Origin of the sequence: Sporichthya brevicatena (assembly GCF_039525035.1) — a bacterium.
In the GTDB taxonomy this organism is placed as follows: domain Bacteria; phylum Actinomycetota; class Actinomycetes; order Sporichthyales; family Sporichthyaceae; genus Sporichthya; species Sporichthya brevicatena.
The window spans coordinates 1-87,027 of the sequence record NZ_BAAAHE010000045.1 but is presented as its reverse complement, the minus strand read 5'-3'; the positions used below and the strand labels follow the sequence as shown (position 1 = coordinate 87,027).

At 71.9% G+C, this 87,027-nt stretch carries 78 protein-coding genes, 1 tRNA gene, 1 other RNA gene and 2 pseudogenes; 49 read left to right on the top strand and 33 right to left on the bottom strand.

Features of this window, described 5'->3' with window-relative positions; genetic code table 11:
• The first annotated feature begins 170 nt into the window (after positions 1–170).
• From ABD401_RS21480 to hutI, 5 genes are read left to right on the top strand one after another with little or no spacing between them, the layout of a single operon-like run.
• Positions 171–815: an ABC transporter permease gene (locus ABD401_RS21480; RefSeq protein ID WP_344608592.1), complete on the top strand. Its 645-nt coding sequence runs from the start codon at positions 171–173 to the stop codon at positions 813–815.
• Complete coding sequence (locus ABD401_RS21475) at positions 812–1,570, top strand: ABC transporter permease (RefSeq protein WP_344608590.1); 759 nt, start codon at positions 812–814, stop codon at positions 1,568–1,570. The genes ABD401_RS21480 and ABD401_RS21475 overlap by 4 nt, the downstream gene beginning before the upstream one ends.
• Positions 1,571–1,611: 41 nt before the next feature.
• Positions 1,612–2,829, top strand: a complete 1,218-nt coding sequence (locus ABD401_RS21470; protein WP_344608598.1) for an allantoate amidohydrolase — start codon at positions 1,612–1,614, stop codon at positions 2,827–2,829.
• The gene (locus ABD401_RS21465) at positions 2,826–4,178 is read left to right on the top strand and encodes a formimidoylglutamate deiminase (protein WP_425566220.1); all 1,353 of its coding nucleotides are present in this window, start codon (positions 2,826–2,828) and stop codon (positions 4,176–4,178) included. The genes ABD401_RS21470 and ABD401_RS21465 overlap by 4 nt, the downstream gene beginning before the upstream one ends.
• Positions 4,175–5,341, top strand: coding sequence for an imidazolonepropionase (gene hutI / locus ABD401_RS21460; protein WP_344608589.1), 1,167 nt, complete (start codon positions 4,175–4,177; stop codon positions 5,339–5,341). The genes ABD401_RS21465 and hutI overlap by 4 nt, the downstream gene beginning before the upstream one ends.
• Here the strand turns inward: hutI and ABD401_RS21455 are convergent.
• On the bottom strand, positions 5,338–5,496 hold the full coding sequence (locus ABD401_RS21455; protein ID WP_344608587.1) for a hypothetical protein: 159 nt from the start codon (positions 5,494–5,496) through the stop codon (positions 5,338–5,340). The two genes, hutI and ABD401_RS21455, sit on opposite strands and share 4 nt — an antisense overlap.
• A gap of 147 nt (positions 5,497–5,643) precedes the next feature.
• On the opposite strand from ABD401_RS21455, the gene ABD401_RS21450 reads away from it, so the two are divergent.
• The 6 genes from ABD401_RS21450 (at position 5,644) to clpB (ending at position 15,161) form a co-directional block, all read left to right on the top strand.
• The gene (locus tag ABD401_RS21450) at positions 5,644–8,226 is read left to right on the top strand and encodes a M4 family metallopeptidase (RefSeq protein WP_344608585.1); all 2,583 of its coding nucleotides are present in this window, start codon (positions 5,644–5,646) and stop codon (positions 8,224–8,226) included.
• A gap of 169 nt (positions 8,227–8,395) precedes the next feature.
• Positions 8,396–10,249, top strand: coding sequence for a molecular chaperone DnaK (dnaK, locus tag ABD401_RS21445; protein WP_344608583.1), 1,854 nt, complete (start codon positions 8,396–8,398; stop codon positions 10,247–10,249).
• Complete coding sequence (gene grpE / locus ABD401_RS21440) at positions 10,246–10,878, top strand: nucleotide exchange factor GrpE (protein WP_344608581.1); 633 nt, start codon at positions 10,246–10,248, stop codon at positions 10,876–10,878. The genes dnaK and grpE overlap by 4 nt, the downstream gene beginning before the upstream one ends.
• A gap of 40 nt (positions 10,879–10,918) precedes the next feature.
• A complete protein-coding gene (gene dnaJ, locus ABD401_RS21435) occupies positions 10,919–12,082 on the top strand; it encodes a molecular chaperone DnaJ (protein WP_344608579.1) in 1,164 nt (387 codons plus the stop codon).
• Complete coding sequence (locus ABD401_RS21430) at positions 12,079–12,534, top strand: heat shock protein transcriptional repressor HspR (RefSeq protein ID WP_344608577.1); 456 nt, start codon at positions 12,079–12,081, stop codon at positions 12,532–12,534. Before dnaJ ends, ABD401_RS21430 begins: the two co-directional genes overlap by 4 nt.
• Positions 12,535–12,572: 38 nt before the next feature.
• Positions 12,573–15,161 (top strand): ATP-dependent chaperone ClpB, encoded by a 2,589-nt coding sequence (gene clpB, locus ABD401_RS21425; protein WP_344608575.1) that lies wholly within the window; start codon positions 12,573–12,575, stop codon positions 15,159–15,161.
• Here clpB and ABD401_RS21420 read toward each other — a convergent pair whose 3' ends face one another.
• The 3 genes from ABD401_RS21420 to ABD401_RS21410 form a co-directional block, all read right to left on the bottom strand.
• Positions 15,162–15,680, bottom strand: coding sequence for a hypothetical protein (locus ABD401_RS21420; RefSeq protein WP_344608573.1), 519 nt, complete (start codon positions 15,678–15,680; stop codon positions 15,162–15,164).
• Positions 15,681–15,837: 157 nt separating this feature from the next.
• Positions 15,838–17,202 carry a TolB-like translocation protein gene (locus ABD401_RS21415; protein WP_344608572.1) on the bottom strand — a complete coding sequence of 455 codons (1,365 nt, stop codon included), beginning with the start codon at positions 17,200–17,202 and terminating at the stop codon, positions 15,838–15,840.
• Complete coding sequence (locus tag ABD401_RS21410) at positions 17,199–18,377, bottom strand: pyridoxal phosphate-dependent aminotransferase (protein WP_344608570.1); 1,179 nt, start codon at positions 18,375–18,377, stop codon at positions 17,199–17,201. The genes ABD401_RS21415 and ABD401_RS21410 overlap by 4 nt, the downstream gene beginning before the upstream one ends.
• 52 nt (positions 18,378–18,429) lie before the next feature.
• On the opposite strand from ABD401_RS21410, the gene ABD401_RS21405 reads away from it, so the two are divergent.
• Entirely contained in the window at positions 18,430–19,230 is an 801-nt protein-coding gene (locus ABD401_RS21405; protein ID WP_344608568.1) for an SDR family NAD(P)-dependent oxidoreductase, read from the top strand.
• A complete protein-coding gene (locus ABD401_RS21400; protein ID WP_344608566.1) occupies positions 19,227–19,595 on the top strand; it encodes an FKBP-type peptidyl-prolyl cis-trans isomerase in 369 nt (122 codons plus the stop codon). Before ABD401_RS21405 ends, ABD401_RS21400 begins: the two co-directional genes overlap by 4 nt.
• Positions 19,596–19,616: 21 nt before the next feature.
• On the opposite strand, the gene ABD401_RS21395 is transcribed toward ABD401_RS21400, so the two are convergent.
• On the bottom strand, positions 19,617–20,726 hold the full coding sequence (locus ABD401_RS21395; protein ID WP_344608564.1) for an acyltransferase: 1,110 nt from the start codon (positions 20,724–20,726) through the stop codon (positions 19,617–19,619).
• 96 nt (positions 20,727–20,822) lie between these two features.
• Here ABD401_RS21395 and ABD401_RS21390 point away from each other — a divergent pair.
• Positions 20,823–21,371, top strand: a pseudogene (locus ABD401_RS21390) (PaaI family thioesterase); the annotation flags it as partial.
• 58 nt (positions 21,372–21,429) lie between these two features.
• Here the strand turns inward: ABD401_RS21390 and ABD401_RS21385 are convergent.
• Genes ABD401_RS21385 through ABD401_RS21370 form a run of 4 tightly spaced genes read right to left on the bottom strand, consistent with a single transcriptional unit; the run spans position 21,430 to position 24,025 of the window.
• On the bottom strand, positions 21,430–22,089 hold the full coding sequence (locus ABD401_RS21385) for a DedA family protein (RefSeq protein ID WP_344608562.1): 660 nt from the start codon (positions 22,087–22,089) through the stop codon (positions 21,430–21,432).
• Positions 22,086–22,718 carry a DedA family protein gene (locus ABD401_RS21380; RefSeq protein WP_344608560.1) on the bottom strand — a complete coding sequence of 211 codons (633 nt, stop codon included), beginning with the start codon at positions 22,716–22,718 and terminating at the stop codon, positions 22,086–22,088. Before ABD401_RS21380 ends, ABD401_RS21385 begins: the two co-directional genes overlap by 4 nt.
• 39 nt (positions 22,719–22,757) lie before the next feature.
• Complete coding sequence (locus ABD401_RS21375) at positions 22,758–23,324, bottom strand: hypothetical protein (RefSeq protein WP_344608558.1); 567 nt, start codon at positions 23,322–23,324, stop codon at positions 22,758–22,760.
• On the bottom strand, positions 23,324–24,025 hold the full coding sequence (locus ABD401_RS21370; protein WP_344608556.1) for a hypothetical protein: 702 nt from the start codon (positions 24,023–24,025) through the stop codon (positions 23,324–23,326). Before ABD401_RS21370 ends, ABD401_RS21375 begins: the two co-directional genes overlap by 1 nt.
• A 60-nt stretch (positions 24,026–24,085) precedes the next feature.
• Here ABD401_RS21370 and ABD401_RS21365 point away from each other — a divergent pair, with 60 nt between their 5' ends.
• The 9 genes and pseudogenes from ABD401_RS21365 to purB all read left to right on the top strand — a co-directional run bounded on the left by ABD401_RS21365 (position 24,086) and on the right by purB (position 35,470).
• Positions 24,086–24,775, top strand: a complete 690-nt coding sequence (locus tag ABD401_RS21365; RefSeq protein WP_344608554.1) for a TrmH family RNA methyltransferase — start codon at positions 24,086–24,088, stop codon at positions 24,773–24,775.
• Entirely contained in the window at positions 24,772–26,148 is a 1,377-nt protein-coding gene (locus ABD401_RS21360; protein ID WP_344608552.1) for an FAD-dependent oxidoreductase, read from the top strand. Before ABD401_RS21365 ends, ABD401_RS21360 begins: the two co-directional genes overlap by 4 nt.
• Positions 26,149–26,186: 38 nt before the next feature.
• A complete protein-coding gene (locus ABD401_RS21355; protein WP_344608550.1) occupies positions 26,187–27,083 on the top strand; it encodes a fructose bisphosphate aldolase in 897 nt (298 codons plus the stop codon).
• Between the two features lie 119 nt (positions 27,084–27,202).
• Positions 27,203–28,402, top strand: a complete 1,200-nt coding sequence (locus tag ABD401_RS21350) for a calcium-binding protein (protein WP_344608548.1) — start codon at positions 27,203–27,205, stop codon at positions 28,400–28,402.
• A gap of 198 nt (positions 28,403–28,600) precedes the next feature.
• A pseudogene (locus ABD401_RS21345) lies at positions 28,601–30,757 on the top strand (MMPL family transporter); the annotation flags it as partial.
• Positions 30,758–30,970: 213 nt separating this feature from the next.
• Complete coding sequence (locus ABD401_RS25130; RefSeq protein ID WP_425566221.1) at positions 30,971–31,405, top strand: DUF3151 domain-containing protein; 435 nt, start codon at positions 30,971–30,973, stop codon at positions 31,403–31,405.
• Positions 31,406–31,534: 129 nt separating this feature from the next.
• Positions 31,535–32,833 (top strand): adenylosuccinate synthase, encoded by a 1,299-nt coding sequence (locus ABD401_RS21340; RefSeq protein WP_344608544.1) that lies wholly within the window; start codon positions 31,535–31,537, stop codon positions 32,831–32,833.
• A gap of 23 nt (positions 32,834–32,856) precedes the next feature.
• Complete coding sequence (purD, locus tag ABD401_RS21335) at positions 32,857–34,125, top strand: phosphoribosylamine--glycine ligase (protein WP_344608542.1); 1,269 nt, start codon at positions 32,857–32,859, stop codon at positions 34,123–34,125.
• A gap of 37 nt (positions 34,126–34,162) precedes the next feature.
• Positions 34,163–35,470: an adenylosuccinate lyase gene (gene purB / locus ABD401_RS21330; protein WP_344608540.1), complete on the top strand. Its 1,308-nt coding sequence runs from the start codon at positions 34,163–34,165 to the stop codon at positions 35,468–35,470.
• A gap of 83 nt (positions 35,471–35,553) precedes the next feature.
• On the opposite strand, the gene ABD401_RS21325 is transcribed toward purB, so the two are convergent.
• Together ABD401_RS21325 and galE are read right to left on the bottom strand one after the other, a co-directional pair.
• Positions 35,554–36,780, bottom strand: coding sequence for a zf-HC2 domain-containing protein (locus tag ABD401_RS21325; RefSeq protein ID WP_344608539.1), 1,227 nt, complete (start codon positions 36,778–36,780; stop codon positions 35,554–35,556).
• A 263-nt stretch (positions 36,781–37,043) separates the two neighbouring features.
• The gene (gene galE / locus ABD401_RS21320) at positions 37,044–38,003 is read right to left on the bottom strand and encodes a UDP-glucose 4-epimerase GalE (protein ID WP_344608537.1); all 960 of its coding nucleotides are present in this window, start codon (positions 38,001–38,003) and stop codon (positions 37,044–37,046) included.
• 69 nt (positions 38,004–38,072) lie between these two features.
• On the opposite strand from galE, the gene purS reads away from it, so the two are divergent.
• From purS to ABD401_RS21300, 4 genes are read left to right on the top strand one after another with little or no spacing between them, the layout of a single operon-like run.
• Positions 38,073–38,318 (top strand): phosphoribosylformylglycinamidine synthase subunit PurS, encoded by a 246-nt coding sequence (purS, locus tag ABD401_RS21315; RefSeq protein WP_344608535.1) that lies wholly within the window; start codon positions 38,073–38,075, stop codon positions 38,316–38,318.
• A complete protein-coding gene (gene purQ, locus ABD401_RS21310; protein ID WP_344608533.1) occupies positions 38,315–39,013 on the top strand; it encodes a phosphoribosylformylglycinamidine synthase subunit PurQ in 699 nt (232 codons plus the stop codon). Before purS ends, purQ begins: the two co-directional genes overlap by 4 nt.
• On the top strand, positions 39,010–41,259 hold the full coding sequence (gene purL / locus ABD401_RS21305) for a phosphoribosylformylglycinamidine synthase subunit PurL (protein WP_344608531.1): 2,250 nt from the start codon (positions 39,010–39,012) through the stop codon (positions 41,257–41,259). Before purQ ends, purL begins: the two co-directional genes overlap by 4 nt.
• A 12-nt stretch (positions 41,260–41,271) precedes the next feature.
• Positions 41,272–41,625: a sterol carrier family protein gene (locus ABD401_RS21300; protein ID WP_344608529.1), complete on the top strand. Its 354-nt coding sequence runs from the start codon at positions 41,272–41,274 to the stop codon at positions 41,623–41,625.
• Positions 41,626–41,709: 84 nt separating this feature from the next.
• Here the strand turns inward: ABD401_RS21300 and ABD401_RS21295 are convergent, their stop codons facing one another.
• The gene (locus ABD401_RS21295; protein ID WP_344608527.1) at positions 41,710–42,084 is read right to left on the bottom strand and encodes a hypothetical protein; all 375 of its coding nucleotides are present in this window, start codon (positions 42,082–42,084) and stop codon (positions 41,710–41,712) included.
• Positions 42,085–42,156: 72 nt separating this feature from the next.
• On the opposite strand from ABD401_RS21295, the gene ABD401_RS21290 reads away from it, so the two are divergent.
• The 3 genes from ABD401_RS21290 to purM are packed head-to-tail and all read left to right on the top strand — an operon-like array spanning position 42,157 to position 45,612.
• On the top strand, positions 42,157–42,987 hold the full coding sequence (locus ABD401_RS21290; protein WP_344608525.1) for an alpha/beta hydrolase family protein: 831 nt from the start codon (positions 42,157–42,159) through the stop codon (positions 42,985–42,987).
• 10 nt (positions 42,988–42,997) lie between these two features.
• Complete coding sequence (gene purF / locus ABD401_RS21285; protein WP_344608523.1) at positions 42,998–44,521, top strand: amidophosphoribosyltransferase; 1,524 nt, start codon at positions 42,998–43,000, stop codon at positions 44,519–44,521.
• Between the two features lie 11 nt (positions 44,522–44,532).
• Entirely contained in the window at positions 44,533–45,612 is a 1,080-nt protein-coding gene (gene purM / locus ABD401_RS21280; protein ID WP_344608521.1) for a phosphoribosylformylglycinamidine cyclo-ligase, read from the top strand.
• 39 nt (positions 45,613–45,651) lie between these two features.
• Here the strand turns inward: purM and ABD401_RS21275 are convergent, their stop codons facing one another.
• Entirely contained in the window at positions 45,652–45,849 is a 198-nt protein-coding gene (locus ABD401_RS21275; protein ID WP_344608519.1) for a DUF3073 domain-containing protein, read from the bottom strand.
• A 111-nt stretch (positions 45,850–45,960) separates the two neighbouring features.
• The gene (locus ABD401_RS21270) at positions 45,961–47,040 is read right to left on the bottom strand and encodes a Leu/Phe/Val dehydrogenase (RefSeq protein ID WP_344608594.1); all 1,080 of its coding nucleotides are present in this window, start codon (positions 47,038–47,040) and stop codon (positions 45,961–45,963) included.
• Positions 47,041–47,521: 481 nt separating this feature from the next.
• Between ABD401_RS21270 and bldC the strand changes: the two genes are divergently transcribed.
• Positions 47,522–47,737 carry a developmental transcriptional regulator BldC gene (gene bldC / locus ABD401_RS21265; protein ID WP_019874186.1) on the top strand — a complete coding sequence of 72 codons (216 nt, stop codon included), beginning with the start codon at positions 47,522–47,524 and terminating at the stop codon, positions 47,735–47,737.
• A 254-nt stretch (positions 47,738–47,991) separates the two neighbouring features.
• Here the strand turns inward: bldC and ABD401_RS21260 are convergent, their stop codons facing one another.
• The 3 genes from ABD401_RS21260 to ABD401_RS21250 all read right to left on the bottom strand — a co-directional run bounded on the left by ABD401_RS21260 (position 47,992) and on the right by ABD401_RS21250 (position 49,579).
• Positions 47,992–48,534 carry a LytR C-terminal domain-containing protein gene (locus tag ABD401_RS21260; protein WP_344608517.1) on the bottom strand — a complete coding sequence of 181 codons (543 nt, stop codon included), beginning with the start codon at positions 48,532–48,534 and terminating at the stop codon, positions 47,992–47,994.
• 171 nt (positions 48,535–48,705) lie between these two features.
• The gene (locus ABD401_RS21255; RefSeq protein WP_344608515.1) at positions 48,706–49,005 is read right to left on the bottom strand and encodes a type II toxin-antitoxin system VapB family antitoxin; all 300 of its coding nucleotides are present in this window, start codon (positions 49,003–49,005) and stop codon (positions 48,706–48,708) included.
• 10 nt (positions 49,006–49,015) lie between these two features.
• Positions 49,016–49,579 carry a MarR family winged helix-turn-helix transcriptional regulator gene (locus ABD401_RS21250; RefSeq protein ID WP_344608513.1) on the bottom strand — a complete coding sequence of 188 codons (564 nt, stop codon included), beginning with the start codon at positions 49,577–49,579 and terminating at the stop codon, positions 49,016–49,018.
• Between the two features lie 93 nt (positions 49,580–49,672).
• Here ABD401_RS21250 and ABD401_RS21245 point away from each other — a divergent pair, with 93 nt between their 5' ends.
• The 3 genes from ABD401_RS21245 to ABD401_RS21235 all read left to right on the top strand — a co-directional run bounded on the left by ABD401_RS21245 (position 49,673) and on the right by ABD401_RS21235 (position 51,720).
• A complete protein-coding gene (locus ABD401_RS21245) occupies positions 49,673–50,224 on the top strand; it encodes a YceI family protein (RefSeq protein WP_344608511.1) in 552 nt (183 codons plus the stop codon).
• Positions 50,225–50,274: 50 nt separating this feature from the next.
• Positions 50,275–51,042 (top strand): pirin family protein, encoded by a 768-nt coding sequence (locus ABD401_RS21240; RefSeq protein ID WP_425566218.1) that lies wholly within the window; start codon positions 50,275–50,277, stop codon positions 51,040–51,042.
• 78 nt (positions 51,043–51,120) lie between these two features.
• A complete protein-coding gene (locus tag ABD401_RS21235; protein ID WP_344608507.1) occupies positions 51,121–51,720 on the top strand; it encodes a nitroreductase family protein in 600 nt (199 codons plus the stop codon).
• Here ABD401_RS21235 and ABD401_RS21230 read toward each other — a convergent pair.
• Together ABD401_RS21230 and ABD401_RS21225 are read right to left on the bottom strand one after the other, a co-directional pair.
• The gene (locus ABD401_RS21230; RefSeq protein WP_344608506.1) at positions 51,654–53,195 is read right to left on the bottom strand and encodes an MFS transporter; all 1,542 of its coding nucleotides are present in this window, start codon (positions 53,193–53,195) and stop codon (positions 51,654–51,656) included. The genes ABD401_RS21235 and ABD401_RS21230 overlap by 67 nt on opposite strands.
• Before the next feature lie 12 nt (positions 53,196–53,207).
• The gene (locus ABD401_RS21225) at positions 53,208–54,764 is read right to left on the bottom strand and encodes an MFS transporter (protein ID WP_344608504.1); all 1,557 of its coding nucleotides are present in this window, start codon (positions 54,762–54,764) and stop codon (positions 53,208–53,210) included.
• A gap of 105 nt (positions 54,765–54,869) precedes the next feature.
• Between ABD401_RS21225 and ABD401_RS21220 the strand changes: the two genes are divergently transcribed.
• Positions 54,870–55,517, top strand: a complete 648-nt coding sequence (locus ABD401_RS21220; protein WP_344608502.1) for a TetR/AcrR family transcriptional regulator — start codon at positions 54,870–54,872, stop codon at positions 55,515–55,517.
• A gap of 52 nt (positions 55,518–55,569) precedes the next feature.
• Positions 55,570–57,282 carry an NAD-dependent malic enzyme gene (locus tag ABD401_RS21215; protein WP_344608500.1) on the top strand — a complete coding sequence of 571 codons (1,713 nt, stop codon included), beginning with the start codon at positions 55,570–55,572 and terminating at the stop codon, positions 57,280–57,282.
• Between the two features lie 34 nt (positions 57,283–57,316).
• Here ABD401_RS21215 and ABD401_RS21210 read toward each other — a convergent pair whose 3' ends face one another.
• From ABD401_RS21210 to ABD401_RS21195, 4 genes are all read right to left on the bottom strand, one after another.
• On the bottom strand, positions 57,317–59,290 hold the full coding sequence (locus ABD401_RS21210) for an ABC transporter ATP-binding protein (RefSeq protein WP_344608498.1): 1,974 nt from the start codon (positions 59,288–59,290) through the stop codon (positions 57,317–57,319).
• Positions 59,287–61,023 carry an ABC transporter ATP-binding protein gene (locus ABD401_RS21205; protein WP_344608496.1) on the bottom strand — a complete coding sequence of 579 codons (1,737 nt, stop codon included), beginning with the start codon at positions 61,021–61,023 and terminating at the stop codon, positions 59,287–59,289. Before ABD401_RS21205 ends, ABD401_RS21210 begins: the two co-directional genes overlap by 4 nt.
• 88 nt (positions 61,024–61,111) lie before the next feature.
• Positions 61,112–61,819, bottom strand: coding sequence for a 4-phosphopantetheinyl transferase (locus ABD401_RS21200; RefSeq protein WP_344608494.1), 708 nt, complete (start codon positions 61,817–61,819; stop codon positions 61,112–61,114).
• 67 nt (positions 61,820–61,886) lie between these two features.
• Positions 61,887–62,696 (bottom strand): polysaccharide deacetylase family protein, encoded by an 810-nt coding sequence (locus tag ABD401_RS21195; RefSeq protein ID WP_344608492.1) that lies wholly within the window; start codon positions 62,694–62,696, stop codon positions 61,887–61,889.
• Positions 62,697–62,831: 135 nt separating this feature from the next.
• Here ABD401_RS21195 and ABD401_RS21190 point away from each other — a divergent pair, with 135 nt between their 5' ends.
• Entirely contained in the window at positions 62,832–64,358 is a 1,527-nt protein-coding gene (locus ABD401_RS21190) for an MFS transporter (RefSeq protein ID WP_344608490.1), read from the top strand.
• 204 nt (positions 64,359–64,562) lie between these two features.
• The gene (locus tag ABD401_RS21185; protein ID WP_344608488.1) at positions 64,563–65,720 is read left to right on the top strand and encodes an acyl-CoA dehydrogenase family protein; all 1,158 of its coding nucleotides are present in this window, start codon (positions 64,563–64,565) and stop codon (positions 65,718–65,720) included.
• 9 nt (positions 65,721–65,729) lie between these two features.
• Here the strand turns inward: ABD401_RS21185 and ABD401_RS21180 are convergent, their stop codons facing one another.
• Both ABD401_RS21180 and ABD401_RS21175 read right to left on the bottom strand, forming a co-directional pair.
• Positions 65,730–67,013 (bottom strand): DUF1501 domain-containing protein, encoded by a 1,284-nt coding sequence (locus ABD401_RS21180; protein ID WP_344608486.1) that lies wholly within the window; start codon positions 67,011–67,013, stop codon positions 65,730–65,732.
• Positions 67,010–68,761, bottom strand: coding sequence for a DUF1800 domain-containing protein (locus tag ABD401_RS21175; protein WP_344608484.1), 1,752 nt, complete (start codon positions 68,759–68,761; stop codon positions 67,010–67,012). The genes ABD401_RS21180 and ABD401_RS21175 overlap by 4 nt, the downstream gene beginning before the upstream one ends.
• Before the next feature lie 137 nt (positions 68,762–68,898).
• On the opposite strand from ABD401_RS21175, the gene ABD401_RS21170 reads away from it, so the two are divergent.
• Positions 68,899–69,579 (top strand): hypothetical protein, encoded by a 681-nt coding sequence (locus ABD401_RS21170; protein ID WP_344608482.1) that lies wholly within the window; start codon positions 68,899–68,901, stop codon positions 69,577–69,579.
• A 13-nt stretch (positions 69,580–69,592) separates the two neighbouring features.
• Here the strand turns inward: ABD401_RS21170 and ABD401_RS21165 are convergent, their stop codons facing one another.
• Positions 69,593–71,059: a flavin-containing monooxygenase gene (locus tag ABD401_RS21165; RefSeq protein ID WP_344608480.1), complete on the bottom strand. Its 1,467-nt coding sequence runs from the start codon at positions 71,057–71,059 to the stop codon at positions 69,593–69,595.
• Positions 71,060–71,133: 74 nt separating this feature from the next.
• Here ABD401_RS21165 and ABD401_RS21160 point away from each other — a divergent pair, with 74 nt between their 5' ends.
• A complete protein-coding gene (locus ABD401_RS21160) occupies positions 71,134–71,730 on the top strand; it encodes a TetR/AcrR family transcriptional regulator (RefSeq protein ID WP_344608478.1) in 597 nt (198 codons plus the stop codon).
• Between the two features lies 1 nt (position 71,731).
• On the opposite strand, the gene ABD401_RS21155 is transcribed toward ABD401_RS21160, so the two are convergent.
• Positions 71,732–72,466 (bottom strand): DinB family protein, encoded by a 735-nt coding sequence (locus tag ABD401_RS21155; RefSeq protein WP_344608476.1) that lies wholly within the window; start codon positions 72,464–72,466, stop codon positions 71,732–71,734.
• 73 nt (positions 72,467–72,539) lie between these two features.
• Here ABD401_RS21155 and ABD401_RS21150 point away from each other — a divergent pair, with 73 nt between their 5' ends.
• The 4 genes from ABD401_RS21150 to ABD401_RS21135 all read left to right on the top strand — a co-directional run bounded on the left by ABD401_RS21150 (position 72,540) and on the right by ABD401_RS21135 (position 77,514).
• Positions 72,540–72,776: a FitA-like ribbon-helix-helix domain-containing protein gene (locus ABD401_RS21150; protein WP_344608474.1), complete on the top strand. Its 237-nt coding sequence runs from the start codon at positions 72,540–72,542 to the stop codon at positions 72,774–72,776.
• Positions 72,773–73,177, top strand: coding sequence for a type II toxin-antitoxin system VapC family toxin (locus ABD401_RS21145; RefSeq protein WP_344608472.1), 405 nt, complete (start codon positions 72,773–72,775; stop codon positions 73,175–73,177). Before ABD401_RS21150 ends, ABD401_RS21145 begins: the two co-directional genes overlap by 4 nt.
• 381 nt (positions 73,178–73,558) lie before the next feature.
• Positions 73,559–74,122 (top strand): TetR/AcrR family transcriptional regulator, encoded by a 564-nt coding sequence (locus ABD401_RS21140; RefSeq protein ID WP_344608470.1) that lies wholly within the window; start codon positions 73,559–73,561, stop codon positions 74,120–74,122.
• Complete coding sequence (locus ABD401_RS21135; RefSeq protein ID WP_344608468.1) at positions 74,119–77,514, top strand: MMPL family transporter; 3,396 nt, start codon at positions 74,119–74,121, stop codon at positions 77,512–77,514. The genes ABD401_RS21140 and ABD401_RS21135 overlap by 4 nt, the downstream gene beginning before the upstream one ends.
• 90 nt (positions 77,515–77,604) lie before the next feature.
• On the opposite strand, the gene ABD401_RS21130 is transcribed toward ABD401_RS21135, so the two are convergent.
• A complete protein-coding gene (locus ABD401_RS21130; protein ID WP_344608466.1) occupies positions 77,605–77,871 on the bottom strand; it encodes a hypothetical protein in 267 nt (88 codons plus the stop codon).
• A gap of 57 nt (positions 77,872–77,928) precedes the next feature.
• On the opposite strand from ABD401_RS21130, the gene mobF reads away from it, so the two are divergent.
• From mobF to ABD401_RS21115, 3 genes are read left to right on the top strand one after another with little or no spacing between them, the layout of a single operon-like run.
• A complete protein-coding gene (gene mobF, locus ABD401_RS21125) occupies positions 77,929–80,976 on the top strand; it encodes a MobF family relaxase (protein WP_344608464.1) in 3,048 nt (1,015 codons plus the stop codon).
• Complete coding sequence (locus ABD401_RS21120) at positions 80,973–81,197, top strand: helix-turn-helix domain-containing protein (protein ID WP_344608462.1); 225 nt, start codon at positions 80,973–80,975, stop codon at positions 81,195–81,197. The genes mobF and ABD401_RS21120 overlap by 4 nt, the downstream gene beginning before the upstream one ends.
• Positions 81,194–82,438, top strand: a complete 1,245-nt coding sequence (locus ABD401_RS21115; protein WP_344608460.1) for a tyrosine-type recombinase/integrase — start codon at positions 81,194–81,196, stop codon at positions 82,436–82,438. Before ABD401_RS21120 ends, ABD401_RS21115 begins: the two co-directional genes overlap by 4 nt.
• 12 nt (positions 82,439–82,450) lie before the next feature.
• Here ABD401_RS21115 and ABD401_RS21110 read toward each other — a convergent pair whose 3' ends face one another.
• From ABD401_RS21110 to ABD401_RS21100, 3 genes are all read right to left on the bottom strand, one after another.
• Positions 82,451–82,822: a DUF5615 family PIN-like protein gene (locus ABD401_RS21110; RefSeq protein ID WP_344608458.1), complete on the bottom strand. Its 372-nt coding sequence runs from the start codon at positions 82,820–82,822 to the stop codon at positions 82,451–82,453.
• Positions 82,819–83,049, bottom strand: a complete 231-nt coding sequence (locus ABD401_RS21105; protein WP_344608456.1) for a DUF433 domain-containing protein — start codon at positions 83,047–83,049, stop codon at positions 82,819–82,821. Before ABD401_RS21105 ends, ABD401_RS21110 begins: the two co-directional genes overlap by 4 nt.
• 122 nt (positions 83,050–83,171) lie before the next feature.
• Positions 83,172–83,256 (bottom strand) — tRNA-Ser (locus ABD401_RS21100).
• A gap of 99 nt (positions 83,257–83,355) precedes the next feature.
• Here ABD401_RS21100 and ffs point away from each other — a divergent pair.
• Positions 83,356–83,452, top strand: an RNA gene (gene ffs / locus ABD401_RS21095) — signal recognition particle sRNA small type.
• Positions 83,453–83,483: 31 nt separating this feature from the next.
• On the opposite strand, the gene ABD401_RS21090 is transcribed toward ffs, so the two are convergent.
• Entirely contained in the window at positions 83,484–84,101 is a 618-nt protein-coding gene (locus ABD401_RS21090) for a DUF305 domain-containing protein (protein ID WP_344608454.1), read from the bottom strand.
• Complete coding sequence (locus tag ABD401_RS21085; RefSeq protein ID WP_344608452.1) at positions 84,098–85,567, bottom strand: LVIVD repeat-containing protein; 1,470 nt, start codon at positions 85,565–85,567, stop codon at positions 84,098–84,100. Before ABD401_RS21085 ends, ABD401_RS21090 begins: the two co-directional genes overlap by 4 nt.
• Before the next feature lie 158 nt (positions 85,568–85,725).
• Here ABD401_RS21085 and ABD401_RS21080 point away from each other — a divergent pair.
• Positions 85,726–87,027 (top strand): DNA polymerase III subunit gamma and tau (locus ABD401_RS21080; protein ID WP_344608450.1); only part of this gene is annotated, 1,302 nt, incomplete at its 3' end.

Genomic DNA, 87,027 nt, shown 5'->3' with positions numbered 1-87,027 from the left:
GCCGGCCCGCCCGCCCGAGCCCGCGCACGCCGCCCCGGCGCAGTCGCCGGTCGCGGCCGCCGCAGCCGCCGCCGCGAACGAGGCCGCCGACGACCTCGACACCGGCCTGCGGGAGTGGGACGCCTCGTCGGGTCGCTGGGTCCGGGTCGCGGACAGCTGAGGGCCGGCGGATGAACTGGGCATGGGAGAACCGCAGCTACATCGGTGACCTGATCGGCGAGCACGCGATCCTGGCGTTCGTGCCGCTCCTGATCGGTCTGGTGCTCGCGCTGCCGCTGGGCGTCCTCGTGGCGTACTCGCGCAGGTCCAGGTTCCCGATCCTCGCGTTGTGCACGTTCCTGCAGGCGATCCCGGCGCTGACGTTCTTCATCGTGTTCCCGTCGCTGCTCGACACGAAGCTCAACGACCGGATCAACGTCGTCGTCGGTCTCTCGCTGCTCGTCCTCGGGCTGCTCACCCGCGCGGTCGCGGAGGCGGTCGTCGCCGTCCCTGCCCACGTCCGGCTCGCGGCCGACTCGATGGGGATGTCCGGCTTCGCGCGGACGACGAAGGTCGAACTGCCGGTCGCCCTGCCGGCGATCGTCGCCGCGCTCCGGACCGCCGCCGTCCTGTGCGTGACGCTCGCGACCGCGGCCGCCATCCTCGGCGTGCGTGGTCTCGGGACCCTGTTCATCGAGGGCTACGACACCGGGTTCGAGACCGAGGTGCTGGTCGGCATCGCCCTGGTCGGGCTGATCGCGTTCGGCGCCGACGTGGCGCTGGTGCGCGCGGCCCGCTTCCTGGCGCCGTGGTCGAAGCTGGTGACGATCCGATGAACCTGATGTGGAACTACCTGTCCGACGCCGACAACTGGAGCGGCAGCGACGGCATCGGGGCCCGCATCCTCGAGCACCTGATGCTCAGCCTCGGTGCGCTCGTGATCGCGGCCCTGATCGCGTTCCCGATCGGCCTGATGGTGGGTCACGGCCGCCGCGGCGACGACGTGCCGATCACCCTCGGCGCGCTCGGTCGCCTCGTCGCCCCGCTCGGCGTCTTCTGCTACTTCGCGCTGAAGATCGACACCGGCAACGACGCTGTGCTGCTCGGCCTGGTGATCCTGGCCGTCCCGCCGATGATGACGGCCGCGTACACGGGGATCCGGCTCGTCGACCAGGCCGCGGTCGAGTCCGCGCGCGCCGCGGGCATGTTGCCCAGTCAGATCGTGCGCTCGGTCGAGGTGCCGATGGCGCTGCCGGACCTGATCGAGGGCGTCCGCAAGTCGACGCGGCAGGTCGTCGCGATGGCCGCCGTCGCCGCCTTCGTCGGGGCGGAGGGCCTGGGCCGGCTGATCATCGACGGGCAGTCGGACGAGTTCCGCAGTTACGGGATGGTCGCCACCGGCGGCGTCCTCATCGCCGTCCTCGCCGTCCTGCTCGACGCGATCATCGTCGCCGTCGGGCACCACTTCACCTCGCCCGGCCTGACCCGCCGTTTCCGCGCCCCCGCGGACCGGCCCGCGTCGGCCGGGGGCCCGGGGGCCGCCCCGGTCTCCACCTACCCGACGATGCCCCCGCCGGCACCGGAACCCTGACGCCGGAGCCGCGCGTGGACGCCGGGACGGGCTTCGACGGGATGTGGGCCGAGCTCGCGGGCATCGGCCGCGACGCGACGAGCGGTGGCTACCGCCGCTTCGCCTGGACGGCCCCGGACCTCACCTGCCGGGAGTGGTTCACCGCGCAGGCGAAGGCGCGCGGCCTGGCCGTCGAGCGCGACCGCAACGGCAACCTGTGGGCGTGGCTGGGCGAGCGCCTGCCCGGGCCGGCGGTCGTGACCGGCTCGCACCTGGACTCCGTCCCCGACGGCGGTGCCTACGACGGCCCGCTCGGGATCGTCTCCGCCTTCGCCGCCCTCGACGCGCTCGCCGCCGACGGCTGGACCCCGCCGCGGCCCGTCGCGGTCGTGGCCTTCACCGACGAGGAGGGGGCGCGCTTCGGTGTCCCGTGCATCGGGTCGCGCCTGCTCACGGGCACGCTCGACCCGACGCGGGCCGCCGGCCTGCGTGACGGGGACGGGGTGACGCTCGCGCAGGCCATGCGCTCCGCCGGCGCCGACCCGGCCTGGCTCGGCGCGGACCGGTCGCGGCTGGCCCGGATCGGGGCGTTCGTCGAGCTCCACGTCGAGCAGGGTCGCCACCTCGCGAACACGAGCGCGCCCGTCGCGGTGGGGTCGGGGATCTGGCCCCACGGACGCTGGAAGCTGACGTTCCGCGGCCGCGCCGACCACGCCGGCACCACGGCGCTGGGTGACCGGTCCGACCCGATGCTCGCGTTCGCCGCCTCCGTGCAGCAGGCGCGGACCGCGGCCCTGCACCTGCGCGCCCGGGCCACCGTGGGGAAAGTGACGGTCCGTCCGAACGGCACGAACGCGATCCCCTCCGAGGTCAACGCCTGGCTCGACGCCCGCGCCTCCGACGAGGCGACCGTCCGCGCCGTGGTCACCGAGGTCGTCGACGCCGCCCGCAGGCGCGGCGCCGAGGACGGCGTCAGCGTGGACCTGGCCGAGGAGTCCTGGTCGCCCGCGGTCACGTTCGGCGGGGACCTCGCGGCGCGCGTGGCGTCCCAACTCGGGGGAGTGCCCGTGATCCCGACCGGGGCCGGACACGACGCGGGCATCCTCGCCGCCGCCGGGATCCCGACCACCATGCTGTTCGTCCGCAACCCGACGGGCGTCTCGCACGCTCCCGACGAGCACGCCGAGACCGCCGACTGTCACGCCGGCGTCTCGGCGCTCGCCGCGGTCCTCGCCGACCTCGCGGCCGACGACTCCGCCGACCCGGTCCCCACCGCGTGAGCGCTCCCGACCCGGACGCGCTCTTCTGGTGCGAGCACGTCCTGCTGCCCGACGGCCCGGCCTCCGGGGTCGCGGTCGCCGTGAGCGGGGACCGGTTCACCGCCGTCACCCCGGCCGCGGCGCCGCCCGCGGGCGCGACGCCGCCCGCGGGCGCGACCGTCCTGCGCGGCCTCACGGTCCCCGGTCTGGCGAACGCGCACTCCCACGCCTTCCACCGCGCGCTGCGGGCCCGGACCCACGACGGGAGCGGGGACTTCTGGACCTGGCGCGAGGCGATGTACGCCGTCGCGGAACGGCTCGACCCGGACTCCTACCTCGCTCTCGCCCGGGCCGTGTACGCGGAGATGGCGCTGGCCGGCATCACCGTCGTGGGGGAGTTCCACTACCTGCACCACGGTCCCGGCGGTGCTCCGTACGCGGACCCGAACGCGATGGGAGCGGCCGTCGCCCAGGCGGCGCGGGAGGCCGGGATCCGCATCACGGTCCTGGACACCTGCTACCTGACCGGCGGCTTCGGCCAGGACCTGACGCCGGCTCAGGCGCGCTTCTCCGACGGTGACGTCGGCGGCTGGCTCGGCCGGGTCTCCCGGTTCGACCCGGGCCCGGGGGCGAAGCTCGGCGCGGCGGTGCACTCGGTGCGCGCGGTCCCCGCGCGGGACGTCGAGATGGTCGCCGAGTGGGCGGCCCGGGGTGCCGTCCTGCACGCCCACGTCTCCGAGCAGCCCGCGGAGAACGAAGCCTGCCTCGCCGCCACCGGGCGCACGCCCACGGCGCTGCTGCACTCCGCCGGAGCCGTGGCGAGCAACTTCACCGCCGTGCACGGCACGCATCTGACGCCCAGTGACATCGACCTGTACGGGATGAACCGCGCGACGGTCTGCTTCTGCCCGACGACCGAGCGCGACCTCGCGGACGGTGTCGGTCCCGCCGGTGCGCTGCGGGCCGCCGGGGCGGCGATCTCCCTCGGCAGCGACAGCCACGCCGTGATCGACCTGTTCGAGGAGGCGCGCGGTGTCGAGCTCGACGAGCGGCTCGTCACGGGCCGCCGCGGCACGCACCCGGCCGAGGACCTCCTGGCCGCCGCCACCGCCGCCGGACACGCCTGCCTCGGCTGGCGCGACGCGGGGCGCATCGAGCCCGGCGCTCTCGCCGACCTCGTCACGATCAGCCTCGACACCCCGCGGACGGCGGGCTGCCCGCCCACCGCGGCGACGGCGGTGTTCGCCGCGACCGCCGCCGACGTCCGGCACGTCGTCGCGTCCGGCCGCGTCGTCGTCGCCGACGGGGTGCACACGCTCGTCGAGGACGTTCCCGGGGCGTTGCGCGCGGCGATCGAGGCGGTCCGGTGAGCGCGGTCCTGCTCGACGACATCGCCTCGCTCGTCACCAACGACCCGGCGGCGGGCCCGGGGCTCCTCGGCGAGGTCCGCGGTGCGGCGCTGGTCGTCGAGGACGGCAAGGTCGCCTGGCTCGGCCCCGCCGACCGGGCCCCGGCGTGCGACGCGGGGGTCAGCGCCGCCGGTGGCGCCGTGCTGCCGGGGTTCGTGGACTCGCACACCCACCTGGTGTTCGCCGGCGACCGGCTCAGCGACTTCGTCGGACGCATGTCGGGCCGCCCCTACGCCCCGGACGGGATCGCGAGCACGGTGGCCGCCACCCGTGCGGCACCCGACGAGATCCTCACCGCGAACGTCGCCCGCCTGCTCGGTGAGCTGCGGGCCGGCGGAGTGACGACCGTCGAGGTGAAGTCCGGCTACGGGCTCACCGTCGCGGACGAGGCGCGTGCCCTGATGATCGCCCGTCAGTTCACGGCCGAGACGACGTTCCTCGGCGCGCACGTCGTCCCGACCGAGTACGCCGCCGACCGCGCGGCCTACGTCGACCTCGTCACCGGCCCGATGCTCGCGGCCGCCGCCCCGCACGCGCGGTGGATCGACGTCTTCTGCGACCGCGGCGCCTTCGACGAGGCCGAGGCCCGGGCGGTCTGCCGCGCCGGGCGCGCCGCCGGTCTGACGCCCCGTCTGCACGGCAACCAGCTCGAGCCGGGGCCCGGCGTCCGGCTCGCGGTCGAGATCGGCGCCGCCTCGGTCGACCACTGCACGCACCTGACCGACGCCGACGTCGACGCCCTCGCGAACAGCAGCACCGTCGCCACCCTGCTGCCGGGTGCGGAGTTCAGCACCCGGGCCCGGTACCCGGACGCGCGGCGGCTGCTGGACGCCGGCGTGACCGTGGCGCTCGCGACCGACTGCAACCCGGGCACCTCGTACACGACCTCGATGGCGCTGTGCATCGCGCTCGCCGTGCGCGAGATGGGCATGACCCCGGCCGAGGCCGTCCACGCCGCGACCGCCGGGGGCGCCCGGGCCCTGCAGCGCGACGACATCGGGGTCCTGCGTCCCGGCGCCCGCGCCGACCTCGCGATCCTGGCCGCCCCCGACGTCGGCTACCTCGCCTACCGGCCGGGGGTCCCCCTGGTGGCGGCCGTCTGGAAGGACGGCCGTCCGGTCTAGGTCGCGCGCCGCGGGGCGACGGTGTGGACCGCCCAGCGGGTGATCGGGATCAGCAACGGGGCGGCGGCGAGCAGCATGCCGAGCGCGAGCAGGAGGGCCACGACCCGCGTGCGGAACGCGGGTCCGCCTCCGGGGGCGCGCAGCAGCCGCAACATGTCCGCAGGGTACCTGCCGGGCCGGGGTCGTTCCGGGCGTTCGTCATGGTCCGGCACGGACGGGGCAATGCCGCTGGAACTCTCACGTTCGTGTGACAGGATCCGGCCTTCGGGGGAATTGTCGTCGTGCCCGTCCCGAGGGGAGCCATGCGCGCAGTACCGGTGATGGCGTTGGCTGCCGTCGTCGCTGCCGCGGGCATCGGGATCCACGTCGCCGACGCCGAGCCCGCCGCACCGGCGGCGCTGGTCGCCGAGGGCTCGCCCGCCTCGTGGGCGACGCAGGCGCTGCTCCAGGACCTCACCACCGGCCCGATCCGCGTCACGCGGGACGCGCGGGGCCTCGCGCACCTGCTCGGTACGGACATCGGCAAGCCGATCCCGCTGCCGGCCGGGATCTCCCCGGCCGCCGACGTCGAGACCCAGGCCCGCGCCCATCTCAAGCGCGCCGCTGCCCTCTTCGGCCTGAGCGACGTGGCGAAGGAGCTGCGCCTCATTCCCGAGGTCGAGGGGTTCGAGAACTCCTTCGGCACCGACCGGCTGGTCCGGTTCCAGCAGCTGCGCGCGGGGCTCCCGGTCCTCGGCGGCGAGCTCGCCGTCGTCCTCGACCCTCTCGGGGCGCTGAAGTCGGTCACCGGCGAACTGGCGCCCACGGGACAGAACCCCCGCCCCTCGGTCTCCGCCGAGCGGGCCCGCGCCACCGCGCTCGCCGCGGTGCTGCGCGAGCACCCCGACGCGCACGCCCCGGCGGTCCGGGCGTCGACGCCGGAGCTGTGGCACCTGGACCCGGTGCTGATCGGTGTCCCCGACACCCACCACATGCCGACCGGCCCGGTCTGGCGGATGGAGGTCAGCGACGCGGGCGCGGTCCGGGAGATGGTCCTCGTCGACGCGCGCACCGGCACCATTCCGCTGCAGCTCGACCTGATCATGCACGTCAACCGGGTGGTCTGCGACCGCAACAACCAGGCCGACAAGTCCGACCTCGGGCAGGACTGCAAGCCCACCTACGCGCGGGCCGAGGGGCAGGGCCCCAAGGGCACGCCGGTCGACGTCGACGAGGCCTACGACTACGCCGGCGCGACGGTCGCCTTCTTCTCCAAAGTGCTCGGTGTCGACCTGACCGCCTCGCTCGGTGTCGACGTCGGCGACGGCAAGCGGTTGCGCTCGACCGTCCGGTACTGCCCGGGCAACACCCTGTGCTCGGCGACGAACGGCAACCTGTTCGACAACGCGTTCTGGAACGGCCGTGGCATGTACTACGGCCAGGGCTGGACGCGCGCGGACGACATCGTCGCCCACGAGATCGCCCACGGCGTCACCGAGAAGACCGCCCGCCTGCTGTACCTGTACCAGTCGGGCGCGATCAACGAGGCGATGTCGGACATCTTCGGCGAGCTCGTCGACCTCGCGAAGCCCACGGACGACGGCGACACCCCTTGGGTCATCGGTGAGGACGCGCCGCTCGACCAGATCCCGGTGCGCAACATGGCCGACCCGCGCCTGACGCTGCTCCCGCCGCTCGGCCAGCCGGACCGGATGACCGCGCCGAACTACGACGCGGACCTGTTCTTCGTCGACAACGGCGGCGTCCACAACAACAGCGGCGTCGGCAACAAGGCGGCGTACCTGATCGCGGTCGGCGGCTCGTTCAACGGGCAGTCGATCACCGGGCTCGGGAACACCAAGACCGCCGTCCTGTTCTTCCGCACCCTGCGGATGCTCACCTCGGGCGCCGACTACGCCGACCTCGGTGGCGCTCTGCAGCAGGCGTGCCGCAATCTCGTCGGCCAGTCCGGCTTCACCGCCGCCGACTGCACGTCGGTGGACCGCGCGGTGATCGCCACCGAGATGAACAAGCAGCCGCCCGGCCGCGCCGGCGCCCCGGAGGCGGGGGTCTGCCCGAGCGGCACACGCCGGGTCGGGATCGTCAACGACGGCTTCGAGAAGTTCGACAAGAAGACCTGGGCGCTCGGCGACCAGTGGTCGCTGATCAACGACTACGCCCGCAGCGGCGCGTTCAGCATCTACGGCATCGAGCCCGACCGTGCGCTCTCCAGCCCGGCGACGCTGAAGACGAAGGTGCTGATCCCCAAGGGCGTGAAGCCGTACCTGCGCTTCGAGCACCAGTACCGCCTCGACCACAGCCTCGGCGAGACCGGCGTGGTCACGCAGTACTACGACGGCGCGGTGCTGGAGTACCGGGTCAACGGCGGGTCCTGGACCAGTGCCTCCGGGCAGACGTGGGAGAACGGCCCCACGCGGCGGATCAGGCCCGACGGTGGGTCGCCGTACGTCGCGTTCGGGGGCGACAGCAAGGGCTACGGCTCCAGCCGCCTGGACCTGAGCTTCCTCGCCGGCAAGACCGTCGAGTTCCGCTGGCGGGTCATCGGCGACCGGGCGATCGCCTTCGACGGCTGGACCCTCGACGACATCACCGTCTACGTCTGCGGCACGACCAAGCCCAGCGATCCGCGCAACGTCAAGGTCACCGTCAAGGGCAAGGCCGCGACCGTGAAGTGGAGCCCGCCGGTGTACGCGCCCGCGGGCGGCGTGACCGGCTACCAGGTCGTCGCGAAGGTCGGGACGAAGAAGATCACCAAGAACGTCAAGGCCTCGAAGCGCCAGGTGAAGTTCACCAAGCTCAAGTCCGGCAGCTACACCTTCACGGTGTCCGCCAGGGGCGCCGGGGGCAAGGGTCCCGGCGCGGCGGGCAAGAAGAAGATCAAGTAGCCCGTCCGACGCTCCCCGGCCCGGGCCGGGGAGCTTCCGCCTGCCCGCGTCCGGAGCCGGGAATAGGCAGGTCACGGGCATGGTTGAGCCGATCAGACTCAAGGAATTTGACGGTGGGGCGACCACCCTCATAACCTGAGCGCAGGAAGCTCAACTTGTGGAGGAACCAATGGCTCGTGCGGTCGGCATCGACCTCGGTACGACGAACTCGGTCGTCGCGGTCCTGGAGGGTGGGGAGCCCACCGTCATCGCCAACGCGGAAGGCGCGCGCACGACCCCGTCGGTGGTCGCGTTCGCCCGGAACGGCGAGATCCTGGTCGGTGAGGTCGCCAAGCGGCAGGCCGTCACCAACATCGACCGGACCATCCGCTCCGTGAAGCGGGAGATGGGCACCGGGTGGAAGAAGGAGATCGACGGCAAGCAGTTCACGCCGCAGCAGATCTCGGCGTTCGTCCTGCAGAAGCTCAAGCGCGACGCGGAGGCCTACCTCGGCGAGAAGGTCACGGACGCGGTCATCACCGTCCCGGCGTACTTCTCCGACTCCGAGCGCCAGGCCACCAAGGAGGCCGGCGAGATCGCGGGTCTGAACGTCCTGCGCATCATCAACGAGCCGACCTCGGCCGCGCTCGCGTACCGCCTCGACAAGGACGAGTCCGAGCACCGCATCCTCGTCTTCGACCTCGGTGGTGGCACGTTCGACGTCTCGCTGCTCGAGATCGACGAGGGCCTCGTCGAGGTGAAGGCCACCAGCGGTGACAACCGCCTCGGTGGTGACGACTGGGACCAGCGGATCATCGACTGGCTCGTCAACAAGTTCAAGGCGGCCAACGGCATCGACCTGACCAAGGACAAGATGGCGATGCAGCGCGTCCGCGAGGCCGCGGAGAAGGCGAAGATCGAGCTCTCCTCGACCCAGCAGACCTCGATCAACCTCCCGTACATCACGCAGGACGCCGAGAAGAACGCGCTCTTCCTGGACGAGACGCTCACCCGCGCCGAGTTCCAGAAGATCACCGCGGACCTGCTCGACCGCTGCCGCAAGCCGTTCAACCAGGTCATGAAGGACGCCGGCCTGACCGTCGACAAGATCGACCACGTCGTCCTCGTCGGTGGCTCGACCCGCATGCCGGCCGTCACCGACCTGGTGAAGGAGCTCACCGGTGGCAAGGACCCGCACAAGGGCGTGAACCCGGACGAGGTCGTCGCCATCGGCGCGGCCCTGCAGGCCGGTGTCCTCAAGGGTGAGGTCAAGGACGTCCTGCTGCTCGACGTCACCCCGCTGTCCCTCGGCATCGAGACCAAGGGCGGCGTCATGGACAAGCTCATCGAGCGCAACACGACGATCCCGACCAAGCGGTCCCGCGTCTACACGACGGCCGAGGACAACCAGCCGTCCGTGCTGATCCAGGTCTACCAGGGCGAGCGTGAGATGGCCCGGGACAACAAGAGCCTCGGCAACTTCGAGCTCACCGGTCTGCCGCCGGCGCCGCGGAACGTGCCGCAGATCGAGGTCACCTTCGACATCGACGCCAACGGCATCGTGCACGTGAACGCGAAGGACCTCGGCACCGGCAAGGAGCAGTCGATGACCGTCACCGGCGGGTCCGCCCTGCCGCGCGAGGACATCGACAAGATGGTCCGCGACGCCGAGCAGTACGCGGAGGAGGACCGCAAGCGGCGTGAGGCGGTCGAGAACCGCAACCAGGCCGAGTCGTTGGTCTACCAGACCGAGAAGTTCCTGGCCGACAACGCGGACAAGCTCGCCGAGGGCGACGCGGCCGCGAACAAGGCGACCGTCGAGTCCGCCATCGCCGACCTGAAGAAGGCGCTGGAGGGCAACGACGACGAGGCCATCAAGGCCGCGACGAAGAAGGTCGCCGACGCGAGCCAGCAGCTCGGGGCCGCGATGTACGCCGGTGCCCAGCCGACCGCCGAGGGCGGCGCCGCCGGTCCGGGTACGGGTGCGCAGGACGACGAGGACGTCGTCGAGGCCGAGATCGTCGACGAGGACCCGAAGTCGTGACTACCGAGAACGAGCAGACTCCGTTCGAGCCGGTGATCCGTGACAAGCGGCGCATCGACCCGACCACGGGTGAGGTCCGTCCTGACGCCGCCTCAGTTCCGGGTGGTGGCGTCAGCGACGCGGCTCCCGGCGGGGCTCCGAGCATGACGCCGCCGATGGCCCCGCCCGGGTCCGTCGGCGGGCCGAACGACGGGGCCGTGGAGGCGGAGCTCGCGGAGCGGACCGCGGACCTGCAGCGGGTGACGGCGGAGTACGCCAACTACCGCAAGCGGGTCGACCGGGACCGCGAGGCCGTGCGGGAGCTCGCGTCGATCGCGGTGCTCTCCGAGCTGCTGCCCGTGCTCGACGACATCGGCCGGGCGCGGGACCACGGAGAGCTCGTCGGTGGCTTCAAGGTGGTGGCGGAGGGGTTGGAGGCCACGTTGAACAAGCTCGGCCTCCAGGCCTTCGGCGCCGAGGGCGACGCGTTCGACCCGAACGTCCACGAGGCGCTGATGCACGAGTACTCGGCGGAGGTCTCCGAGGCGACGTGCGTCCAGATCCTCCAGCCCGGCTACCGGGTCGGCGAACGGATCATCCGGCCGGCGCGGGTCAAGGTCGCGGAACCGGACCCGGCCGGTCAGAACTGACGAACAATCACTTGAGCACGAAGGGAGGGGCGGCGTAGAGATGACGCGTGAGTACTTGGACAAGGACCTCTACGCCGTCCTCGGCCTGAAGAAGGGCGCGACCCAGACCGAGATCAAGAAGGCCTACCGCAAGCTGGCCAAGGAACTTCACCCCGACTCGAACAAGAACAACCCCGAGGCCGAGGCGAAGTTCAAGGAGGTCTCGGAGGCGTACTCGGTCCTCGGCGACGAGGCCAAGCGCAAGGAGTACGACGAGGGCCGCGAACTCTTCGCGGGGGGCGGCTTCCGGAACTTCGGCGGCCCGGGGCGCGGGGGAGCCCCCGGCGGCGCCAACTTCGACTTCAACTTCGGCGGTGGCGACGGCGGGCTCGGCGACATCCTCGGCGGCATCTTCAACCGCCGGGGGCAGAGCGCCGCGCGGCGCGGAGCCGACGTCGAGACCGCGGTGACGATCGACTTCGTCCAGGCCGTCGAGGGTGTGACCGTTCCGCTCCGCCTCACCAGCGAGCGGGCCTGCCCGACGTGCGCCGGGACCGGCGCCCGGTCGGGGACGACGCCGCGCGTCTGCCCCGCCTGTGAGGGCGTCGGCAGCGTCAGCCGCAACCTCGGCGGGTTCGCGATGAGCGAGCCGTGCCAGGCGTGCCGCGGTCGCGGGCTGATCGTCGACGACCCGTGCCCGTCCTGCTCCGGCAGCGGACGCGGCCAGAGCTCGCGGACCGTCAACACCCGCATCCCCGCCGGCGTCGCCGACGGGCAGAAGATCAAGCTCAAGGGCAAGGGTGCGCCCGGCGAACGCGGCGGCCCGCCCGGTGACCTGTACATCAGCGTCCACGTCCGCCCGCACCCCGTGTTCGGGCGCAAGGGCGACAACCTGACGCTCACGCTGCCGGTCACCTTCCCCGAGGCCGCGCTGGGTGCCGAGGTGAAGGTGCCCACCCTGACGGGCGCGCCGGTCACGCTCCGCCTCGCGCCGGGCACCGCGAACGGCCGGACCATGCGGGTCCGCGGCCGCGGTGTGCCGCGCAAGGACGGGACCCGCGGCGACCTGCTCGTCACCGTCTCGGTGGCGGTGCCGGCGAACCTGAACAGCGACGCGCGCAAGGCCCTCCAGGCCTTCGCCGCCGCGACCGCCGGCGACGACCCCCGCGCCGATCTGCTGGCCACCGCGGCCCGAACGGCCGCGGCGACGGAGGAGGAGGCATGAGTTCCCCGCGCGACGAGACCTGGGAGGTGGGCGTCTACGTCATCTCCGTGGCCGCGCAGCTCTCCGGACTGCACCCGCAGACCCTGCGTCAGTACGACCGGCTGGGCCTGGTGTCGCCCGGTCGCACCTCGGGCCGCGGCCGGCGTTATTCGGCCCGCGACATCGAGCGCCTCCGCGAGGTCGCCCGCCTCTCGCAGGAGGAGGGCGTCAACCTCGCCGGCATCAAACGGATCCTCGACCTCGAGAACGCCAACGACCAGCTCCGCAACCGCATCGCCGACCTGGAGGCCGAACTCGCCTTCGTCACCGCGGCGCTGCGGGAGAAGACCTCCGAGGCGACCTCGCCGAACTACCGCCGCGTGAATCTGCCCGCGGTGTACGAACCCCCGCCGAGCGCGGTCGTGGTCTGGCGCCGCGAGACCCGCCGACCCGGCCCTGATCTACCCCGCTGACCCCCGCGGCCGAGTGGCCGCGGCAAAGGGAGAACCCCGTGGACGCGAACAAGCTCACCACTCGCAGCCAGGAGGCCTTCTCGACCGCTGTGCGCCGGGCCGCGACGGCCGGCCACAGCCAGGTCGAGCCGGTGCATCTCCTGATCGCTCTGCTCGCCCAGCCGGACGGCACCGCCCGTCCGCTGCTGACCGCCGCCGGCGCGAACCCGGACACGATCGCGACCGCCGCCGAGGCGATGCTGGACCGCCTGCCGTCGGCCAGCGGCTCGACCGTCTCCGCCCCCGGCATGTCCCGCCAGGCGTACGCCGTCCTCGCGACCGCCGAGGAGCGCGCGAAGGAGCTCGGTGACGAGTACATCTCGACCGAGCACCTGCTCGTCGGTCTCGCGACCGGTCCGAGCCACGTCGCCACGTTGCTGGCGGAGCATTCGATCACGCCCCAGAAGCTGCTGGACGCCTTCGCCGACGTCCGCGGCAGCGCCCGCGTGACCACCCCCGACCCCGAGGGCACCTACCAGGCGCTGGAGAAGTACGGCGTCGACCTGACCGCGGCCGCCCGCGAGGGCAAGCTCGACCCGGTCATCGGCCGTGACTCCGAGATCCGCCGCGTCGTGCAGGTGCTCTCCCGGCGCACGAAGAACAACCCCGTGCTGATCGGTGAGCCCGGCGTCGGCAAGACCGCCGTCGTCGAGGGTCTCGCCCGGCGCATCGTCGAGGGCGACGTCCCCGAGTCGCTGCGCAACAAGCGGCTGATCTCGCTCGACCTCGCGGCGATGGTCGCGGGCGCGAAGTATCGCGGTGAGTTCGAGGAGCGGCTCAAGGCGGTCCTGAAGGAGATCAAGGACTCCGACGGCCAGATCGTCACGTTCATCGACGAGCTGCACACGATGGTCGGCGCCGGCGCGTCCGAGGGCTCGATGGACGCCGGCAACATGCTCAAGCCGATGCTCGCCCGTGGCGAGCTGCGCTTGGTCGGCGCGACGACCCTCGACGAGTACCGAGAGCGCATCGAGAAGGATCCCGCGCTGGAGCGCCGCTTCCAGCAGGTCTTCGTCGGGGAACCGAGCGTCGAGGACTCGATCGGCATCCTGCGCGGGCTGAAGGAGCGCTACGAGGCGCACCACAAGGTCGCGATCGCCGACTCGGCGCTGGTCGCCGCGGCGACGCTGTCGGACCGCTACATCACCGGCCGGTTCCTGCCCGACAAGGCGATCGACCTCGTCGACGAGGCGGCCTCGCGGTTGCGGATGGAGATCGACTCCTCGCCGGTCGAGGTCGACGAGCTCCGGCGCACCGTCGACCGGATGAAGATGGAGGAGATGGCGCTCGCGCGGGAGAACGACCCCGCGTCGGCCGAACGGCTGGAGCGCCTCCGTGCGGATCTGGCGGACCGTCAGGAGCAACTCGCGGCCCTCACCGCCCGGTGGGAGCAGGAGAAGTCCGGCCTGAACCGCGTGGGTGAGCTCAAGCAGCGCCTCGACGAGTGTCGCAACCAGGCCGAGCGCTACCAGCGCGAGGGCGACCTGGAGAACGCCTCCCGGCTGCTCTACGCGGAGATCCCCGCCCTCGAGCGGGAGATCGCCGAGGCGAGCGCGGCCGAGGAGGACCGGGGCGAGGTCATGGTCGCCGACGAGGTCGGCGCGGACGACATCGCCGCCGTCGTCGCGGCCTGGACCGGCATCCCGGTCGGCCGGCTGCTGGAGGGCGAGTCGGCGAAGTTGCTCCGGATGGAGTCCGAGCTCGGCAAGCGCCTGATCGGCCAGGTGGACGCCGTCCGCGCCGTCTCCGACGCGGTGCGTCGCACCCGGGCCGGCATCGCCGACCCGGACCGGCCCACCGGCAGCTTCCTGTTCCTCGGTCCGACCGGTGTCGGCAAGACCGAGCTGGCGAAGGCGCTCGCGGACTTCCTCTTCGACGACGAGCACGCCCTCGTGCGGATCGACATGAGCGAGTACGGCGAGAAGCACTCCGTCGCCCGTCTCGTCGGGGCCCCGCCCGGGTACGTCGGCTACGAGGAGGGTGGCCAGCTCACCGAGGCCGTCCGGCGCCGCCCGTACACGGTGGTGCTGCTCGACGAGGTCGAGAAGGCGCACCCGGAGGTCTTCGACGTCCTGCTGCAGGTGCTCGACGACGGGCGTCTGACCGACGGCCAGGGCCGCACCGTGGACTTCCGCAACGCGATCCTGATCCTGACCTCGAACCTGGGGTCGCAGTTCCTCGTCGACCCGACGATGGACGACGACCAGCGCAAGGACGCAGTGCTCAGTGCCGTGCGCGCGAGCTTCAAGCCCGAGTTCGTGAACCGGCTCGACGACATCGTCGTCTTCCGGGCGCTGACGACCGAGGACCTGACCTCGATCGTCGACATCCAGGTCGCACGGCTGGCGAAGCGGCTCGCGGAGCGGCGCATCACGCTCGATGTCACCCCCGCCGCGGCGGAGTGGCTGGCGCTGTCCGGGTACGACCCGGTCTACGGCGCGCGGCCGCTGCGCCGGCTGATCCAGACGGCGATCGGCGACCAGCTCGCCAAGCAGGTCCTCGCCGGCGAGGTCCGCGACGGTGACATCGTCACCGTCGACCTCGCTGCCGCGAAGGACGGGTTGGAGCTGGAGGTCAGGCGCGCCTGATCAGCGGGCGTGGGCGTTGACCCAGTCGCGCCAGACCGAGTCCCACTCCTGGACGTCGCACGGGCGGAGCTCGGAGTCCGCGAGGACCCGGACCTTCATGCCGTTCGCGCGGCGCGCGAAGACGTCGGAGTCGGGGATCTGCGCGTCGAGGTGCTCGGCGAGCGGCTCGACCTCCGGCGGAACGACGGGGCCGGGCTCGGGCTCGCCGCTCCACTTGTCCCACGCGCACTCGGTGAGGGCGTGGACGAACTGGCGGTGCAGGGCGGTGCGGACCGTCTCCGGGAGGTCCGTGCCGTGCTCGGCGCGGGCCTTGCGGGCGTAGCGGACGGTCTTGGCCTCGGCGCCGCACTGCTTCGTGCAGTACGGGGTCGGGCGGTTGCGCGCCTCGAAGCGGCCGCCGCAGTTCGCGCACTCGTACGTCTCCGGACGCAGCAGCGACGGAACCGCGCTCGGGGCGCCGCCACCGCCGACGGTCGCACCTTCGACAGCGAGCTCAGCGACCGCCGGAAGGGTCGACACGATCGAGGGTGCGCCAGGAGCCACGGCTGCAGTTCGACGAGTCATGGTCTGAGTATGGGTGCCTCTGACGAGACCCAACTTTCCCTTGACCTGATCAAGGTCGAACCGAGAACTGCGAAACCGGACACACCCAGACAACGGTCCGCGTGCCGCGCGCTCAGTGTCGGAGGAAGACGTCGCCCGAGCGGTTGCGGTCGCCCCGGACGAGGTTGCTCGCCTCCGAGGTGAAGGCGACCCAGCGGCCGTCGCCACTGATCGCCGGCTGGACGCTGGTGCCGTTGCCCTGATGGTCCTCGGCGTCGACGCTGATGCGCGTCGTGCGCCGGGTCGTCAGGTCGCGCAGGAAGATCTCGCTGCCCGGCCGGCCGTCGCCGGGGACGAGGTCCGAGGCATAGGACGCGAACGCCACCTTCGTGCCGTCGCCGCTGACTGACGCCTCGTAACTCTCGGCAATCCCTTGCGCACCCTCGGTGCTGACGCTCACGAGTTCGGTCCGCCGGGTGATCCGATCGTGGACGAAGACGTCCGAGACGAAGTTGTCGTCGCCGGCGTTGAAGCGGTGAAAGATGAACGCCGGCAGGTTCTGCGTCCCGGGCACGAGCGAGACCAGGCTCGAGGCGTTCGAGGTGAACGCGACGATCCGGCCGTCGTCCGAGATCGACGGGGCACCGCTGTCGTCGTTGGTCTCGCCACCGAGCGAGTTCACGCTGACGCGCTGCGTGTACCCCAGGCGGCGGTCCCGGACGAAGACGTCGTCGGCGAGGTTCGTGTCGCCGGGCACGAGATTCGTCGCCGCCGAGGCGAACGCGACGACCTGCCCGTCGTGGGAGAGCGCGATGTCCCCGCTCCCGCCGTTGGGTTCGCCGTTCGTGGCGGAGCGGGTCACCCAGTCGAGGACGTTGCCCGCCCGGTCGACGAGGTAGATGTCGGTGACCTTGCCCGGCCGGCCCGCCCGCAGGTTGGTCGCCGAGGACTCGAACGCGATGACGTTGCCGTCGCCGCTGATCGTCGCGAACCCGCTGGAGGCGTCGGTCTCCTTGCCGTCGATCCCGCGGCTGACGCGCGTGGTCGTGTGCTCCACGAGGTCGTGCACGAACACGTCGCCCTCGCGGTTGAGGTCGTCGGGCACGAGGTTGGTGGCGAACGAGTCGAAGACGACGAAGCGGCCGTCGTCGCTGATCGAGGGGTTGTAGCTGTCGAGGTTCCCCTGCCGGCCCCGGCTGCTCACGCTGACCCGTGTGGTCGTCCCCGCCACCATGTCGCGGACGAAGATGTCGCGCCGGTGGTTGGTGTCGCCCGGCACGAGGTTCGAGGCCTCCGAGGCGAACGCGACGTACCGGCCGTCCCGCGACACCGACGGGGTGAAGCTGCCGTTGTTCGGCTCCCCGCGCCCGCCGTCGGTGCTGACGCGCAGGGTCTCGTGCCCGCCCTCCGCCGCGGTCGCGGCCACCGGAACTCCGGGCGCCACCGCCAGCGCGCAGGCGAGGGCCCCGATCAGGCCGACCCGCGCGCGGTGTCTCACCCCGAAAACGCTACGCGCAGTCGGGCGAGGGCGTCATCGAGAACCTCGGGCCGTTTGCAGAACGCCCAGCGGACGAGGGAGCGGCCGGGCTCCGGGTCGTCGTAGAAGACGCCGAGGGGGATGGCGACGACGCCGGCCCGGTGGGGGAGGTCGCGGCAGAACGCGACGCCGTCGGTCCACCCGAGCGGCCGGACGTCGGTGGTGACGAAGTACGTCCCCGCCGGCTGGACGACGTCGAAGCCGAGCTCGCGCAGCCCGCCGGCGAGCTGGTCGCGCCGGTCGCGGAGCTGGTCGCGGAAGCCGGTGAAGTAGGAGTCCGGCAGGCCGAGCGCCATGGCGATCGCGGGCTGGAACGGGGCGCCGGAGACGTAGGTGAGGAACTGCTTCGCCGTCCGGACCGCGGTGACGAGCTCCGCCGGGCCGCACGCCCACCCGATCTTCCAACCGGTGAAGGAGAAGGTCTTGCCCGCCGAGGAGATGCGGACGGTCCGCTCGCGCATCCCCGGCAGCGTCGAGATCGGGATGTGCTCGCCGTCGAAGACCAGGTGCTCGTAGACCTCGTCGGAGACGACGAGCAGGTCGTGCTCCACCGCGACCTCCGCGACCGCCGTCAGCTCCTCCCGGGAGAGCACGCGCCCGGTCGGGTTGTGCGGGGTGTTCAGCAGGATCAGCCGGGTGCGCGGCGTGACCGCGGCGCGCAGCTCGTCGGGGTCGATCGCGAACTCCGGCGCCCGCATCGTGACCGGGACCCGCACCCCGCCGGCCATCGCGATCGTCGCGGCGTAGGAGTCGTACCAGGGTTCGAAGGCGAGAACCTCGTCACCGGGGTTCACCAGGGCGAGCACGGCGGCGGCGATCGCCTCGGTCGCGCCGGCGGTCACGAGGATCTCGCCGTCGGGGTCGTGGTCGAGACCCCAGAAGCGGCGGTCGTGCTCGGCGATCGCGGTCCGCAGCGCCGGGATCCCCGGCCCCGGCGGGTACTGGTTCGCCGTCCCCGACCGCAGCGCGGCGACGACCGCGTCGACGATCTCGGCCGGCCCGTCGGTGTCCGGGAAGCCCTGCCCGAGGTTCACCGCCCCGGTCCGGGCGGCGAGGGCGGACATCTCGGCGAAGATCGTCGTCCCGAGGCCGTCGAGCCGCTGCGCCATCCGCCCCGTCGTTCCCGCTGTGCCCATTCCGGCAGCGTAGAGCCGGTGCGGGGGCCGCCTGCTTGGGTAGGGTCGCGAGGTGCCCACCGCCTTGATCACCGGCCCCACCTCGGGGATCGGCAACGCGTTCGCCCGTCGGCTCGCCGCCGACGGCTGGGATCTCGTCCTCGTCGCCCGCGACTCCGCGCGGCTGGACCGCGTCGCGGCGGAGCTGCGCGCCCGCTCCGGGGTCGAGGTCGAGACGCTCCCGGCCGACCTGAGCTCCGAGGCCGCCCGCGCCGCGGTCGTCGAGCGGATCCTCGACGAGGACCGCCCGATCGACCTGCTGGTCAACAACGCCGGCCTGGCCGGGCCCGGGGCCGTGCTGCGCAGCGACTACCGCGCGCAGGACGAGGTGCTGGGCGTCATGGTCCGCGCGGTCCTGCAGCTCTCGCACGCCGCGCTGCAGGTCATGGCGGCCCGCGGCCACGGCGGCATCGTCAACGTCTCCTCGGTCGCCGGCTTCGTCCCGCGCGGCACGTACAGCGCCGCGAAGGCGTACGTCACGACCTTCACCGAGTCCCTCGCCGAGGAGGCCCGCGGCACCGGCGTCCGCGTCGTCGTGACCTGCCCCGGCTTCACCCGGACGGAGTTCCACGCCCGCAGTGGCGCGGACACCGACAACATCCCTGACTTCCTGTGGCTGTCCGCGGACAAGGTCGTCGACGACGCGCTGGCCGCGCTGCGTCGCGGCCGTGTCGTCACCGTGCCCGGCCTGCAGTGGAAGGTGATCACCGCCGCCGCCAAGCACCTCCCGGTCCGCCGCATCGTGCGTGCGACCCGGATGCTCGGCCGTACCCCCCGCAGTGAGATCGGCACGAGGACGGAGCACACCCGATGAGCGACAAGCCCGAGATCGACTTCCCCGGCGGCGAGCCCCCCGCGGACCTGGTCATCACCGACCTCAAGGTCGGCGACGGCGCCGAGGCCAAGCCCGGCGCGACCGTGAGCGTCCACTACGTCGGTGTCGCGTTCTCGACCGGCGAGGAGTTCGACGCCAGCTGGAACCGCGGCAGCCCGCTCCAGTTCCAACTCGGTGCCGGCATGGTCATCGCCGGCTGGGACCAGGGCGTCGCCGGCATGAAGGTCGGCGGCCGTCGCCAGCTCGTCATCCCGCCGCACCTCGGCTACGGCCAGCGGGGCGCGGGCGGCGTCATCAAACCGGGCGAGACGCTGATCTTCGTCGTCGACCTGCTCAGCGTCTGACGCACACCGGGGAGCGGCGGGTCAGAACGCCCGCCGCAGCCCCGGCACCAGCCGCCCGACGGCGGTGATCGCCATCGACGCCGCGAGCGTCGCCACGAGCAGGGCGACGCCGAGGCCGAGCATCCCCGGCAGGTCGGTCGGGAACGGGTAGCGCTCGCGCAGCTGCGTGAGCACGGCCGGGTGGGCGAGGTAGACCCCGAAGCTGAGCGCGGACAGCCGCGCGACCGTGCGGGAGCTCGTCAGCCGGGGCAGGTGCCGGGGGAGCGCGCGCAGCAGCACCGTCGCGCCGAACGCCGTCACGATCACCGACGGCGAGAGCGGCAGCAGCGCGTACTCGACGTACTCCGGCCCCATCGAGACCGACAGCGCCCAGCCGCCGACGGTCGTCAGCGCGACCCCGCCTCCCAGGGCGAGCGCGCCGAGCCGCACGAGGCGCCGGGTCAGCGGCAGCCGGCAGACGAGCAGCCCGCCGACGAAGTAGCCGAGGTAGGGCAGGAAGCGGGTCGCGGCGTTGCCGGACCCGCTCTCGAACAGGACCACCGCGGCCTGGTCGAGCGCGCCGATCGCGAGCAGCACGACGACGAACGCGACCAGCATGCGCTCCGAGGCGTACAGCACGATCAGCCGCACGAACGGCGTCAGCGCGTACAGGCCGGCGAGGACGAACAGGAAGTACAGGTGGTAGTAGACGCCGCCGCCGATCACCTCGCGCGCGACGCCTTCGCCGCCGAGGTCGTCCCCGGCGGTGAACTCGCGCAGCGCCAGGTAGAACGCCACCCAGACGGCGAGCGGGATGCCGATCCGGTGCAGGCGGCGCCGGTAGAACTCCGCCGGGGGTAGCCCGGCCCGCGGTGCGAGCAGCAGGGCGCCGCTGATCGCGAGGAACAGCGGGACGCAGAACCGCGAGAACGCGCTGATCGTCATCGCCGCCCACCAGGCGGGTGAGCTGCGGTCCTCGACGTCGAACCGGATGGCCGGCGCGAAGACGTGCGCGACCACGACGGCGACCATCCCGGCGACGCGGGCGAAGTCCATCCACTCGGTGCCGGTGCGCCGCGGACCGGCCGAGGTGTCGGTGCGTCCCGCCCCGGGGACGAACGCCGTCCGCGGGGCCGTTCCGGTCCCGGACATGCCCGGCGGGCTACCCGCGATCCCGACCGACGAAAGCCGATGTGACCGGGGGCACAGGCCTCGCGGGAAGACCCGGGCCGCTCCTACTGTTCGGTAACAAACGACCAGTGGGCGGGCGAGGAGGCTGCGGTGACGGCAACGGACGGGCGCGAGCGCACCTACACCTGGGTGGACCCGAAGATCTACGTCGAGGCCGCGCAGGGCCGCTCCGGGCTGGAGCTGTTCCAGTACCTGCTCGAGACGAACACCCCGCCCCCGCCGATCTCCCAGACCCTCGGCTTCCGCCTCGTCGAGGTCGACAAGGGCCTCGCGGTGTTCGCGATCTCCCCGGCCGAGCACCTCTACAACCCGATCGGCTCGGTCCACGGCGGCGTCTACGCGACGCTGCTGGATTCCGCCGCCGGCTGCGCCGTCCACACCACGCTCGAGGCGGGGGTCAACTACACCTCGCTCGACCTCGCGGTGAAGTTCCTGCGCCCGATGACCCCCGACGGCGGCGAGGTCCGCGCGATCGGCACCGTCGTCCACTCCGGCCGCCGCACCGCCCTCGCCGAGGCCAAGATGGTCGACGAGAAGGGCCGCCTCCTCGCCACCGCGACCAGCAGCTGCCTGATCCTGAACGATCTACACCGAGTGCGCAGTTGAGCCCCGGTTGCGGCCGGTCGAGCGGTGCTGATCTGCGCACTCGGCGCAGGTTGGCCCCTCAGGCGACCGGGTCGCCGGCCTCCGGCTCGGTGGCGTGCTCGGTGCGGGAGCGACGCTCGCGAAGCAGGTGGATCGCGATCGGGAGCACCGAGAGGGCGACGACGCCGAGCAGGATCGCCTCGACGTGCTCGCGGACGAAGTCGACCTCGCCGAGCTGGTAGCCGAGCACCGTGACCCCGACGGCCCAGAGCAGCGCGCCGACCATCGAGTAGAGCGTGAACGCCCGGGCGTTCATCTTCACCGAGCCGGCCATGAACGTGATCAGGGTCCGGACGATCGGGACGAACCGGGCGAGGACGATCGCGCGGCCGCCGTGCTTGTCGAAGAACGCCGCGGTCTTCTCGACGTACTCCTGTTTGAAGATCCGTGAGTTCGGCCGCGCGAAGACGGCCGGGCCGGTGCGTCGGCCGATCCAGTAGCCGACGAGGTTGCCCGCGGTCGCCGCGATCCACAGACACACGCACGCGAGCCACAACGGCTGGCTCAGGGTGTCGTCGGCGAGCAGCAGGCCCGCGATGAACAGCAGGCTGTCGCCGGGGAAGACGAGGCCGAGCAGGATGCCGCACTCGGCGAAGATGATCAGCAGCAGTCCGGCGAAGCCGAAGTTGTCGATGAGCTGCTCAGGTTCGAGCCACGACGGGCCGAGCGCGACATTCACCCCGCGAGGTTATCCGCCCGTGCGCGCCGTCGGGCCAAGATCCACCGGACGGCGGCAGCGATCAGCATGAGCGCGCCGCACGTCAGGCCGATCGCGATCGCCGTGTTCCGCAGCCACGAGATCTCGTACGAGTAGTAGCCGAGCAGGATCAGTCCCGCTCCCCACGTCACCGCGCCGACGACGTTCGCCGTGACGAACCGCCGGTAGGGCATGCGGGCCACGCCGGCGACCACCGGCGTCGCCGTCCGCAGCCACGGGAACCAGCGGGCGACGACGACCGCGATCGGGCCCCAGCGGTCGTAGAACGCCTCGGCCTTGGCGATGTGCGCGGCCATCTTCGGCTTGGTCTCCAGCCACGGCCGGCCCCAGCGTCGGCCCGTCCAGTAGCCGACGGCGTCACCGGCCACGGCGGCCACGCAGACACCGATCGTCAGCGGCCACAGCGCGACGTCCGAGTGGGGCGACGCGGCGACCAGGCCGGCCCCGAACAGCAGCGCGTCCCCGGGGAGGAAGAACCCGAGCAGGATCCCGGACTCGACGAAGACGAACGAGAGGACGACGAGGTAGACCAGCCCCGTACTCAGTCCCTGCAGGTCGAGGGAGAGTTCGACCCCCGCCGCCGAGATCACCCGGTCACCCTACGTCGGGGGTCCGGTCCCCGGCGGAACTCAGGCCTTCGTGAAGCGCAGGGAGTTCAGCCAGGCGTCCCGGGTCTGCTTCATCTCCGCGGTGGCCTTCACCTTGGCCCGGTAGATCAGGCCGAAGAGGAACTTGCCGTCGACGAGGATGTAGCGCGCCGTCACCCGGGCCTCGCGGTCGGACTTCAGCGCGCCGACGATGGTCCCCTCGATGGCGGGCGAGCCCCGGTAGGTGAAGGTCCGCGAGTTCGTGATCCGGCCGCCGGTCTGCCGGGCGGCGCTGTTCAGCGCGTCCCGCAGGTTCGGCTTGCCGTGGTTCGCGTAGGACGCCCGACTGCTGGAGAAGTCCGCGTTCTCGGTCCGCAGCGTCCAGACGTCGTAGGTCAGCTTCAGCCCGGTCTTCGCGCGCTCCTTGGTGTTCCGCGCCGCCTCCGGGAAGACGATCGAGTAGCCCTTGCCCTTCGCGGTGAACGCGGTCGAGGTGGGGCTGGGCTCGGGCGTCACCGACGGCAGCGCCTCCGGAGCCTCGCCCTCGCCGCAACCGGTCAGGAGCAGGGCCCCCGCGAGCAGGGCGGGCGCGAAGCGGGTGCGGCGCATCAGGAGAACTCCACGGAGTTGACGAAGGTGAGAAACGCCGAGGTCGGCCCGGCGCTGCCGCCCCGGTCGAGGAAGAGCAGGCCGTACATCACGCGGTCCACGACGACGTAGCGGGCGAAGATCGTGACTTCCTTGCCCTTGTCCTTGACGCCGACGATCGTGCCCTCGATCGCGGGCTTCTTCTTGTAGGTGAAGGTCCGTGAGGTCGCGATCTTGCCGCCGGCCTGTTTCGCGGAGGTCTCCAGCGCCTCCTTGAGGCTGGGCAGCGTCCCGACCTTCGGGTAGTGGCCGCGGGTCACGGTGTACACCTCGGTCGCGGCCTCGTAACGGAAGATGTCGAAGGTGATCGACGTGGAGCCGGCCTTGCCGGTCTGCGTGAAGCGCTCCGGTTCGCCCGGCAGGCGGAACGTGATCCCGTTCCCCTTCACCTCGACCCCGCCCGGGGCCGGGGTGGTCGCCGGTCCGGCGGTGGCGGCGCCGTCGGGGGAGGAGGACGCCGACGGGGTCGGCGTCGGCTCCGGGGTCTCGCCGATCGGCCGGGACTTGACCGGCGTCTGGTCGGCGGCCGACGACGGGATCGGGTCGTCGTCGCCGCCGCAGCCGGCGAGCAGGCCGGCAGCCAGGACGACGGAGAGCGCGGGGCCGAGGGCGATCCGCAGTGCGTGCGAGGGCGCGGTTCGAGCCGAGTCCGAGGTGATCACGACACCAGTGTCCCGCGCCGGGGTCCCCGGGCGGGCGGAGCGGGGCCCTAGTCTCGCTCCGTGTCGGAGGACCGCGGTGAGTCGGAGGGCCGGGGCGGGGCCGAGGACGTCCTGGACGTCGGCGTGGGCCCCCACCCGGAGCCCTGGCCGGACGACCCGCGGCTGGACCCGGACCTGCTCGCGAACGGGGACCGGCGCAACGTCGTCGACCGGTACCGCTACTGGCGCCGCGAGGCCGTGGTCGCCGACCTGGACACGCGGCGGCACACCTTCCACGTCGCGATCGAGAACTGGCAGCACGACTTCAACATCGGCTCGGTCGTGCGGACCGCGAACGCGTTCCTGGCCGCGGAGGTTCACATCGTCGGGCAGCGACGCTGGAACCGCCGGGGCGCGATGGTCACCGACCGCTACCAGCACGTCCGGCACCACCCGGACGCGGCGGCGCTCGGCGCCTGGGCCGCCGCGGCCGGCCTGCCGCTGATCGGGGTCGACAACCTCCCGGGGTCGGTCCCGCTGGAGACCTACCCGCTGCCGCGGGAGTGCGTCCTGCTCTTCGGCCAGGAGGGCCCGGGCCTGTCCGCGGCCGCGCACGCCCGGTGCGAGGCGATCCTCTCGATCGCGCAGTTCGGGTCGACGCGGTCGATCAATGCCGGTGCGGCGTCGGCGATCGCGATGCACGCGTGGGTCCGCCGGCACGTGTTCGGGCAGGAACCGGGGCAGGAACCCCCTGCGGAGGTGGACGGATGACCCGGGTCGTGGTGGTCGGCGGCGACGCCGCCGGCATGAGCGCGGCCTCGGCCGCCAAGCGGGCCCGCCCGGACCTGGAGGTGATCGCCTTCGAACGCGGCGAGTACACCTCCTACTCGGCCTGCGGCATCCCCTACTGGGTCGCCGGTGACGTCGCGAACTGGTCCGACCTGATCGCCCGCTCGCCGGAGGAGCACCGCCGCCGGGGCGTCGACGTCCGGCTGCGGACCGAGGTGGTGGGGATCGACCCGGCCGCGGGCACGGTGACGGCCCGGGAGCCGGACGGGTCCGAGACGACGGTCGGCTGGGACCACCTCGTCCTCGCGACCGGGGCCGAGCCGGGGAAGCTGACGGTGCCCGGGCACGACGCGGCGGGCGTGCTGTCCGTCCAGCGGATCCCGGACGGGCAGGCGATCCTCGACGCCGTCGCCTCCGGGGCGGAGCAGGCCGTGGTCGTCGGCGCCGGCTACATCGGCATCGAGATGGCGGAGGCGCTGCTGCGCCAGGGCCTGGCGGTCACCGTTCTCGACCGCGGTGCGCAGCCGATGGGCACGCTCGATGAGGACCTCGGTGTGCACGTCCGCGCCGCGATGGAGGGCGAGGGCATCGCCGTCCGCACCGGCGTCGAGGTCGAGGCGTTCGAGACCACCCCCACCGGTGCGGGCGGCCGCCGCGTCACCGGCGTCGTCACCGGCGACGGGACGTTCGCCGCCGACCTCGTCGTGTGCGGCCTCGGGGCGAGACCGGCGGTCGGGCTGGCGAGGGACGCCGGGCTGCCGATCGGGGACGCGGGCGGCCTCCGCACCGACGACCGGCAGCGGGTCACCGGCGACCATCCCGCGGCCGGGCACATCTGGGCCGGCGGGGACTGCGTCGAGGTCCACGACCGGATCGCCGACCGGTACGTCACCGTCGCGCTCGGCACGCACGCGAATCGGCACGGCCGGGTGATCGGCGCCAACCTCGCCGGACGTGACGCCCGCTTCCCGGGCGTCATCGGCACCGCCGTGACCAAGATCTGCGCCCTGGAGATCGGGCGCACCGGCCTGGGGGAGCAGGCCGCCGCCGACGCCGGGTTCGACGCCGTCGCCGCGACCGTGGAGTCCACCACCCGGGCCGGCTACATGCCCGAGGCGGGGCCGATCCGGGTGAAGCTGATCGCCGAGCGCAGCTCGGGCCGGATCCTCGGCGGGCAGATCGTCGGCCGCAACGAGGGGGCCGCGAAACGCATCGACGTCATCGCCACCGCGGTCTGGTGCGGACTGAGCGCGGACGAGCTCGCCGACGTCGACCTCTCCTACGCCCCGCCGTTCTCCCCGCTGTGGGACCCGGTCACGCTCGCCGCCCGTGAGGTCGCCGCGCGGCTGGGGTAGATAGCCTGCCCCTACCGCCGAGAAGCACCGGGAGAGACATGAGCAGCCAGCGTGAGGCCATGCAGGAGAAGGTCGTCAACGGCAAGGGCTTCATCGCCGCCCTGGACCAGAGCGGTGGGAGCACCCCGAAGGCGCTGCGCGACTACGGCATCGAGGAGTCGCGTTACTCGAACGACGCCGAGATGTTCGACCTCATGCACGCGATGCGCACGCGCATCATCAAGTCCCCCGCGTTCACCGGCGACAAGGTGCTGGGCGCGATCCTGTTCGAGATGACGATGGACCGGCAGATCGACGGCCGGGACACCGCCGAGTACCTCTGGAACGAGCGCGGCGTCGTTCCCTTCCTCAAGGTCGACAAGGGCCTCGAGGAGACCGCCAACGGCGTCCAGCTGATGAAGCCGATCCCGGGCCTCGACGAGCTCCTCGCCCGCGCCGTCGCGAAGGGCGTCTACGGCACGAAGATGCGCTCGGTCATCCACGAGGCGAACCCCGACGGCATCGCGGCGATCGTCGAGCAGCAGTTCGAGATCGGCGCGCAGATCGCCGCCGCCGGCCTCGTGCCGATCCTGGAGCCCGAGGTCTCGATCAAGAGCCCGACCAAGCAGGAGGCCGAGGTCCTGCTCCGCGAGCACATCCAGAAGCAGGCCGAGCAGCTCTCCGCCGACACCCCGATCATGCTCAAGCTGACGATCCCGACCGAGGCGGGCTACTACAGCCCGCTCGTCGCGGAGCCGCACGTCCAGCGCGTCGTCGCCCTCTCCGGCGGCTACTCGCGCGAGGAGGCCTGCGCGTTGCTCAAGCAGAACCCGGGCGTCATCGCGAGCTTCTCCCGCGCGCTGGTCGAGGGTGTCTCCGACCGCCAGACCGACGACGAGTTCAACGCCACCCTCGCCTCCGCGATCGACGCGATCTACGAGGCCTCGGTCGACTAGCCCGATCGGGTCGCTGCCGGTTTCGGGCGGTTCGCTCGAACAGCGCAGTGTGCGCAGCGTCGCACTGATCTCCCCCTACCGTCGAGCCTGAGGGGCGGTTCGGGGGGCAGGTCTCGGTGATGAAGCGTCAGTTCAGTGCGCCGCTGGTCGTTCTGATGATGGCTGCGGGTGTGGCCGCGCTTCCGGGCGCGGCCGCGTCGGCCCGCGAACTGCCCCGCGAGTGCACCACCAGCGGGCTCGATGTGCTGTGCGTGTTCGCCAGGCCGAGCGAGAAGCCGATCCGCTTCGTCGTGCCGGCGGGCGTCAGTTCGATCGACGCCTACGTGCAGGGCGCGGCCGGCGGCGACGGGCCGCCGGACACGAGCTTCGGTGGTCGTGGCGGCACCGCGCACGCGGTGCTGCTCGTCGAACCGGGGGAGGTCTGGGACCTGCGGGTCGGCGGTCGTGGCGGCAACGCCACGGCGATCGGGGGTCGGCCCGCGCACGGCGGCATCAACGGCGGCGGCGCCGCCGGTACTCCGGGGGCCGGGGGCGGCGGGGGCCGCACCGAGATCCACCTGCGGGAGGGCGGCGTCAGTCCCGACCCGCTGACCACGGACCCGTTGATCGCCGCCGGCGGTGGCGGTGGCGGCGGGGCCGCGCCCGACCGGCGCAGCAACGGCGGGGTGGGCGGCGGCTCGATCGGCACGGCCGGTCTCGGGGGCAGCGCGGCCGGGGCGGGGTCCGGCGCGACCGAGACGCGGGGCGGCGCCGGGGCGGCCGAGGCGAAGGCCGGAACCCGGGGCCTCGGCGGCACCGGGGCCGGTGCCGGCGGGGGCGGCGGCTACTACGGCGGCGGTGGGGCGGCCCGCGCGCTCACGTCCGGGCTGACCACCCGGGCCGGGGGTGGCGGGGGCGGCAGTGGCTTCGGCCGGCCCGGCACGACCTTCGGCATCGCGCCCGCCCAGGCGGACGGGATCATCCAGCTGCGCTTCACTCAGCTCCTGCAGGGCGTCGACATCACGCGCGTGTGCGCGCCCGACGGCCCCGTGCCGGACGGCTGGGTGCTCAGAGAGGGGACGGACGGGGACGACGTGCTCGTCGGCTCCGCCGCGAACGACCTGATCCGCGGGCGGCTCGGCAACGACCGCATCTCCGGGCGCGGCGGCCACGACATCCTCTGCGGCGACGCGGGCCACGACATCCTGCGCGGCGGCGACGGCAACGACCTGCTGATCGGCGGCCGCGGCCGGGACCGGCTCGACGGTGGCGCCGGCGAGGACCGGGGCATCGACGTCGACTCCACCACCTGGCGTGGGGGCATCGAGACGCGCAGCTGACCCCCGGGCTTGGTCAACTTCTGGACCGGTGGAACGCGGTTCTACAATCCGACGTTGAAGCCCCGTTCAGGAAATCGTGAATCAAGCTCACAGCGCTGGTGACGCGAACGCGCGGGCTGGAACGATGCACGGTGCGACGAGTGTGACACCAGGGACACCTCGGGCAGACGCGCGGAGGACTCCGGGATGGACGGCGACATGGCGGGCGGCTCCGTCGGCACTGCCAGCGGGGCCAGCGGTGCGGGCAAGCTCGCGCGCTTCCCGTGCGGGCCGAAGACCAAGTACGTGGTCATCCTCTTCTGGGTGATCTTCGCCGCCTGCATGGGTCCGCTCGCCGGCAAGCTCGGCGACGTCCAGGAGAACGACGCGGTCAACTGGCTGCCGGGCAGCGCGGAGTCCACGCAGGTCTACAAGGCCATGGAGGGCTTCAACAACCCGAACGAGGCCATGGCGGTCGTCGTCTACGAGCGGCGCGAGGGCCTCACCGACGCCGACCGTGAGCGCGCGCGCAACGACGTCGCGTCCTTTGCCGAGATCGAGGGCGTCGAGGCCGAGGTCCAGGGCCCGTTCGAGTCGGCCGACGGCCAGGCCCTGCAGATGCTCGTCCCGTACGACATGGGCGAGAAGGGCGACGGCTGGAAGAAGCTGCCCGGCTTCGTCGAGGAGATCAAGTCCTTCGACCAGCCCGGTGACGGCCTGCTCGTCCACGTCACCGGCCCCGCCGGGTTCAACGGCGACTTCGCCGATGCGTTCGAGGGCACCGAGGGCGCCGTGCTGCTCGCGGCGATGTGCGTCGTCATCGTCATCCTGCTGATCACGTACCGGAGCCCGGTCCTCTGGCTGCTGCCGGTGCTGTCGGCGCTGGCTGCGCTCTCGGTCGCGCTCGGCATGATCTACCTGCTCGCCGACGGCGGCGCGATCACCGTGACGGCGCAGGCTCAGATCATCGCGGCGATCCTGGTCTTCGGCGCCGGGACCGACTACGCCCTGCTGCTCGTCGCCCGCTACCGCGAGGAGCTGCGGCGCCACGAGGACCGGCACGAGGCGATGGCGTTCGCACTGCACCGGGCGGGCCCGGCGGTCTTCGCCAGCGGCGTCACCGTCATCCTCGGCATGCTCTGCCTGTCCTTCGCGGACATGAACTCCACGTCGAGCATGGGCCCGGTGCTGGCGATCAGCATCGGCGTCGGACTCTGCGTGATGATGACGCTGCTTCCGGCGTTCCTGGTCCTCGGCGGCCGGTGGATGTTCTGGCCCACGCACCCGAACTTCGGCACCGAGGACCCGTCCGAGCGCGGTGTCTGGGCGAAGGTCGCGAACGTCGTCGCCACCAAGCCGCGCCCGATCTGGATCGGCACCTCGCTCGCGCTGGGCGCGCTCGCGCTCGGCGTCACGCAGCTCTCGGCCAGCGGCCTCGCGTTCGAGGACAGCTTCACCAAGACCCAGGACTCGGTCGTCGGCGCCCGCGCCCTGCAGGCGCACTTCCCGGCCGGCAGCGGTGACCCCGTCATCGTCATGGGCAACGGCGGCAAGAGCCAGGAGATGGCCGACGTCCTCGGGGGCGTCCCCGGCATCGTCGAGGGCTCGGTCGTCCAGGCCCCGGTCCAGAACGGCCTCGCCTACATCGAGGCGACGCTCGAGGACCCGCCGGACAGCAAGGCCGCCAAGCGCACCATCGAACGCGTCCGCGACGCGGTCCACCAGGTCGACGAGGGCAACGCGCACGTCGGTGGCAGCACCGCGGTCGCACTCGACACCCAGGACGCGTCGAGCCGCGACAACAAGGTGGTCATCCCGATCACCCTCGCCGTGGTCTTCCTGATCCTGATCGGGCTGCTGCGGTCGCTGCTCGCGCCGATCCTCCTGCTGGCGACGGTCGTCCTGTCCTTCGCCGCGGCGTTCGGCCTGAGCTCGCTGGTCTTCACCGGGCCGCTGAACTACGCGGGTGCCGACGCGGGTCTGCCGCTGATGGCGTTCGTGTTCCTCGTCGCGCTCGGCATCGACTACAACATCTTCCTGATGACGCGCGTCCAGGAGGAGGCGCGGCAGCACGGCACCCGCAGGGGCGCGATCATCGGCCTCACCGCCACCGGCGGCGTCATCACCTCGGCGGGCCTGGTCCTCGCCGGCACCTTCGCGGTGATGTGCGCGATCCCGATGGTGTTCATGGTCGAGATCGGGTTCGTGGTCGCGGTCGGCGTCATCATCGACACCTTCATCGTCCGCTCGGTCCTGGTGACCGCGCTCGCCCTCGACTTCGACCGCCACATCTGGTGGCCGAACAAGATGGGCAAGGCCGACTACGTCCCGACCGCGCGGCGTTCGCCGGAGGACGGCGCTCCCGTCGGTGCTCCCGCCGGTGCCCCCGCCGGTGCCCCGGTGCCGGCGCTGGTCGGCATCGCCGCCGCCGCTGCGGCCGCGGCGGCTGCCACCCCGGCCGCCCTGACCGAGGTCACGACGCCGGACACGCCGGCCGAGGCCGTCACGCCCCCGCCCGTGGTCCCGGTCAGCGCGCCGGCCGCCGGGAGCGGGGCCGTGCCGTCGCCCTCGTCCGGCCGCAACGGCACAATGGGCCGCGTGACGACGCACGAGAACCTGCTCGCGGGGCCCCCGGCCACGCTGCTGCCCGAACTGCCCGAGGCTCGCGACCTGATGGACAGCGGCACCGACGCCACTGAGGTGGCCGCCCAGTTCCCGGACTACTCGCGGGCCTGGGCGACGCTGGCCGACGCGGCGTACACGCGGGGCTCGGTCGTCGAGTCCTACGCGTACGCGCGCACCGGCTACCACCGCGGCCTCGACGCGCTGCGGCGCAACGGCTGGCGCGGCCACGGGCCGGTGCCGTGGGAGCACGAGCCCAACCAGGGCTTCCTGCGCTCGCTGCACGCGCTCGGCCGGGCCGCGGCCGCGATCGGTGAGGAGGCGGAGGCGCAGCGCTGCTTCTCCTTCCTGGCCGAGAGCAGCCAGGCCGCGGCGGACGCTCTCGCAGCGCCTCGAAGCTAGGTCATTGCGTCCGGCCAACGGTGGCCACGAGCCCTCACTTGGCCGGACGCATCGGGTTCGCACTAGCCTGGGGCGCTGTTCGCCGGCAGTCCGTCCGGCAGGTAAACGACATCGGAGAGGCGCGACCGCATGCCCGTCATCGTGCTCGTCGGCGCCCAGTGGGGCGACGAGGGCAAGGGCAAGGCCACCGACCTGTTGGGCGCGGCCGGCTCCGACCCCGTCGACTACGTCGTCCGCTACCAGGGCGGCAACAACGCCGGCCACACCGTCGTCATCGGTGACCAGAGCTACGCGCTGCACCTGCTGCCGTCGGGAATCCTGACGCCGGGCTGCACGCCGGTCATCGCCAACGGCGTCGTCATCGACCCGGGCGTCCTGCTGCACGAGATCGCGGGGCTGCAGGAGCGCGGCGTCGACACCTCGAAGCTGCTGATCTCGGGCAACGCGCACCTGATCACGCCGTACCACACGACGCTCGACAAGACGCGTGAGCGCTTCCTCGGCAAGAACAAGATCGGCACCACCGGCCGCGGCATCGGGCCGACCTACGCCGACAAGGTCAACCGCATCGGCGTCCGGGTGCAGGACCTGTTCGACGAGAAGATCCTGCGGCAGAAGGTCGAGGCCGCGCTCGTCGACAAGAACCACCTGCTGGTGAAGATCTACAACCGGCGTGCGCTCACCGTCGACGAGGTGATCGAGGAGTTCCTGCCGTTCGCGGACGCCCTGCGCCCGTACGTCGCGGACACCTCGCTGGTGCTCAACCGCGCGCTCGACGAGGGCAAGCTGATCTGCCTCGAGGGCTCGCAGGGCACGCTGCTCGACGTCGACCACGGCACGTATCCGTTCGTCACGTCGTCGAACCCGACCGCGGGTGGGGCGTGCACCGGCTCGGGCATCGGCCCGACGCGGATCGACCGCGTCTGCGGGATCCTCAAGGCCTACACGACCCGCGTCGGCTCCGGGCCCTTCCCGACCGAGCTGTTCGACGAAAGCGGCGAGTTCCTCCGCCGCGTCGGTGGGGAGGTCGGCGTCACGACCGGTCGCGCCCGCCGTTGCGGCTGGTTCGACGCCGTCATCGCCCGGTACGCGACCCGGGTCAACGGCCTGACCGACTTCTTCCTCACCAAGCTCGACGTCCTCACCGGGCTCGAGCGGATCCCGGTCTGCGTCGCCTACGACGTCGACGGCGTCCGTCACGACGAGATGCCGATGAGCCAGACCGACTTCTTCCACGCGAAGCCGATCTACGAGGAGTTCCCCGGCTGGACCGAGGACATCACCGGCGCCCGGTCGCTGGCGGACCTCCCCAAGAACGCCCAGGCCTACGTCGCCGCGCTCGAGGAGATGTCGAACGCCCCGATCTCCGCCATCGGCGTCGGCCCGGGTCGCGACCAGACGATCGAGATCCGTTCGTTGGTGAAGTAGCGCGCGGGTTAGGCTCGCCGACCGTGAAGGTTCTGGTGATCGGCGGCGGTGGCCGCGAGCACGCGCTCTGTCTGGCCCTGTCGAACGACCCGTCGGTCACCGCGGTGCACTGCGCACCCGGGAACGCGGGCATCGCGGATCTCGCGACGCTCCACCCGGTGGCGGCGACCGACCCCGCGGCGGTCGCGGACCTCGCCGACTCCCTCGACGCCGACCTCGTCGTCGTCGGGCCGGAGGGTCCGCTGGTCGCCGGTGTCGCGGACGCGGTGCGCGCCCGGGGGATCGCCTGCTTCGGACCGTCCGCCGCGGCGGCGGTGCTCGAGGGCTCGAAGGCCTTCGCCAAGGACGTGATGGCCGCGGCCGGGGTGCCGACCGCGATGGCGCGCGTCTGCGACGACCTCGACCAGGTCGCGGCCGCGCTCGACGCGTTCGGTGCGCCCTACGTCGTCAAGGACGACGGCCTCGCCGCCGGCAAGGGCGTCGTGGTCACCTCCGACCGCGAGGCGGCGCTGGCTCACGCGAAGGCGTGTGCGGGCCGGGTCGTCGTCGAGGAGTTCCTCGACGGGCCGGAGGTCTCCCTCTTCGCTCTGACGGATGGTCAGACCGTTCGCCCGCTGCAGCCCGCGCAGGACTTCAAGCGCGTCGGCGACGGCGACTCCGGGCCGAACACCGGCGGCATGGGCGCGTACTCGCCGCTGCGGTGGGCCCCGGCCGGCCTCGTCGAACAGGTGACGGAGCGCGTCCTGCAGCCGACCGTCGACGAGATGCGGCGGCGCGGGACGCCGTTCGCAGGTCTGCTCTACGCCGGTCTCGCGCTGACCTCGCGCGGGCTGCGCGTCGTCGAGTTCAACGCGCGCTTCGGCGACCCGGAGACACAGGTCGTCCTCGCGCTGCTGCGCAACCCGCTCGGCGCGCTGCTGCTCGCCGCGGCGACCGGGGAGCTCGACCAGGCCGAGCCGCTGACCTGGCACTCCGGCTCCGCGGTGACCGTCGTCGTCGCGTCCCACAACTACCCGGGCACCCCGCGCACCGGCGACCCGATCACCGGCCTCGACGCGGCCAATGCGCTGGAGGGTGTGCACGTGATCCACGCGGGCACCGCCCGCAACGACGCCGGAGAGGTCGTCAGCGCCGGCGGCCGCGTCCTGTGCGTCACCGCGACCGGGACGGACCTCGCCGAGGCCCGCTCCCGCGCCTACGCCGGCGTTGCCGCGGTCACCCTCGACGGCTCCCACCACCGCACCGACATCGCCCTCGCCGCCGAGCGCGGCGAGATCACCGTCCCCGGCTGATTTCGGGGTACGGGGGGCCGTACGGGAGGATGGCCCGGTGATTGAGCGGTACACCCTGCCCGAGATGGGCCGCGTCTGGAGCGAGGCGCACAAGTACGAGCTGTGGTGCCACGTGGAGACGTTGGTGCTGGAGGCGCACGCGGCGGCGGGCGTCGTGCCGGCCGACGTCGTCGAGCCGGTGCGCAACGCGCCCCCGCCGACCCCCGAGGCCGTGAAGGCGATCGAGGACGTCACGCAGCACGACGTCATCGCGTTCCTCTCGGCGTGGGCGGACAACACCACGCCCCGCGAGGCCGCGGCCTACGTGCACTTCGGCATGACGTCCTCCGACCTGCTCGACACCGCCCTCGGGCTGCAGCTGGTCGAGGCGACGGACATCCTGCTGGAGAAGGCGGACACCCTCGTCGCGACGCTGCGCGACCACGCGCTCGCGCACCGCGAGACCCTGCGCGTCGGCCGCACCCACGGCATCCACGGCGAGCCGGACGTCTGGGGCCACCGCGTCGCGGACTTCGCCTTCGGCATGGCCCGCTCCCGCGACCGCCTGCGCCGCGCCCGCGAGTCCGTCGCCGTCATGGCGATCTCGGGCGCCGTCGGGACGTACTCGAACATCGACCCCGCCGTCGAGACCCACGTCGCCGCCGCGCTCGGGCTGCGCCCGGCCGACGTCTCGACGCAGGTCGTGCTGCGTGACGGCATCTCCGAGTGGGTGTCGGCGCTCGCGATTCTGGCGACGGTCTGCGAGGCGATCGCCCTCGAGGTCCGGCACGGCCAGCGCACCGAGGTCCGCGAGACCTGGGAGCCCTTCGGCAAGGGCCAGAAGGGCTCGTCGGCCATGCCGCACAAGAAGAACCCGATCCTCTCCGAGCGCATCTGCGGCATGGCCCGCATCGTGCGGGCGCAGATCGTGCCGGTCATGGAGGGCATCCCGCTCTGGCACGAGCGCGACATCTCGCACTCGTCGGTGGAGCGCATCGCCCTGCCCGACGCCGCGGCCGCGACGGACTACCTGCTGCACCTGACGAACCGCCTGGTCTCGGGCCTGGTCGTCGACGCCGAGCGCATGCGCGCGAACCTCGACCTCACCGGCGGCCTGATCTACAGCTCGACGGTCCTGCTCGAGGTCGTCGAGATGGGCGCCTCCCGCGAGGACGCCTACGCCCTCGTCCAGGGCGCGGCGATGCAGACCTGGCAGGAGGGCATCCCGTTCCGGGAGACCCTGCGCGCCCGCGCCGCCGACGCCGGCATCACCCTCGACGAGGCGCGCCTCGACGAGGTCTGCCGTCCCGAGCGGTTCGTCGCCCGCCTCGCGCCGATGTTCGAGCGCCTGGAGAAGCTCGCCTGACCCCCGGCATTGGAGATGACATCTCCAGTGCATCCGGCCCACGGCACTGGAGATGACATCTCCAGTGCAGGTGGTGGTGCCGGTCAGCCCAGGGAGATCCCCGGCAGGCCGAGCAGGCCCGCACCGGGGTTGATGTTCAGCTTCGTGACGCCGAGGTTGAGCGAGAGGCCGTCGTCCTCGGTCTCGTCCTCGACCACGGGCCGGACCGGGTCGGACTTCACGTCCGAGACCTCGACGGTGGTGACGCGCTCGGTCCGGACGACGGACCGGGCCTCGGTACGGGCCTTGGGCCTCGGGGTCGGGCGGACGTCCTCGCGGCCCGACGAGCCCTCGCCGGAGGAGGGGCCGTCGTCGGAGATCGGGTTCGTCGGCGCGACCGGGATCGCGGTGAACGTCGACGGGGTCGCGACCTCGCGCTTGGCGGTGTCCTCGTCGGCGAAGGCGAGGGTGCCCAGCAGGCCGGCGGTGATCAGGGCGATCGCGGAGATCGCGACGGCGACGGGGCGCGCGGCGTCCCGCATCAGCCCGGCGAAACCGCCGGCGCGGGCGATCCCGGCGCCCTCACGGTCCAGGTACGCCTCCGCGGCCGACCCGAGCACGACGGTGGCGACGAGCAGCGCGAGGTCGGACTCGACCGCGATCACGGCGGGAGCGACGCCGGCGCACAGGTCGCAGCCGTCGAGGTGCTCGGAAACCTTGGTGTGGTCCTCGGCGGAGAGGGTGTTGCGGGCGTAGCCGCCGAGGCGGTTGGTCGTCCAGCGGCAGTCGGGGCTGCTGATCGCGGCCCGGTGCTCCAGCAACTGGGCGGCGCGCAGGGTGTCGCGGGCGGCGAAGCTGAGCTCGGCGACGCCGGTCGCGTCCAGGCCCAGCAGCTTGCCGGTCTCCAGCAGCGGTTCGCCCTCGACCTCGGTGTGCCAGAGGGCGGCCTGGGCCTCCTCGGACAGGCCGGCGAAGGCCTTCGCGGTCGTGGCGACGCACGCGGCCGGGAACGGCCCGGTCTCGCCCTCGACGCCCTTGCGGCGGCCGCGGCGCATCCCGCCCTGCTCGCGCCGCACGGCGTCGAGCAGGTGGGCGCGGAACGCGGTCGTGGGACCGGAGCCGGTCAGCAGGTCGGCGCGGGTGGCGGTGATGGCGGCGTCGACGAGGTGGTCCGAGCCGTGCGAGGTACGACGGACGAAGCGGAGCGCAGCCTCACGGTGACGGTCCGTGAGCGAGTCGAAAGCGTCGATGTCGCCGCGGCGCGCGGCCGCAATCAGCGCGGTGTCCGTCGGCACACGAGTGCCCTGACCACCCGTTCTGGACGTCGTCATTCCCCCACCCGCCCACACATCGCAGGCTCCCCCGAGCCCTCAGATCCGGCGACCGCACCCCCGCGCGATGGCCTTCGAGATAACTGAGAGTAGGCACGCCCCCCGCGCGCCGTCCGGCGATTTCGCCAACTGTTGCGCTCGCGACCGGGTGAACTCCAGCGCCGTCGGCCGGTATGTGCCGCAGCGCCCGATTCGTAGTCCGTCGGACGGCCCAGCGCCCGCCCTCGTCACCAAAGGGTGACACCCTTTTTTCACCGGCGGCGTCAGGCTTTCTGCGCGAAGGCCCAGGCGTCGGCGGCCATCGCGGTGATGTCGCGGACCGGGGTCCACTCCAGCAGCTCGCGGGCGCGGGCGTTGGACGCGATCAGCGTCGGGGGGTCGCCGGGGCGGCGCGGGTGGTCGGCGGCCGGGATCGGGTGGCCGGTGACCGCGCGGACCGCGGCGAGGACTTCCCGGACGGTGAAGCCGGACCCGCTGCCGAGGTTGCAGATCTCGTGCCGGCCCGGGGTGATCCGGGTCAGGGCGCGGACGTGGGCGTCGGCGAGGTCGGTGACGTGGATGTAGTCGCGGACGCACGTCCCGTCCCGGGTCGGATAGTCCGAGCCGAACAGCTTGGCCTCCGGGTTCTCGCCGGTCGCGACCTTGAGCAGGTTCGGGATCAGGTGTGTCTCGGGGTCGTGCCGCTCGCCGAGCGGGACCGCGCCGCCGAGGTGGGCGCCCGCGACGTTGAAGTACCGCAGGCTGAAGGCCCCGAGTTCGTGGGCGGCGCACTCGGCCGCGATCGCCATGTCGACGGTGAGCTTGGTCATGCCGTACGGGTTCGTGGGCCGGGGCGGGGTGTCCTCGGTGATGGGCATCGTGTCCGGCTCGCCGTAGGTCGCCGCGGTGGAGGAGAAGACCAGGCGCCGCACCCCGGCGCCGCGCATCGCGTCCAGCAGCGCCAGCGACCCGACGACGTTGTTCTCCCAGTACAGCTCCGGACGGGCGACCGACTCCCCGACCAGGGACTTCGCCGCGAAGTGCAGGACCGCGTCGAACGACGGGTCCAGCACGTCCGCGGCGTCGTGGACGCGGGCCCGGACGAGCTCGGCGCCGGCCGGGACGGCGTCCGCGTGGCCGGTCGAGAGGTCGTCGAGGACGACGACGTCGTGGCCGTCGGCGAGCAGCAGCGCCGTGACCACACTGCCGATGTAACCCGCGCCACCGGTGACCAGCAGCTTCACGTCGATCCCCGTTTCCGCCGGACAGGTAGCCTGACCCCATCCTTCCGCAGGACTTCATGAGGAGCGTTCGTGGCCCGCGTTGTGGTCGACGTCATGCCGAAGCCGGAGATTCTCGACCCGCAGGGCCAGGCGATCCAGAAAGCCCTGGGCCGGATGGGGTTCGAGACGGTGTCCGGCGTCCGGCAGGGCAAGCGTTTCGAGGTCGAGGTGGAGGGTGAGCTCGACGAAGCCGCCCTCGCCAAGGTCGAGCAGATGGCCGAGACCCTCCTCGCCAACACGGTGATCGAGGAGTACACGGTCCGGGTGGAGTCATGACCGCCCGCGTCGGCGTCGTCACGTTCCCCGGCTCGCTGGACGACGGGGACGCCGCGCGCGCCGTCCGCGCCGCCGGCGCCGAGCCCGTCCGGCTCTGGCACCGGGACACCGACCTGCAGGGCGTCGACGGCGTCGTGCTCCCCGGCGGGTTCTCCTACGGCGACTACCTCCGCTGCGGGGCCATCGCCCGGTTCTCGCCGGTGATGGAGTCGATCATCGCCGCGGCGAACAAGGGCCTGCCGGTTCTCGGGATCTGCAACGGCTTCCAGGTCCTCTGCGAGTCGCACCTGCTGCCGGGCGCGCTGGTCCGCAACGACAACCAGCACTTCGTCTGCCGCGACCAGTGGCTGCGTGTCGAGAACGTCGACACCCCCTGGACCCGTGATCTGAGGATGGGTCAGGAAATCCTCGTCCCGGTGAAGAACGGCGAGGGCGGCTACATCGCCGACCCCGAGACGCTCGAGTGGCTCGAGACCCTCGACCGCATCGTCTTTCGCTACATCAACGGCAACCCGAACGGCTCGCGCAACGACATCGCCGGCATCCGCAACGAAGCCGGCAACGTCGTGGGCCTGATGCCGCACCCGGAGCACGCGATCAGCACCCTGACCGGCCCGAGCGTGGACGGCCTGGTGCTGTTCACCTCGCTGCTGAACAGCCTGCTGACCCCGGCGATGTCCGGGAGCTCCGCGTGAGCCTGGACACCGTCAAGTCCGCCGAGACGACGCCCGACGTCACCCAGCCCTACGCCGACCTCGGCCTCAAGCCCGACGAGTACGCCCGGATCCGCGAGATCCTCGGCCGCCGGCCCACCAGCTGCGAGCTGGCGATGTACTCGGTGATGTGGAGCGAGCACTGCTCCTACAAGTCCTCGAAGGTGCACCTGCGCCAGTTCGGCGAGAAGGCCCCGCAGACCGACGTCCTCATGGTCGGCATGGGCGAGAACGCCGGCGTCGTCGACATCGGTGACGGCTACGCGGTCACGTTCAAGGTCGAGTCGCACAACCACCCGAGCTACGTCGAGCCCTACCAGGGCGCGGCCACCGGCATCGGCGGCATCGTGCGCGACATCCTCACGATGGGTGCCCGCCCGGTCGCGGTCATGGACCCGCTGCGCTTCGGCCCGCTCGACGCCGAGGACACCCGCCGCGTCCTGCCCGGCGTCGTCGCCGGCATCGGTGGTTACGGCAACTGCCTCGGCCTGCCGAACATCGGCGGCGAGGTCGTCTTCGACCCGACCTATCTCGGCAACCCGCTCGTGAACGCCCTCTGCGTGGGCGTGATGAAGCACGACGACATCAAGCTCGCCAAGGCCTCCGGCCCCGGCAACCAGGTCATCCTGTTCGGCGCCCGCACCGGCGGCGACGGCATCGGCGGGGTCTCCGTGCTCGCGTCCGAGACCTTCGACGCCGAGGGTCCGAGCAAGCGCCCGAGCGTCCAGGTCGGCGACCCGTTCGCCGAGAAGGTGCTCATCGAGTGCTGTCTGGAGATCTTCGCCGCGGACCTCGTCGTCGGCATCCAGGACCTCGGCGGCGCCGGGCTGTCCTGCGCGACGACCGAACTCTCCTCGGCCGGCGCCGGCGGCATGCACGTCGTGCTCGACCGTGTCCCGCTGCGTGACTCGACGCTCGCTCCGGAGGAGATCCTCATGAGCGAGTCGCAGGAGCGCATGTGCGCGATCGTCGAGCCGAGCAAGGTCGACGCGTTCCTCGAGATCTGCTCGAAGTGGGACGTCGAGGCCGTCGTGATCGGCGAGGTCAACGACTCCGGCCGGCTCACCGTCGAGTGGCGCGGCGAGACCGTCGTCGACGTCCCGCCGCGGACGGTCGCGCACGAGGGCCCGGTCTACGAGCGCCCCTACGAGCGTCCGGCGGACCAGGACGCGCTGCAGGCTGACACGGCGTCACGTCTGCCGCGCCCCGCGACCGCGGCCGAGCTGCGCGCGACGATTTTGCGCCTGGCCGGTTCGCCGAACCTCTGTGACAAGAGCTGGATCACCTCGCAGTACGACCGCTACGTCCTCGGCAACACCGTGCTCGCGATGCCCGACGACGCCGGTGTCGTGCGCGTCGACGAGGAGTCCGGTCTCGGCGTCGCCGTCTCCACCGACTGCAACGGCCGGTTCGCGCGGCTCGACCCGTACGCGGGTGCGCAGCTGGCGCTGGCCGAGGCGTACCGCAACGTCGCCGCCAAGGGCGCACGGCCGCTCGCGGTCACCGACTGCCTGAACTTCGGCTCGCCCGAGGACCCGGGCGTCATGTGGCAGTTCGCCGAGGCCGTCCGCGGCCTGGCCGACGGCTGTCTCGAGCTCGAGGTCCCGGTCACCGGCGGCAACGTCTCCTTCTACAACCAGACCGGCGAGACCGCGATCCTCCCGACGCCGGTCGTCGGCGTGCTCGGCGTGCTGCCCGACGTCCGCACCCGCGTGCCGATGGGCTTCGTGAACGACGGCGACACGATCCTGCTGCTGGGCGACACCCGCGAGGAGCTCGACGGGTCGGAGTGGGCGCACGTCGTCCACGGGCACCTCGGCGGCACGCCGCCGATGGTCGACCTCGAGGCCGAGCGCTCCCTCGCCGCCGTGCTCGTGGAGGGCGCCGAGCAGGGCGTGTTCTCCTCCGCCCACGACCTCTCCGAGGGCGGGCTCGCCCAGGGTCTCGTCGAGTGCTGCCTGGCCAACGGAATCGGCGCCCGCGTCGAGCTCCCGACCGGCCTGGACGCGTTCGTCGCGCTGTTCAGCGAGTCCGCCGCCCGCGCGATCGTCTCCGTGCCCGCCCAGCACCGCTACGCGGTCGAGGCGTTCGCCGAGATGCACGGCGTCACGGTGGCGGAGATCGGCACGGTCGGCGGTGGCTCGCTGCGGATCAACGCGGACATCGAGATCTCGCTGTCCGACCTGCGCGAGGCCCACACCGCGACGCTCCCGGCCGCCCTGGCCTGAGCTCCGCCCGTCATGCCTCCGCGTCGACGCGTGGACCCGGCCGAGGGCCGGGCCGCCCTCGCCGCGTGGGCGGCCGACCCCGACGGCGTCACGCGCGAGGTCGTCACGACCGCGGTCCGGCACACCCTGGCCGAGCTCGCCGAGCGGCACCCCGGTTCCGCGGTCGAGGTGCGCGTCCCCCCGGTCGGGGCGGTCCAGTGCGTCCCCGGCGTCCGGCACCGTCGCGGCACCCCGCCCAACGTGGTCGAGACCGACCCCGCGACCTGGCTCGCCCTGGTCACCAAGCGGCTCACCTGGGACGCCGCGGTCGACTCCGGCGCCCTCTACGCGAGCGGCGACCGCGCCGACATCTCCGCCCTGCTCTGACCCTCCCCGCCCCCGGCAGTGGAGATGTCATCTCCACGGGATCGGGCCCTTCTCGGTGGAGATGTCATCTCCAGTGGGTGGGGGTCAGCGGGTCGGGAGGGAGCAGTCGAGGGCGAAGGTGATCTTCGTGGTCTTCGCCGGCTCGACGGTGGTGAGGAGGGTCTCCGGGGCGCGGTAGCTGTACTTGCCGCGGCGGACGGTGGCGCCGTTGGAGGAGCAGTTGTCCGGGACCGCGTAGCCCTGGATCCCGACGTAGTACTGGCCGGGGCGGACCAGGAAGCCCTTGCACTTGTTCGTCAGCGTCGCGGTGCGGAGGTCGGGGCCGTCGGCGAAGACGCCGAGCGGGCCGCCGCCGGTGACGCAGAGCTTGATGCGGCCGCGGCTGTCGGCGGCCGCCGGGTCGGCGAGACCCGCGAGCAGGGTCGCGCCGACGACGGTGACGAGCAGAGGGGTGCGCATGGCCGTAGTGCAACGGCCGACACGAAACGCAGTCAATGGGATGCACCCGGTTGCCGTGGGAGGCTCCGCGGCATGCATCCGGAGTTTCGGTCCGCCGCCGCGGCGGAGGGGCTGCGGCACGAGCAGGTGCGCTACGGCCGCCACCGTGACCACGTCGTCGAGGTGCTCGCACCCCCGGACGCGGGCGGCCGCCCGCTGGTCGTGGTGATCCACGGCGGGTTCTGGCGCGAGCAGTACGACCGCGGCCACACGGCCCCGCAGTGCGCCGCTCTGGCCGGGCACGGCTACGTCGTCGCCGCGATCGAGTACCGCCGCGTCGGCGGGGGCGGCGGCTACCCGGAGACGCTGCTCGACGTCGCCGCCGCGCTCGACGTCCTGCCCGAGCTGCTGACCGAGCTGGAGCCCGGCCTGGTCGACGCGGAGCGCGTCGTGCTGATGGGCCACTCCGCCGGCGGGCACCTCGCCCTGTGGGCCGCGAGCCGGCACCGCCTGCCCGCGGAGGCACCCGGGCACCGCGCGACCCCGCCGCCGATCCGCGGGGTCCTCTGCCTCGCCGGCGTCGCGCACCTGGAGTGGGCCGTCGCCGCCGGGCTCGGGGACGGCGCCGTCGAGGCGTTCCTCGGCGCCGCGCCCGAGGACGACCCGGACGGCCGCTACGCCGTCGCCGACCCGGCGCGGCTGGTGCCGACCGGCGTCCCGACGATCTGCCTGCACGGCGGGCTGGACGAGCACGTGCCCGTGGACTGCGGCGCGGTGTACGCCGCGGCGGCTCGCGAGGCCGGCGACGCGACCGAGTTGCGGGTGCTCGAGTGGGAGGACCACTTCACGCTCGTGACGCCCGGATCGTCGGCCTGGCCGCACGTGCTGCAAGCCACGTCCGACCTGGTGGGTGCGGGCACCTAGAATCGAGTACGTGCCCCGAGGCGACGGCAAGCTCTCGACCGATCTTGACCCCTTCGAAAAAGGCCCGCAGGACGCGTGCGGTGTCTTCGGAGTCTGGGCCCCCGGCGAAGAGGTGGCGAAGCTCACCTACTTCGGTCTCTACGCCCTCCAGCACCGCGGCCAGGAGTCGGCCGGCATTGCGGTGGGCGACGGACAGTCGGTGGTCGTCTACAAGGACATGGGCCTCGTGCCCCAGGTCTTCGACGAGTCGACGCTCAACTCGCTGATCGGCCACATCGCGATCGGCCACACGCGTTACTCCACGACCGGCTCGCCGACGTGGGAGAACGCCCAGCCGACGTTCCGTTCGACGCCGACGGGCTCGGCCGCCGTCGCGCACAACGGCAACCTCACCAACACCGGTGACCTCGCCGAGCTGGTCGCGAACCAGTGCAACCTCGACCGCGAGCGCGTCCGCCGCCAGGGCGGTCAGGCGGCGTCGTCGGACACCGACCTCGTCACCGAGCTCCTCGCCTCGCACCCGAGCCGGTCGCTCGAGGCCGCGGCCATGGACCTGCTGCCGCAGCTGCGCGGCGCGTTCTCGTTCGTGTTCATGGACGAGTCGACGCTCTACGCCGCCCGCGACCCGCAGGGCATCCGCCCGCTGGTGCTCGGCCGCCTCGAGCGGGGCTGGGTCGTCGCGTCCGAGACCGCCGCGCTGGACATCGTCGGCGCCGCGCGGGTCCGCGAGATCGAGCCGGGCGAGCTGATCGCGATCGACGAGGCCGGCCTGCGCAGCCAGCACTTCGCCCAGGCCGACCCCAAGGGCTGCGTCTTCGAGTACGTCTACCTGGCCCGTCCCGACACCGAGATCGCGGGCCGCAACGTCAACGCCTCGCGCCTGGAGATGGGTCGCCAGCTGGCCCGGGAGGCCCCCGTCGAGGCCGACCTGGTCATCGCGACGCCCGAGTCCGGCACCCCCGCCGCGATCGGCTTCGCGCAGGAGAGCGGCATCCCCTACGGCCAGGGGCTCGTGAAGAACTCCTACGTGGGGCGCACGTTCATCCAGCCCTCGCAGACGATCCGTCAGCTGGGTATCCGGCTCAAGCTCAACCCGCTGCGCGAGGTCATCGAGGGCAAGCGCCTCGTTGTCGTCGACGACTCGATCGTGCGCGGCAACACCCAGCGCGCGCTCGTGCGGATGCTCCGCGAGGCCGGCGCCCGCGAGGTGCACATCCGCATCTCGTCCCCGCCGGTGAAGTGGCCGTGCTTCTACGGCATCGACTTCGCCACCCGCGCGGAGCTGATCGCCAACGGCCTCTCGACCGAGGAGATCTGCGCCTCGGTCGGCGCCGACTCGCTCGCCTACATCTCCCTCGACGGGCTCTACGCCGCGACCACCATCGCGCCGGAGCGCCTGTGCTCGGCCTGCTTCACCGGTCAGTACCCGGTCGAGCTGCCGGATCCCGAACTGCTCGGCAAGCACGTGCTGGAGACGGCCACCCCGGCCATCCAGACGCCGACGCACAGCATCACGACGACGTCCAACCCGTGAGCGAGGCACCCGTGAGCGAGCGGACCGGGGGCGCCACGTACGCGGCGGCCGGTGTCGACATCGAGGCCGGCGACCGCGCGGTCGAGCTGATGAAGGCCTCCGTGGCCCGCGCCGGCCGGCCCGAGGTCTTCGGCGGGCTCGGCGGGTTCGCCGGCCTGTTTCGGGCCGACGCGCTCAAGAACATGACCGCGCCGCTGCTCGCCAGCGCCACCGACGGCGTCGGCACGAAGGTCGCGATCGCGCAGCGGATGGACGTCCACGACACCGTGGGCATCGACCTGGTCGCGATGGTCATGGACGACCTCGTCGTCTGCGGCGCCGAGCCGCTGTTCATGACCGACTACATCGCCTGCGGCAAGGTCGTCCCGGAGCGGATCGCCGCGATCGTCTCCGGCATCGCCGAGGGCTGCCGCCGCGCCGGCTGCGCGCTGGTCGGCGGCGAGACCGCGGAGCACCCCGGCCTGCTCGGGCCCGACGAGTACGACATCGCCGGCGCCGGCACGGGCGTCGTCGACGAGCCGGACCTGATCGGTGCCGACCGCGTCCGCGCCGGGGACGTCGTCATCGCCATGGCCGCGTCGGGCCTGCACTCCAACGGGTACTCGCTCGCCCGCCACGTCTTTTTCGCGACCGCCGGCTGGGACGTCCACCGCGACGTCCCGGAGCTCGGCCGGACGCTCGGCGAGGAGCTGCTCGAGCCGACCCGGATCTACTCGCTCGACTGCCTGGACCTGCTCCGCGGCTCCGCCGCGGGCCCGAAGCTCGAGGTCCACGCGCTGTGCCACGTCACCGGCGGCGGGCTCGCGGCGAACCTGGAGCGGGTGCTCCCGGCGAGCGTCGACGCCGCGCTCGACCGCACGACCTGGACCCCGCCGGCGATCTTCGCCCTGATCGGCGAGCTCGGCGGCGTCGCCCAGCTCGAGCTGGAGCGCACGCTGAACATGGGCGTCGGCATGGTCGCCGTCGTCGCGCCGACGGACGCCGACGCCGTGCTCGCCCGCCTGGCGGCGCGCGGGCTCCCGGCGTGGGTGCTCGGCGAGATCACGCCCGGGACCGGTCGGGCGACCCTGCACGGGTCGCACGGGCCCTAGGACGGTCCGCGGGGGACCGGGACAGACCCGGGGACGGACCTAGCGGTCGTCGTCCTCGTCCGGGTCGACGTACGCGGCGTAGGGGTCGTCCTCGTCGTCCGCGACGGCGTCGTTCTCCTGGGCGTTGCCGCTGCCCACGAGTTCGGCACGCAGCCGCTCGAGGTCCGTCCCGCCGGTGCTGTACTTCAGCTCGCGGGCGACCTTCGTCTGCTTGGCCTTGGCTCGGCCGCGCCCCATGGCTCGACCCCCTCTGTGCAGGGGCTAAGGCCCCGTGCGGCGCGTCAGTTCTTGGCTCGATTCCGGTGCCCACGGTACCTGGTGGAACCGCCGCGCGACACGGCGACCCGGTCACGTCCCCGGAAGCAGGATCCCCCGCAGGCGTCCGACGGAGCGCATCCGCGCCTCGGCCAGGCGGTCCGCGGCCACCGCAGGCGGCACACCCTCGGCCTCGGCCAGGGCGAACACGCGCTTCGTGGTGTCGTAGATCGCACCGGCGCGGGCCTTCGCGCGCTCGAAGTTGAAGCCGTCGAGCTCGTCCGCGACCTGGATGACGCCCCCGGCGTTGACCAGGTAGTCCGGGGCGTAGAGCACCCCGCGGTCCTGCAGGGCCTTCTCGACGCCGGGGTGCGCGAGCTGGTTGTTGGCCCCGCCGCAGACGACGCGGGCGCTCAGGGCCGGGACGGTCTCGTCGTTCAGCGCCCCGCCGAGGGCGCAGGGGGCGTAGACGTCCAGGTCGGAGCGGATGAGCGTGTCGGTGTCGGCGACGATCCGGACCTCCGGGTGGTCGGCCTGGACGCGGGCCAGCGCCGCGCCGGACACGTCCGTGACCAGGATGTCCGCGCCCTCGGCCGCCAGGTGGTCGACCAGGTGCCGGCCGACCTTGCCGACGCCGGCGACGCCGACGCGCCGGCCGCCGAGGCTCGGGTCGCCCCACGCGTGCTCCGCGCAGGCGCGCATGGCCTGGTAGACGCCCCAGGCGGTCAGGATCGAGGAGTCGCCGGCGCCGCCGTGCTCGGGGGAGCGGCCGGTCGCGAAGCGACACTCCCGGGCGACCAGGTCCATGTCCGGCGGGTAGGTGCCGACGTCGCAGGCGGTGACGTACCGCCCGCCGAGGGAGGCCACGAAACGCCCGTACGCGCGGAGCAGGGCCTCGGACTTGTCCCGGGTCGGGTCGCCGAGGATGACGGCCTTGCCGCCGCCGTGGTCGAGGCCGGCCAGCGCGTTCTTGTAGGCCATCGCCCGGGACAGGTTCAGCACGTCCGCCAGCGCGGCCTCGGTGCTCGGGTACGGGAAGAACCGCGTCCCGCCGAGGGCGGGCCCCAGTGAGGTGGAGTAGATCGCGACAATCGCGGCCAGCCCGCTGTCCGGGTCCTGGCAGAAAACGACCTGCTCGTGCCCGGTGTCCGGATGTCCGAGCCCGCTGAACAACCCCGTGCCCAATCCCGAGCTCGGAGTTTCCTTCACGGCCGGAACCTTCCTCTGAGGCGCCTTTGCGCCGTTCAGGGTACGGCCGGAGCGGTGAATGCGGCGGCCGGTTTCCCCACCTCGGGCGCGGCGATTTGGACGGCTTCTTCAGTCCCTGCCCGCGTTGTCTCCACCGGATGGCGCAAAAGAAATAATTGACCATTCGTTGGTGAGTGGTCCCGACTACGGCCATGCTGGTTGACCAGCGACATACCAAAGGTAATCTCTGATCAGGCACATCAGCGCGCAGGCCGGGTCCTACCGGATAGGGCTGCAGAAGGCGTGCCGACGATCGGAAAAAGGCATCGTCCGTTCGGTTGACCTGGTCCCTGGCCGGTCGGCTTGCTCCAAAATGATCCGGTAGGACCATTACGGACATCCGGCCCCTAGGGCACCATCGTTGTACGAGACGGCACCAAGGCCGCTCGACTAGGAGGAGCCCGCCATGAACGCACGTACCCCGGAGACCGAGGCCCTGCTCACGCCGGCTGAGGTGGCCACCATGTTCCGCGTCGACCCGAAGACGGTCACGCGTTGGGCCAAGGCCGGCAAGCTCACCTCGATCCGCACGCTCGGCGGGCACCGCCGGTACCGCGAGTCCGAGGTTCGCCAGCTGCTGCAGGGGACCATTCCCCAGCAGTCCAGCCGCCTGGACAACTGAGCACCACCGACGCGCCGCGGCGTGCGGTGTTGGTCCCTCCCCGACACCGCTCCGCCGCAGACCACCGGTAGTCGCCGCCGCGACTCCGAGGTCGACAACAGAATTCAGCCGAACGGCCGAAGGCCCGGAACCCGTCCGAGTGACGGAGTTACCGGGCCTTCAGCGTTAAAGACCGCCCGAGAACCGCGCGCACCGCAGTGGGGGTGTCACCCTTTCCGGCGCCGGAAAGGGTGACACCCCCACTGGTACGGCTGTTACTCGCTGTCGGACTTGCAGGCCGCCTTGGGCGTGTCCGGCGGCGGTTCGGGCTTCTCGAGCAGCGCGTCGAACTTCTGGCCCATGACGAAGTCGACCTCCGGGCCGGGCCGGCGGTCCTTCACGAGCACCATGCCGGGCTGCCAGGAGCGCAGCGCACGGATGATGTTGGTCGTCTCGGCGGCCGCGCCGTAGCGGACCTCGCCGGTGCCGCGGATCTTCCGGCCGATCGGGTCGTTGGCAACCTCGCCGATCTGGAAGCCCTTTTCCTCCAGCTGGGTCTTGATCGTCGCGGCGAGACCGCCGAGGCCCGTGCCGTTGTAGACGTTGACGGTGACCGGGTCCGGGCGCGGGGCGACGTACTCGCCGCGCTCGCACTTGGTCCGCCAGTCGCCGTTGGGGTTCACGCCGAAGGTCCAGGCCCCGATGCCGAGCACGGTGCAGCTCGCGAGCACGATCGACACGTTCCGCACGCGTTTGCGGGTGTTGACCGGCCGGAACCGCGGAACACTGCTGCTCCCCGGCGGTCGAAACACGTTCACGGTTCTCCCCTGACCTGATGTCCCCGAGCGAGGGTGGAACCCGCCCCCGCGGTATTGATCATCCGGCCCGGACGGGCGGGCTGACCAGCTCCTTGGCCCAGGCTAGGTCAACCGTTGCCCCCACATCGGGGAGTCATGAAATCGAGATCACCCGAACGGAGCGACGGAGTTTCAGTCGTCGCCGAGTTCGAGGATTCGGGCGTGGACGACGGTGCGCTGCCGCAGTGCCGCGCGAACCGCGCGGTGCAGCCCGTCCTCCAGGTAGAGCTCGCCGCGCCATTCCACGACGTGGGCGAACAGATCGCCGTAGAACGTCGAGTCCTCGGAGAGCAGGGTGGCCAGGTCGAGCTGACTCTTGGTGGTGATCAGCTGGTCGAGACGCACGGCACGCGGGGGGACGACTGACCACGCCCGCTGGCTGGTGCCGTGGTCGGGATAGGGACGACCCTCACCGACGCGCTTGAAAATCACGCGCCTGACCCTATACGCGCTCCCCGTGCGGTTCATGGGAACCGTTGGCCGGAGCGGTGGCCGTGGCCTCGCCGCAGGCCTGGGGCAGGCCGGGGATCTCGACGGTGCCGTCGATCCGGAGCAGTGCGGCCTTCGCGATCTCGGTCATGGTCTCGAGCTGATCCGGGGTCAGGGCGTCGAGGAACAGCCGGCGGACGGCGGCGACGTGGGGTGGGGCGGCCGCCTCGATCGCCCGGCGACCGGCGGCCGTGACGCCGACGATCTGGCCGCGGCCGTCCTCGGCGCACTCGGTCCGCTCGATCAGGCCGCGCTTCTCCATCCGGGCGAGCTGGTGGGACAGGCGGCTCTTCTCCCACTGCAGCGCCTCGGCGAGGGAGAAGGCGCGGGTGCGCCCGGCGCAGGTGTCGGTCAGCGCGACGAGGACGGAGAAGTCGGCCATCGAGAGCTCGGAGTTGGCGGCCATCTCGCGGGCCAGCTGGGCGTTCAGCCGGGTCCACATCGCGATCATCGCGCGCCAGGCCACCTGCTCACGGTCGGTGAGCCAGTGGGTCTCGTCGGCAGTGGGCTGCGTCACGGAATCATTCTGCCACGGCGGTAGTTGACATGTCATCGACCTACTCCTTAGAGTCGTTGATACATCAACCACTTCGCCCGACAGGAGCTTCCCATGACCACCACCGTTTCTCAGCTGACCGGCGACTACACCCTCGACACCACGCACACGCGCCTCGGCTTCGTGGCCCGGCACGCGATGGTGACCAAGGTCCGCGGCGCCTTCACCGAGTTCACCGGCACCGCCCACCTGGACGCCGAGGACCCGACCCGCAGCTCCGCCTCGCTGACGATCCAGGTGGCCAGCGTCGACACCGGCAACGACCAGCGCGACGAGCACCTGCGCACCAACGACTTCTTCGACGCCGCGACCTACCCGGAGATCACCTTCGTCTCCACCTCGGCCGAGTCGCTCGGCGACGACCAGTACCGCCTGATCGGCGACCTCACCATCAAGGGCGTCACCAAGCAGGTCGCGGTGGACTTCGAGTACACCGGCCTGGCTGTCGACCCGTGGGGCAACACCCGCGTCGGCTTCGAGGGCAAGGCCGTCATCAACCGCAAGGACTGGGGCGTCAACTTCAACGCCGCGCTCGAGGCCGGCGGTGTCCTGGTCTCCGAGAAGATCACGCTCGAGTTCGACGTCTCCGCCGTCAAGAACGCCTGAGCGCACGACACGACCAGCAGGTCCCGAACGTACGAGGGAGGATGAGCTCCATGAGCACGCTGCTGCAGCCGAAGCTCGAGGTCCGGCGCGCGGAGGACCGCGCGAAGACCGACATCGGCTGGCTGGACTCGAAGCACTCCTTCTCTTTCGGCCACCACTGGGACCCGACCAACGTCCACCACGGCCTGCTGCTGGTGAACAACGACGACATCGTGACGCCGGGGATGGGGTTCGAGACGCATCCCCACCGGGACATGGAGATCGTCACCTGGGTCCTGACCGGGTCGCTGGTCCACCAGGACTCGACCGGCCACTCCGGGGTCATCTACCCCGGGCTGGCGCAGCGGATGAGTGCGGGAACCGGAATCCTGCACTCGGAGAAGAACGACTCGTGGCGCCTGGGCGGCGAGCAGCACGACGAGCCGGTCCACTTCGTCCAGATGTGGGTCGTGCCCGACGAGAACGGCGTGGAACCGGGGTACGAACAGCTCGAGATCGACGGTGAGCTGCTCTCCGGCGGACTGATCCCGGTGGCGTCCGGCATGCCGCAGCACGCCGACGCGGCCGCGATCCGGATCCGCAACCGCTACGCCGCGCTGCATGCCGCCCGGCTCGCGCCCGGGCAGAGCGTGACGCTGCCCGAGGCCCCGTACCTGCACCTGTTCGTGCCCCGCGGCTCGGTCGAGCTCGAGGGCGCCGGGGTGCTCGCGCCGGGCGACGCCGTCCGGTTCACCGCCACCGGTGGACAGCGCGTCACCGCGGGGACGGAGCCGGCCGAGATCCTCGTCTGGGAGATGCACGCCACGCTGGCGAGCTGATCTCCGGGCACGATCCCGCTACCACGCAACAGTTCTGACGACACGTCATGTATGAGACGTCGATGCTGGGGGACCGCCATGTCTGCAACACCGACCGTGACGCGTGCGCCCCTGCCGGACCGGCAGGCGGACACGCAGGCTCGCCTGCACCCACTGCTCGCCGGGCGATGGAGCCCGCGCGGGTTCGATCCCGCGCACGAGGTCTCCGACGGCGACCTGCACGCGCTGCTGGAGGCCGCCCGCTGGGCGCCGTCGGCCGCGAACGCCCAGCCGTGGCGCTTCCTGGTGGGCCGCCGGGGCGAGCAGACCTTCGACGCGATCGTCGAGCTGCTCAATCCCGGTAACCAGGCCTGGGCCCCGCGGGCCTCGCTGTTGATCGTGGCGGTCGCCGACACCGCACCGGCGAGCACGGCCCCGTGGGCCGTGTACGACACCGGGCAGGCCGTGGCCCACCTGTCGGTCCAGGCCGAGGAGCTTGGGCTGGCGGTGCATCAGATGGGCGGGTTCGACGCCGACGGCGTCGTGGCCCGCTTCGGGCTGGCGCCGGAGCTGCGCCCGATCTCGGTCGTGGCGATCGGGCAGCTCGACCCCGAGGCCGACCTCCCGGAGCCCTACGCGGCGCGGGAGCGCGCCCCGCGGGAGCGGCGGCCGCTGAGCGAGTTGCTGCTCGCCGGCTGAGCCGGGGCGCGCAGGAGCAGCGCCACCACCACCGCGCCGACGGAGAAGATCGCGCACGCCCACCAGAACGCGACGACGTAGGAGTGGGCCGCGGCGTCGGCGAGGGCGAACGGCGTCGACTCGCGGCCGGCGAGCCGGTCCTCGGCGGCGTCGGCCGCGATCGTCGACAGCAGCGCGATGCCGATCGACCCACCCACCTGCTGCATGGTGTTGACCAGGGCCGAGGCGACGCCGGCGTCCCGCGGGTGCACGCGGGACACGGCGCCCTGGATCGTCGGCGAGAAGATCAGGCCCAGGCCCATGCCCAGGACGAGGAAGCCGGGCAGCACCTCGGTCGCGTAGTCGCCGTGGGCGTCGATCGTCGTCCAGTCGCTCATCGCGAGCGCGGCGACCGCCATGCCGAGCGGGATCAGGACGCGCGCCCCCATCCGGGGCAGCAGCACCAGGTTGGTCAGCTGGGAGAAGACCACGATCATCGCGACCATCGGCAGGAACGCGCAGCCGGTGCGGATCGCCGAGTACCCCATGACCGTCTGCAGGTAGTAGGTCAGGAACAGGAACACGGCGAACATCCCCGAGCCCGTGATGAGCATCGCGAGGAACGCGCCGGCGCGGTCACGATCGGCCACGATCGACGGCGGCAGCAGGGGATGGCGGCCCTGGCGCGCGAACGTGCGCTGCAGCGCGACGAAGCTCGTCAACAGGGCGGAGGACGCGACCAGGGAGAAGACGGTGAGGTCGTCCGACCAGCCGTCGGTCTCCGCGCGGGAGAGCCCGAACACGAGCGCGAACAGACCGGTCGAGGCGGTCAGGGTGCCGATCAGGTCGAGCTTCGGCCGCGGCCCGCGCGGGATCCTCGGCAGCAGCAGGACCGCCCCGAGGAACGCGACGGCGGCGAAGGCGATGTTGACGTAGAGCGCCCAGCGCCAGGACGCGTAGGTCGTCAGGCTCCCGCCCAGCAGCAGTCCGACGGCCCCGCCGGTGCCGGCCAGAGCCCCGAAGATCGCGAAGGCCTTCGCCCGCTCGCGCGGGTCGGTGAACGTGGTGGTCAGCAGACTGAGGGCCGCCGGTGCGAGGAGGGCCGCGAAGACGCCCTGGCCGACGCGGGCGCTCACGAGCGTCGCGAAGTTCTGGGCGGCGCCCCCGATCGCCGACGCGGTCGCGAAGCCGACCAGGCCGAGCAGGAACGTCGCCCGCCGGCCGATCAGATCGCTGACCCGGCCGCCGAGAAGGAGCAGGCTGCCGAAGGCGAGGGCGTAGGCGGTGACGACCCACTGGCGGTCGGAGTCGGAGATGCCGAGCGCGGCCTGGGCCGACGGCAGGGCGACGTTCATGATCGTCGCGTCGAGCACGACCATCAGCTGCGCGATCCCCAGGACCGACATGACGAGCCACCGGCGCGACGGCGCCGGTGGCTCGGTCGGTGGTGCAGGTTCCTGCGGCGCGGACGCGGGCCGCGGGGTCGGGATCGTCACCTCACCATGGTGTCAGTGCGCCACCACCGGCTCGGCCCCTTCGGCCGCTTCCGGCAGACGGCCCGAGCGGAGCAGCAGGCCCACCAGCACCGCGCCGACGGCGAAGATCGCGGTCGCCCACCAGAAGGTCGTCACGTAGGACTCGACCATCGCGGACCGGGCGTCCTCACCCTTCGCCAGGTGCGAGGTGAGCGCGTCGCCGGCCACCGTGCCCAGCAGGGCCAGGCCCACCGAGCCACCGACCTGCTGCGCCGTGTTGACGATCGCGGAGGCGACGCCGGAGTCCCGCGTCTCGATGCCCGTGATCGCGGCCTGCATGGCCGGGGCGAAGATCAGGCCGATGCCCATGCCCATCACGATCAGGCCCGGCAGGACCTGCGTCGCGTAGTCGCCCTCGACGGTGATGACGGTGAAGTCGCTCATGCCGAGCGCGGCGACCGCCATGCCGAGCGTGACCAGGACCCGTGGGCCCATGCGGCGTAGCAGCACGATGTTCGCGATCTGCGCCATGGTGATCAGCGCGACCACCATCGGCAGGAAGGCGACGCCGGTGCGGATGGCCGAGAAGCCCAGAACCGCCTGCAGGTAGTACGTCAGGTACAGGAACACCGCGAACATCCCGGCGCCCGAGATCAGCACGGCGAGGTACGCGCCGGACCGGGTGCGGTCGGCGAGGACGCGCATCGGGAGCAGCGGGTCCGAGACTCGGGTCTGCAGGACCACGAAGAGCACGAGCAGTACGGCCGCGGCCGCGAGGGAGGAGATCGTGACGCCGTTGCTCCAGCCGTCGGTCTCGGCGTGCGAGAACCCGTAGACCAGCGCGAACAGGCCGGCGGAGATCGTCAGTGTGCCCGGCAGGTCGAGGCGCACCTGGCCGCTGCGCTGCATGCGGGGGAGCAGGACGGCGGTGCCGACGATCGCCACGGCCGCGAAGACCAGGTTGATGTACAGCGCCCAGCGCCACGAGGCGTAGGTGGTCAGGGCACCACCGAGCAGCAGCCCGATCGCGCCGCCGGTGCCGGCGAGGGCACCGAAGACGCCGAAGGCCTTGGCCCGTTCCTTCGGGTCGGTGAAGGTCGTCGTGAGCAGGCTCAGGCAGGCGGGCGCCAGCAGCGCGCCGAACACGCCCTGCAGCGCGCGGGCGGTCACGAGCACCTCGAAGTTCTGTGCCGCGCCGCCGAGCGCGGACGCGGCCGCGAAGCCGACCAGCCCGACGAGAAGCGTCGCGCGCCGGCCGAACAGGTCCGAGAGCCGGCCGCCGAGCGGCAGCAGGCTGCCGAACGCGAGCGCGTACGCGGTGACGACCCACTGCCGGTCGCTGTCGGAGAACGCGAGCGCGTTCTGCGCGGCCGGGAGCGCGACGTTCATGATCGTCGCGTCGAGGACGACCATCAGCTGCGCGATGCCGAGGACGCCGAGCACCAGCCAGCGGTGCCGGTGAGCCCGCGCGGCGGCGCTCTCCTGCTCGACCCCGTCGGCGGGTGCGACCTGGTGCGGGATCTCCGGGTGCGCCTGGCCCGGACGGGCGGCGTCGTCCGGCCGCGAGGCCGGAACCGTGGTGGCGGACATGGGCGGTGCCTCCGTGCTCTAACCGGAGGACTGTCCTCCGCTTGCCCTGAGACGGTAGCAACGAAGCGGAGGTTCCACCTCCGGTTATTTGATAACGTGAATCACATGACCGCCCCCGAGAAACCGCTGCGTGCGGACGCCGCGCGCAACCGGGAGCGGATCCTCGCCGCGGCCGAGGAGGTCTTCGCGGCGCGCGGTCTCGAGGCGACGCTCGACGACATTGCCGCGCACGCCGGGCTCGGGGTGGGGACCGTCTACCGCCGGTTCGAGAATCGCGAGGCGCTCGTCGACGCGCTCTTCGAGGAACGACTGCGGGACGTCGCCGCACTGGCGGCCCGGGCCCGCGAGGAGGCCGACTCCTGGCAGGGGCTCCGCCGGTTGCTGGAGAGCCTCGGTGAGGTGGTGGCGCGGGATCAGGGCCTGTTCGAGGTCCTGATCGGCCGACCCGGCGGCCGCGAGGAGGTGCGGGAGACGATGCTGCCGATCGTCACCGCCGTCTTCGAGCGGGCTCAGGCCGACGGGCACCTGCGCGCCGACGCCGCGCCGACCGACTTCCCGATGCTCCTGCGCATGCTCGGCGGCATCGCCGAGGCCAGTCGCGAGGTGCGCCCGGACGTGTGGCGCCGGTACCTCGAGTTGCTCCTCGACGGCCTCCGCGCCGAGCGATCGGATGTGACGTCGTTCACGGTTCCGCCGCTCGTTCCTGCGGAGATCGACAGCATCAACGAGGCCGGACGCACCTCCCGGCGCTGACCACTCTGGCCCGTAAGCCAAGATGGAGGGTCTTCCTGGGGAGGAAAACGCCATGGCGGAACAGCCTTTCGAGCTCACGTCCGGACCGGACGGCTGGACCGCCCATGTACGCGTCCGTGGTCACGCGGTGCTCCAGTTGCCCCTGCTGAACCGCGGTACGGCCTTCTCCGACGCCGAGCGCCGCGCCCTCGGGCTCACCGGTCTGCTGCCGCAGCGGTCGATCGACATCTCGAAGCAGGCGCGCCGGATCTACGCCCAGTACCTGCGGCAGCCGACCCCGCTGGACAAGCACGTCTTCCTCACGAACCTGCGCGACCGCAACGAGGTCCTGTTCTACCGCGTGCTCGCGGACAACCTCGACGAGATGCTCCCGATCGTCTACACCCCGACGATCGGTGAGGCGATCGAGCGGTTCAGCCACGAGTTCCGCCGTCCTCGCGGCCTCTACCTGTCGGTGAACAACATCGACGAGGTCCCGCAGGCGTTCGCGAACCTGAACCTCGATCCCGACGACGTCGACCTGATCGTCGCCACCGACGGCGAGGGCATCCTTGGCATCGGCGACTGGGGCGTCGGCGGCGCGCAGATCGCGGTCGGCAAGCTCGCGGTCTACACCGCGGCCGCCGGCATCCACCCGGCTCGCGTCGTGCCGGTGATGCTCGACGCCGGCACTGACAACCTCGAGCTCCTCAACGACGAGCTCTACCTCGGCAACCGGCACGCCCGCGTGCGCGACGAGCGTTACGACGCCCTGCTCGACGCCTTCGTCGACGCGGCCGGGCAGTACTTCCCGCACGCGATGCTGCACTGGGAGGACCTCGGGGCCTCCAACGCGCGGCGCGTGCTGAACAAGTACCGCGACACCTGCTGCACGTTCAACGACGACATGCAGGGCACGGCCGCGGTGGTCGTCGCGGCCGCCATCGCCGCCCTGCGTGAGTCCGGGACGCGGATGCGCGACCACACCGTCGTCATCCATGGCGCCGGCACCGCGGGCATCGGCATCGCGGACATGATGCGCGACATCATGATCGCCGAGGGTCTCTCGCCCGCGGAGGCGACCGCCCGCTTCTACGCGATCGGCAGCAAGGGCCTGATCTCGGACGACCAGGCCGCGCTGATCCGTGACTTCCAGGTCCCGTACGCCCGTCCCGCGGCCGAGGTCGCCGGCTGGGCGCCCGAGGGTCAGGTCGCCAAGCTCGCGGACGTCGTCCGCGAGGTGCACCCGACGATGCTGATCGGGACCTCGGCGCAGCCGGCCTCGTTCACCGAGTCGCTGGTCCGTGAGATGGCCGCGCACTGCGAACGTCCGGTGATCATGCCGCTGTCGAACCCCACCTCGAAGGTCGAGGCGCTGCCCTCGGACCTGCTCGAATGGACCGACGGGCGTGCGCTGATCGCGACCGGCAGCCCCTTCGCGCCGGTCGAGTACAAGGGCCGCCGGTACTCGATCGCGCAGGCGAACAACGCGCTGGTGTTCCCGGGCCTCGGCCTCGGCGTCGCCATCGCGCGGGCGAAGCGGGTCAGTGACGGCATGCTTCTCGCCGCCGCCGAGGCCGTCGCGAAGATCGCCGCCGGCACGGGCCCGGGTGCTCCGCTCCTGCCCCCCGTCGACTCCCTCCGCAAGGTCTCCGCCGCCGTCGCGATCGCCGTCGCCCAGGCCGCGGAGAAGGAGGGCCTCGCCCAGGCCGACCTCTCCGACCTCGTCCAGCTCGTCCACCAGAGTATGTGGCGGCCGGACTACCCCACGATCGTCGCGGTCTGACGATTCGTCAGCTCTCCTGCTCGCTCGGGAGAGTTCAGTCCGTCTCGGCGATCGCGGCGGAGAACTGCGCGTTGTAGAGCCGGGCGTAGGGGCCGTTCGCAGCGAGCAGGGACTTGTGGTTGCCCTGTTCCACGATCCGCCCGTCCTCCAGCACGAGGATGACGTCGGCGTCGCGAATCGTCGAGAGGCGGTGGGCGATGACGAAGCACGTCCGGCCCTGGGCGAGGGTCGAGGTCCCGCGCTGGATCAGCAGTTCGGTGCGGGTGTCGACGAAGCTCGTCGCCTCGTCGAGCACGAGGATCGGCGGGTCCGCGAGGAACGCGCGGGCGATCGTCACCAGTTGACGTTCCCCGGCGGAGAGGTCGGAGCCGGCGGCGTCCAGCACCGTGTCGTAGCCGTCGGGCAGCGTCCGGACCAGGTGGTCGACGTGCGTTGCCCTCGCCGCGGCGACGACCTCCGCGCGGCCGACGCCTGGCCGGCCGTAAGCAATGTTGTCCGCGACGGTCCCGCCGAAGAGCCAGGTGTCCTGCAGGACCATGCCGATGTCGGCGCGCACCTGGGGCCGCGGCATCGTCGCGACGTCGACGCCGTCGATCGTGATGCGGCCGGCGTCGAGGTCGTAGAACCGCAGCAGCAGGTTGACCAGGGTCGTCTTGCCCGCGCCCGTCGGGCCGACAATCGCGACCGTCGCGCCGGCCGGCACCGAGAGCGAGAGGTTCTCGATGAGCGGCCGGTCCGCCTCGTAGCGGAACGAGACGTTCTCGAACTCGACCGCCCCGCGGATCCGTCCCTCGCGGGGGACCGGCGCCGGCTCCGGGCTCTGTTCCTCGGCGTCGAGGAGGTCGAAGACGCGCTCCGCCGACGCGATGCCCGACTGCAGCAGGTTCGCCATCGACGCCGCCTGCGTGACCGGCATCGAGAACTGCCGCGTGTACTGGATGAACGCCTGCACCTCGCCGAGCGAGAGCGACCCGCTCGCCACGCGCAGGCCCCCGACGACCGCGACCACGACGTAGGTCAGGTTGCCGACCAGCTGCATCGTCGGGCCGATGATCCCGGAGATGAACTGGGCGCGGAACGAGCTGGCGTAGAGCTCGTCGTTGTGGCGGTCGAAGATCTCCGCCGACTCCGGGCCGCGGCCGAACGCGCGGACCAGCGCGTGCCCGGTGTACATCTCCTCGACGTGCGCGTTCAGGCGCCCGGTCGTCGACCACTGCTTCACGAACTGCGGCTGTGAGCGCTTGCCGATCGCCTTCGTGATGCGGATCGACAGCGGGACGCTGATCAGCACGATGACGGCGAGCAGCGGCGAGATCCAGAACATCATCGCGAGGACGCCGAGGATCGTGATCAGCGCGGTGAGCAACTGGCTCAACGACTGCTGCAGCGTCTGCGCGATGTTGTCGAGGTCGTTGGTGGTGCGGGAGAGGATCTCCCCGCGCGGGTGGGTGTCGAAGTACCGCAGCGGCAGGCGGTCGAGCTTGGCCTGCGCGTCCTGGCGGAGCCGGTAGACGAGGCGCTGGACGACCGTCGCCGCGAGCCGGCCCTGCACGAGGGAGAACATCGCGCCGAACGCGTACACCGCGAACGCGATCAGCAGCACGTGGCCGAGCCGGGTGAAGTCGACGCCCTCGCCCGGTGTGGCGTCCACGTTCCGCACGAGGTCGGCCAGCTCGCTGCGGCCGGACTGCTCCAGTTCGGCAATGACCTGATCGTTCGTCAGATTGGGCGGCAGGTCACGGGTGACGACGCCGCCGACGATGACGTCCGTCGCCTTCCCGAGCAGGTAGGGGCCGAGGACGCTGAGCGTGACCGACAGCAGGCCGCACAGAACGGCGATCACGACCAGCAGCCGCTCGGGCCGCATCAGCCGCAGCAGACGCAGCGAGGACGCCTTGAAGTGCAGCGACTTCTCGGTCGGCATCGCGAGGAGCATCGCCGTCGCCTGTGGACCGCCGCCGACGGGCCGGGCGCCGGGCGGGGCCGGACCGCGGGCCGGGGCGGTCATCGGGCCGCCTCCGCCGCCGAGAGCTGAGAGAGCACGATCTCCTGGTAGGTCGGGTTCGACGCCATCAGCTCGTCGTGCGTACCGGTGCCGACGACGCGGCCGCCGTCGAGGACGACGATGGAGTCGGCTTTCCGGATCGTGCCGACCCGCTGGGCGACGATGAGCACCGTTGCGCCGGCGGTCCACGGGACCAGCGCGGCCCGCAGGGCGGCGTCGGTGCTGTTGTCGAGCGCGGAGAAGGCGTCGTCGAAGACGTAGAGGTCCGGCCGGGCGATCAGGGCGCGAGCGATCGCGAGGCGCTGGCGCTGGCCGCCGGACACGTTGGACCCGCCCTGCGCGATGGGGGAGTGCAGTCCCTCGGGCATCGCGCGGACGAACTCCGCGGCCTGTGCGACCTCGAGCGCTGCCCACATCTCGTCCTCGGTCGCACCGGGGCGGCCGAACTCAAGGTTGGTGGCGATCGTCCCCGAGAACAGGTACGGCCGCTGGGGCACGTACCCGATCGCGCGGGCCAGTGCCGCGGGGTCGAGCTGGCGGGCGTCCACGCCGCCGACACGGACGACGCCGGCGCTCGGGTCGATCAGGCGCGGGATCAGTGAGCACAACGTCGTCTTGCCGGATCCCGTGCCGCCGACGATCGCGGTGACGCTGCCGCGAGTCACCGTCAGATCCACGCCCCGCAGCACCGGGTCCTCCGCGCCGGGGAAGCGGAACTCGACGTCGCGCAGCTCGAGCGTGCCGGGAGTGGGCATCTCGGTGACGCCGTCGACCGGCGGGGCAACGGTGGGTTCGGTGTCGAGCACGTCGGTGATGCGTTCCGCGCAGACCTCGGCGCGTGGCATCTGCGAGAGCGTGAACGTGGCCATCATGACCGCGAACATGATCTGCATCAGGTAGGACAGGAACGCGGTCAGGGCGCCGAGCTGCATGCCGCCGTCGTCGATGCGGTGGCCGCCGAACCACAGGACGCCGACGCTGGCGGCGTTCACGACGAACAGCACGGTCGGGAACATCAGCGCGAACAGCCGGCCGCTCGAGAGCGCGACGTCGCGGAGGTCGGCGTTCGCGCGGGTGAAGCGCGCCGTCTCGTGCTCCTCGCGCACGAAGGCGCGGATGACGCGGACGCCCGTGATCTGCTCCCGCAGGATCCGGCTCACCTCGTCGATGCCGGACTGCATCTCGCGGAACAGCGGGTGCATCGCCCGGATCAGCAACGTGACCGCGACGACCAGGGCCGGCAGGACGATCAGGAAGACCGCGGACAACGGCACGTCCTGGTGCAGCGCGAGCGCGATGCCGCCGACGGCGGAGACCGGCGCCGGGACCGCCATCGTGAACGTGACCTGCAGGAAGCCCTGGACCTGTTGAGCGTCGTTCGTGGTCCGCGTGATCAACGACGGGGCGCCGAAGCGCGCGAGCTCCTCGCCGGAGAAGGACTGGACGCGATGGAACACGGCGGCGCGCAGGTCACGCCCGACCGCCATCGACACCTTCGCCCCGACGAACACGGCCGCGATCGCGGCCGCCACCTGCAGCGCGGTGAACACGAGCATGACGGCGCCGACCCGCAGGATGTGGCCGGTGTCGCCGCGGACGATGCCGTTGTCGATGAGGTCCGCGTTCAGCGTCGGCAGGTACAGCGCGGCCAGGGTCGACGCGAGCTGGAGAACGACCACCGCGAGGAGGAGCCGGCGGTAGGGGCGCAGGTGCTCCCGCAGCAGGGGGATCAGCACACGCGGCCCCGGGAGTCTTCGAAGCGCACCGCGACAGTCTGCCTTCCTCCCCCGACGGCCGCCCAGTGGGTTTCCCCGCCCGGGTGGCTCAGGCGATCGAGGGCGGCTCGGCGGCGGCGATCAGCGGCTCGCCGTCGTGCTCGGTGACGCGCAGGGGCAGGTTGCGCTCGGGGTCGATGACGTCGGCGGTGAGGACCGCGAGCGCGGCGACGTGGCCGGCGCCCGGGGCGAGGTCGGCGAGCTGGACGTCCTTGGGGTCCGGGCCGTCGGCCCAGTCGAGGAGCGCGGGCTCCTCCTCGGGGCCGGTGATCCGCACGTCGTCCGGCGGGACCGTGAGCCCGTGACCGGTTGCCTTGAGCAGCGCCTCGGTGCGGGCCCAGCCCAGCGCGGCGGGGTGCGGGCGGTCGTCGGTCATGACGACGACGTCCAGCCCGACCGGGACGCGAGCGATCGCGACGCCGACGCGCGCGCCCGCGTAGGCCAGCGAGTAGTGGTACAGCGGGTCGTCGAGGGTGTGGAAACCGGGCTTGCCGTGCCCCTCCGCGCCGCAGGTCCGGCAGGTCGCGCGCAACAGCAGGTCGTCGGTGTAGGCGTAGAGGTAGGCCGCGAGCACGAGCCGGGTCAGGATGTGCGCGGACGCGAACCGGTCGCGGTCGCCGGCCCGCGGCAGGGCCGCCAGCCGCGTCGACTCGATGGGGTCGAGCAGCGTCAACAGACCCGCCGACCGGGGGCGGGCGTGCGCCCACCAGACGGCGACCTCACCCTCGGGGAGGTGGAGGGGCTCCGGAGAGGTCACGGCACCCGAGCGTAGGCCTCCCGCCCGCCACAAGGGGTGACACCCTTTCTGGCGCCAGAAAGGGGTGTCACCCCTCCTGGGCGGCGTGATCGAGGGCGAACATCTCGCCGGCGGTGACGAACTCGTAGCCGAGCTCCTTGGCCCCGGCGAGGATGCCCGGGATCGCGGCCATGCCGACCTTGCGCCTGGCCAGGCCGGCGTCGTGGGCCAGGACGACCGTGCCGGGCCGCAGGTGCTCGAGGACGTAGGCGGTGTTGCCCGCACTGTCGAGCTCGCTCTCCAGCAGGCGCATGTCCCACAGGACGACCTTCTGGCCGCTCTGGGCGGCGTACTGCAACAGGTTGCCGTTGATGCGGCCCCAGGGCGGGCGGATCACCGCCGTGGGCGCGCCGGTGAGCTCCGCGACGAGATCGTCGGTGCGTTCCAGCTCGCGACGGCAGCCGTCGTACTCGCGCATGCTCAGGTCGGTGTGCCCCCAGGTGTGGTTGGCGATCTCGTGGCCCTCGTCGTGCTGGCGGCGGATCAGGTCGGGGAACCGGGCGGCGTTGCGGCCGACGACCGCGAAGGTGGCGCGCACGTCGGCGGCGCGCAGGTCGTCGAGCAGACGCGCGGTGTGCTCGGCGCCGGGGCCGTCGTCGAACGTCAGCGCGACGACCTTGCGCTCCGTCCGCGCCCGCCACATCACGCTGATGCTGGTCGCGCTGGAGAGCTGCGCGACCGTCGCGCCGTCGCCGCGCCGGCGCGCGGACGAGACCTCGTGGTAGCGCTCGGCGCCGACGGCGGTGCCGACCAGCGCGCCCGCGCCCACGGTTCCGGCCACGCCGACACCCGCCATGCGCAGGAAGGATCGACGGGACGCCTCGGCAGGGGTGTCCACGGGGTCCATGGTGGGACATGAATCGTCGCCGGGCGACCCGGACCCGCGGAATCGATCTTTCGGCCGAGGACGAACCGCCCACCTGTGAACAACGTGACGGTGCGGTGCGCCCCGCCTCGGGTGTTGGCTGAGCGCATGCACCGCGCGGAGATCCGGCCCCGCAGCCCGATCATCGGGCTGGCGGTGATCTGCGGCGCCCTCGCGATGGTCATGGGCTCGATGACCTCGCTGAACACGGCGCTGCCCGAGATCGGCCGGGCGACGGGCGCGACACAGGGCCAACTGACGTGGGTCATCGACTCCTACACGGTCGTCTTCGCGGGCCTGCTGCTGCCGTGCGGGGCGCTCGGCGATCGCTACGGCCGGCGCCGCGCGTTGATGGCGGGCCTGGTCGTCTTCTCGCTGGCGTGCCTGCTCGGCCCGCTCGGCGAGAACCCCAACGTCCTCATCGCCTCCCGCGCCCTCGCCGGCGTGGGTGCGGCGCTGGTGATGCCGGCGACGCTGTCGCTGATCACGACCACGATGCGCGGCGCCGCGCAGGAACGCGCGGTCGCGGTGTGGGTCACCACCGCGACGCTCGGTGGCGCGCTCGGCCTCGCGTTCGGCGGGCTGATCCTGGAGTTCGCGGACTGGCCGGCGATCCTCTACGTCTCCGCGGCGGCTGCGCTGCTCACGACACTCGCCGGTCCGCTGATCGACGAGTCCCGCGACGACGAGCGCCGCCGCTTCGACAGCTTCGGCGCGGTCACGAGCGCCGCGGCGATCGGTCTCGTGGTCTTCGGCATCAACGAGGCGCCCAGCCACGGCTGGGACTCGGCGGTGTTCCTCGGCTGCGTCGCGAGTGGCGTCGCGTGCGCCGTGCTGTTCGGCGTCAGCCAGGTGCGCCGCGCGCATCCGCTGCTCGACATCCGCATCTTCCGCTCCCGCCGCGTGCTGGCCGGCAGCGTCTCGCTCGTCGTCCTGTTCGCGATGCTGTTCGGGTTCTTCTTCCTCGTCGTGCAGTACCTGCAGCTGATCGAGGGGCGCTCGCCGTTGGACGCGGGGCTGATGCTGCTGCCGGCCGCGCTCACGATCCTGCCGTTCGCGCTCGCCGGACCGCCGCTCGTCGAGCGGTTCGGGCTCCGCGTGGTCTCGGTGGTCGGCTTCGTGCCGTTGACGACCGGGTTCCTGTTGTTGACGCAGCTGGAGAAGGGCGACACGGTCCTGTTCCAGACCGGGCTGCTGTCGATCGGCGCGACGCTCGGCCTGTGCGTCACCCCGGCGACCGTCGCGATCCTGCGCAGCGTCCCGGCCGCGAAGCAGGGCGTCGCGAGCGCCGTCAACGACGCCGTGCGCGAGGTCGGGGCCGCGATCGGGATCGCCGTCGCGGGATCGCTGCTCGCCACCGGCTACAGCCGCGAGCTCGGTCCGGCCGTGGAGGCCCTGCCCCCGCCGGCGCGGGAGGCCGCGGAGGCGTCATTGGCCGGCGCGCTGCAGGTCGGTGCGGAGCTCGGACCCGCCGCCGCACCGGCGGTGGCCGAGGCCCAGGCCGCGTTCCTCAGCGGGCTCCACGGCGCGATGCTCGCGTCCGCGATCGTCACCGTCGTCTGTGCCGCCGCCGTCGCTTTCATCGCGCCGGGTCGAGAGCGGTCCGCGGTGCCGCCGGGCGTGGACGTTCCATGAGCGATGGGGCCACCCGGCCCGGCGGTGGTGCTTATCTGCGCACTCGGTGGAGGTCGGCACGGGGGAGCGGCGTCGGAGTGGTGCCGATCTGCGCACTCGGTGGAGATGGGCACGGGACGCCGGGGCGGGAGGGCATGGCGATTGACACCGCCGGGCCCGGACGCGAATATTGAGATACTGCGTATCTTTAACCGAGGAGCGGGCGTGGCGAAGTCCTGGCGGTTCACCTCCGAGCAGGAGGACTTCGCCGAGGCGGTGCGGGCGTTCTGCCGCCGCGAGGTGGGGACCAAGGAGCAGCGGGACGCCTACACCCAGAACGGGTTGGAGTCCCACAGCCCGGAGCTGTATCGCAAGCTCGCGGCCACCGGGTACCTCGGCGTCTCGCTGCCGGAGGAGTTCGGGGGCAGCGGGGGCGGGCTGATCGAGCAGTTCCTGTTCTTCGAGGAGCTCTGGTACGGGATGGCCCCGGTGCACGGGGCGGGGACGTCGCACACGTGCGCCGGGATCTTCAAGCGCTTCGGGACCGACGCCCAGCGCAAGCGGGTCCTGAGTGCGATCACCGAGGGGACGCTCTACTCGATCAGCATCTCCGAGCCGGGCGCGGGATCGGACCTGTCCGGGATCGCCTGCAAGGCCGAGCCCGTCGACGGCGGTTACGTACTCAACGGGCAGAAGACGTGGTGCTCGGACGCGCACTTCGCCGACGTCATCCTCGTGACCGTCCGGACCGAGCGCGGCGACAACCCGCGCACGGGGCTGTCGATGCTCGAGGTGCCGGCGAACACCCCGGGCGTGGAGGTCCGGCCGATCTCGACGATGGGTGGCAAGGAGGTCAACGACATCTTCTTCACCGACGTCTTCGTCGGGGAGGACGCGCTGGTCGGGGAGCGTGGCGGTGCCTGGAACCAGCTGATGGCCGGCCTCAACGGCGAGCGGTTGGTGTGCGCGGCGCAGGGCATCGGCATGGCGCAGCGGACGTTCGACGACCTGCTGGCCTACGTCACCGTCCGGGCCCAGTTCGGCCAGAAGATCGGGACGTTCCAGGCCGTCCGGCACCGGATCGCGACGATGGCACTGGAGCTGGAGGCCGCCCGCAGCCTCGCCTACGACACCGTCTACCGCGCGCACCACAACCTGGGTGAACCGCAGGACCTGGTCCGTCTCACCTCGATGGCCAAGGTCAAGGTGACCGAGACGGCGAAGGCGCTCGCGCTCGAAGGCGTCCAGCTCATGGGCGGGTACGGGTACGCCACCGAGTACGAGATGGAACGTCACCTGCGTGACGCCATCTCCCCGACGATCTACGCGGGCACCAACGAGATCCAGCGGGAGATCATCGCCTCCACCTACGGGTTGCGCTGACCGCCGGGGTCAGCGGAACGCGCCGACGAACGACGGGGTGACGCCGGGAAACACGGTCCCGAGCTGACTGGTTGTCAGGCCGGCTCGCTTCACGAGGTACTCGCCGAGCACGTTGCGGAAGTCCGTGGTCCCGGCGAGGTCGCCGTGGTCGAGCTTGGCGTCGGCCAGGGTGGGCCAGGTGCCGTGCACCTTGGTGCCCACCAGCCCGCCGCCGGCGAGCAGCACCGCGTTGCCGTAACCGTGGTCGACGCCGCCGCTGCCGTTCTCCTGAACGCGGCGACCGAACTCGCTCAGCGTCACGACCGTGACGCGGTTGAAGGCGTCGCCCAGGTCGGTGGCGAACGCCGCGAGGCTGGCCGCGATATCCCCGGCCTTGACGGCGAACGCGCCCTCGCCACGGTTGCCGAGACCGCTGTGCATGTCCCAGTCGCCGACGTCGACGGCGAGCGCCTGCAGCCCGACGTTCGCCCGGATCAGTGCGGCGGCGTCGGCGAGCGCCGCGCCGAGCGCGCTGTTCTTCGGGTAGACGGCGCCGTTGCGGGGGCTGCCGTGGTTGGTGACGACCGACGCCGCGGTGTCGAGCGCGGCGAGCGTCGCGGTCGCGGCGGACGCGTGCGGGAGGTTCGCGTTGTCGTGCAGCGCGCGCAGGGCGGTCGTCAGACGCGGGCCGACCCAGTCCAGGCTCTGCAGCTTGAACGTGGCCAGCGACGCCAGGCCGAGCGCCTCGTTCGGCCCCGACATCAGGCGCGGGACGCCACCGGTGCCGAGCGCGACCGCCTCGAACGTCGTGCCGGTGCCCGCGACGCCGAGGACACGGTCGAGCCACCCGGTGCGGATGCTCGTGCCCGGCGCGGCCCGATCGAGTTCGTCGGTGGCGGAGAAGTGGCTCCGGCTCGCGTCCGGCGACCCGACCGCGTGCACGAACGCCAACCGGCCGTCGTTCCACAGCGGCTTGAGCGGCGCGAGCGCCGGGTGCAGGCCGAACGTGGGGTTGCCGGTCGGGATCGCGGTCGCCGTGGGGATCGCGATGTTCGGCCGCTTGCGGGCGTAGTCCGGGTCGCCGACCGGCGGCACCAGGCTGAGCCCGTCCATGCCGCCGCGCAGCGAGATCACGAGCAGGATCGGCCCGGAGTACGCGCCGGCCGCGTAGGCCGCCCGGGCCGAGAGCGCCGGGGTCGCCGCGACGGCCGCGCCGGTGACGCCGAGCGCCTGGAGGAAGCGGCGCCGGTTCAGCGTGCCGACCTCGGCGCACTCCGGGCAGCCGTCGTTCGGCGACGGGATCTGACGGGTCATCGGATGCTCCAGTGCGGGCTGTCGAGGACGACGGCGACGAGGACAGGGAACAGCCACGTGGTGTCGCCGTCGCGGATCCGGCCGTCCGCGCCGAGGAAGGCGAGCATCGCGTTGCGGTGGGCGGTGGAGACGGAGATGCCCGGGAGCAGTCGCGCGATCAGGACGTCGATGAGCGCGCCGCGGGTCGCGGGGGTCTTGCCGTCGAGGAGGTGGTCGGCGAGGTCCGGCCACGTCACCCCCTCGGGCCACCACTGCTGGGTGGTCGCGATGTGCGCGTTCCAGCGGTTCAGCGTCCGGCCGGCTCCGCCCCACGCGGAGGCGACGTCGGGGTAGCCGTTGGGCGGTGCCCAGCCGAGCGGCGCGTGGCCGAGCAGCATGAGCATCCAGCGCAGACCCGCGATCGCGCCGTCGGGGTTCGTGTCCGTCGGCTTCGGTTGCACCCCGACCGCGCGCCAGGCGGCGATCAGGTCCTCGAGCGGGCGGCGCACCTTCTTGCCCGTCGAGGCGGCGAACTCCGCGGACGCGAACAGTGCGCGGAGGACGGGCACGATCGCGGTGTCGTGGTCGAGATACACGCGGGCCAGGCGCTCGACGAGCGCGGCCGGCGGGGTGTCGGAGACGAAGCGCACGGCGAGCTTGGTGGCGATCCGCTCCGCGGTCGCGGGATGCCGGGCGAGGTAGGTGGCGAGCGACGCCGCGGCGGCCGGCCCGTCGTTCTTGGTCGCGTTCGCGTGCGACCAGCCGAGCACGGTCACCTTGCCGACGTAGTGCCAGTTCGCGTTGTAGCGGAACGTGCCGACGTTGGTGGCGGTGCCGCCGGTCCACGGGTCCCACACCGTCAAGCCGCTCAGGGTCCGCGCGACGCCGAGGATGTCCGCGCGGCCGTAGCCGGCGTCGACCCCGACGGTGTGGAGCTCGAGGAGTTCCCGGGCGTAGTTCTCGTTCGGGGCGGTGCCGCGCGAGGTGGCGTTGTCCAGGTAGAGCAGCATCGCGGGCGACGTCATCGAGGCGATGAGCATGTCCTCGAACCGGCCGAGGGCGTGCTTGCGGATGACGTTCTTGTCGTCCCATGCCTTGGTCGACCAGACCTCGCTGCTCGGGCAGGTGATGTTGAGGTGGTTGGACCAGAAGTCGACCATCACCTCGAAGAGCTGACGCTTCGACCACAGCTGGCGGGCCACCGTCGCGCGGACGAGGTCCTCCATCGACTTCCAGTGGCCGAACGAGCCGGCGGCGTGGACGACCGGGGGGTCCGCGGCGTGCAGCGGCCAGCGGGCGAGGACGGCGGCCGGGACGTCGGCGAGGCCGCCGGGGTTCAGCTGCTGGTCGAGCCAGCCCTGGACCCCGCCCGCCTTCGTGACGTCGGCGAGCAGGTCGGGCGTGATCCCGAACGTCGCCCGCCGGAGCAGGTGGAGGGTGAAGGCGTCCGTCGCCGGCAGTGGGCTGGGTGTCGGGCTGGGGCTCGGCGCCGGGCTCGGCTTCGGAGCCGGGGTCGGTGTCGGGGCGGGCTTCGGGGCGGGAGCGGGCGCCGGCTTCTTCTGCTTGGCCTTCTCAGCGGCGCGCTTGCGGGCCTGACGGCGCCGGCGGGCGCGGAGCTGCTTCGGCGTCAGCTTCTTCTTGGCCTTCTTCTTCGCCTTGGCCGTCGTGGCCGCCTCGGCGCCGCCGGCCTCGGCGACGCCGACGACGCCCGAGGCGGCGACGAGGGCCGCCAGGGTGAGGACATTCCGGCGGTCCAGCAGCGAGGTCATGCACTCCGCTTCGGAGGGCCGCGGTCCCCACTTGATGACCCCGACGTTCACCGTCCCGAAGGCGTACGCACGTCCGGTTCGCGCCGCGGCGTTTCGGGGCGGGAGCGGCCGGAAACGACCGGGACGGGAGGAAAAGCATGTTTCTGCGAGTCGTGGTGACATCAGCCGCTCTGGCGTTGGCGTCGCTCGCGCCCGCGTCGGCGGTCGCGGCCCCGGGGTCCTCGCCGGACCGGGCGGCGGTCCGGGAGGCGAAGGCCGAGCGGCTCGCGAAGGCCGCCGTGCTGCGCCGACGCGACCTGCCGGGCTACTCGGTCCAGGAACAATCCGGGACAAGTGCGGAAGAGAAGGACGCGGCCCGGTACGCGTGCCTCGGGGTGGCGGCGCCCAGTTACGCCGCGCGCCACGACGGCCGGGCCTTCACGAAGCGCCCGTCGCAGATCGGATCGCGGTCCGTCGTGCTCGGGACGCCGGCGCGTGCGCGGACGGACCTTGCCCGCCTGACCACCGTGCGCGGCGTCGATTGCTACGGGCAGGCGCTCACGGCGTTGTTCACCGAGCAGGGGGCGAAGGTTCGGCGCGTGCTGATCGAGCCGGTGCCGGTGGACGTGGGCGCGGCGAGTCTGGCGGTCGGGTTCCGGTACGAGGTGCGGGCCCTGCTCGAAGGGGTAGTCGTCCGGATCCGCGGCATCGACCTGCACGCCCAGGTGGGCGCGGCCGAGCTGATCGTGACGTCAGTCCGCCCGGACGGCCGGTGGCCCTCGCTGGGCCAGGTCGAGCGGCTCGCGGGCCGGGCGGCGCAGCGGGTCGCTCGCGTCTGACGTCGCGCCAGATTCAGACCTTGGTCAGCTCCCACTCGGCGAGGTTCGGCTCGGCGAGCATGTCGCGGTGGTCCTGCGGGGTGAACGGCCACAGCGCGGGGAGACCGTCGGCGCCGAGGTACCAGCTCTGGCAGCCGCTGGTCCAGATCGTGTCCGGATAGGCGCGGCGCATCTCGGCCTGGAACGCGTCGGTGGCGTCCTCGGTCGGGGTGGCGGCGTCGTACTCGCCGGCGCGCCAGCGCTCCACCCACTGCAGCAGGTAGTCGACCTGCGTCTCGGTGATCATGAACAGCGACTGGTTGCCGATCGGCGAGTGCGGCCCGAGCAGCAGGAAGAAGTTCGGGAAACCGGGCAGGGCGACCGTGCGGTAGCCGCGGGGTTCACTGCTCCAGACCTTCGACAGGCGCAGCCCGTCGGGTCCGATCACCTCGACGGGGCGCAGGTAGGTGTGGGCGTGGAACCCGGTCGCGAGCACGATCACGTCGACCTCGTGCAGCTGCCCGTCGGTGGTGCGGATGCCTTGCTCCGTCACCCGGTCGATCGGGGTGTCGACGAGCGTGGCGTCCCCGTCGTTGAAGCGTTTGTAGAACTTCGAGGCGAAGATCATCCGCTTGCACGCGGGCTTGTCCTTCGGGCGCAGTCGCTCGCGGAGGGCGGGGTCCTTCACCCGGCGCAGGTGCAGGTGGCAGGCCACGGTGACCAGACGCCGCTGCCACCCGGGCCGGATGACCGCCATGCCGAACACCTGCTCGAGCACGGTCTGCCAGAACCGGTAGGAGATCCGGCCCCAGCGCCGGTTCAGGGCGGGGAACGACGCGAGCAGCAGTCGGCTCCACTGCTGGTACCGCGGATTCGGGGTCGGGTAGACCCACTGCGGGGTGCGGGCGAAGAGTTTGAATTCCGCGCACCGCGGGGCGAGCGCGATCGTGATCTGGGTGGCGGTCGAGCCGCTGCCGATGACGGCGACCCGACGACCGTCGAGCGGGACGGAGTGGTCCCACTGCGCCGAGTGGAACGAGGCGCCGGCGAAGGAGTCGAGGCCCGGGATGTCGGCGATCCGCGGGTGGTGCAGGACGCCGGCGGCGGAGACGAGGAAGTCGAAGTCCTCCTCCGTGCCGTCCGTGGTGCGCACGCGCCAGCGGCCGTCGATCCACTCCGCCTCCTGCACCTCGGTGCGGAAGCGAATGTGCCGTTCGAGGTCGAGGTCCCGCGCCACGCGGCGCAGGTACTCCTGAATCTCCGCCCCCGGGGAGTAGAGCCGGGTCCAGTGGGGGTTCGGTGCGAAGCTGTAGGAGTAGTAACGTGACGGGACGTCACAATTGAGGCCCGGGTAGGTGTTCTCCCGCCACGTCCCGCCGACCCGGTCGGCCTTCTCGAACAGGACGACGTTCTCCATCCCGGCCGCACGCATCTTGGCGGCGAGGCAGAGGCCGGACATGCCGGCCCCGATGACGGCAATGCGTGGGTCACGTCGGCTCACGTGAGCTCCCGGGGGCAAGTTACGGGACGTGTATCCGGCAAGTTACCGGACAGGCGTCCCGTAAACTAGGGGTCGTGGCGACGCAGGTGGAGCGCAGTTCCGCGACCCGGGAGAAGGTGATCGCCGCGACCATCGCCTGCCTGGTCGAGCGCGGGTACCCCGGCGTGACGATCGCGGCGGTCGCCGAGCGTGCCGGCGTCTCCCGGGGGGCGGTGACCCACCAGTACCCGGACAAGGCGCGGCTCGTCGTCGAGGTCGTCGAGGAGATCGGGCGCCGCCGCACCGACGAGGTGCTCGCGATGCTGGAGGACATCCCCGCCGGGCCCCGCCGCGTCGAGGTCGGCCTCGACGCGCTGTGGGACAAGTTCAACGACCCGATCTACACCGCCGCGCTCGAGGTCTACGTGGCCGCCCGCACCGACCCGAAGCTCCACCCGCGGGTGCTGCAGCTCGAGGAGGACCTCGACGAGGCGATCCGCGCCGTGATCCGCGCGATGGCGGGCCCGGTCCGCAGCCCCAGGCGCCTCGAGGTCCGCGCGGACGTCCTGCTCAACACGATGCGCGGCCTCGCGCTGATGTACGCCACCGGCGCCCCGACCGAGCCGCTCGACCGCGCCTGGGCCCAGACCCGCGCCGACGCCCGCGACGCCCTGCTTGCGCTCGCGCGCTGAGTCAGCCGGCCTGCCGCGCTTCGAGGGCGTCGAGATCCCGCTCCGCGTAGAGGCGGTGCTGCCATTCCTCGTTGAGGACGGTCGTCAGGCACTTGGCGACGGGATACCGGCCGGCCGGCGGGTAACCGGGCCCCTCGACGGGCTCGGTCGTGGCGGCGAGGCCTTCGGGGGTGAGGTCCTCCAGCACGCGGCGGAGGAGGGCGTACCGCTCGGCGCGGAGGGGGAGGACCTCGTCGAGGTCGGGCCGGGCGTCGTGGGCGACCGGGATCTCCGGATGGGGCTCCATCTCCTCGAACGGCAGCCCGAGGGGGTGCCAGGGCCGTGGGTTGCCGAGGAGCGCGCGGCTGATCCAGATGTCGGTCGCGAACAGCAGGTGACGCAGCGTCTGGACGAACGACCACTCGCCGTCGACCCGCTCGTGGAGCAGTTCCGGCGGCAGGGCCCGCGCCCGCGCGACCGTGCGCGCCCACAGCGTCTCCAGGATGTCCACGGCCTCGGAGAACCCGGCGAGGTCGGTCGGGCGCATCTTGGGCCGCAGCGGGTACCGCCGGTCGAGTTCGGCCTCGATCAGGGGCCCGACGTCGATGCCGTTGATGCGGAGGTTCTCGACGTCGCCGTCGATCTCGACGTCCTGAATCCAGGTGTCCCGCATCCGGATGTTCCAGAACCCCGCCTGCCGGACGTCCAGGTCCCGGCACCGAACACCGGTCACCGACCGGTCCGCGATCTCCGTCATCACCCCAGCCTTGCACCGGGTGGCGACAACGGGTGGAGCTGCGAAACGCCTGCAGTGCAGCTATTGTGCAGGCATGAGCGTGGCCATCACCATTCGGAACGTTCCCGACGAGGTCCGCGACGTGCTGGCCGCTCGGGCCGCCGGCGCGGGCCAGAGCCTGCAGGAGTACCTGCGGGCGCACCTGATCGAGACCGCCTCCCGGCCGTCGCTCCCCGACGTCATCGCGCGGGCGCGCTCTCGCGTGGCCGAGACCGGCACCCGGGTCGACATGGCGTACGTCGTCGCGGAGTTGGACCAGGACCGCCGGTGAAGGTGGTCGACGCGTCCGCTCTGGTCGCGTTGCTGACCGATGCCGGACCGGCCGGCGCATGGGTCGTCGACGCGATCGGGCGCGGACCGCTGGTCGCTCCTCACCTCGTGCTGTTCGAGACGGCGAACGTCCTCCGCCGGCACGCCGCGGCCGAGCTGATCAGTTCGGATCAGGCCGCCCTCGCCCACCGGGACCTGCTGGACCTCGACCTCGGGTTGTGGCCCTACGAACTGCTGGCGGCCCGGGTCTGGGAACTGCGCCGCAACGCCACGGCCTACGACGCGTCCTACCTGGCCCTCGCGGAGCAGGTCGGCGCACCGCTGATCACCTTCGACGGGCGACTGCGCAACGTCCCCGGCGCCCGCGCCGAGGTCCTGGTCGGGCCGCTCGACCAGTCCTGAGCCGCGAGACTCCGAAGGCCGGGCGTCACGGTGGACGCCCGGCCTTCGCTGCTCAGTCGGCGGAGGATACGAGATTTGAACTCGTGAGGGGTTGCCCCCAACACGCTTTCCAACTCTGGCCGGGCCTGTTCGGGGAGGTCCGTGAAGGCCTCCTGAGCGTGAAATCGCGGCGCTTGGACCCCGCCGGACGGCTTCGGACGCCGACGAATGAGACGGGAAATGAGACGGAAGCGCCCAGGAAGCGGTCGGCGCAGCCGGAGTAGGCGGACCGCCGTGACCAGCTTGCACGGTGCCCTTGTTAGATGTTGAGTTTGGACGTAACGTCCAATCATGACGTCCAAGATCCAGGGCTGACGAGCCGTGCGCCCCCAACCCGCGTGGTTGCTGAACTCGGCCCGGTCGCTGGCCGAGGTGTTCATCCGTAAGGGCTTCGGCGCGACGCGGATGGACGACTTGGTGGCCGCTTCCGGCGTCCCCCGAGCGACGCTCTACTACCACTTCCGCGGCAAGGACGCCGTGCTCGGCTGGTTGATGCACTCGACCATCGGCCATCTCGAGATGGCGATCAAGGAGGCGACCACCGAGCCTGGGACGGCCCGCGATCGGCTGGATGCCGTCATTCGCGGCGTCGTGCAGACCGTGGTCGAGCATCCCGAGGCCTGCCGTGTGCTGATCGGCAACCTGGAACAGGCCGGCCAACTGTCGGAGACAGTCGCTGAGCTGTTCCCGGTTTTCCACGTGCCCGTGATCGCGGTGCTGGAAGAGGGCGCGGCCGATGGCTCCTTGCGCTCCGTCGGTGATCCCGTGGCGACGGCCTCGGCGTTGTTCGGCGCCGTCATCATCGCCGCACTGCAGGCGCTGGTTGTCGGGGCCGAACTGGAGCCCGAAGCGATGTCCGACTCGCTCGTCAATCTGCTGCTGGGCGGGCTGGAGCCCCGGCCGTGAGGTCGGGTGCCCGCTTCGTCGAGCGCTGGGCCTGGCCGATGGCGTTGGTCTGGATCGTCGGCACGGTGTGGCTCACGCTCACCGCGCCGAGCGTGCGCGACCTCGGCACCGCCGACCAGACGGCGTTCGTCCCGGCCTCCGCGCCCTCCGGCCAGGCCGACGCGCTTCTGCGGGCCGCCTTCCCGGACGACCCGACCCGGGACCCGGCCGTCATCGTGCTGGCCCGCGACGGTGGGCTGACAGCGGCCGATCATCAGTACATCGCGGGCGTTGGGGACTTCCTGCGTTCGCCCCAGGCGGCGCCTTACGTCAAGAGCGTGCAGACGGCGGCGTCCGCGCCTGAGCTCGCGCCGGTTTTGCGTTCGGCCGACGGCGCAGCCGAACTGATCATCGTCAGCATCAAGGCCCAGATCTTCACTGTCTCCTCCGAACGCACCGTCAGTTTCCTGCGCGACTACGTCAACTCGACCGGACCGCCTGGCCTGCAGATCAAGGTCACCGGCCTCGCCGCGCTCGGAGCCGACCAGGCAAAGGCGACGGTTGAGGCCTTCGACAAGACAGCGGTCGCCACGATCATCCTGGTGCTGCTGATCCTGGTCGCGGTCTACCGCTCGGTCGTGGCGCCGCTGATCTCGTTGGCCACGATCGGATGCGCCTTCCTGGTCTCCCGTGGGCTGGCCGGCTACCTGGCCGAGGCCGGGCTTGAAGTGCACAGCCTCTCCGAGACCTTCATGATCGTGATGGCCTTCGGGGCCGGCACCGACTACGCGATGTTCGTCCTGTCCCGCTACCGAGAGGAGACGCGGACCCCTTCCGAGTCGGGCACGGTCTCTCGGCTGGCCCGGGCGACATCCGCTGTGTCCCCCACGGTCGTGGCGTCTGCGGTGACCGTCAGTGTGGGCTTCTTCGCGTTCCTCGCCGCCGAGCTCGGGATCGTCCACTCCTTTGGTCCGATCCTGGGTCTGGCGGTAGCGGTCACCGGCCTCGCTTCCCTCACCCTGACTCCCGCGCTGATGCGTCTGGCTGGGCGGGCGGTGTTCTGGCCGTCGCGGCCTGATGCAGCTGGGGCGGACCGAGCGGAGCAGCGGTGGCGGCGGGTGGCCGACCTCGTGGGCCGTCGCCCGGTCGCCGTGTTGCTGGTCAGCGTGGCCGTGCTGGCCGTACCGGCCGCCGCCGCCAGCCAGACCAAGACCTCTTTCGACCTGCCCGCCGAACTGCCCGCCGATGCCGGAGCCCGGCAGGGTTTTGACCTGCTGGCCGAGCACTACCCGCCGGGTGCGCTCGCGCCGGCGTTCGTCGTCGTCTCGGCAGAAAAGTCCCTGCTGGCCGCTGATCGTCTCGCCGCGATCGACAAGCTGACGGACCGCCTCCGCGCGGTGCCGGGTGTGGCGGAGGTCCGCTCGGTCACGCAACCGGCCGGCGCACCACTCACCACCAAGACCCTCGCCGAGTTCACCGGCGGCACCACCGACTTACGCGCCCTCGGGATCGACCCGAACCGCACCGATGTCGGCCCGCTGGTCGCGGCGTTGTCCTCACCCGAGGGCTTGCGCCTCAGCGGCGACCTGCTGCGCCAATACCCCAAGTTCACTCAGCGTCTGGACTACTTCCTCTCCGCCGACGGTCGAACCAGCCGCATCGTGGTCGCCTTCGACCACAGCCCCTACGCCCACGATGTCCTCACCTCGGTCCGAGGACTCGACGAGATCACCGCGGGAGCGCTCGCGGGAAGCGAGGTCACCGATGCCCGGATCGCCATCGGCGGGCCGAGCGCCTACTTCGCCGACATCGACACCCTGATCAACGGCGACCTGAAGACGGTCGGCGCGCTCGTCATCGCGCTGATCATGATCGTCCTCGCCCTGCTGGTGCGCTCGGTGATCGCGCCGCTCTACCTGCTGTTCAGCGTGCTGCTCTCGATGCTCGCCGCCATCGGCATCACGACGCTCGTGTTCCAAGGACTGCTCGGCGAGCAGGGGCTCGCGTTCTACCTGCCGATCCTGCTCTTCGTCATGCTCATCGCCCTCGGGTCGGACTACAACATTTTCATCGTCGGACGCATCCGCGAAGAACTCGACGGCGGACGCACCGTCCGCGACGCCACCACCCACGCGCTGGTCAGCACCGGTCCCACCATCACCGCCGCCGGGTTCGTGTTGGCGGGAACCTTCGCCGCATTGCTGATCACCCCGCTCCCGAGCGTGCGTCAGATCGGCTTCGGCGTCGCCATCGGCGTCCTCATCGACACCTTCGTCGTCCGCACCTTGATGGTCCCGGCCGCCACCGTCCTGCTTGGCCGGTACGCCTTCTGGCCGTCGACGGGCCTGACCCGCACCGGGTTCCGGCCGCGGCTGGCGGTCGCCGGATCCGCCGCCGGACTGCTTGCCCTCGCCGTTGCCCTCCCCGGCTTCGCCTTCGCCGTCCGCGAGGACCTCGGCGTGGTCCAGGTCCCAGCCGAACGCGCGTCAACAGCGGCGGCGCCTGCCTCGCCCGCCACGGGCGGCGGTCCCGTCAAGACCACGCCGTCACCCGGTACGGCCAAACCCCAACCGCAGCCGAGCCGGTCCCCGAAGGCGTCCGCCAACACTCAGAACAACGGGGCGACCCCGACGCCGGAGGCGAGGCCGCCCCAGAGAACGCCGGGCGCGTCAGCCCCGGCATCGATCACACCCCCAGCCGAAGGAAGCTGGACCTATCGCGTGGAAGGACAGCGCAAGGTCGGCGCCGCCGGGTCCGCACAGCCCTTTGCTGAGGACGCCGACGCCGTCGTCACACGCACCGGGGGCACCGCCGACCGCCCCGAATTCGGCGTCCACACCGAAACCAGCTTCGCCACCACCGACGAAACCCGCCGTTACGGCCCCGGATCGGTCGACGCGATCAACCTCAAAGCCAGCGCCCTCGGCCTGTCCTATGGAGGAACCTTCGACACCCCCCAACAGCTCATCCGAACCCCGATCCGCATCGGCGACACCTGGACCAGCCGCTGGAAAGCGGGCGGCACCCGCGGCGAGACCAGCTCGACCGTGACTGGCGCCCGCTCGGTCGAGGTCGAGGGGCAACGCATCACCTGCTACGTCGTGGAGCGAAAGACCAAGATGTCTGGTGACGTCACCGGCACCCAGAACCAGCGCACCTGCTGGGTTGCGGCGCTCGGCATGCCCGCCGCCGACCAGCAGGAGCTGCGTGGCACCTACCAAGGCATCACCTTTACCGCCACGGCCTCGATGACACTGCTGAATGCCCCGGCGCGCGACGACTCCGCGGCCGGGCAGCACGCCGCAGCCCCACAAACACTCCGGCTCGTCGAGCAGATGGCACTGACCGAAGCGCCCAAAGACTGGACACGCACCCGCTCACCGCGCAGACGGCCCGCCCAAACCTGCAGCTGACCAACGCATCCGCGCGACTCGCGACGGCAACCGTCCACACCGCGCCGGCCCTCCTCCGACATTCACGCCTAACCGCGTACTCGCCATCAGTCACGTGACTTCGCCGGGACGCTGCTCGTCGAGGTCGAGGTCGAGGTCGAGGTCGAGGTCGAGGTCGAGGTCGTCGAGGTCGTCGAGGTCGTCGAGGTCGTCGAAGTCGTCGAAGTCGTCGAAGGGGCAGCACTCCTCTTGCTCGTCCCGAGCCCGCGCACCGCCAGGTCGGCGATCTAGACGCGATCGCGCACACAGGTGGGGTGTGCAAGCCGAGACAACTCCGCCGGGGTTCCCGTCGATTTGGTTACCCCAAGACGCCCACATAGAGGGATACGCCGGGAGGTCCGGCGTGCCCGCTGGCGCGGGCGGACGCCGGGTGGGGTGGCCACGGTGATGTCGATCTCGCCGATGTCCGCCGGCAGCGGGTACCGCTACCTGCTGCGGCAGACCGCGAGCAATGACGTCGTCCGGGTGCCGGGGCAGGAGCTGGTCGCCTACTACGCCGCCTCCGGCAACCCACCCGGGACGTGGATCGGCGCCGGGTTGCCGGGCCTCGGCACGGGCGACGGGCAAGACCTTCCCGCAGGCACCACGGTGACCGAGGAGGCGATGGGCCGACTGTTCGGGTCCGGCCACGACCCGGTGACCGGGGAGCGCCTTGGGCTGGCGTATCCGAAGTTCCGGACCGCGGCCGAGCGGATCGCCACCCACGTGGCCCGCTTGCCGGCGGACCTCCCCGAGCTTGAGCTCATCGCAAGTGTTGCCGCCATCGAGTCCCAGGAGCAGGCCCGACCAGTACGGACCGCCGTCGCCGGCTACGACCTGACCTTCACCGTGCCGAAGTCGGTCAGCGTGCTGTGGGCCATCGGTGACCAGGACGTGCGGCACGCGGTCGAGGGCGCGCACCGGGACGCCGTGGCCGCGGTACTGGGCGTGATCGAGGACCGGTTCCTGCACACCCGCATCGGTGACGGGTCGAAGATCCGGGTCCCCGCCCGGGGCGCGATCGCGGCCGCGTTCGACCACTACGACACCCGCGCCGGGGATCCGAACCTGCACACCCACCTCGTGGTCGCGAACAAGGTCCAAGGCCCCGACGGGCGCTGGCGCGCCGTGGACGGGCAAGTGCTCTTCCGAGCCGCGGTGGCGTGCAGCGAGATCTACGACTCCACGATTGCCGACCTGCTTGCCGCCCACTTGCCCGTCACCTTCGGCTACCGCGACCGCGGACCCCGACGCACCCCGGCCTACGAGATCGAAGGCATCCCCGACGCGCTGCTGGAGGCGTTCTCCTCTCGCGCCGCGGCAATCACCGCCCACACCCAAGACCTGGTCGCCACCTTCACCGACAGCCACGGCCGCGAACCCACCCGCGCCGAGGTCCTGAAACTGCGCCAGCAGGCCACGCTGGCCACCCGCCCCGACAAGGACATCGCCCCGCTTGCCGAGCTCCGCAGCCGATGGGCGGCAACCGCCGAAGCGGTCACCGGCACACCGGTTGACGCGATCGTCCGCGACGCGCTGACCAGCGCAAACGCCGGCCGGGCAAGCATCGTGACAACCGCTCCGGCAATCGCGGCGACCTTCCCCGCTGCTGCCGGCTCGGACACCGCCGGCGTCGCCGAGATACCCGAGGTGTTGCTGGGGCGCTATGCCGAGGCCACTGTCGCCGCGCTCGCCCAACGCCGAGCCACCTGGACCGCGACCAACCTGCTCGCCGAAGCCGCCCGCACAACCCGCGCCCTGCGCCAGCCTTCCCCCGGCGCGCGGATGGCTCTGCTCGACGCGGTCGTCAGCGCCGCCCTCGACCGTTGCGTCGCCCTCGACCCACCCGCCGCGACCACGACGCCCGCGCACTACATCCAGCACGAGATGCACGGCGCTACCGCGGCCGCGCCCGAACCCGCCTACAGCAGCTGGAAAGTCCTGGCCGCCGAAGCCCGTTTGCTCGACGCCCACAACGACCACATGTCCGCCCCCGTCGCCGACACGCAGTCGATCGAGGCCCTCGCCGCCGCCCGCCCGCTGCCCGGCAGACCCCGCCTGTCGGCCGAGCAAGCCCGCGCGGCGGTGGGCATCGCCGCCTCCGGCAGACGCCTCGACCTTCTGCTCGGGCCGGCCGGCACGGGCAAGACCCGCGCCCTGTGCGCGCTGCGGGCGGGGTGGGAACACACCCACGGAGCCGGCACCGTGATCGGTCTCGCTCCCTCCGCGGCTGCCGCCGCCGTTCTCGGTGCGTCGGTGGGCATCGACGCCGACACCCTTGCCAAGTGGATCCACGAGTCTGGTCCGGCTACGGCCAGCGGTCAGGCGTGGCAACTGCGGCCCGGGCAGTTAGTCATCGTCGACGAAGCCGCGATGGCCCCAACCGCCCAGCTCGATCTTCTTGTCTCCCAGGCGGTCGCGGCGGGCGCCAAGGTCGTGGCTGTCGGCGACCAATTTCAGCTCGGAGCGGTCGACGCCGGCGGTGCCTTCGCCCTGCTCGCCGACGAAGGTCATCCCGTCGAGCTCGAACGTCTCCACCGGTTCAGCGAAGCCTGGGAGGCCGAAGCCACCCGACAGCTCCGGCTCGGCGATCCGGCCTGTCTCGACGCTTACGCCGCGCACGACCGCCTGCACGACGGCCCAGTCGAAGCGATGGTCGAGAAGGCCTACCGCGCGTGGGCGGACGATTGCGCCCTGGGCCGCGACAGCGTGCTCCTTGCCATCGACCGGGAAACCGTGCGGGCCCTCAACGACCGCGCGCGCTGCGATCGGATCCGCTGGGGCGTGGTCGACACGCAAGGCGAGGTTTCGCTGCACGACGGATCCCGCGCCGGTCTCGGCGATGTCGTGGTGACGCGTCGCAATGATCGGGCGATCCCCTCGGCGGGTGCGCACGTCCGGAACGGTGATCGGTGGCGCGTGACGCGGGTCCACACGGACGGGTCGCTCGACGCGGTTCCTCTCGGTGGTGACCGCGGTGTGGCACCGGAGCTGGTTCGGCTGCCGGCGACGTATGTACGACGCGACGTCGAACTCGGGTATGCCAGCACCATCCACCGGGCCCAGGGCCGGACTGCTGACAGCGCCCACATCGTGGTCGGTCCCGGCATCGGCCGCGAACCGCTCTACGTCGGCATGACGCGCGGCCGAGAGGCCAATCACGCCTACGTCGCACGCGACGTCGGTCTCGGCGACACTCCGGAGATGACGGTCCGTCAGGTCATGTCCGACATCCTCGCCCGCCGGACCGTCGAGCCCGCAGCGACGGCCGAGCTACGACGCCGGTGGGAGCAACGGATAGAGGCGTCTGCGACAACCGGACTGCACGCTCCCCACGCCACGGACGCCCAAATGCGATTCCGCCCGTCGGCTCCAACTGGCCGCCGGCAACCCATGCAGATCAGTCACCTGGACCACGAAGGTCCGACCAGGGGAGGGCCATGATGAATTCCGATGACGCGCTGATTCCGTCGCAAGGACGGCGGTTCATCCTCACTGTCGAGGAAGCAGCCGAAGCTCTGGGGATCGGCCGCACCACGATGTACGGACTGCTCGCCGCAGGGCTCGTCGAGTCGGTGCGGATCGGTCGCCTGCGCCGCATCCCGGCCGACGCCCTGGCTACCTATGTTGACGGTCTCCGAGCTACCGGCGGGGACCGTCGATGACCGAGCGATCACGCCGGCCCAACGGAGCCTCCTCGATCTATCTCGGGGCCGACGGGCGGTGGCACGGTCGGGTCACCGTGGGAGTCCGTGACGACGGCAGCCCCGACCGACGTCACATCGAACGCGCGACCGAGGCCGAGGTCATCCGGGCCGTCCGCGAGCTGGAGCGTGGCCGGGAGAGCGGGAACCTCCGCCGCGCCGGCCAGACCTGGACCGTCCAGACCTGGCTCGAGCACTGGCTCACCAACATCTCGGCGCCGAGCGTGCGCCCCAGCAGCTACGCCGCCTACGAAGTCGCAGTACGCGTCCATCTGGTCCCCGGCGTCGGAGCCCATCGCCTGGACAAGCTCCAGGCCGAGCACCTCGAACGGCTCTACGCGGCCATGCTGGCGAGGGGCAGCAAGCCCGCCACCGTGCACCAGGCTCACCGGACGATCCGTGCCGCACTCAACGCCGCGCTGCGGCGCGGCCACGTCACGCGCAACGTCGCCACGATCGCTCACGCCCCGCGGATCGAGGAGGACGAGATCGAGCCCTACACCGTGGCGGAGGTCCATCGCCTTCTTGAGGTCGCGTCTAACGGTCGCAACGGCGCGCGATGGGCCTTCGCCTTGGCGCTCGGGCTTCGCCAGGGGGAGGCACTCGGACTCACCTGGGCCGACGTCGATCTGGACAACGGCATCCTCTGGGTTCGCCGCACGCGCGTGCGTCCGCAGTACGAACACGGCTGCGACCCACCTTGCGGGCGGGAGCGTCCTGGCTACTGCCCCGACAAGCGAAACGTCCGCGGTGACACCGCCAACACCAAGTCTCGCGCCGGCCGCCGTGGCATCGGCCTGCCTGACCCTCTCGTCGAGCTGTTGCGGCGGCACCGGACCGAGCAAACCGTCGAGCGCGAGACCGCTGGGCAGCTTTGGCGCGACGAAGGATGGCTTTTCGCCGACCCGCTCGGCCGTGCGGTGAACATGAACACCGACCACCGAGCCTGGAAGGCGTTGCTCGAAGAAGCCGGCCTGCGCGAAACCCGACTCCACGACGCGCGGCACACTGCCGCGACGGTGCTGTTGGTGCTCGGCATCCCCGACCGCGCCGTCATGGGGATCATGGGCTGGTCCCATGCCGGTATGGCCGCCCGGTACCAGCACATCACCGGCGCAGTTCGCCGCGACGTCGCGCGCCAGGTGGGCGGACTGCTGTGGCCGGATCACCGGCCTTCTGGTCCTGAGCCTCCTGGCCGCTGACGGCGCGGGTCGTCAGCGCTCGATCGGAAGCGAGCGCACCCGCAGGCGCTTGTCGCCGATGACCACGAGCGCGCCGGCGAGGAGGTCCTCAGAGATCTGGTCGAGGTTGGCCAGCAACAGCTGGGCCTGTTCATCCGGCCGTCGCGTCACTTCGCCGCGGAACAGGACCACGCTGGGCAGCTCTGCGCCGGAGTGCGCGAGCAGGGTGCCGAAGTCGGTGTCAGCGGTCAGCAGCACCTGCGAGTCCGCCAGCGCGGTCTCAAGCACGACCGGATCGCTCGCGCTGGCGAGGCCCAGATCCCGCACATGCACCGCATCGTGTTCGGCCCCGCGCAGGGCGGCCCCAACCCGGGGCGAGAGGCTGGCATCGAGAAGAAATCTCACGCGCCGAGGCGCAGCGGCAAGTCGCGATCGCGGACGGCCTCCGCAGCGAAGAGCAGCGCCTCACGGATGTCCTCGGCTTCGAGATCCGGGTAGTCGGCGAGGATCTCCTCGGTGGACATCCCCTCGGCAACCATGCCGACCACCGTGGCGACCGGAATGCGGAAGCCGCGGATACAGGGCACGCCGCCCATCTTGTCCGGCTCCACCGTGATCCGCGCGAACTGCATGCCCTCAGGCTACGCGTCGACCGCCTTGGACCGAGAAGACAAATGAGACGGAAACTGAGACGGACCGGAAAGACGAACGCCGGGCACCCGATGGGCGCCCGGCGTTTGTGCTGCTCAGCCGGCGGAGGATACGAGATTTGAACTCGTGAGGGGTTGCCCCCAACACGCTTTCCAAGCGTGCGCCCTAGGCCACTAGGCGAATCCTCCTTGGAGCGTGGACAAGGGTACTAGGAGCTGGAGCCCGCGCCGACCGCGAGAGGGTGGAGTGCGTCCGGTTCCCACCCGACGGGCGCCCCGTACACTGATCCCGGCTCCCCGCGTGGTGCCATCCTGCTGAACCCCCCCAGGGCCGGAAGGCAGCAAGGGTAGGTGGGCTCTGGTAGGTGCGCGGGGGGTCCTTTTCGTTAAGTCGCGGCCCTGCGCCCGGGCGTCGGTCAGGACGGCTGCGTGGTCGCCAGCAGAGCCTGGATCGTCCGGATCTCCTCGCCCTGGTGGAACGACATCCGGCTCGCGAGGGCGCGGACGGCGGGGATCGCGGCGTTCGCCGCGGCGTCGCTGAGCATCGGCTGACCGCCCTCGTGGTGGCGGAGCATGAGCTGGAGGAACATCCGGTCCAGCGCGGCGCCCTTCGCGGACCGCAGGCGGTTGAGCTGGGCAGTCGTCGCCATGCCCGGCATCGCGGCGCCGTGCTGGTGGTCGGCCATCCACGTCATCGGGGGGCCGGCGGGCAGCACCGGGGCGTCCCAGAGCGCCAGGTAGCCGCGCAGGGTCCCGATCTCCAGAAGCTGGTCGGACTCGATCCCGGCCGCGAGGGCCGCGATCTTCGGGTCGGCGGTCCGGCCCCGGACCAGCTGCGCCATCAGCACGGCCTGCTCGTGGTGGACGATCATGTCCTGGCTGAAGCCGATGTCCACCGCGCTCGGCGTGGCCGCGGCAGCCGACACCGCCGTGCCGGAGTCGTCGTCGAGCGCCGTGGCGAGCCCGATGCCGGCGCCGAGCCCGAGCACCAGCGCGCCGGCCGCCACGGCGACCGGCGCGGACGGGCGCTTCACCGCGCGCGGTAGGCGTTGTTCGTGAAGCGGAGCGCCATGAAGCCATTGTCCTGGCAGGCGACCCAGAGCTGGTTCTTCCCGACGAAGCGCGGCGGCGAGCTGCACCAGTCCGCGGTCAGGTCCGCCGGCTGGCCGGTGAAGCCGACGCCGGTCGGCCCGGCGTCCCGGACGTTCGAGGCGTTGCCGATGTAGGTGACGCCGTGCGCGGCGTGCTCCGAGCCGAGCAGCTGCGCGTTCTTCCCGACCTGCGCCGGCGGGTTGAAGTACGCGATCTCGCGCGGGTTCAGCGGGTCCACGACGTCGAAGACGCGCACGCCGGACTGGAAGAACCCGCACGCGAGCGCGGTCGGGTCGGTCCGCCGGTCGACACTGCAGTAGTGCGCGTCGTAGCCGAACAGGCCGTTGCCCTTGGTCTCGGAGGCAGCGAGGTCCGCGTGCTCGGGGCGGCTGATCTCGAGCTGGATCTGGCGCACGACGCGCGGCCTCGTCTCGTCGGAGATGTCGACGATGTGGATGTCCTCGCCCGCGAACTCGTCGACCGCAACCAGGTACGGCTTGCCGCCCCAGGTGACCGGGATCGTGTGCTGGCCGATCGTGGCCGGTCCGCCCCAGGCGACGCGGCCGAGCTCGCGGATCAGCGGCGCCGGCTTGCGCGCCTGCACCTCGCTGACGTCGAGCACGACCACGCCCGCCGGGAATCCGGTGGTCAGGTACATGCGGTTGCCGTCGGCGGAGAGCTCGAACCCGTGGTTGGCGTAGCCGATCGTGCTGACGGCGGCGATGCGCGGGTTCGCCGGGTCGTCGACGTCGATGGCGGTGATCGCCCCGCCGGCGACGCTGGTCGCCCAGTACGTCCGCCCGTCCGGGGACCACTGGCCCTCGTGGTTGACGGTCGACGCGGGCAGGGTGAAGGTCGAGGTCGAGAGCCCGTTGAGCAGCTTCGGGCGCGTGCAGTCGGTCTGGATGTCGTAGACGTCGAACGCGAGCGTCCCGATCGCCGGGCCGACCGAGACGCCGGCCAGCAGGCCCCGCGTCTCGTTGACCTTCAGGCTCTCCCACGTGTCGGTCAGCATCGCCGGGCTGGTGAGGTTCCCGGCGAGCTTGGGCCTGCGCGGGTTCGAGACGTCGATGACCTGCACGCCCTCGGAAACCTTGCGGCCGATCCCGAACAACGACGTCGCGTTGTAGGCGCAGTGCCGGTACGACTGGTTCACCCAGGTCGTGCCCTCGCCCTGGTACTGCCCGAGCAGTTCGAGGTTGCAGGAGTAGCCCTGCTGGCTGCGGCCGCTCGTGCGGTCGGCGAGGGGGACCTGGCCCTGCAGCCCGGTCTCGGGCTTCGAGCCGGGGCCGCAGTCGGCGACGGGCACGGCGGAGTCCCAGCTCCCCGCCTGCGCGGGAGAGCCGGCCGCGACGGCCAGCGGGCTGAGCGCGAGGACGCCGGCGAGGGAGGCGATACCGAGGTGCACGGGCCACTCCGGGGGCGAGCGGGGGATTTATCGATAGGTCTTAGATAACGCGACGGTACGGCCCCGTACGTCCGGAATCCACCCCCAATTCGTCCCGGGTCTGCCCAGGTGAGCACCGTGGTCTGCCGACCGTCCCCGGTGGGCCGTAGGGTCAAGTTGTGTCGCTCGCGCTGTACCGCCGCTACCGCCCCGAGACGTTCGCCGAGGTCATCGGGCAGGAACACGTCACCGACCCGTTGCAGAACGCGATCCGCAACGGCCGGGTCAACCACGCGTACCTGTTCAGCGGCCCCCGCGGCTGCGGGAAGACCACGAGCGCGCGCATCCTCGCCCGCGCGCTGAACTGCGAGCAGGGCCCGACGCCGACCCCCTGCGGCACCTGCCGCTCCTGCCTGGACCTCGCCCGCGGCGGCAGCGGCGGGCTCGACGTCATCGAGATCGACGCCGCCTCTCACGGTGGCGTCGACGACGCCCGTGACCTGCGCGATCGCGCCGCGTTCGCCCCGGCCGCCTCGCGCTACAAGATCTACATCGTCGACGAAGCGCACATGGTCACGACGGCCGGCTTCAACGCCCTGCTCAAGGTCGTCGAGGAGCCGCCGGAGCACCTGAAGTTCATCTTCGCGACGACGGAGCCGGAGAAGGTCATCCCGACCATCCGCTCCCGGACGCACCACTACCCGTTCCGGCTCGTGCCGCCCGGCGTGCTGCGGGAGTACCTCGCGACGCTGTGCGAGCGGGAGAACGTCCCGGTCGAGCCGGCCGTGCTGCCGCTGGTCGTCCGGGCCGGCGCGGGGTCCGTCCGCGACAGCCTGTCGGTCCTCGACCAGCTGATGGCCGGTGCCGGGCCCGAGGGCCTCACCCTCGGCCGCGCCACCGCCCTGCTCGGGTACACCGACTCGGCCCTGCTCGACGACGTCATCGACGCCTTCGCCGTCCACGACGGGGCGGCGGTGTTCCGCCTCGTCGACCGCGTGATCGAGGGCGGCCACGACCCCCGGCGTTTCGTCGCCGACCTGCTCGACCGCCTCCGCGACCTGGTGATCCTGGCCGCGGTCCCGGACGCCGGGGCGACCGGTCTGATCGACGCCCCCGCCGACGCCGTCGAGCGCATGGCCCAGCAGGCCGCCCGGTTCGGGTCCGCCGAGCTCTCCCGCGCCGCCGACATCGTCAACACCGGCCTGACCGAGATGCGCGGCGCCACCGCCCCTCGCCTCCAGCTCGAGCTGATCTGCGCCCGGGTGCTGCTCCCCGCCGCCGGGGACAGCGACCGCGACCTCCACGCCCGCCTCGACCGCATCGAACGCCGGCTCGCCGGGGACGCCTCGATCCCGGTCCTCGCGGCGCCGGTCGCGGCTCCCGCTGCCCCGGCTCCGGTGGCGGCGCCCGTGGCTCCGGCCGCGCCCGCGGCCCGGGCCCCCGAGCCCCCGCGGGCTCCGGAGCCGCCGCGTGCTCCCGAG

Coding starts and splice junctions, on each gene's coding strand:
- ABD401_RS21480 (WP_344608592.1), top strand. CDS start 171: ATGAACTGGGCATGGGAGAACCGCAGCTACATCGGTGACCTGATCGGC.
- ABD401_RS21475 (WP_344608590.1), top strand. CDS start 812: ATGAACCTGATGTGGAACTACCTGTCCGACGCCGACAACTGGAGCGGC.
- ABD401_RS21470 (WP_344608598.1), top strand. CDS start 1,612: ATGTGGGCCGAGCTCGCGGGCATCGGCCGCGACGCGACGAGCGGTGGC.
- ABD401_RS21455 (WP_344608587.1), bottom strand. CDS start 5,496: ATGTTGCGGCTGCTGCGCGCCCCCGGAGGCGGACCCGCGTTCCGCACG.
- ABD401_RS21450 (WP_344608585.1), top strand. CDS start 5,644: ATGCGCGCAGTACCGGTGATGGCGTTGGCTGCCGTCGTCGCTGCCGCG.
- dnaK (WP_344608583.1), top strand. CDS start 8,396: ATGGCTCGTGCGGTCGGCATCGACCTCGGTACGACGAACTCGGTCGTC.
- dnaJ (WP_344608579.1), top strand. CDS start 10,919: ATGACGCGTGAGTACTTGGACAAGGACCTCTACGCCGTCCTCGGCCTG.
- ABD401_RS21430 (WP_344608577.1), top strand. CDS start 12,079: ATGAGTTCCCCGCGCGACGAGACCTGGGAGGTGGGCGTCTACGTCATC.
- ABD401_RS21410 (WP_344608570.1), bottom strand. CDS start 18,377: ATGGGCACAGCGGGAACGACGGGGCGGATGGCGCAGCGGCTCGACGGC.
- ABD401_RS21400 (WP_344608566.1), top strand. CDS start 19,227: ATGAGCGACAAGCCCGAGATCGACTTCCCCGGCGGCGAGCCCCCCGCG.
- ABD401_RS21395 (WP_344608564.1), bottom strand. CDS start 20,726: ATGTCCGGGACCGGAACGGCCCCGCGGACGGCGTTCGTCCCCGGGGCG.
- ABD401_RS21375 (WP_344608558.1), bottom strand. CDS start 23,324: ATGCGCCGCACCCGCTTCGCGCCCGCCCTGCTCGCGGGGGCCCTGCTC.
- ABD401_RS21360 (WP_344608552.1), top strand. CDS start 24,772: ATGACCCGGGTCGTGGTGGTCGGCGGCGACGCCGCCGGCATGAGCGCG.
- ABD401_RS21355 (WP_344608550.1), top strand. CDS start 26,187: ATGAGCAGCCAGCGTGAGGCCATGCAGGAGAAGGTCGTCAACGGCAAG.
- ABD401_RS21350 (WP_344608548.1), top strand. CDS start 27,203: ATGAAGCGTCAGTTCAGTGCGCCGCTGGTCGTTCTGATGATGGCTGCG.
- ABD401_RS25130 (WP_425566221.1), top strand. CDS start 30,971: ATGGGCCGCGTGACGACGCACGAGAACCTGCTCGCGGGGCCCCCGGCC.
- ABD401_RS21340 (WP_344608544.1), top strand. CDS start 31,535: ATGCCCGTCATCGTGCTCGTCGGCGCCCAGTGGGGCGACGAGGGCAAG.
- ABD401_RS21325 (WP_344608539.1), bottom strand. CDS start 36,780: ATGACGACGTCCAGAACGGGTGGTCAGGGCACTCGTGTGCCGACGGAC.
- purQ (WP_344608533.1), top strand. CDS start 38,315: ATGACCGCCCGCGTCGGCGTCGTCACGTTCCCCGGCTCGCTGGACGAC.
- ABD401_RS21300 (WP_344608529.1), top strand. CDS start 41,272: ATGCCTCCGCGTCGACGCGTGGACCCGGCCGAGGGCCGGGCCGCCCTC.
- ABD401_RS21295 (WP_344608527.1), bottom strand. CDS start 42,084: ATGCGCACCCCTCTGCTCGTCACCGTCGTCGGCGCGACCCTGCTCGCG.
- ABD401_RS21290 (WP_344608525.1), top strand. CDS start 42,157: ATGCATCCGGAGTTTCGGTCCGCCGCCGCGGCGGAGGGGCTGCGGCAC.
- ABD401_RS21275 (WP_344608519.1), bottom strand. CDS start 45,849: ATGGGGCGCGGCCGAGCCAAGGCCAAGCAGACGAAGGTCGCCCGCGAG.
- bldC (WP_019874186.1), top strand. CDS start 47,522: ATGAACGCACGTACCCCGGAGACCGAGGCCCTGCTCACGCCGGCTGAG.
- ABD401_RS21245 (WP_344608511.1), top strand. CDS start 49,673: ATGACCACCACCGTTTCTCAGCTGACCGGCGACTACACCCTCGACACC.
- ABD401_RS21240 (WP_425566218.1), top strand. CDS start 50,275: ATGAGCACGCTGCTGCAGCCGAAGCTCGAGGTCCGGCGCGCGGAGGAC.
- ABD401_RS21235 (WP_344608507.1), top strand. CDS start 51,121: ATGTCTGCAACACCGACCGTGACGCGTGCGCCCCTGCCGGACCGGCAG.
- ABD401_RS21225 (WP_344608504.1), bottom strand. CDS start 54,764: ATGTCCGCCACCACGGTTCCGGCCTCGCGGCCGGACGACGCCGCCCGT.
- ABD401_RS21220 (WP_344608502.1), top strand. CDS start 54,870: ATGACCGCCCCCGAGAAACCGCTGCGTGCGGACGCCGCGCGCAACCGG.
- ABD401_RS21215 (WP_344608500.1), top strand. CDS start 55,570: ATGGCGGAACAGCCTTTCGAGCTCACGTCCGGACCGGACGGCTGGACC.
- ABD401_RS21210 (WP_344608498.1), bottom strand. CDS start 59,290: ATGACCGCCCCGGCCCGCGGTCCGGCCCCGCCCGGCGCCCGGCCCGTC.
- ABD401_RS21190 (WP_344608490.1), top strand. CDS start 62,832: ATGCACCGCGCGGAGATCCGGCCCCGCAGCCCGATCATCGGGCTGGCG.
- ABD401_RS21180 (WP_344608486.1), bottom strand. CDS start 67,013: ATGACCCGTCAGATCCCGTCGCCGAACGACGGCTGCCCGGAGTGCGCC.
- ABD401_RS21175 (WP_344608484.1), bottom strand. CDS start 68,761: ATGACCTCGCTGCTGGACCGCCGGAATGTCCTCACCCTGGCGGCCCTC.
- ABD401_RS21170 (WP_344608482.1), top strand. CDS start 68,899: ATGTTTCTGCGAGTCGTGGTGACATCAGCCGCTCTGGCGTTGGCGTCG.
- ABD401_RS21155 (WP_344608476.1), bottom strand. CDS start 72,466: ATGACGGAGATCGCGGACCGGTCGGTGACCGGTGTTCGGTGCCGGGAC.
- ABD401_RS21150 (WP_344608474.1), top strand. CDS start 72,540: ATGAGCGTGGCCATCACCATTCGGAACGTTCCCGACGAGGTCCGCGAC.
- ABD401_RS21130 (WP_344608466.1), bottom strand. CDS start 77,871: ATGTGGGCGTCTTGGGGTAACCAAATCGACGGGAACCCCGGCGGAGTT.
- ABD401_RS21120 (WP_344608462.1), top strand. CDS start 80,973: ATGATGAATTCCGATGACGCGCTGATTCCGTCGCAAGGACGGCGGTTC.
- ABD401_RS21115 (WP_344608460.1), top strand. CDS start 81,194: ATGACCGAGCGATCACGCCGGCCCAACGGAGCCTCCTCGATCTATCTC.
- ABD401_RS21105 (WP_344608456.1), bottom strand. CDS start 83,049: ATGCAGTTCGCGCGGATCACGGTGGAGCCGGACAAGATGGGCGGCGTG.